This is a genomic window from Moraxella oculi (assembly GCF_023336735.1).
In the GTDB taxonomy this organism is placed as follows: domain Bacteria; phylum Pseudomonadota; class Gammaproteobacteria; order Pseudomonadales; family Moraxellaceae; genus Moraxella; species Moraxella oculi.
The window spans coordinates 57,672-173,014 of record NZ_JAMBAQ010000002.1; the positions used below are offsets into that span (position 1 = coordinate 57,672).

96 protein-coding genes, 3 tRNA genes, 1 pseudogene and 1 CRISPR repeat array (2 of these 101 cut by a window edge) are annotated in these 115,343 nt (G+C 43.1%); of the genes and pseudogenes, 59 read left to right on the forward strand and 41 right to left on the reverse strand.

The annotated features are described in order from the left end of the window. The 10 genes from trpB to M2R47_RS01490 all read left to right on the forward strand — a co-directional run. Positions 1 to 104: the 3' portion of a tryptophan synthase subunit beta gene (trpB, locus tag M2R47_RS01445; protein ID WP_249097891.1), read on the forward strand. It extends 1,105 nt beyond the left edge of the window; only the last 104 of its 1,209 coding nucleotides appear in the window; its start codon lies off the left edge, out of view; it ends in the stop codon at positions 102 to 104. Between the two features lie 11 nt (positions 105 to 115). Beyond that, on the forward strand, positions 116 to 1,495 hold the full coding sequence (locus M2R47_RS01450; RefSeq protein ID WP_249097893.1) for an AAA family ATPase: 1,380 nt from the start codon (positions 116 to 118) through the stop codon (positions 1,493 to 1,495). Positions 1,496 to 1,497: 2 nt separating this feature from the next. Beyond that, positions 1,498 to 2,109: a hypothetical protein gene (locus M2R47_RS01455; protein WP_249097895.1), complete on the forward strand. Its 612-nt coding sequence runs from the start codon at positions 1,498 to 1,500 to the stop codon at positions 2,107 to 2,109. A gap of 22 nt (positions 2,110 to 2,131) precedes the next feature. After that, positions 2,132 to 2,968 (forward strand): tryptophan synthase subunit alpha, encoded by an 837-nt coding sequence (gene trpA, locus M2R47_RS01460; RefSeq protein WP_249097898.1) that lies wholly within the window; start codon positions 2,132 to 2,134, stop codon positions 2,966 to 2,968. A 127-nt stretch (positions 2,969 to 3,095) separates the two neighbouring features. Beyond that, positions 3,096 to 3,989 carry an acetyl-CoA carboxylase, carboxyltransferase subunit beta gene (gene accD / locus M2R47_RS01465; RefSeq protein ID WP_249097901.1) on the forward strand — a complete coding sequence of 298 codons (894 nt, stop codon included), beginning with the start codon at positions 3,096 to 3,098 and terminating at the stop codon, positions 3,987 to 3,989. Positions 3,990 to 4,169: 180 nt separating this feature from the next. Then, positions 4,170 to 5,495, forward strand: a complete 1,326-nt coding sequence (gene folC, locus M2R47_RS01470) for a bifunctional tetrahydrofolate synthase/dihydrofolate synthase (protein ID WP_249097904.1) — start codon at positions 4,170 to 4,172, stop codon at positions 5,493 to 5,495. Positions 5,496 to 5,633: 138 nt separating this feature from the next. After that, positions 5,634 to 6,746, forward strand: a complete 1,113-nt coding sequence (locus M2R47_RS01475; RefSeq protein ID WP_249097907.1) for an SPOR and LysM peptidoglycan-binding domain-containing protein — start codon at positions 5,634 to 5,636, stop codon at positions 6,744 to 6,746. 243 nt (positions 6,747 to 6,989) lie between these two features. Next, the gene (locus M2R47_RS01480) at positions 6,990 to 8,384 is read left to right on the forward strand and encodes a porin family protein (protein WP_249097909.1); all 1,395 of its coding nucleotides are present in this window, start codon (positions 6,990 to 6,992) and stop codon (positions 8,382 to 8,384) included. A gap of 339 nt (positions 8,385 to 8,723) precedes the next feature. After that, a complete protein-coding gene (locus M2R47_RS01485) occupies positions 8,724 to 11,957 on the forward strand; it encodes a transferrin-binding protein-like solute binding protein (RefSeq protein WP_249097912.1) in 3,234 nt (1,077 codons plus the stop codon). 10 nt (positions 11,958 to 11,967) lie between these two features. Continuing rightward, positions 11,968 to 14,688 (forward strand): lactoferrin/transferrin family TonB-dependent receptor, encoded by a 2,721-nt coding sequence (locus M2R47_RS01490; protein ID WP_249097916.1) that lies wholly within the window; start codon positions 11,968 to 11,970, stop codon positions 14,686 to 14,688. Positions 14,689 to 14,736: 48 nt separating this feature from the next. Here the strand turns inward: M2R47_RS01490 and M2R47_RS01495 are convergent, their stop codons facing one another. From M2R47_RS01495 to ribA, 3 genes are all read right to left on the reverse strand, one after another. Next, positions 14,737 to 15,186 (reverse strand): c-type cytochrome, encoded by a 450-nt coding sequence (locus tag M2R47_RS01495; protein WP_249097919.1) that lies wholly within the window; start codon positions 15,184 to 15,186, stop codon positions 14,737 to 14,739. A 181-nt stretch (positions 15,187 to 15,367) separates the two neighbouring features. Next, the gene (gene hemF, locus M2R47_RS01500) at positions 15,368 to 16,339 is read right to left on the reverse strand and encodes an oxygen-dependent coproporphyrinogen oxidase (RefSeq protein WP_249098241.1); all 972 of its coding nucleotides are present in this window, start codon (positions 16,337 to 16,339) and stop codon (positions 15,368 to 15,370) included. A 60-nt stretch (positions 16,340 to 16,399) separates the two neighbouring features. After that, the gene (ribA, locus tag M2R47_RS01505) at positions 16,400 to 16,993 is read right to left on the reverse strand and encodes a GTP cyclohydrolase II (RefSeq protein ID WP_249098245.1); all 594 of its coding nucleotides are present in this window, start codon (positions 16,991 to 16,993) and stop codon (positions 16,400 to 16,402) included. 292 nt (positions 16,994 to 17,285) lie between these two features. On the opposite strand from ribA, the gene M2R47_RS01510 reads away from it, so the two are divergent. Then, entirely contained in the window at positions 17,286 to 19,448 is a 2,163-nt protein-coding gene (locus tag M2R47_RS01510; RefSeq protein ID WP_249097923.1) for a 1-deoxy-D-xylulose-5-phosphate synthase, read from the forward strand. A gap of 114 nt (positions 19,449 to 19,562) precedes the next feature. Further along, the gene (locus tag M2R47_RS01515; protein WP_249097926.1) at positions 19,563 to 20,396 is read left to right on the forward strand and encodes an inositol monophosphatase family protein; all 834 of its coding nucleotides are present in this window, start codon (positions 19,563 to 19,565) and stop codon (positions 20,394 to 20,396) included. A 93-nt stretch (positions 20,397 to 20,489) separates the two neighbouring features. Here the strand turns inward: M2R47_RS01515 and M2R47_RS01520 are convergent, their stop codons facing one another. From M2R47_RS01520 to M2R47_RS01545, 6 genes are all read right to left on the reverse strand, one after another. Next, on the reverse strand, positions 20,490 to 21,854 hold the full coding sequence (locus M2R47_RS01520; protein WP_249097929.1) for a wax ester/triacylglycerol synthase family O-acyltransferase: 1,365 nt from the start codon (positions 21,852 to 21,854) through the stop codon (positions 20,490 to 20,492). 20 nt (positions 21,855 to 21,874) lie between these two features. Then, the gene (locus M2R47_RS01525; RefSeq protein WP_249097931.1) at positions 21,875 to 22,684 is read right to left on the reverse strand and encodes a thiazole synthase; all 810 of its coding nucleotides are present in this window, start codon (positions 22,682 to 22,684) and stop codon (positions 21,875 to 21,877) included. Between the two features lie 143 nt (positions 22,685 to 22,827). After that, positions 22,828 to 22,903, reverse strand: a tRNA-His gene (locus M2R47_RS01530). Positions 22,904 to 22,935: 32 nt separating this feature from the next. Then, a tRNA-Arg gene (locus M2R47_RS01535) sits at positions 22,936 to 23,012 on the reverse strand. Positions 23,013 to 23,081: 69 nt separating this feature from the next. Continuing rightward, positions 23,082 to 23,158 (reverse strand) — tRNA-Pro (locus tag M2R47_RS01540). A gap of 206 nt (positions 23,159 to 23,364) precedes the next feature. Beyond that, the gene (locus M2R47_RS01545) at positions 23,365 to 23,676 is read right to left on the reverse strand and encodes a rhodanese-like domain-containing protein (protein WP_249097933.1); all 312 of its coding nucleotides are present in this window, start codon (positions 23,674 to 23,676) and stop codon (positions 23,365 to 23,367) included. 102 nt (positions 23,677 to 23,778) lie between these two features. Here M2R47_RS01545 and M2R47_RS01550 point away from each other — a divergent pair, with 102 nt between their 5' ends. From M2R47_RS01550 to sppA, 8 genes are all read left to right on the forward strand, one after another. Continuing rightward, positions 23,779 to 24,363, forward strand: a complete 585-nt coding sequence (locus M2R47_RS01550; protein ID WP_249097935.1) for a DNA-3-methyladenine glycosylase I — start codon at positions 23,779 to 23,781, stop codon at positions 24,361 to 24,363. Between the two features lie 175 nt (positions 24,364 to 24,538). Then, a complete protein-coding gene (locus M2R47_RS01555) occupies positions 24,539 to 26,164 on the forward strand; it encodes a CTP synthase (RefSeq protein WP_249097937.1) in 1,626 nt (541 codons plus the stop codon). Between the two features lie 86 nt (positions 26,165 to 26,250). Beyond that, on the forward strand, positions 26,251 to 27,114 hold the full coding sequence (kdsA, locus tag M2R47_RS01560; protein WP_249097940.1) for a 3-deoxy-8-phosphooctulonate synthase: 864 nt from the start codon (positions 26,251 to 26,253) through the stop codon (positions 27,112 to 27,114). A 44-nt stretch (positions 27,115 to 27,158) separates the two neighbouring features. Next, positions 27,159 to 28,472: a phosphopyruvate hydratase gene (gene eno, locus M2R47_RS01565; RefSeq protein WP_249097942.1), complete on the forward strand. Its 1,314-nt coding sequence runs from the start codon at positions 27,159 to 27,161 to the stop codon at positions 28,470 to 28,472. 8 nt (positions 28,473 to 28,480) lie between these two features. Beyond that, on the forward strand, positions 28,481 to 28,903 hold the full coding sequence (locus tag M2R47_RS01570; RefSeq protein ID WP_249097944.1) for an FtsB family cell division protein: 423 nt from the start codon (positions 28,481 to 28,483) through the stop codon (positions 28,901 to 28,903). A 458-nt stretch (positions 28,904 to 29,361) separates the two neighbouring features. After that, positions 29,362 to 30,066 (forward strand): 2-C-methyl-D-erythritol 4-phosphate cytidylyltransferase, encoded by a 705-nt coding sequence (ispD, locus tag M2R47_RS01575; RefSeq protein ID WP_335341971.1) that lies wholly within the window; start codon positions 29,362 to 29,364, stop codon positions 30,064 to 30,066. Between the two features lie 25 nt (positions 30,067 to 30,091). Then, positions 30,092 to 32,533, forward strand: coding sequence for a ComEC/Rec2 family competence protein (locus M2R47_RS01580; RefSeq protein WP_249097946.1), 2,442 nt, complete (start codon positions 30,092 to 30,094; stop codon positions 32,531 to 32,533). A gap of 116 nt (positions 32,534 to 32,649) precedes the next feature. Beyond that, entirely contained in the window at positions 32,650 to 33,684 is a 1,035-nt protein-coding gene (gene sppA / locus M2R47_RS01585; protein ID WP_249097947.1) for a signal peptide peptidase SppA, read from the forward strand. 63 nt (positions 33,685 to 33,747) lie between these two features. Here the strand turns inward: sppA and M2R47_RS01590 are convergent, their stop codons facing one another. Beyond that, entirely contained in the window at positions 33,748 to 34,050 is a 303-nt protein-coding gene (locus M2R47_RS01590; RefSeq protein ID WP_249097949.1) for a CopG family transcriptional regulator, read from the reverse strand. A gap of 293 nt (positions 34,051 to 34,343) precedes the next feature. On the opposite strand from M2R47_RS01590, the gene prmA reads away from it, so the two are divergent. Beyond that, positions 34,344 to 35,267: a 50S ribosomal protein L11 methyltransferase gene (prmA, locus tag M2R47_RS01595; protein WP_249097951.1), complete on the forward strand. Its 924-nt coding sequence runs from the start codon at positions 34,344 to 34,346 to the stop codon at positions 35,265 to 35,267. 142 nt (positions 35,268 to 35,409) lie between these two features. Further along, positions 35,410 to 37,008 carry a bifunctional phosphoribosylaminoimidazolecarboxamide formyltransferase/IMP cyclohydrolase gene (gene purH, locus M2R47_RS01600; RefSeq protein WP_249097953.1) on the forward strand — a complete coding sequence of 533 codons (1,599 nt, stop codon included), beginning with the start codon at positions 35,410 to 35,412 and terminating at the stop codon, positions 37,006 to 37,008. A 501-nt stretch (positions 37,009 to 37,509) separates the two neighbouring features. Here purH and M2R47_RS01605 read toward each other — a convergent pair. Continuing rightward, positions 37,510 to 39,921, reverse strand: coding sequence for a penicillin-binding protein 1A (locus tag M2R47_RS01605; RefSeq protein ID WP_249097955.1), 2,412 nt, complete (start codon positions 39,919 to 39,921; stop codon positions 37,510 to 37,512). 316 nt (positions 39,922 to 40,237) lie between these two features. Here M2R47_RS01605 and tsaD point away from each other — a divergent pair, with 316 nt between their 5' ends. From tsaD to M2R47_RS01625, 4 genes are all read left to right on the forward strand, one after another. Further along, the gene (gene tsaD / locus M2R47_RS01610; protein WP_249098257.1) at positions 40,238 to 41,269 is read left to right on the forward strand and encodes a tRNA (adenosine(37)-N6)-threonylcarbamoyltransferase complex transferase subunit TsaD; all 1,032 of its coding nucleotides are present in this window, start codon (positions 40,238 to 40,240) and stop codon (positions 41,267 to 41,269) included. 122 nt (positions 41,270 to 41,391) lie between these two features. Next, entirely contained in the window at positions 41,392 to 42,837 is a 1,446-nt protein-coding gene (locus M2R47_RS01615; protein ID WP_418001171.1) for a C13 family peptidase, read from the forward strand. Positions 42,838 to 43,073: 236 nt separating this feature from the next. Continuing rightward, positions 43,074 to 44,414: an NADP-specific glutamate dehydrogenase gene (gene gdhA / locus M2R47_RS01620; protein WP_418001172.1), complete on the forward strand. Its 1,341-nt coding sequence runs from the start codon at positions 43,074 to 43,076 to the stop codon at positions 44,412 to 44,414. A 425-nt stretch (positions 44,415 to 44,839) separates the two neighbouring features. Continuing rightward, complete coding sequence (locus tag M2R47_RS01625; protein ID WP_249097960.1) at positions 44,840 to 46,234, forward strand: FAD-binding oxidoreductase; 1,395 nt, start codon at positions 44,840 to 44,842, stop codon at positions 46,232 to 46,234. A gap of 4 nt (positions 46,235 to 46,238) precedes the next feature. Here the strand turns inward: M2R47_RS01625 and M2R47_RS01630 are convergent, their stop codons facing one another. Then, positions 46,239 to 46,994 carry a sulfite exporter TauE/SafE family protein gene (locus M2R47_RS01630; RefSeq protein ID WP_249097961.1) on the reverse strand — a complete coding sequence of 252 codons (756 nt, stop codon included), beginning with the start codon at positions 46,992 to 46,994 and terminating at the stop codon, positions 46,239 to 46,241. Positions 46,995 to 47,023: 29 nt separating this feature from the next. Next, positions 47,024 to 47,197 carry a cbb3-type cytochrome oxidase assembly protein CcoS gene (gene ccoS / locus M2R47_RS01635; RefSeq protein WP_249097964.1) on the reverse strand — a complete coding sequence of 58 codons (174 nt, stop codon included), beginning with the start codon at positions 47,195 to 47,197 and terminating at the stop codon, positions 47,024 to 47,026. Positions 47,198 to 47,560: 363 nt separating this feature from the next. On the opposite strand from ccoS, the gene M2R47_RS01640 reads away from it, so the two are divergent. Then, a complete protein-coding gene (locus M2R47_RS01640) occupies positions 47,561 to 48,058 on the forward strand; it encodes an META domain-containing protein (RefSeq protein WP_249097966.1) in 498 nt (165 codons plus the stop codon). A 101-nt stretch (positions 48,059 to 48,159) separates the two neighbouring features. On the opposite strand, the gene M2R47_RS01645 is transcribed toward M2R47_RS01640, so the two are convergent. Both M2R47_RS01645 and M2R47_RS01650 read right to left on the reverse strand, forming a co-directional pair. Beyond that, positions 48,160 to 49,620, reverse strand: coding sequence for a protein adenylyltransferase SelO family protein (locus M2R47_RS01645; RefSeq protein WP_249097968.1), 1,461 nt, complete (start codon positions 49,618 to 49,620; stop codon positions 48,160 to 48,162). Positions 49,621 to 49,732: 112 nt separating this feature from the next. Beyond that, positions 49,733 to 50,914: an acyl-CoA desaturase gene (locus tag M2R47_RS01650; RefSeq protein WP_249097970.1), complete on the reverse strand. Its 1,182-nt coding sequence runs from the start codon at positions 50,912 to 50,914 to the stop codon at positions 49,733 to 49,735. A 282-nt stretch (positions 50,915 to 51,196) separates the two neighbouring features. Between M2R47_RS01650 and M2R47_RS01655 the strand changes: the two genes are divergently transcribed. After that, positions 51,197 to 51,814, forward strand: a complete 618-nt coding sequence (locus M2R47_RS01655; protein WP_249097971.1) for a TetR/AcrR family transcriptional regulator — start codon at positions 51,197 to 51,199, stop codon at positions 51,812 to 51,814. 45 nt (positions 51,815 to 51,859) lie between these two features. Here the strand turns inward: M2R47_RS01655 and M2R47_RS01660 are convergent, their stop codons facing one another. The 3 genes from M2R47_RS01660 to M2R47_RS01670 form a co-directional block, all read right to left on the reverse strand. Next, positions 51,860 to 52,339 carry an MliC family protein gene (locus M2R47_RS01660; RefSeq protein ID WP_249097973.1) on the reverse strand — a complete coding sequence of 160 codons (480 nt, stop codon included), beginning with the start codon at positions 52,337 to 52,339 and terminating at the stop codon, positions 51,860 to 51,862. A gap of 249 nt (positions 52,340 to 52,588) precedes the next feature. Beyond that, positions 52,589 to 53,818, reverse strand: coding sequence for a Na+/H+ antiporter NhaA (nhaA, locus tag M2R47_RS01665; protein ID WP_249097976.1), 1,230 nt, complete (start codon positions 53,816 to 53,818; stop codon positions 52,589 to 52,591). A gap of 390 nt (positions 53,819 to 54,208) precedes the next feature. Then, positions 54,209 to 55,486 (reverse strand): dicarboxylate/amino acid:cation symporter, encoded by a 1,278-nt coding sequence (locus tag M2R47_RS01670; RefSeq protein WP_249097978.1) that lies wholly within the window; start codon positions 55,484 to 55,486, stop codon positions 54,209 to 54,211. 239 nt (positions 55,487 to 55,725) lie between these two features. Between M2R47_RS01670 and M2R47_RS01675 the strand changes: the two genes are divergently transcribed. The 5 genes from M2R47_RS01675 (at position 55,726) to M2R47_RS01695 (ending at position 60,993) form a co-directional block, all read left to right on the forward strand. Next, complete coding sequence (locus tag M2R47_RS01675; protein WP_249097980.1) at positions 55,726 to 56,475, forward strand: TSUP family transporter; 750 nt, start codon at positions 55,726 to 55,728, stop codon at positions 56,473 to 56,475. 109 nt (positions 56,476 to 56,584) lie between these two features. Then, positions 56,585 to 57,826 (forward strand): bifunctional phosphopantothenoylcysteine decarboxylase/phosphopantothenate--cysteine ligase CoaBC, encoded by a 1,242-nt coding sequence (gene coaBC, locus M2R47_RS01680; protein ID WP_249097982.1) that lies wholly within the window; start codon positions 56,585 to 56,587, stop codon positions 57,824 to 57,826. 210 nt (positions 57,827 to 58,036) lie between these two features. Beyond that, a complete protein-coding gene (locus tag M2R47_RS01685; RefSeq protein WP_249097984.1) occupies positions 58,037 to 59,746 on the forward strand; it encodes an AMP-binding protein in 1,710 nt (569 codons plus the stop codon). Between the two features lie 72 nt (positions 59,747 to 59,818). Further along, the gene (gene rph, locus M2R47_RS01690) at positions 59,819 to 60,535 is read left to right on the forward strand and encodes a ribonuclease PH (RefSeq protein ID WP_249097986.1); all 717 of its coding nucleotides are present in this window, start codon (positions 59,819 to 59,821) and stop codon (positions 60,533 to 60,535) included. Then, complete coding sequence (locus tag M2R47_RS01695; RefSeq protein ID WP_249097988.1) at positions 60,535 to 60,993, forward strand: hypothetical protein; 459 nt, start codon at positions 60,535 to 60,537, stop codon at positions 60,991 to 60,993. The genes rph and M2R47_RS01695 overlap by 1 nt, the downstream gene beginning before the upstream one ends. A gap of 21 nt (positions 60,994 to 61,014) precedes the next feature. Here the strand turns inward: M2R47_RS01695 and hemJ are convergent, their stop codons facing one another. From hemJ to serB, 5 genes are all read right to left on the reverse strand, one after another. Further along, a complete protein-coding gene (hemJ, locus tag M2R47_RS01700) occupies positions 61,015 to 61,452 on the reverse strand; it encodes a protoporphyrinogen oxidase HemJ (RefSeq protein WP_249097990.1) in 438 nt (145 codons plus the stop codon). 54 nt (positions 61,453 to 61,506) lie between these two features. Continuing rightward, positions 61,507 to 63,348 carry an autotransporter domain-containing protein gene (locus M2R47_RS01705; protein WP_249097991.1) on the reverse strand — a complete coding sequence of 614 codons (1,842 nt, stop codon included), beginning with the start codon at positions 63,346 to 63,348 and terminating at the stop codon, positions 61,507 to 61,509. A gap of 45 nt (positions 63,349 to 63,393) precedes the next feature. Further along, entirely contained in the window at positions 63,394 to 64,437 is a 1,044-nt protein-coding gene (bioB, locus tag M2R47_RS01710; protein ID WP_249097993.1) for a biotin synthase BioB, read from the reverse strand. 178 nt (positions 64,438 to 64,615) lie between these two features. Then, positions 64,616 to 65,116 (reverse strand): hypothetical protein, encoded by a 501-nt coding sequence (locus tag M2R47_RS01715; RefSeq protein WP_249097995.1) that lies wholly within the window; start codon positions 65,114 to 65,116, stop codon positions 64,616 to 64,618. 95 nt (positions 65,117 to 65,211) lie between these two features. Continuing rightward, a complete protein-coding gene (serB, locus tag M2R47_RS01720) occupies positions 65,212 to 66,312 on the reverse strand; it encodes a phosphoserine phosphatase SerB (protein WP_249097996.1) in 1,101 nt (366 codons plus the stop codon). Between the two features lie 352 nt (positions 66,313 to 66,664). Between serB and M2R47_RS01725 the strand changes: the two genes are divergently transcribed. The 10 genes from M2R47_RS01725 (at position 66,665) to M2R47_RS01770 (ending at position 74,654) form a co-directional block, all read left to right on the forward strand. Further along, positions 66,665 to 67,933: a hypothetical protein gene (locus M2R47_RS01725; protein WP_249097998.1), complete on the forward strand. Its 1,269-nt coding sequence runs from the start codon at positions 66,665 to 66,667 to the stop codon at positions 67,931 to 67,933. A gap of 142 nt (positions 67,934 to 68,075) precedes the next feature. After that, on the forward strand, positions 68,076 to 68,282 hold the full coding sequence (locus M2R47_RS01730; protein ID WP_249098001.1) for a hypothetical protein: 207 nt from the start codon (positions 68,076 to 68,078) through the stop codon (positions 68,280 to 68,282). 127 nt (positions 68,283 to 68,409) lie between these two features. Beyond that, positions 68,410 to 68,931 carry a UPF0149 family protein gene (locus tag M2R47_RS01735; protein ID WP_249098003.1) on the forward strand — a complete coding sequence of 174 codons (522 nt, stop codon included), beginning with the start codon at positions 68,410 to 68,412 and terminating at the stop codon, positions 68,929 to 68,931. 66 nt (positions 68,932 to 68,997) lie between these two features. Continuing rightward, entirely contained in the window at positions 68,998 to 69,354 is a 357-nt protein-coding gene (locus M2R47_RS01740) for a YbjQ family protein (protein WP_249098006.1), read from the forward strand. Positions 69,355 to 69,364: 10 nt separating this feature from the next. Next, positions 69,365 to 69,817, forward strand: coding sequence for a YbjQ family protein (locus tag M2R47_RS01745; RefSeq protein ID WP_335341972.1), 453 nt, complete (start codon positions 69,365 to 69,367; stop codon positions 69,815 to 69,817). 178 nt (positions 69,818 to 69,995) lie between these two features. Then, entirely contained in the window at positions 69,996 to 72,824 is a 2,829-nt protein-coding gene (locus M2R47_RS01750; RefSeq protein ID WP_249098267.1) for a valine--tRNA ligase, read from the forward strand. A gap of 70 nt (positions 72,825 to 72,894) precedes the next feature. Further along, entirely contained in the window at positions 72,895 to 73,113 is a 219-nt protein-coding gene (locus tag M2R47_RS01755; protein ID WP_249098011.1) for a DNA adenine methylase, read from the forward strand. A gap of 161 nt (positions 73,114 to 73,274) precedes the next feature. Continuing rightward, the gene (locus M2R47_RS01760) at positions 73,275 to 74,054 is read left to right on the forward strand and encodes a DpnI domain-containing protein (RefSeq protein WP_249098012.1); all 780 of its coding nucleotides are present in this window, start codon (positions 73,275 to 73,277) and stop codon (positions 74,052 to 74,054) included. Continuing rightward, positions 74,041 to 74,211: a DpnD/PcfM family protein gene (locus tag M2R47_RS01765; protein WP_249098014.1), complete on the forward strand. Its 171-nt coding sequence runs from the start codon at positions 74,041 to 74,043 to the stop codon at positions 74,209 to 74,211. The genes M2R47_RS01760 and M2R47_RS01765 overlap by 14 nt, the downstream gene beginning before the upstream one ends. Before the next feature lie 2 nt (positions 74,212 to 74,213). After that, positions 74,214 to 74,654 (forward strand): DNA-methyltransferase, encoded by a 441-nt coding sequence (locus M2R47_RS01770; RefSeq protein WP_335341973.1) that lies wholly within the window; start codon positions 74,214 to 74,216, stop codon positions 74,652 to 74,654. Here the strand turns inward: M2R47_RS01770 and M2R47_RS01775 are convergent. Beyond that, entirely contained in the window at positions 74,641 to 75,564 is a 924-nt protein-coding gene (locus M2R47_RS01775) for a histone deacetylase family protein (protein ID WP_249098015.1), read from the reverse strand. The genes M2R47_RS01770 and M2R47_RS01775 overlap by 14 nt on opposite strands. Before the next feature lie 8 nt (positions 75,565 to 75,572). After that, on the reverse strand, positions 75,573 to 76,184 hold the full coding sequence (locus M2R47_RS01780) for a YbjN domain-containing protein (protein ID WP_249098017.1): 612 nt from the start codon (positions 76,182 to 76,184) through the stop codon (positions 75,573 to 75,575). A gap of 134 nt (positions 76,185 to 76,318) precedes the next feature. Here M2R47_RS01780 and ccmA point away from each other — a divergent pair, with 134 nt between their 5' ends. Then, positions 76,319 to 76,951, forward strand: a complete 633-nt coding sequence (gene ccmA, locus M2R47_RS01785) for a heme ABC exporter ATP-binding protein CcmA (RefSeq protein WP_249098019.1) — start codon at positions 76,319 to 76,321, stop codon at positions 76,949 to 76,951. Further along, positions 76,948 to 77,622 (forward strand): heme exporter protein CcmB, encoded by a 675-nt coding sequence (locus tag M2R47_RS01790; RefSeq protein ID WP_249098021.1) that lies wholly within the window; start codon positions 76,948 to 76,950, stop codon positions 77,620 to 77,622. Before ccmA ends, M2R47_RS01790 begins: the two co-directional genes overlap by 4 nt. A 97-nt stretch (positions 77,623 to 77,719) precedes the next feature. Here the strand turns inward: M2R47_RS01790 and M2R47_RS01795 are convergent, their stop codons facing one another. From M2R47_RS01795 to M2R47_RS01860, 14 genes and pseudogenes are all read right to left on the reverse strand, one after another. Beyond that, a complete protein-coding gene (locus M2R47_RS01795) occupies positions 77,720 to 79,111 on the reverse strand; it encodes an APC family permease (protein ID WP_249098023.1) in 1,392 nt (463 codons plus the stop codon). Positions 79,112 to 79,416: 305 nt separating this feature from the next. Then, entirely contained in the window at positions 79,417 to 80,187 is a 771-nt protein-coding gene (locus M2R47_RS01800; protein ID WP_249098026.1) for a pteridine reductase, read from the reverse strand. Beyond that, positions 80,180 to 81,352 carry a tRNA nucleotidyltransferase/poly(A) polymerase-related protein gene (locus M2R47_RS01805; RefSeq protein WP_249098028.1) on the reverse strand — a complete coding sequence of 391 codons (1,173 nt, stop codon included), beginning with the start codon at positions 81,350 to 81,352 and terminating at the stop codon, positions 80,180 to 80,182. The genes M2R47_RS01800 and M2R47_RS01805 overlap by 8 nt, the downstream gene beginning before the upstream one ends. A 95-nt stretch (positions 81,353 to 81,447) precedes the next feature. Beyond that, on the reverse strand, positions 81,448 to 83,787 hold the full coding sequence (locus M2R47_RS01810) for an NADP-dependent malic enzyme (RefSeq protein ID WP_249098031.1): 2,340 nt from the start codon (positions 83,785 to 83,787) through the stop codon (positions 81,448 to 81,450). 194 nt (positions 83,788 to 83,981) lie between these two features. Continuing rightward, positions 83,982 to 84,971: a CRISPR direct-repeat array (repeat unit 28 nt; unit sequence TTTATAAGCCACGCATGTGGTGGTGAAC). A 149-nt stretch (positions 84,972 to 85,120) separates the two neighbouring features. Next, positions 85,121 to 85,723, reverse strand: coding sequence for a type I-F CRISPR-associated endoribonuclease Cas6/Csy4 (gene cas6f / locus M2R47_RS01815; protein WP_249098033.1), 603 nt, complete (start codon positions 85,721 to 85,723; stop codon positions 85,121 to 85,123). 3 nt (positions 85,724 to 85,726) lie between these two features. Next, a complete protein-coding gene (gene csy3, locus M2R47_RS01820) occupies positions 85,727 to 86,743 on the reverse strand; it encodes a type I-F CRISPR-associated protein Csy3 (protein WP_249098035.1) in 1,017 nt (338 codons plus the stop codon). A gap of 47 nt (positions 86,744 to 86,790) precedes the next feature. After that, a complete protein-coding gene (gene csy2, locus M2R47_RS01825) occupies positions 86,791 to 87,735 on the reverse strand; it encodes a type I-F CRISPR-associated protein Csy2 (RefSeq protein WP_249098037.1) in 945 nt (314 codons plus the stop codon). Beyond that, positions 87,732 to 89,111 carry a type I-F CRISPR-associated protein Csy1 gene (gene csy1 / locus M2R47_RS01830; protein ID WP_249098039.1) on the reverse strand — a complete coding sequence of 460 codons (1,380 nt, stop codon included), beginning with the start codon at positions 89,109 to 89,111 and terminating at the stop codon, positions 87,732 to 87,734. The genes csy2 and csy1 overlap by 4 nt, the downstream gene beginning before the upstream one ends. 242 nt (positions 89,112 to 89,353) lie before the next feature. Next, positions 89,354 to 92,722, reverse strand: a complete 3,369-nt coding sequence (gene cas3f / locus M2R47_RS01835) for a type I-F CRISPR-associated helicase Cas3f (protein WP_249098041.1) — start codon at positions 92,720 to 92,722, stop codon at positions 89,354 to 89,356. Beyond that, positions 92,723 to 93,701 (reverse strand): annotated as a pseudogene (cas1f, locus tag M2R47_RS01840) (type I-F CRISPR-associated endonuclease Cas1f). It abuts the gene before it with no gap. A 209-nt stretch (positions 93,702 to 93,910) separates the two neighbouring features. After that, positions 93,911 to 94,420 carry an isoprenylcysteine carboxyl methyltransferase family protein gene (locus M2R47_RS01845; RefSeq protein WP_249098045.1) on the reverse strand — a complete coding sequence of 170 codons (510 nt, stop codon included), beginning with the start codon at positions 94,418 to 94,420 and terminating at the stop codon, positions 93,911 to 93,913. 110 nt (positions 94,421 to 94,530) lie between these two features. Beyond that, positions 94,531 to 95,535, reverse strand: coding sequence for a porphobilinogen synthase (gene hemB, locus M2R47_RS01850; protein ID WP_249098047.1), 1,005 nt, complete (start codon positions 95,533 to 95,535; stop codon positions 94,531 to 94,533). Positions 95,536 to 95,711: 176 nt separating this feature from the next. Beyond that, a complete protein-coding gene (locus tag M2R47_RS01855; protein ID WP_418001174.1) occupies positions 95,712 to 96,866 on the reverse strand; it encodes a D-alanyl-D-alanine carboxypeptidase family protein in 1,155 nt (384 codons plus the stop codon). A 181-nt stretch (positions 96,867 to 97,047) separates the two neighbouring features. After that, complete coding sequence (locus tag M2R47_RS01860) at positions 97,048 to 97,494, reverse strand: MCR_0457 family protein (RefSeq protein WP_249098051.1); 447 nt, start codon at positions 97,492 to 97,494, stop codon at positions 97,048 to 97,050. Positions 97,495 to 97,901: 407 nt separating this feature from the next. On the opposite strand from M2R47_RS01860, the gene ruvB reads away from it, so the two are divergent. The 8 genes from ruvB (at position 97,902) to M2R47_RS01900 (ending at position 106,311) form a co-directional block, all read left to right on the forward strand. Next, the gene (gene ruvB / locus M2R47_RS01865; RefSeq protein ID WP_249098053.1) at positions 97,902 to 98,888 is read left to right on the forward strand and encodes a Holliday junction branch migration DNA helicase RuvB; all 987 of its coding nucleotides are present in this window, start codon (positions 97,902 to 97,904) and stop codon (positions 98,886 to 98,888) included. A gap of 197 nt (positions 98,889 to 99,085) precedes the next feature. Beyond that, the gene (locus M2R47_RS01870) at positions 99,086 to 100,273 is read left to right on the forward strand and encodes a phospholipase A (protein WP_249098055.1); all 1,188 of its coding nucleotides are present in this window, start codon (positions 99,086 to 99,088) and stop codon (positions 100,271 to 100,273) included. Positions 100,274 to 100,277: 4 nt separating this feature from the next. Next, entirely contained in the window at positions 100,278 to 101,039 is a 762-nt protein-coding gene (locus tag M2R47_RS01875) for a ComF family protein (protein WP_249098058.1), read from the forward strand. Next, positions 101,036 to 101,566, forward strand: coding sequence for a PilV family protein (locus M2R47_RS01880; protein WP_249098060.1), 531 nt, complete (start codon positions 101,036 to 101,038; stop codon positions 101,564 to 101,566). Before M2R47_RS01875 ends, M2R47_RS01880 begins: the two co-directional genes overlap by 4 nt. Positions 101,567 to 101,628: 62 nt before the next feature. Continuing rightward, positions 101,629 to 102,564 carry a pilus assembly protein PilW gene (locus M2R47_RS01885; RefSeq protein ID WP_249098063.1) on the forward strand — a complete coding sequence of 312 codons (936 nt, stop codon included), beginning with the start codon at positions 101,629 to 101,631 and terminating at the stop codon, positions 102,562 to 102,564. 20 nt (positions 102,565 to 102,584) lie between these two features. After that, on the forward strand, positions 102,585 to 103,241 hold the full coding sequence (locus M2R47_RS01890) for a hypothetical protein (RefSeq protein WP_249098065.1): 657 nt from the start codon (positions 102,585 to 102,587) through the stop codon (positions 103,239 to 103,241). Beyond that, entirely contained in the window at positions 103,231 to 105,243 is a 2,013-nt protein-coding gene (locus tag M2R47_RS01895; protein ID WP_249098067.1) for a pilus assembly protein, read from the forward strand. Before M2R47_RS01890 ends, M2R47_RS01895 begins: the two co-directional genes overlap by 11 nt. Before the next feature lie 333 nt (positions 105,244 to 105,576). Then, positions 105,577 to 106,311 carry a hypothetical protein gene (locus tag M2R47_RS01900; protein WP_249098068.1) on the forward strand — a complete coding sequence of 245 codons (735 nt, stop codon included), beginning with the start codon at positions 105,577 to 105,579 and terminating at the stop codon, positions 106,309 to 106,311. Between the two features lie 148 nt (positions 106,312 to 106,459). On the opposite strand, the gene pal is transcribed toward M2R47_RS01900, so the two are convergent. Further along, entirely contained in the window at positions 106,460 to 107,002 is a 543-nt protein-coding gene (pal, locus tag M2R47_RS01905; protein ID WP_249098070.1) for a peptidoglycan-associated lipoprotein Pal, read from the reverse strand. Positions 107,003 to 107,241: 239 nt separating this feature from the next. Between pal and pepN the strand changes: the two genes are divergently transcribed. The 3 genes from pepN to M2R47_RS01920 all read left to right on the forward strand — a co-directional run bounded on the left by pepN (position 107,242) and on the right by M2R47_RS01920 (position 111,969). Further along, positions 107,242 to 109,803: an aminopeptidase N gene (gene pepN / locus M2R47_RS01910; protein ID WP_249098072.1), complete on the forward strand. Its 2,562-nt coding sequence runs from the start codon at positions 107,242 to 107,244 to the stop codon at positions 109,801 to 109,803. Between the two features lie 98 nt (positions 109,804 to 109,901). Beyond that, positions 109,902 to 111,242, forward strand: a complete 1,341-nt coding sequence (locus tag M2R47_RS01915) for a 3-deoxy-D-manno-octulosonic acid transferase (protein ID WP_249098074.1) — start codon at positions 109,902 to 109,904, stop codon at positions 111,240 to 111,242. A 10-nt stretch (positions 111,243 to 111,252) separates the two neighbouring features. Further along, complete coding sequence (locus M2R47_RS01920) at positions 111,253 to 111,969, forward strand: 16S rRNA (uracil(1498)-N(3))-methyltransferase (RefSeq protein ID WP_249098076.1); 717 nt, start codon at positions 111,253 to 111,255, stop codon at positions 111,967 to 111,969. Here the strand turns inward: M2R47_RS01920 and M2R47_RS01925 are convergent. Continuing rightward, complete coding sequence (locus M2R47_RS01925; protein ID WP_418001173.1) at positions 111,964 to 112,794, reverse strand: methyltransferase domain-containing protein; 831 nt, start codon at positions 112,792 to 112,794, stop codon at positions 111,964 to 111,966. The two genes, M2R47_RS01920 and M2R47_RS01925, sit on opposite strands and share 6 nt — an antisense overlap. A gap of 163 nt (positions 112,795 to 112,957) precedes the next feature. Here M2R47_RS01925 and M2R47_RS01930 point away from each other — a divergent pair, with 163 nt between their 5' ends. From M2R47_RS01930 to M2R47_RS01940, 3 genes are all read left to right on the forward strand, one after another. After that, positions 112,958 to 113,866 (forward strand): hypothetical protein, encoded by a 909-nt coding sequence (locus M2R47_RS01930; RefSeq protein ID WP_249098081.1) that lies wholly within the window; start codon positions 112,958 to 112,960, stop codon positions 113,864 to 113,866. Positions 113,867 to 113,992: 126 nt separating this feature from the next. Then, positions 113,993 to 115,030, forward strand: coding sequence for an ABC transporter substrate-binding protein (locus M2R47_RS01935; protein ID WP_249098084.1), 1,038 nt, complete (start codon positions 113,993 to 113,995; stop codon positions 115,028 to 115,030). Between the two features lie 234 nt (positions 115,031 to 115,264). Next, positions 115,265 to 115,343, forward strand: partial view of an ABC transporter permease gene (locus tag M2R47_RS01940; protein ID WP_249098086.1) — the start only. 851 nt of this gene lie beyond the right edge of the window; 79 of the gene's 930 nt are visible here — the first part of the coding sequence; it begins with the start codon at positions 115,265 to 115,267; its stop codon lies beyond the right edge, outside the window.

Genomic DNA, 115,343 nt, shown 5'->3' on the forward strand with positions numbered 1-115,343 from the left:
TTGCCAAAACCATGGATAAAGATAAGTCTATAATTATCAATCTGTCAGGGCGTGGCGATAAAGATTTGCATACGGTGATGACGGTGGATGGGGTTGAAATTTAGGAGGTGTTAATATGAAATTTTCATTTAAAAATATTGGCTATGTTGATAATGGCTGTCTTGAATTGGGTAATTTGACAATATTGTTTGGTGAGAACAACGTTGGGAAAACTTATCTAAATTATGCAATTTATGGCTTGCTAAAAAGCATAAAAAATAATATTCATTTTGATTTTGATGATAATTATATTGATAGCTTGCAAGAGAATGGCTTGGTAAATATCTCTTTGTATGAAATCAATATGTTGAAATCTTTAGAGAGTTCTGGGCATAATTTTTCTGAAAATTTACATAGATATTTTAATACTAATGAAGAGTTCTTTGAAGATTCTTCAGTCGGTATTTCTATGGTAGATATGGATTTGGAAAAAATTATACCCAAAAAATTTGAAGCAAAAGCTGTGATAGGAAAAAAACATCAGAGTGAGTTTATTTTCTATAAAGAAGAAGGTACGGATATCATTAATATCACATTAAAGCATAATGGTGAGTTACAACAAAATTTTCCTAACAGCCTTATAAAGAATATTTTAAATGATTTCTTGATAAAATTGATAGTATCTAATGATGATTTTCCCAATCCATTTGTTATTACATCTGAAAGAACGGGTATATCTTTATTTTACAAAGAGCTGGATGTAAATAAGAATTTAATACTTGAAACCTTAACAGAAGGTAAAGAATTTGACCCTTTTGACTTCTTAACGAAATATCGTTCTAGATATGCCCAACCAATACACGATAATATTCAGGTAATTAGGGATTATGAAAGCGTTCAAAAAAATAAAAGCTTTATCAGAGAAGATAAAGAAAAATATGATTCAATTTTGAACACTTTGCAAGATATCATCGGAGGTAATTTCAAAAATTCCAATAAAGAAGTTTTTTACTATCCAAAAAAGAAGAAAAATAGAAGAAAAATAGCTATACCATTTTATGTTGCCTCATCTTCTATAAAATCTATGTTTCTGATTGACTTGTATATAAATTGTATCGCTAAAAAAGGAGGGCTATTAATTATTGATGAGCCAGAACTAAATTTACATCCAAACAATCAAAGAAAGATAGCCGTTTTATTGGCTAAACTAATAAATGCTGGCGTTAAGGTTTTGATTACTACTCATAGCGATTACTTAGTAAGAGAGCTTAATAACCGAATTATGCTAAAAAACTTGTCGCCAGAAGCAAGAAGAAATATTATGTGCGAATACAAGATATCTGAAGATGAACTTTTGGATATCTCGGATGTAAAAGCTTATGGTATTGGGGTGGAAAATCATGAAATAACTGAGTTTACTATTAATGAGTATGGCATAGACACAAAAATTTTTGATACAGTTATTAATGAGGCAAATATTTTAAATGATAAAATTTACTATTCTTTAGGTGAGTAAGTATGGTACAAATCTGCTCATTTTTAGCTAGTTTTAAAAGTTTACTCAACCCAGACATTATACTAGATTTTGTTACTGACAACCCTAGATGTAATAAGCTGATTTTAAAAGAAGATTCGGATGGTAGTTTAATTAACAGACTTAACATCGACCATATTCCCAAAAATTCAATTGCTTTTACATTAGATTTTTGTGAGGGAAAAAAGAGATTTCCTCAATTATCACAGTACTTAAACCCTGAGCGTGAAGATGGTTTAAATAAGAGTTGTGATATTGTAATAATGGTTTGCAATAGTACAGATATTGATGTGTATTTTTTTGATTTAAAATCTGAAAAAATTAAACCAAAAGACTGTTCAAGGCAGTTAAAAAACTCTGAACTATTTGTTGTAGATTATCTTCTTCAATCTTTAATGAAATATTATCATCGTAACGAGTATGATAATATCAAGTTAAGAAAAAGAAGAAGAATTATTGGTTCGCCAAATACTAAATTAAGAAAGAATACTAGAAATCTCAGCGATAATCGTAACGAGTTTAAAGACTTTTTACCCTTAACAATTAATGTATTAAATAATGGAGAGGGTTACATATCATTTAATACATTTAACTAATCTGTTATTTATGGAGATAGATTTGAAATATTCTGTACAAACCCGAATTTCCCAAACTTTTGCGACTTTAAAACAGCAAAACAAAAAAGCCCTAATTCCCTACATTATGGCAGGCGACCCAAATCCGTCCGTTACGGTGGATTTAATGCACGAGCTGGTATCGGCAGGGGCGGACATCATTGAGATTGGCTTGCCATTTTCCGACCCAATGGCGGACGGACAGGTGATTAGCCTAGCTGGTGAGCGAGCTTTAAACGCTGGCACCAGTACCAAAAAAGCCGTGCAAATGGTGGGCGAATTTCGCAAGACCAATACCACAACACCTGTTTTGTTAATGGGCTATTTAAACCCTGTGGAGATTATCGGTTATGATGATTTTCTAACTTTGTGTGCACAAAATGGTGTGGATGGCTTATTGCTTGTCGATTTACCGCCCAATGAAACAGACGACACGCTGTCCAAAAGACTTGCCGACAAACGCATCAATCAGATTTTTTTACTTGCCCCAACCACACAAGCCGACCGCCGTCAAGCGGTATTAAAGCACGGCACAGGCTTTATTTATTATGTCTCGGTCAAGGGCGTAACGGGTTCAAAGGCATTGGATACCGATGAAGTGGCTCGCCAAGTCCAATCCATTAAAGCCGATACCGATTTGCCTGTGTGTGTGGGTTTTGGCATACGAGACGGCGAGAGTGCCAAAGCGGTGGCAAAATTTGCAGACGGTGTGATTGTCGGCAGTGAGCTGGTTAAAAACTTTGCTGGTGTGGCGGCCGACGATGAGGTGGCGATTGCGGCTGCTCGTGCCACTTTACTTGCCAAAATGGACGAGCTTAGACTGGCGATTGATGATGCTTGATCAGCATGGTTTGGAATAAGTTGGCACATGGGCGTGATGAAAGGCATGAATAAAATTTATTTGCCAAATAAATAATACAAGTGTAAACTATATTTCATTGTTAATTGCATAAAAAATAGGATTATTTATGTCAGATCAAGCCCAAATTGCCAGCACCGAGCCGACCATTTGGCTAAAGCGTACCGTACCAGGCATCAAGCAAGATCGTGTGGTGGCACCATCAGCAGTGGAAACAGAACCATCTACTGAATGCCCTAATTGCCATTCTTTGACGACCAACACTAGCTTGATTTTTAATCAGTATGTTTGCCCAGATTGCGATCATCATTTGACGATGTCAGCACGCAAACGCCTGACTTGGTTCTTTGACAGTGTGAGTGCAGAACTGGGGCAGGAATTTGTTGCAGGAAACCCATTGGATTTTGTCGATTCTAAACCATACCCAGAGCGTATGACCCAAGCCCAGTCAGCGACTGGTGAGAGCGAAGCCTTGGTGGTCATGGAGGGTAGGATTGACAAGTTGGAATTGATTGCTTGTGCGTTTGATTTTAAATTCATGGGTGGTTCTATGGGGTCTGTGGTTGGTGATCGTTTTGTGCAGGCTGCCGAAAAGGCATTGGTAGAGCGCAAGCCTTTGGTGTGTTTTGCTGCCTCTGGTGGTGCCAGAATGCAAGAAGGCTTGCTATCACTCATGCAGATGGCGCGAACATCGGCAGCGATTGAAAGAATGCGTATTGCTGGCGTGCCTTATGTGGTAGTATTGACCAATCCTGTTTATGGCGGTGTAACAGCAAGTCTTGCCATGTTGGGCGACATACACATCGCTGAACCTAAAGCTATGATTGGATTTGCAGGTAAGCGAGTGATTGAGCAGACGGTAAGAGAAGTGCTTGATGAGCCGTTTCAACGAGCAGAATTTTTATTAGAAAAAGGTACGGTTGATATGGTGGTGCATCGTCATCAACTGATTGAGACGATACATCGCTTGCTGACCAAGCTATGTAAATTGCCAAATGCTTAACGACTGCTTGATGTTGCCATAAGCTAACAGGCTGGTTGCATCAAAAGAGTATGATGATGACTGCCAAGACGCATGACGGCATTTGCCATGTGTTTTGTTTGTTGTTATGTTATAATCACTGAATCAAAACGCTTGCAATGCAGGCGTTTTCTTTATGAATTAACCAATATGATAAAGACCATGAGAACAACCAAGCATTTGACCGAAAATGACAGCCTGGCAAGCTGGCTAGAATACATTGCCAACATTCATGTCTCTGCGATTGATATGGGGCTTGAACGCGTATTACCAGTTGCTCAGCGTTTGGGTGTATTAAAAAAACAAATGCCCAATGCTCCTTATGTATTCACGGTTGCTGGTACGAACGGCAAGGGGTCGACTACCGCCACCATCAGTGCCATTTGTCAAGCGGCAGGGCTAAAAACCGCCCTGTACCAATCACCGCATCTGATTGATTTTACCGAACGCATGAATATTGATGGCAGGCAGACTGATGAGAACTCTTTGGTGCGTGCATTGGCAAAGGTGGAGCAGGCTCGCCTTGACATGGGTCTAAGTTTGTCTTTTTTTGAAATGACGACATTGGCAGCTTTGTTGATTTTTAAGGAGGCTGACTGCGATGTGTGGGTGTTGGAGATTGGCTTAGGCGGACGGCTAGATGTGGTCAATATCATTGATCCTGATGTGGCGGTGATTACCAATATTGGCATTGATCATGTTGACTGGTTGGGCGACGATCTTGAAAAAATTGGACTTGAAAAAGCAGGCATCATTCGTGATGGCATTCCTGTCATCTTGGGTGCAAGGATTCTGCCTAGTAGTGTGTCGGAGATGGTTCGGATGAGGCACGCCAAATCGTACCAACTGGGTAAGGAGTATGAATTTGATGACCGTCAAGATGTTTGGTATCATTCATCGGCTGGTACGACGCTCAAATTACCCAAGCCTAGAATTTCTTTGGTGAATGCGGCAAATGCAGTCAGTTCAGTGCTGGCATCATCTTTGGACATTAACCAAGCGGCAATCGCTCAAGGCTTAGAAAGTGTGGCTCTGTCAGGGCGGTTTGATCATCGCAACTTTGGTGGCAGAAAATGGCTGTTTGATGTCGCTCATAACGCTCACGGCATGAGTTTTTTGTTGGAACAATTCGTCCCATATTGGCATGAACATCAACGAACTCATGCTGATGCCAAGCTTCATGTCGTCTTTTCTATGTTAGGGGATAAAGACATTGGTTTGGTGCTTGATTTGGTGCAGGCAAAGATTGACGAGGGTTTGTTTGAGATTGCCGCTTGGCATGTCGCCATGATTGACCACATAAGAGCGATGGGATTGAATGACATTTTAACTCTCATGGATTGCCATTTATCATCGGCAAACATCATCACTTATGATGAGTTAAGGCTGGCAAGTGTTGGAGCGATTGAGATGAGTAATGACCAAGACATGATATTGGTATTTGGTTCATTTCATACCGTTGGTGAGGTTTTGACGGCGTTTAAATGAATTATTAGCATTGTTGTGTTGCATCATTGATGGTGTTGATACTGGATTGACAATATTGCAGAAACATTGTATTTTTAGTCATTGTATTGAGCAGATTGATTTTTGGTAAGTTGCTGTGAGAGATGAGGGTGCTGTTTTATGATTTCAAAACAAGTAATTTTGGGCTTGGTGTTATTGTTGGGTGGTTCGGTAACGATTTTTGCTGTATTACAAAATAGCAAACCCATCAAGCCAAACGCCGATGAGGTAATTCAAGCTGTGCAAATGGACGATGCGGTAACAAGACCTGTGGCCGTACCTTTGACAGCAGATGCAGCGACCGAAGAAAAAATTCTATCTCAAAAGCAAAAACAAAGAGAGCTTTATAACCAACAGCTTGCCAAAGAAGCTGATGTGCTACTCAGTGAGCAGGAGCGTGCACGCATGTTGGCATTGGAAAAAGCCAAGCAAGAGGCCAATCCAACAACTCAATCCCAAATCAGTGCGGACAATGCTTCTAAAAGTGAGATGATCGCCATGCCTGCCGTGCAAACTCGTCCAGAAGCGGTAGAGGCGGCCAGAGTAGCGGAACAAAAAAGAATGGCTGAGCAAAAAAGAGCTGCTGAGCAAAAGGCCATCCAAGACCAACAGCTTGCTGAACGAAAATCAAGAGAAATGACCAAACAACAGCCCAATCAGACCAAACAAGATAAGCAAGCAGAAAAAATCACCACACAAACCAAGACTGAAAGTAAGCCTGCCACAAGCAATGATGCCATGAAAAAGGGTAAGCATACCGTTGCCAAAGGTGATACGCTGATCGGTTTGTCTCGCACATACGGCGTTCCTGTGTCAGCACTTGCGGCGGCCAATGACATGAATCGTCATGATGCTTTAGTGTTGGGTCGCACCATTGTCATTCCATCAGCATCTTCAATCGCTAAAAGCGAAAGAAGTGCTAAGCCAGCACAACCAGCCACCGAAAGCACCGCCTCAAAAACCAAGTCTGACAACAAAGCAAATAATACAGCAGTTGCCTACAATTATAGTGTACAAGTTGCCATCTCGCCTGATAAAGCAAAAGTTGATGAGGTGGTTAAGAAATACCGTGCCGCAGGCTATCAAGTTAGTACCAGTCAGACATCTCGGGGCATCCGTGTTTTGATTGGTTCGGCAGATTCTTATGATGAAGCCAATGCCATTAGGCAAAAACTCGCCAAAGATTCAAGAGTGGATGCCAGTGGGGCGTGGGTTAAGAAGTTGGAAAAATAATTTTAATGATGGTTGGGCATCTTTTGCCACATCATTTCTATCATCATATCGGTTATGAAAAGATGAGGCGTGGTGCGTTTCGTCGTTGGTGATGGCGGTGTTTTGTTCATCTTAGATGGTCTGGTAGCGTGGCTGACTTGACAAAAAGAATAATAATAAGTATCATTTATTTTCTTATCCCTATCCTAACTGCCCATATTTGCCATGCGTTCTCCATTTTACCGATTAGCCTTATCTGTCTTCTTGTTTTCTGTTCATGTTGCACATGCTGATACGCAAGATGATCGCCGTCTACAATCAGATGTTAAAATACCTGACATAACACCACCTATCGACTCAGCACTGCCAATACCACCACAGCCTGCTAACGCCATGCTGTCGGTAGATGAGCAGATGCTACTGACCAACCCAACCTTACTGTCTCGAGCGATGCTTTCGGTGCTGGTGGCTAATGATGTGGCTGGAACTCAGTTATTATTGCCCATTTACCAAAAACAGCCGAGTGAAATCATTGAATCTGAAATGGTTGACTGGGGCAGTGCCGTGTTGGCAGGTGCGCAAAGCAGACATGACAAATCCAGCAAGATTTACCAGTCGCTGCATGAACGATATCCTAATAATGCCCTGTTTGCCGTTAGACTGATTCAGAGTTTGTTTGCCAATCGTCAATATCTAGAAGCCAAACAACTGCTTGCAGAGCAACCAGATTATATTGTCCGTGAAATGCGTGCCTACCAAAAGGCGTTGACAAATCTAACCAAGCCATCGGTATATTTTTCTGGCAATGTAATTGTTGATAAAAACATTAACAATGCACCCAATCAGACCGACTTGGGTGGTGGCTGGACGGCAAACGCTGCTGAGCAAGCACATGGGATTGCCATCAATGCAGGGATGGAGAAGAAAATTTTATTCAAAGATGGCGTGACGATAGAGCCTTCGGTTACGATGAATGGCAAGCTCTTTCGTGATGCTAAGCATTACAATGAAACGCAGCTTCGCCTAGGGGTCAACACTATCAAAAACCATACTGGGGGTAGCGTATCCATCTCACCTTTTGTGGAGACTTCATGGTATGCTGGCGGCAAAAAAGGCGTTGATGAATTAAGGCATTTTTCGGACACGCTGGGTGTGAGTATTGGCACCCAAAAACAGCTTGGTAAAAAAAGCCAGCTTGCCACCAACATTGAATTTGCCAAACATCATCATAACATCAGACATCACCTATCAGGGCATAGTGTCAGTGCCAAAGCGACCTTTTCTACGCGTCCTAACTGGCTGGGAGAAAGTGGTTGGGTCAGTGTTGGTGCAGATTATCGACAGGCAAAAACCCGCGATAAAGATGACTCCTATACCCGTGTCGGCATACAAGGTTCAATTACCAAGCGGTGGCATGATTTGGGTGTGCGTGGCAGTTTGAATTTTTCCCAAAGACGCTATCATGGACCGATGCCGATTTTTAATCAAACACAAACCAGCGATGAGTATTTTACCAACATCAGTGTTTGGCATAATAAGCTGAGCTACTTAGGGCTAACGCCGAAATTGACTTGGCAATACCAAAAAAATGACAGCAACATCGCACTGTACAGCTACGATAAGAGTCGTGTGTTCTTAGAGGTGAGTCGCCAATTTTAAAAAAACTTACATCATCTTTAAAATCAGCAAGTCTTGCACGATTGATGTCGTCTTGGTTTGTTGATTTTTTTTGTGTCATCGTCTCAACACGACTTTCACCAATTTTGATTCATCGTTCATCATCTGATGCTAAATGTACTAGGTGGCATGTTTGGTGTTAAGTGAATTGTATTTTCAGGTTGCTTATCTTTCAAGAACATTGCACAAATTATAAAAAAGGTTTGCATTGTTAATTCTTTAACTATATAATAAGAATTGTTATTGTTATCATTATTTTGTCACTAAGATAAAATGATTGTTTGATGCTGTTTTACTGACTTTTTAAAGTAGGGAGTGTTCATGTCTAAGAGTACCAAATTTAGCCTATTGCCTTTGGCGGTGGCTGTGACTTCATTGATGCTATCAGCCTGTGGCGGTGGCAGTTTTAATAACCCAAGTACCATTGCCATCGGTCAGTCTAGGATGATTGAGAAGTCTGACCAGTCAAAGGATGATTCAGCCGCTAAGGCTGATGACAATGCCAATGCTGACACTAAGAATAAAGCAGACAGTCGCCTAACCATGCCAGTGTTGGGCAGTTTTTTGGCGATTCCAAAGCGTAATCAGGCTTATGATAAGAACAAACTGACTCATCTAGAAGAGTATGTGCCACTTGATGAAAATAACATCACAACCGCTCATACCAACCCCGTGCCAGCTTTAACCAAAGAGTTACAAGAGCGCCATAAGGGTGGAGAGATATATAAGAGCGATGATAAATATGAGTTTGTAAAAGCTGGTTGGATTTTTACTGGTTTGCGTCCTTATGAGACGATTGAAACTGATAAGGATACGGACCAGCCTAAGCAATACACCAAAGGTGATGGCTATCTGTACTATTATGGTGAAAATCCAACCACGGGACTTGCCAAAGGTGTGGCAAACTATAAGGGGCATTGGGATTTCGTGACTGATGTCAAGCGAGAAAGAGAGTTGACCATCACAGAGACGACAGGTCGCCAAGCGTTCGGTGGTGGTCCAGGCTATAATATGGACACTGGCTTTGGCGATGAAGTCGGTGCGACCAGCTTTGCCGAGCAAGTCTTTGGTCAGGTAAGTCCAAGACAGGGCAATCATAGTGCGGTCTTTGAAGCTGATTTTGACGCAAAAAAACTGACTGGCACACTATCCACCAAGCAAAAAGCGATTGCCAGCAGTCAAGAGACCTATGTAGACCGCTATGATATTAATGCGACCATCAAGGGCAATCGATTTGCAGGTTCTGCCATTGCTAAGAATACCGAAAGTAGCTTTCTAGAACCTAACTTCTTTAATAAAAATGCCGATGACCGCCTAGAAGGTGGGTTTTATGGTGAAAACGCTGAGGAATTGGCAGGTAAGTTTCTAACAAATGATAATTCTGTCTTTGCGGTATTTGCTGGTAAGCAGGACAATCCAGACGAAGTTGAGAAGCTTGAGCAGGTATTTGGTGGCAGCTATGTCGAGCTGACCCAAGACAAGGCTGTCAACCCTGCACAAAAGTCACAAGTGTTATCGCTGGTGAACTTTGGTAATGTGGATCAGCTGCAATTGGGCGATCATACCATCACGCTCTTACCTCAAGAAGCGGGAAAAACAACTCAGCAATCCGTCCAACTGCCTACAGGGCAAACAGCTGTCATCACCAGTTTTGGTAGCAGTGATGGCGTTCTAAGATTGGGCTCAGTAAGTAAAACTGCTAAGATCATCGAGACGACGGCAAAAAGCAAACCTGCTGAAAATGTTAAAGTGACGAATGAAGATAAGGTTAGCGAGCCTGCCAAAACAACCCCAGAACAACTTGAAGCAGCTAGGCAGAAGTTAACTGAAAAGGTTAGTAAGTTAAAAGAAGAGCTTGCTGTTTTAATTAGCAATTATCAAAAAAATAGAACTCAGGATTTGAAGTCACAAATTACTGAAAAAGCTCTTTCTGGATATTCAACTGACAGTGAAAAAGAAAATCTAAAAGGGGATTTGAATGAGATATTCAAGCGTCTAACTAGAAGTGATGAAAGAGAGGAGGCTGCTGAAGAAATTTTGGATATGCTTGCCACAGGTGATAAATATGATATTAATGACGATGCCAATCTAAAAGAATTCTTAGTACAAAGCCCATCAAAGCAAGTGTCATCAGGTCCTACAGAAGAGCAGATTGCTAAAATCGTTGCCAGTCCAACCGAAGAACAACTTGAAGCAGCCAAGCAAAAATTGACTGAAAAGGTTGAAGGGCTAAAAGCAGAGCTAACTATTTTGCTTGATTCTTACCAAAAAAATAGTAAAGATAGAGCGACTTTAAGAAAGCAGATTACTGAAAAGGTTTTATTGGGCTATGCTGACGGAAGCAGTAAAAAAAATGCAGCAGAAGACCTGAAGGATATGTTTAATCGCTTGATGGGCTCAGATAGGGACGAAAGAAAATGGGCTGCTGATGACATTTTAGAAATGCTTGCCACAGGTGATAAATATAAAGCTGATAATAAAGAAAATTTAAAAGAGTTCTTGGTTCAAAACCTGGTGGCACAATCAACACCAAGCCACACTCAAGATCAAATTACTAAGGCAAAAGCTGACTTAAAAGCAAAGCTTGAAACTGAAAAACAAGAGCTAAAAGATCTCCTAGACAACTTTGCAATAGAAAACGGCAACTTTGGTGGTGATGAAGAGTCTGTCGAAACTGCACAAAATCGTACAGAAGATGACGATGAGCGTGTGGAGAATGCGACAGATGGTGCAAGTGAAGTGTCGGGTGCGGATGTTAATGATTTGGAAGAACTAAAAGCACAAGTCATCAATAAAATTAAAGCTGCCTATACTAAAGACAAGCAAGACGCCGTTGGTAAAAAGGCTGGCGAATTGTTTGAAAAGCTAAAGGCTAACGATAAATCGGCAAATGATCAATTGGTAGAGTTATTAACCAAAGGCGATAACTATAATGGCGAAAATATGGCAAATTTAACCGCTTATCTGCCTGCTCTGCCTAGCACACCAAATGACAGTACGACAGAACAATCAGAGGTCATTCCGTTGATTGGCATTGAAGAGTCTTTGACAGGTCTATACATTCTTGGTCAACGCACCCCAGTCAGTCAGATAGCCAATCGAGGTCAAGCTAATTATCAAGGTACTTGGCATGGCAGAATCGGTCATCACTGGCAGTCGCAAGCAGGCTATGGCGAGTACGACGGTAAGGCAAATTTTGAAGTGGATTTTGGTACTAAACAGTTGACTGGTACATTGACTGAAAAATCAGGCATTGAACCTGCCTTTAATCTAAAAGCCACCATTGATGGTAATGGCTTTAGTGGTACGGCCACCACTCGTGCCAATGGCATTTATTTGGATAAAGGTCGTCAGCAAAACCAACAAATCCTAACAGTTGAGAGTGACAATCTGACTGGAGCGTTTTATGGCGAGAATGCCAAACACTTGGGTGGGTCGTTCAGCTTTGAAAAAAATCTGAGCGATGACGAGACGGTTGTTGGCGGTGCGGTATTCTATGGCACAAAAACCACAGACGACCTAAAAACCACAGAAGATGAAACGAAACAAAAGTAAGGATGAGACGATGAATTTTCGCCCAAAATATCTGCCACTGGTCATCACAGCGATGCTGTGCAGCAGCTTGCCTGCATTTGCCAATAATGATGGGGATGATCCAAGTGTTGAGCTTGAGACGCTAAGTGTCATCATCAAAAAACGCTTGCATGCCAAATCCGAAGAAGTTACTGGTCTTGGCAAGACCATCAAAACGATGGAAGATTTGAATAAAAATCAAGTACTTTCCGTCAAAGATATGGTAAAAGATGTTGCTGGTGTGGCTGTTGTTGAGCAGGGCCGCGGTGCCAGCAGTGGCTACACCATTCGTGGCATGGATAAGAACCGAGTGGCGGTCAATGTTGATGGCATCGCTCAAATCCAGTCTTATCTGACCCAAAAACGCCAGTTTGGTGATGGCAGAGAAGGCTCTGGGGCAATCAATGAGATTGAACTTGAAAATGTCAGCGGTGTACAAATCAGTCAAGGAGCGAGTGGTTCTGAGACTGGTAGTGGTGCACTAGGTGGTGCGGTAAGCTTTCGCACCAAAAGCATTGACGATGTGCTAGATGCAGACGATAATTTCTCAGCTTTTTATAAAGGTGCATACGCCAGCAAGAATAAGCAAAAAATGCACTCCGTTGGTGCGGCATTACGCCATAAAAAAGCCGATCTTTTTGTGCAGTATACCGATCGTACCAAAGAGACCGTCAAACCGCATAGCGACATCTATCAGACCAATTATGAAGTGTGGCGTTGGGGCGGCTCTCAGGTGGACTTTGATAAGCAGGCAATTGCACCTACAAATGATCCAAAACGCCAATTTATCATCATCGATGAATGCCCTACCTATGTGGACAAAGACCCTAGCAGTGTGGCTGGCTGTACCAAGCCAAAGCTGGACATCAAGCCTGTATTAGAGACCATGGGTGCTAAAGAATACACTGGCGACAAGCGAGTATTGCCTGACCCTATGGAATACGATTCTAAATCTGTATTGATTAAGGCAGGCTTTAATCCTTCGTCTACGCAACGAGTTGAGCTTTTGACCGAAAAAACCACTCAAAACTATAACAGTCGTGACATGACCAAAACGGCCTACCACTTGGCCGCCAATCACGGTCGAGGTAATCTGGCACAATCACCACTCGTTTATCGCGGACAAAGCTATCAAGAAGGCTATGTGACAGATGCTAAAATTGGACTTTGGACGCAGGCACAGTTTTTTGATGAAAAACACGATAAAAGTCGTTATGGTATCAACTATCGTTACCAAAGTCCTAAAGATTTTCGCTGGTTTGATGAGTTGAATTTAAGTGTTGATAAGCAAAATGTCACCATCGATCATCTGCAAATTGAGAAATACTGTTCGCCTTATCCTACGGTTGATAGAAACTGTACACCCAGTGCAGACAAACCAAATTCTGCCGAACGACAAAATCGTAAAGTGTACAGTGAGGACCATTTGCTATGGCGAGCAGATTTCTCCAAAAATCTATCAGGCGACATCATCAATCATCGTCTCAATTTAGGTCTTGGCTTAGATAAATTCCGTTCCAATCTATGGATTGGTGATGTTAAAGAGCGATATCATCGTTTAGACTTTAAGTTTGTAGATGACATCAAAGATTCAAATGGCAACTTTATTGAAGCCTACCGAATTAATCAGTATCAAGAGGGTACGGACATTTGCCAAGAAGCTCAGCAGTATTTAGGCGAAGCTCGCAAATGTGGCGACAGACCAATCACAGGTCATAATGCTTATGCCACCTTTAAAGATACGATCTCCATCGGAGACCTTGCGAACATTACCCTAGGTGTTCGTCATGACACCCATCGTTTTAACAGTGATGATGATTGGACTGGTACAGGCAAATATCGTAATTTATCTTACAATGGTAGTCTTGTGCTAAAACCAACCGATCATGTTGACTTGCTATATCGTATCTCATCTGGCTATCGTGTGCCAAGCTTTAAAGAGCTGTTCGGCTACCGTTTAGATGGCTTGACCAAAGGGGAGAACGACGATCAGCATTACCGTACTAATGTTAAACCAGAAAAGGCTCGCAACCAAGAGTTTGGTATCGCTTTTCATGGCAATTTGGGTGAGGTTACGGCCACTTACTTTGATAACCGATACAGTGATCTGATTGATTTGACACTCAAAGGTGATCAGTGGGGCTATCGCAACTATCAAGATGTGCGTTTGGCTGGTCATAGTGTTCAAGCTAAGGCCTATCTTGGTGAGCTTTGGGATAAGTTGCCTGTGGGTTTGACTGCATCTGCTAACTATCTAAAAACCAAAGTTAAAGATAACCACATCAAAGAAGGTTTTGAGTACGGTTCTGGCTACTTCCTAGACACCATCTCACCTACTCGTTATGCTTTATCGCTTGATTATACTGCTGATAGCGATAAGTGGGGCTTGGGTGCGACTTGGATTTTTAGCGATGCTAAAAAAGACACTGAATTAACCACATTAGTCGCATCACCGAGCGGTACTTATGAAAAAGTTGCCACTACGGTCAATAGTAAGGCTTGGAGAACGCTGGATTTGTCGGCATTTTATCAACCAACTGATAAGTTGACTGTAAGAGCTGGTATTGATAATGTCTTTAATTATCGATATAGCCCATGGGAGTCTTTGCGTCAGACCTCGGTTGTCTCTGGCAATCAGCATACTCAAGGATTGCCCAGCCAATATGCTGCCAGCGGTCGTAATTTTGTACTGTCTGTACAGACCAAGTTCTAAAAGAATCAATAAAAAACGCACTTTAACAGTGCGTTTTTTATTGACCAGTCATCTACTTTTATAAGATTTATGACATGAACCACAACTTTCGTTCATCTTACCAAATGCTTTTTCAACATCAGTAAAAGATTGGGCTTTGTCGGCAGCACTTACCAGTTCACCGACAGCGTCATCAAACATCTGTGCTTTAAGTTTAAATCCTGCAGCATCCGTCCAAACGGTATCTTGTGCCTTGCCTTTTTCTGCATCATTATCAAAATGTGCCCAAACATGCGTGCTGGCCTGAATGGCGTCGGCTTGTTCCTTAAAGGCTTTTGCATCAAAGCGATCTTCAAAAAGCATGCTTTTCATAATATCGCTTGATATGCGCCAGTCTTGCATGATGTCTTGGCGAATACTGACATCGTTTGGTGTTGTGGGTTTTGAGCTACAAGCAGTAACAGTTAACACAGCGACAATGGCGATAGCAAGACCTTTGCTGATTGGCAATATGTTCATGGCTTCCTCGCAAGGTGGCTAAAATAGAAAAATCATACCTGTTTTCACCAGCAGCTTGATGATGAATTCAGATGAGTTTTTCAATATAACACACAAAACATTGATTTTCAATGAAATTCATGAATGTTGCCTATGTCCAAACAGACCAATACGCTGTGTCCAATCACACGACCAATAACTATCAGGTTGGTTGTGATGCCAGCCAATCTCTAGGCTTTAAATAAAAATCGGTCAGTTCAAATTCAGGCGTGCCTACTTTAGGCTCATAGCGATACGACCAACTGGCTAGTGGTGGCATGGATACCAGAATCGATTCGGTGCGTCCATTCGATTGCAACCCAAAAATTGTACCACGATCATAGATGAGATTGTATTCTACATAGCGTCCACGACGGTATAGCTGGAATGCTCTTTGGGAGTCGGAGTAGGCTGTTTGTTTGTTGCGTGCAAAGATTGGTAAAATGCCATCAAGATAGCCTTGTCCGACTGCCTGCATGAAAGCAAAACACTGATCAAAATCCCAGCCCATGCTGGCAGTATTCAGATCATCATAAAATAGACCACCGACACCACGGCATTCATTGCGATGTTTTAGATAGAAATATTCATCACACCAAGTCTTGAATCTTTCGTAGATTTGCTCACCAAATGGCTGGCATAAATCATGAGCGACTTGATGCCAGTGTATGACATCATTCATGTTGGGATAAAAAGGTGTCAAGTCAAAACCACCACCAAACCACCAAATGGACTCACTGCCATTTTTTGGTTGTGCTACGAACAGTCGCACATTGGCATGACTGGTTGGCACATGGGGGTTGGTTGGGTGGATGACAAGCGAAACCCCCATTGCTTGTGCTTTTGCCCCCACAAGCTGTGGATAGCGTTCGGTGGCGGACGGTGGTAATTTGTTAATGTGGATATGGCTGAACATCACGCCGCCTTTTTCAATGACCTTGCCACCACTCATCACGCATGAGCGGCCACCACCACCTTCGGCTCTCTCCCAGTCGTCGATGATGAACTTGACATCGCTGCCGCCATCAACGCCACCTGAATGCTCTTCGTTTTCTAGGGAATTGCAGATGTTGGCTTGTAAGTTTAATAAAAATTCACGCACCGCCAAAATCTTATTGTCATGAATGTCTAACATTGTCATTACATTGCCTTAGTGATTAACTGCTTTAAATTTCTGAAGATTGCTTTGATGGAGTTATTGATGATTGATCAGATGCCCCATTTTGGTGCCTTTGATATTTAGGTAGTCTTGATTGTGTGGATTGACACCAACGATGAGTGGTACTCTAGAGATAATATTGATGCCGAGTGCTTTTAATTCATTGATTTTATTTGGATTGTTAGTCATGAGGCTAAGTCTGCTAACGCCGACATGATCAAGCATTTCTTTACACATCTCATAGGTGCGAGCATCGGCAGGTAGTCCAAGCATGAGATTGGCATCTAGGGTGTCGTGTCCTTGGTCTTGTAGTGCATAAGCACGAATTTTATTGGTTAAGCCAATGCCACGACCTTCTTGACGCAAATATAAGATGGCACCACAGCCATGTGCCTGTATCATTTTCATGGCGGCATTCAGCTGCGGCCCACAGTCGCATTTGAGTGAACCAAACGCATCCCCCGTTAGGCATTCTGAATGGATGCGAACCATAGGAATGACAGTAGGGTCATCATTGGGCAGTCCATGGCTTAATAAAACATGCTCTTGTTTATTTTCATTTTCAAAAACATGAATGTCAAAGTCGCCATGCACGGTAGGTAATTTGGCTTTACTGATGAAATGATACAAAACAAACCCCAAAAATGACACACGCCAGTCTGATTTTTTATGAATCATGCGGCTTTTTATAGAAAATTTTGCAAAACTATGATGAAAAATACAGCATCTCATTAAAATGGCGATGCTTGGGTAGCAAAAACATGGCCCATCTTATAAAATAGTCGCATGATGTTATTAAAAATGCTATTATGCCATACTCTTTGATTGATTGAAAAGAAATTGGTTGAAAAAAAACAGCGGATTTGACACCATCTCTGTTACCTTTGCTAAAACATTATTGATAATTGGAACATAGCCAGTCATGCCAAACTCTACCGACAGACAAGCATTTCGTCCTAAGATCTTTACAGCAATGCCGATTGAGCGTCCAGCAACACCATTGCTTGATAAAATTGATTCGCCCAAAGCCTTAAAAGGATTGAGTGTGGTTGAATTGTGCCGATTGTCTGATGAATTGCGTGAATACTTACTTTATTCGGTAGGGCGGTCTGGCGGACATTTTGGGGCGAATTTGGGCGTGGTGGAATTGACGGTTGCCTTGCATGCCAGCTACGATACGCCTTATGATAAGCTTGTTTGGGATGTTGGGCATCAGGCGTATGCCCATAAGGTATTGACAGGCAGGCGAGAAGCATTGATGGGCATTCGTTCAAAAGGAGGGTTGACGGCATTTCCTGAGCGAAGTGAAAGTGAGTACGATGCTTTTGGCGTGGGGCATAGCTCCACATCCATTTCGGCAGGGCTTGGCATGAGTTTGGCAAGTCGTATGTTGGGGGAGTCTCGAAAAGTCGTGGCTGTCATTGGAGATGGTGCGATGACGGGTGGCATGGCATTTGAGGCAATGAATGATGCGGTGCAACAAAATGCCGATTTGACGGTGGTTCTCAACGACAATGACATGTCCATTTCCCAAGCAATCGGCGGTTTTAGTCGTTATTTGGCACGGCTTTGGCAGAGAGGTTTGGCGTTTGATATTGATAAACATGGCAACATCTTGATGACCAAGCGTGAAATCAGCACTGATGATCGTCGCATGCGTCATTATCTGCATATGGCGACAGATGCCAAAGAAGCATTGGAGAGGATTCCTGCCAAAATCGGTGGAAATATTGGCAAGAGTATCGGTAATCTCTTGGGTAAAAATGCCGCACCCATGCCATTATCAGATAAGATTGCTGAAAAATTGAATGATCATTTATTTCCTGATAATTTATTCAAAGCCATTGGTTTTACTTATCTTGGGCCTTTTGATGGACATGATTTGCCAAAACTGTTGCAAGTCTTTCAAAGAGCTAAAAAACTAAGCGGTGCCGTACTCGTTCATGTGCATACGGTAAAAGGCAAAGGATATTTGCCTGCTGAGACCGATCCTATCAAGTATCATGCAATCAGCAAGATTCCTAAAACTGCTTCACTAAAATCAGACAACGCTCCCATCAAGCCCTTCAAGAAATACTCTGATGTTTTTGGTGAATGGCTCATGGATCGTGCCGATGAATCACGGCTGGTTGCCATCACGCCTGCGATGTGTGAAGGCTCTGGTATGGTGGAATTTGCCAAAAACCACCCTAATAAATTTTTTGATGTTGCCATTGCTGAACAGCACGCTGTAACGCTTGCTGGCGGTATGGCAACTGGTGGGCTAAAACCAGTGGTGGCGATTTATTCTACCTTTTTACAGCGGGGATATGATCAGCTGATTCATGATGTGGCATTACAAAATTTAGATGTTACTTTTGCCATTGATAGGGCTGGGCTTGTGGGTGAAGATGGTGCAACACACGCTGGCGTGTTTGATTTGGCATATCTGCGATGCGTGCCGAATGTCGTGATTGCTACGCCATCTGATGAGCATGAATGTTATCATTTGTTAAATGCTTGCTATGATCACCAAGGTGTCTCTGCCATTCGCTACCCTCGTGGTGTTGGAGTGGGTTGCTCAATCGTTAAGAATCATGAGAGATTGAGCGTGGGGAAAGGTAGGATTGTTTGGCAAAGTCATGCAAACCATCAAGACACACATGCTCACCAATCATCACTCATGAAGCGTGGTTTGGCTTATATGCACTTGGTGTTATTTAATTTTGGTACTCGTCTTGCTGACGCATTAAAGGCGGTGCAAAGCTTGGCTTGTGATGAGGTGTTTGTTACTGTGTGCGACATGCGATGGGTAAAGCCACTTGATACGGCGTTGATTGACGATGTGGTCAAAACTGCAACGCACCTTGCGACCATTGAGGAGCATCAGATCATGGGTGGTGCAGGTTCTGCATTGAATGAATATTTGGCAAATCAAGGCGTATGCCTACCCATTAAAAATCTTGGGATTAAAGATGAGTTCATCGCCCATGGTTCGCATGCTGAGCAACTGGCGGAGTGTCAATTAGATGAAAGCGGCATTCGTCAACAACTAAGCATGTTGCTACATAACAAAACTCATGAGCACAGACTCAGCCCAATTTGATGAGAGTTGGATTGGGGTAAAAAACATGGTAAAGACGGCTGATTTGGGCTATAATGGCATTTTTGCATGCTGAATGCAAAAACCACTCTTTAAAACAGTCTGGTAAGGTGAATTATGGAACCCATGGTAGTGATTGCGTCACAAGTGGCGCGAAAAGTAGGTCATGAGATTTTGCGTGCTCATGAAAATCGCCATCGTGTTGATTTGGCGGTAGAATCTAAGGGTATTGATGGCTTGGTTACCAAAGTTGATCGCTATGCTGAGGAACTGACCATCTCTTTATTGAAAGAAAGCTATCCAAATCATTCATTCTTGGGTGAGGAGTTTGGTCTGCAAGAAGGCAAAGGTAGCGATGCTCAATGGTGCTGGATCATTGACCCCTTAGATGGCACACAAAACTTTGTGCATGGCGTGCCACATTTTTGTGTGTCAATCGCTGTGCAAAAAAATGGCATTACTGAACATGGCGTGGTGTATGATCCTGTGCGTGATGAGCTTTTCACCGCCAGTCGTGGTCGTGGTGCCAGACTGAATCAGCGTCGTCTGACCGTCTCCGATCGCAGAACGATCGCAGGTGGATTGTTCACAACAGGGCATCCTTATGAGCGTATGGTGGGTACGGTTCGTACCAGTTTTGCTCGTCAACATTTTGCCAGCTTACAAGCGGTGTGTGAGAACGGTGGCCAAGTTCGCCGTACAGGCTCGGCAGCACTTGATTTGTGCTATGTGGCGGCAGGTCGCTTTGATGGCTATTTTGAAATGAGCATCAAGCCTTGGGACATTGCGGCAGGCGAATTGATTGTGGCGGAGTCTCGTGGTGTGGTCGTGGATCATCATGGAGCCAGTAATGCAATGGCGACAGGCTCTGTGTTTGCATGTAATGTTAAGCTATTAAAGCCACTCATGCAACTGGTCATTCCAACTTGGGAAAACGCACTCATCAACTAAACTTACCAAACAAATGTGTTTGACAAGTCTGATGAAAATCAAAACATACCTAAAACCCAAATGGCATGTGCCTTTGGGTTTTTTATCATCAAATCAAGGTTGAGTGGTGTTGTCAATTAAGCATTCGTATTGCAGTAGCTGATTTTTAATGAGTGAGGGTAATTTTTCAATATTGGGTAAGGTAATGGGGCAAGCGGTGATGCCAAAATCAAGTTTGTCTTGATGGTTAGCGAGTGTGATGTTGAGTGCTTGCCCATCTAGCAAAACAGAGGCGGGGAAAATCTGTGTAAGTTTGGCACCGTTTAAATAATGAGAAACATCATCACTTGGAATGTTTGAGATGATGAGATTGAATCCTTGTTTTTTTGGAGCAAGCTTTGTGGCAAGATTAATGCCAGCCCAGCCATAGCTGATCAGGCTGTAATTAATGATTTGGGCTTGCGTCATGCGTGAAAAGCGATTTTTACCATCAATGATGCTTGCTCGTATGGTGTTTAGGCGAGTGACGGCATCAGTTTCATTGGTGGCTAAATTAGTCAATAAAAAAGACAGTTGATTGCCCAAATCACTATCGTCTTGGCGTAAGCTGATGGGAACAAAAGCTGTCAAAGGAGTGTCAGGTAGGCAGTTTTGAGCTGATAAGTACTCACGCAAAGCACCTGCACATACCGCCAAAACCACATCATTGGTGCTGACTTGAAAGTGTTCGGCGATTGATAAAAATCGCTGTTTTTCTAATGACTGAGTGATCAGCAGCCGAGATTTGGAGATGCGTTGATTTAATATGGAAGGTGGTGTATTAAAAGTGCTGATGGCATTTGAGTATTGAGGGTGTTTTAGACGCTTTATGAACTCTCGTGCGACAGGCTTGATGGTACCGACTTGTTCTTTGATGAGTGAGATGATGGTACGGTGCTTTGGGGGGTTCTTGGAATGTCTTTGCTGGTTTTTTGACCAAAAGTGCCAAACAAATTTGGCGTCTGGTGAGACTGAAAGCGAGCGTTTAAAAAGACGCATGGCGGCCACACCATCAGCCATGGCATGATGCATTTTCAGATAAATGGCAAAGCGATGGGGCTTGTCTTGTGTGACAGGACTTAGTCCATCGATGACATGACACTCCCACAAAGGGTGGTTGCGGTTTAGTATTTGAGAATGCTGACCAGAAACATAAGCCATCAATGTCTCTTCACTGCCATCATCTAGCAAATGGTATGTCAGATGATGATTGATGTCAAAATCATCATCTCTACTCCAAAATGCCTTATATGTTAACAGTTGATTAAACGGAGCTGTTGCTGGCATGTCGCTTGTCGCCATTTGCTGTACTAGTTTTTTGACAAAATTAGCGTCGGCATTTTTGGGCAATTCAAAAAAGCATAATCCTGAGATGTGCATCGGCTGGTTGTCAGACTCTAACAACAAAAATAAATGGTCGGTAAGGCTTAAAGCACGCAAAGCAACATTCCAAGATGAAATTATTGAAAAAAGTAGCCAGTTTGTGGGCTGCTTGCTACTGCCATCTTGCGTGCTGGCATGCGACCTGCTAAGAAAGCTTGGCGACCTGCGTGGACAGCGTTTTTCATGGCGTGCGCCATCATCACAGGGTTTTGGGCATGGGCGATGGCAGAGTTCATTAGTACGCCATCACAACCTAATTCCATGGCTATGGCGGCATCAGATGCTGTCCCTACGCCTGCATCCACCAAAATGGGAACATGAGCATTTTCAATAATCAGACTGAGCGTATGACGGTTTAGTAATCCAAGTCCAGAGCCAATCAAACTGCCCAATGGCATGACTGCCACACAGCCCATGCTTTCAAGCTCTTTGGCAACAATCGGATCATCTGAAGTATAAACCATCACCTCAAACCCATCTTCAATCAATACTTTTGCGGCTTTTAAGGTTTCGGTAACATTCGGGTATAGGGTTTTTTCATCGCCCAGCACTTCTAGCTTGACCAGATTATGCCCATCAAGCAACTCTCTGGCAAGCTGGCAGGTGCGAATGGCACTATCAGCATCAAAGCACCCTGCGGTATTTGGTAAAATGGTGTAGTCTTTTGGTGAGATGATGTCTAGCAGATTGGGTTCGTCTTTGTGTTGACCAATATTAGTGCGGCGAATGGCAACCGTGACGATTTGGCTGCCACTGGCTTTGATGGCCTCGCCTGTTTCATTTAGGTCTTTATATTTGCCCGTACCAACCAGTAAGCGTGATGAAAAGGTACGAGATCCGATGTGAAGGGCGTCTTGAACCAAGAGGGTGTTTGAAATGTCGGTCATGGAATACTCTACTTTATTTTTTGGTGTTTTGATAAGACTGTTAAAATCGTGTGGTCTAGTATAGCAAAATTTCTTAGTGTATTGTTGGGATATTTTTTTGGATATGATAAAAAGCCCACTTAGCTAAGCGGGCTTTCATAATATGGGGTGACTAATGGGGCTCGAACCCACGACAACCGGAATCACAATCCGGGGCTCTACCAACTGAGCTATAGCCACCATAATTTTAGATTTGATGAAAATCAGGCAAATGGCACGCCTGGCAGGATTCGAACCTGCGACCACCTGCTTAGAAGGCAGATGCTCTATCCAACTGAGCTACAGGCGCTCATAAAGCTTAATGTTAGCATGTGAAAAATATTTCTACTAACAAAAAAAGCCACTTAGGCTTTTAACATGGTCGGAGTGGAGGGATTCGAACCCCCGACCCTCTGCTCCCAAAGCAGATGCGCTACCAAGCTGCGCTACACTCCGATGATTGTACAGCGTCTGATTTTCATCGTCTGCCGTCGTTGTGGTGCGTATAATACAGCTAAGATGGCGATATGTCAATTAAATTTTTTTAAAATTTCATAAAAAAACTGCAACCATATGATTTTTATGAAATTTTAAACCATCAACACACCGCCAGCCCCTTCATACAGTGATCCGAACAGGGTGGTATGACAACCAAACTCCAGTCATTCTTGTTCACTGATGATGGTCATGCCAAGGGCTTTGGCACCTCGTGTGCCACCTGTCAGATGAATGATGCGGCGATCAGGATCTAATTCATCAAGCATGGCACAAGCACGCCCAGCCTTAGTACCGCCGCCACACAGTACATAAATATCGCCTTTAACAGTTTGTAATAGCGATTGATTGATCGTACTTAGCGGGATGTTTTTGGCATATTCAATATGCCCCTCTCGGTAGCTTTTTTCATCTCGGACATCCCAAATGTTTTGCTCTGCACTTGGGGTAAGGTCTTTAATGTCCATTTGGCTGATCATACACAACTCCAAAAATATGAAAAATTACAAAATCGTACAAAAAATTCAGCAAATTAATGTAACATAAATGCTCATCAGAATCAAAAGATGGTAGCCTAAGCCATGTCAATAACAAATAAGAAACGCTGCACATGGTGCGGTCAAGATCCGCTTTATCAGTCGTATCATGATGACGAATGGGGCGTGCCTTGTCATGATGACAGAAAACTGTTTGCAATGTTGTGCTTGGAGGGGATGCAGGCAGGGTTGAGCTGGATCACCATATTAAAGCGTCGAGAGTCCTATTATCAAGCGTTTGATGGCTTTGATCCAATAAAGATTGCCAGTTATGATGATAAAAAAATTGACGAGCTGATGAGTGATTCAGGCATCATTCGCCATCGCCCTAAGATTACAGCCATCATTGCCAATGCTAAGGCTTATCTAAGAGTTACCCAAAATCAATCGTTTGATGAGTATGTTTGGGGGATTGTTGCTGACCATCAAAGTCAAACACCGCTCATCAACCACCCTAAAAACATACAAGACATTCCTACAAAGACAAAGGCAAGCATCGCTTTATCAAAACAACTGAAAAAAGATGGTTTTCAATTCATAGGCCCTACCATCTGCTATGCGTACATGCAAGCATGCGGTATGGTTGATGATCATGTCATCGACTGTGCGTTTAAGCATCATGTCGGATAAATTGAGGGTATTAACGGTGGTAGTCAGGGCATTTATCATTGCTAGGTTAAGCTTAAAATGACCTTAAAACATTAAAATGGCGGCTTAAACAAAACGCAAAAAAATTGACCAGCCCCCTATATTTTTTTGGCAAATTTTAGTAAAATTCCCTTTTACCAGTAAGCAGTGAATTGTTATGACGAAATTTATTTTTGTAACTGGCGGTGTGGTGTCATCTTTAGGTAAGGGCATTACCGCTGCCTCTTTGGCGGCCGTCTTGGAGGCTCGTGGTCTTAAAGTTACCATGACCAAGATGGACCCTTACATCAATGTCGATCCTGGCACGATGAGTCCGTTTCAGCATGGTGAAGTATTCGTGACAGAAGATGGTGCGGAGACCGACCTTGATTTGGGTTATTATGAGCGTTTCTTGCGTCATTCTAAGATGAGCAAGGTCAATAACTTTACCTCAGGGCGTGTGTATCAGACTGTGTTGGCCAAAGAGCGTCGTGGCGACTATTTGGGTGGGACGGTACAGGTCATTCCACACATTACTGATGAAATTAAGTCTCGTGTGAAAGCTTCTGGCAAGGGTTTTGACATTGCCATCATTGAAATCGGTGGAACGGTTGGTGATATTGAAAGCTTGCCATTCATGGAAGCTGTGCGTCAGCTACAAGTTGAGCTTGGGCATGATAATGCGATGCTCATGCACCTAACCTTATTGCCCTATATCAAATCAGCCAGCGAGCTTAAAACTAAGCCTACTCAGCACTCTGTCAAAGAATTGTTGTCAATCGGCATTCAGCCAGACATTTTGGTGTGTCGTACTGAGCATGATGTGGATGCTGATACTAAGCGTAAAATTGCCTTGTTTACGAATGTGCCTGAGCGTGCGGTGGTCGTGTGTAAAGATGCACGAAGCATCTATGAAATTCCACGCACTTTTTATGAACAAAATTTGGACGACTTGGTTTGCGAGCGTTTTGGTTTTGATGTGCCAGAAGCAGACTTGTCAGATTGGGATAAGGTCATTGAAGGTCTGATGAGTGCGGAAGGTGAAATTGTCGTGGCGATGGTGGGCAAATATGTTGAATTGCCAGATGCCTATAAATCAGTCAATGAGGCGTTATTGCATGCAGGCATTCATAACAGAACCAAAGTTAAAATTCACTACATTGATGCTGAAAAACTAGAAACACAAGCAAATCTGATGGACGAACTTAAGTCATGTGATGCCGTACTTGTGCCAGGTGGGTTTGGTGAGCGTGGCACTGTGGGCAAAATGATGGCAATCAAATATGCTCGTGAAAACAACAAGCCTTACTTGGGCATTTGTTTGGGCATGCAGCTTGCGGTGATTGAATTTGCTCGTAATGTGCTTGGCTTGTCTGCCAATTCAACGGAGTTTGATCGTAAGGCTTCCGAGCCAATCATCGGGCTGATTACGGAATGGTTTGATGAAAAAGGTGAATTGCAAATCCGTTCTGACGATTCTGACTTGGGTGGTACGATGCGATTGGGTGCACAAGAAGCAGAACTGGTTTTAGGTTCAAAGCTTGCTAAAATCTATGGCACACGCAACATTACCGAACGCCATCGTCATCGTTATGAGATGAATAATCGTTATATTGAGTCGTTAGAAGCAGCAGGCATGAAAATCTCAGGCTATTCCGCCAGACAGCATTTGGTGGAAGCGGTGGAGATTGACGATCATCCTTGGTTTGTGGCGGTGCAGTATCATCCAGAGTTTACCAGCTCACCAAGAGGCGGTCATCCACTGTTTAACAGTTTTATTAAGGCAGCCATAGACTTAAAATGATAATATGAAATGCACGCCGATATTTGGTGTGCTTTTCGTTCAAAGATGACAAGCCAAATATTTTCTACTAAAAAAAGGAAAGGTTGATGACGCAGTCGTTAAGTAAACCTCAATCACACATCACTGTGGCAGGGGTTGAGATAGGCAATGATAAGCCGTTCGTACTGTTTGGCGGTATGAATGTGCTAGAAAGTCGTGAGCTTGCCTTTGAGATTGCCGAGCAATACATTGATATTTGTTCAAGGCTAAATATTGGCTATGTTTTTAAAGCAAGCTTTGACAAGGCAAATCGCTCCAGCTTGTATTCATTTCGGGGCCCCAGCCTTGAAACAGGGTTGACTTGGTTAAATGACATTAAAGAAAAATACGATGTACCAATCATTACCGATGTGCATGAACCGTATCAAGCAGCCCCAGCAGCTAAGGTGGCAAACATCATTCAGTTGCCTGCTTTTTTAAGTCGTCAGACAGACTTGGTAAGTGCGATGGCAAAAACTGGTGCGGTGATCAATATCAAAAAAGCACAGTTTCTTGCACCTCATGAAATGCGTCACATCATCAATAAATGTCTAGAAGCAGGCAATGACAAAGTCATTTTATGTGAGCGTGGCACTGCATTTGGTTACAATAATTTGGTTGTGGACATGCTTGGGCTTGACATCATGAAAGCGATGAATGTGCCTGTCTTTTTTGATGTGACGCATGCCTTGCAAGAGCCGGGTGCAAGAATTGACGGTGCGGGTGGTCGTCGCCATCAAATCACAACCTTGGCTCGTGCAGGTATGGCGACTGGATTGGCAGGTTTGTTTTTAGAGGCGCACCCAAACCCTGATGAGGCTAAGTGTGATGGTCCTTGTGCTCTTAGGCTTGCCCAGCTAGAACCATTCTTGGCACAATTAAAACAGCTGGATGACTTGGTCAAAGGTTTTGCAGTATTAGATACGCATTGATTTTTTGATCATGTATTTTATTAACTTGTATGAAAGGAATATTTATGTACGCTGAAACCACTGATAACGCCATTGAAATCAAAGACATTGTTGCTCGTGAAATCTTAGATTCTCGTGGCAATCCAACGATTGAGGCAGATGTGATTCTTGCTAATGGCGTGTGTGGCCGTGCCGCTGCTCCATCTGGTGCCTCAACAGGCTCTCGTGAAGCTCTTGAATTACGAGATGGTGATCAGTCTCGCTATTTGGGTAAAGGGGTAAAAAAAGCCGTTGCCAATGTCAATAGCCAAATTCGCTCGGCACTTTTGGATAAAGATGTGACCGCACAGGCTGAGATTGATAAAATTTTGATTGAGCTTGATGGCACAGAAAATAAAGAAAAGCTGGGTGCTAACGCCACGCTGGCCGTGTCTTTGGCCGCTGCTCATGCTGCAGCCATCGCCAAAAACTTGCCGCTGCATCAGCACATTGCCAACTTGAATCGCCAAACTGCCTTAACAATGCCTGTGCCAATGATGAACATCTTAAATGGTGGAGCACATGCTGATAATACAGTGGACATTCAAGAGTTTATGATTGAGCCTGTGGGATTTTCTAGCTTTTCTGAAAGCTTGCGTGCAGGCACGGAGATTTTTCACAGCTTAAAATCGGTACTCAAAGCCCAAGGTCTTAATACGGCAGTAGGCGATGAGGGCGGCTTTGCCCCAAATCTGCGTTCTAATGAAGAGGCAATCACTGTCATCATGAAAGCGATTGAGCAGGCGGGATATAAAGCAGGTCAGGACATTTATTTGGCACTTGATTGTGCGTCATCAGAGTTTTATGACAACGGTCAGTATGTGTTGGCAGGCGAAGGCAAGTCATATACCAGCGAGGGATTTGCAGATTATTTGGCTGGTCTGTGCCGTCAATACCCAATCATTTCCATTGAAGATGGCTTAGATGAAAGTGATTGGGATGGATGGGCTTATTTAACCAAGCAGCTTGGCGACAAGGTGCAATTGGTTGGAGATGACTTATTTGTAACCAATCCTAAAATCCTAAAAGAAGGCATTGATAAAAATATTGCTAATGCCATTTTGATTAAATTTAATCAAATCGGTACTTTAAGTGAGACGCTAGATGCGATCTACCTTGCAAAAAATAATGGATATGCTACCGTCATTAGCCATCGTTCTGGCGAAACCGAAGATTCAACGATTGCTGATCTGGCGGTGGGTACGGCAGCGGGTCAGATTAAGACTGGTTCTTTATGTCGCTCTGATCGTGTCGCCAAATACAACCAATTACTTCGTATTGAGCAGCAGGTTACTGCCACATTCCGTGGTCGTGAAGAGTTTATTGGCTTGCGTGGCTAATCGAGGTCATGGTGAATGCGACAACCAAGCAGTCATTGACTGACACGCCCAAAAGACTGGGCGTGATTGGACATCTTTGTCTGATTGGGCTTGGGTTGGTGATATTGATGGTGCTACAACATCGATATTGGTATGGTGAAAATGGTCATGCCAGCGTGCAAACACTCCATGAGCAAGTTGCCAAGCAAAAGGCCATCAATATTGAGCAAGCCTACATCAACAATCTCTTGCGTGCTGATGTGCATGATTTAAAAACGCAAACATCAGCCATTGAAGAGCATGCAAGAATTGATTTGGGGCTGATTAAGTCTGGAGAGACTTTTTTTCAGATGTCAAATGCACCCATCACTTACAGCCATCAAAATTTCAATGATGAAGCTGATGTTGTTGAACCGATTGATGGTTTGGAAATTGAAAATGCCACGCCGTGATTGTTGATGAAATAAGATTGGTCATGCCAATCTTATTTTTTTTGTTTAACTGGGTCAAAATCTGGGAGTGGTCAAGTTTTTTGAATGAGTGAGGCGTGTTTAAAATACTGCCTCTAAGCGTATGAGGGCATCGTATTTTGGTTTAAGCAATCAAAAATAATGGCTTTATCATCTGTATCATACTTTATTGGTCTTGATGAGCGTCATCAAAATAACTTCATCTGACCATGCTTGATCATCAAATAAAGTATGAGTTTTAAGGTTGGGGCTGTTCTATCAAAGTTAAGATTTTATGGTAGAATGTTGCGACCATATTGACATGAATGCTAACGCTTCTACAAAAAATCAAGCAGTTTAATTGTCATTTGACTTAGTTTGCCATGGGTTTTATCAAGCTGGCAAACGGGCGTTCATCTATTTTTTTTCATCCCTATTTTTTAGATGTTGAGACATGTATCATGATGGATTCACGCCAGACCGTTCACGCACTCATTGTGGCAGCAGGTAAGGGTTCTCGCTTTGGGGCTGACAAACCAAAGCAATACTTAAAAATCACGGACCAAACGGTATTACAAGAGAGTGTCGCAAGGCTTAATGTTGATGAACTGAAAAATTTGACTTTGGTGGTTGCTGAAGAGGATGGGTATGTTGATGGTTTGTCATTTGATTTTGACGGTAGAATTCGCCGTGCCTGGGGTGGGGCTGAACGCTGGCAGTCGGTCATGAATGGCGTTAATGATATCCGCAATCACGGTGCTTGTGATGATGATTGGATACTCATCCATGATGCAGCACGCCCATGCCTGCCGAAGTCGGATTTGATGGCAGTTTTGGCAATGCTTAACCACACCAAGTGCGAGGGTGTCATACTGGCCACGCCTGTGGTCGATACGCTAAAACAGGTCAGTCAAGGGCATGTGGTAAAGACGGTTGATAGGAATTTGTTGTGGCAGGCACAAACGCCACAAGTTTTTCGCTTAAAGGCACTCGAAGAGGTGCTGTCGCAAGTGGCTGTGTGTGGCATGAAGATCACTGATGAGGCCAGCGGTTTTGAGATACTGGGGAGAAAAGTGGAAGTTGTGGCAGGTTCAAGGCTGAATATGAAATTGACTTATGCAGAGGACTTGCCATTACTACAAGCCATTTTATCAACCCTAATATGATGATTTTTGCTTGTTGGAAGATGGTATGTTAGGGATTGTTGGTGCTGCCATCATCATCACTGTGTTGGGCGTCTTGGCAGTGATGCCTAAGATGTCTGATCATGCTTTGCCATTACAATTCATGGCTCCTTGTTATATGGAGGCATTATCAGCGATTTTAATATTGACAATCATTGGGCTTGTCATGACCAATCGATTGACTCATGCTGCTTTACGGCGAGTCGTGCAGACGACATTGGCTTTGCTCACGGTGTTCTTATTCGCTTTGCGTGCGATGGTGGCGTATGATGATTTTGAGCAGCTTGCCATAAAGGCACCCCATACAGTAACAGCGACGGTGCATATCGATGAAATCAGTGACAGCATTTATGATGATGTTTTGGGGGTGAGTTATCGTCAGCGAGCCATTTTAAAAGACATCAGGCATGTCGATTCATTGCATCAAAGAGTACGGCTTGCTAATCCTTTTTATTCTCCTAAGACACCCAGCTTGGAGACGGCGACGCAGCCTGTGGGCAATCGTCATCTGCCTAAGCAAATGGTCGTCCTTTTAAGGTCGGACGGACGCACAGCAAAATACTCACATCAACTTAATCAATTGTCACCCAATACCCATGCTCGCATGACCTTGCAGTTGCGACCCATCAGCACAAAAAAAAGTGCTGATGGCTTTGATGCTAATGCTTGGTTGCATACCAGACAGATTCATGCCATCGCACACATCATATCCATTGATGACATTTCTTCTTCAGATCGTGTCAGCATGACAGGGCGATTGCAAGCGTTCCGTCAGATACTAAGAAATCACTTTTATCACAATTGGCATGATAACGATGTGTCAACTGGACAAGCCAAAGCGGTTGCTTTAAGTCTATTGACAGGCGACCGTGCCTTGATCACTCGTGAGACGAAAGAGTTGTATCAGTTGGCAGGCATTTCTCATTTGCTCGCCATTTCAGGCACTCATGTGGTGTTTTTGGCAGTCATGTTGGCAGGCTTGACAACCATGCTGATTGATAAGCTATGCCCTGGTATTTATATGACTTGGGCAAGATGGCAAATTCGCTTGGTTTTGATGGTGATTGTCAGTGTGATGTATGCGGTCTTTACAGGGTTTGATGTGCCTGCTGTGCGTACTGTATACATGCTTTTTGCGATGGCATTGGCAAGATATTTGGTATTGCCCATGTCAAATTTGGCGATGCTGCTGGTGGTGGGTATGGTCATGATTTGGCTTGATCCTTATGTGCTTTGGCAGGCTGGGTTTTGGTTGTCATTTGTGGCGGTATTGTTATTAATGAAGCATGAGGCGGTACTGGTGCAAAGCGTGCCAACAAACTTGCGGTTTTGGCATCGTGTGAAACAAATGGTTTGGTTGCAAGTTTGGCTTTTTATTGCCATGTTGCCCGTGTCTTGGGTGTTTTTTGGAAAAGTGTCGCTATGGGGGATTTTGGTCAATTTATTTGCAGTAGGGCTATTTGGCGCGGTGATTGTACCGATTAATCTGCTAGGGGGCATGGTTTTTGTTGTATTACCTGCCATTGCCGATGGTATTTGGGCTGTGTCATTTGGTATTTTGACGAGATTGCATACGGCTTTTGAGTTGTTCTTATTGGGAGACTCTTGGTTGTATGCACCATTTGGCGTGCTTGGGCTGATCTTGTGTGTTCTGGTATTGCTACCCATGTTAAATAAAAGCCTGCCGAAATTTGCAATGTTGCTGCCGCTGACGGTGCTTGTTTTTTTATTGATTGATAAGGGGTTGATGGCACATGATGAGAAAACGGTCGTCCTAAAAGTCATGCCGACAGACCATCAGGCATTACAGGTCGTCTTGATAAAAAATGACAAGCAGGCATGGTTATTATTGGCTGATTTTGGGGTGGGGGCGTCGGCCGTTAGTCAAACGACTGTTTTGATTGATGGCATGAGACGCCAAGGAGTGCGTTCTTTGACGGGGGTGATTGTGCAGACGCCAGGCACGACATTGCCTAAGATGGTGGCAGACATTCATGCCAAAATACCTATTTTGCACTATTGGCAAGCAGGCAGGTCGCCACTGACTTTAAATGGGCTGGTGATGCAAGAGTGTCAAGCGGGTAAAATCTATCAAATGGATGGGTTGTCATTGCGGGCATTGACTGGCTGGCAACAGATTGCCGATGAAAGGGTGTGGGGGTGTGGCATTGAGATGGTAAGTCAGTACCCAATTCGGCTTGATAAAACTAATACGCAAGACTGGCAAGATTTTGATGAAATGCCTGATGATGCACCCAAAGACATTCATCGAGTCATCGTTAATGCGGCGACTCATGACAATGCTTGGCAACTTTGGCGGTGGATTTGTCAAGATGATGACGCACTCATTGCACCCAAAGCGACCACTCATGACGCTAAGTGGCTATCACATCCGCTTGCCAGTCATGACGATGATGTTAGGCAAAAATTTATGGCGACTCCTTGGTAAGCCTTACAAGGCTATCATTTTTGTGTCTTTTGGGGTACAATAGAGTCATTTGACCAACGCAGGTATTGATTGTTGCTTGGTATTTTTTATCATAAATTCACACTAAGGATCATCACATGGCATGGCCACCAAATCCTAACAACCATAATTCAAATCCCAATAAGCAAATACCTTTGGCACAATCGCCATCAATGGGTACGCCAGAGTGGAGAATTATTGAAAAAACGATGCTAGCAAGCGTTGAGGAGCAAAGACGAGCGCGTCGATGGGGAATATTTTTTAAGCTTTTGACTTTTGCTTATGTGGTGTTTTTTGTGTTGATGCTGTCTCGTGGTTGTGCACCGACTTCGATGAGTACCGCCCCTTTGGGCATTAATGAACCGCATTTGGCTGTGATTGATGTCAGTGGTGTGATTTCCCCAAAAACCGAAACCAGTGCTTATAACATCAACAGTGCTTTGGTTGAGGCTTTTGAGAATGACAATGCTCAGGCGATTGCACTTGCCATCAATTCTCCTGGTGGATCACCTGTACAGTCGGATGAAGTTTGGCAAATGGCAATGCAACTTAAAAAAGACCACCCTGATAAAAAATTATATGCCGTCATTGGTGATATTGGTGCATCAGGTGCTTATTATATCGCATCATCAGCTGATGAGATTTGGGTCAATTCATCAAGCTTGGTTGGCTCTATCGGTGTGATCATGTCTGGCTATAATATCCAAAAGTTGCTGGACAAAGCAGGCGTGAGCGATCGCACCATCACTGCAGGTGAGCATAAGGACATCTTGTCAATGACTCGCCCAATGAGTGAGGCGGAGCGTGCTCATGTGCAAAAGCTGCTTGATGGCACTCACCAAAACTTCATCAATGCTGTCAAAGAAGGTCGTGGCGATCGGTTAAAAGATCCTGAAAAAAACCAGCTGTTCACTGGCTTGTTTTGGACAGGGAAAGAATCTGTAGAGCTTGGCTTGGCAGACAAGATAGGCGGCATGTCGCAACTTGAAAAACAACTTGATTTAAAACAAGTCAATTACAGCTATTCTGATCCTGTCAAACAGTTCTTTGATCGTTTTGGTGTGCAGATGGGTAAAGGATTGGGTCAAGGTGTAAAAATGGGCATTTTTGAAGAGGATGCTTCATTAAAATGATGCTTTTAGTGGCATGATAAAAAACGCACCGATGTTTGTATGGGTGCGTTTTTTATGTAAAGATCAGTCTAGATCGCAGTTTTTGTTAAGATCGGCCAATGCTTCATCAATGATTGTCTGGCTGACACCTTTTTTGCGTAACTTTTCAATGAACAAAACATCATCAGCCAAGCGATAGTTGCAATTATCACGGTCAAGGCCTTGGCGAATGTACAGACGAATCAAGCCTTGAATGCGATTAAAGCCATGCATGCCAGCCGTCTCCTCTAGGTGAGAAATGATTTCTTCGGACAGTCGAAGATGTACAGGACGCATGATGATTTCTGGATGGCTTAAATATTTGTTCTTAATCTTTGGGGAGATCATGGTGATGTTTTTTGATAAGTTTGATTGTTGGGCTTTTATTCTAACATACTATTAAATAAAAGATAACCATTGATTGGAAATAATTTTTTTATTCCAAACAAGGTGTCTGACTGATTGATGGTCATTGCCATAGTCACCTGCCATTTGTCATCAAATTTTGTTATAATGCTGTGGCAATGACTGCTTGCTAAGATGACCAAACTGCCAATGATGATGAATGGTATTTTTTTGAGTGCTTGGTGTGCAAGTAATGAATTTTCATTGCAATTTTTATTTGACGAAGGTGTGTTTTTATGTCGTGGCAACAGTTGCATTTACAATGTCCTAAAGATAAGGTTGAGTTGGCTGAGGCTTTATTTTATGAAAAGGGTGCGGTTTCCATCATTTTGGAAGACGCAGGTGATGAGCCGTTATTTGAACCGATGCCAGGCGAAGAGCCGTTGTGGCAAGATGTCGTAATGACGGCAATTTTTGATACCAATTCTGACAATCGTTTTGATGGTACTGATTTTGAGGGTATGGCAAGTGAGGTTGCGACGGCAGTAGAAGCAACCCGATTTTGGACGACTCGCTTAGATGATAAAGACTGGTCTGCTGAGTGGATGAAATACTACAAGCCCATCAAGTGTGCTGGTGATCTATGGATTGTTCCAGAATGGCTGGACGCACCAGAACCGAATGCCACCAACCTAATCTTGGACCCGGGGCTTGCATTTGGCACAGGCTATCACGCAACCACTCGCTTATGCCTTGACTGGCTTTCCATGCAAAATCTTGACGGCAAGGTAGTGTTAGACTACGGCTGCGGCTCTGGTGTGCTTGGTGTGGCAGCATTATTACTGGGTGCAAAGCAAGTGCTGGCAGTGGATATTGATCCACAGGCGGTATTGGCCACCAAACAAAATGCTGCCTTAAATGGCGTATCCGACCGCTTGCAGGTGTTTTTGCCAGAAGAATTTTTGACACATCAAAAAGAAAATGACCAGCCGATTGATTGTATTACTGCTAATATTCTTGCCAAGCCGCTCATTGGCTTTGCATCTTATTTTGGGGGTTTGTTAGAGCAGGGTGGTTCGATTGTGCTGGCAGGCTTGATTGAAAATCAGACTCAAGAAGTGATGGAAGCTTATGCACCGTTTTTTGTGCTTGATGATGCTTTTAACTATGCCAATACAGATGAGCATCACTGGCACAGACTCTCAGGCATTAAAAAATAGCTTGATGAGATTGACTGGTTGATGAATTTAACGATCATCAGTTTGTACATCAGTCATCTAAAAACCCAATCTGTCTCTTTATAAAACTTGCCCAAAATGTTATCATGATGGGCGTCTCTTGTTTATTTTTTTAAGGTGTATTATGAGTTTTGAGCGTTTTGCTTTATTGTCTGTTTCTGACAAAGCAGGCATCGTTGAATTTGCTAAAGGTCTTAGTGAAGCGGGATTTGGTATTTTATCCACAGGCGGTACTTTTAAGTTATTAACGCAATCAGGCATTAACGCCATAGAGGTTTCATCACATACTGGATTTAGTGAGATGATGGATGGTCGTGTTAAAACGCTACACCCAAAGATTCATGGCGGCATCTTAGGTCGTCGTGGTATTGATGATGCGGTGATGAGTGAGCATGGCATTGACCGTATTGATGTCGTGGCGGTCAATCTTTATCCATTTGCCCAAACGGTGGCAAATCCTGATGTTAAGATGTCTGATGCCATTGAGAATATTGATATTGGTGGACCTGCAATGGTTCGCTCCGCTGCTAAAAATCACGCTCATGTTGGCATCATTACCAGCCCTGATGATTATGAGCGTGTGCTCAAAGAGATTAAAGAGATGGGTGAGATCAGCTATGCCACCCGATTTGATTTGGCTGTAAAAGCTTTTGAACACACAGCAGGCTATGATGGCATGATTGCTTCTTTTTTTGGTGCAAGACTAAGCAAGACTGCCACTGGTCCGAATGAAGACTCGGCGCCAACTGCGGATTTTCCTCGCACATTTAATGTGCAATTGCACAAATCACAAGACTTACGCTATGGCGAAAATCCTCATCAAAAAGCCGCTTTTTATGTAGAAAAAGATGCCACTGAGGCAAGCATCTCTACCGCCAAGCAACTGCAAGGAAAGGAACTGTCCTACAATAACATTGCTGATACGGATGCTGCTTTGGAATGTGTCAAGTCATTTGAGGGTCCTGCTTGTGTGATTGTCAAGCATGCCAACCCATGCGGCGTGGCGGTATCCGATAAGGGCATTTTAGAAGCTTATGACTTGGCTTATGCGACCGACCCAGAGTCTGCTTTTGGCGGCATCATTGCTTTTAACCGTCAGCTGGATGTTGCCACAGCATCTGCCATCATTGATCGTCAGTTTGTGGAGGTCATCATCGCACCAAGTGTGGCAGATGGCGTGTTACAAATCGTTGCGACTAAGAAAAATGTGCGTCTTTTGGTGTGTGGTGAATTGCCTAAGAGCGATGAATGCCAGGTGCGACTTGACTACAAGCGTGTGAATGGCGGTCTTTTGGTGCAAGAGCAAGATTTGGGCATGATTGACAAATCAGAATTGAAAGTGGTAACAGATGTTGCACCAACAGATGCTGAGCTTGATGATTTGATTTTTGCTTGGAAGGTGGCGAAATATGTCAAATCAAATGCCATTGTCTATGCCAAAAACCGCCAAACCGTCGGCATCGGTGCGGGTCAAATGAGTCGTGTTAATTCTGCCCGCATCGCCACAATTAAAGCAGAGCATGCGGGTCTACGGGTGCAGGGTGCTGTGATGGCATCAGATGCTTTCTTTCCATTCCGTGATGGCATTGATAACGCTGCCAAAGCTGGCATCAAGTGTATCATTCAACCAGGTGGTTCGATGCGTGATGATGAGGTCATCTCTGCTGCCAATGAGCATGGCATTGCCATGGTGTTTACGGGCATGCGTCATTTTAGACATTGATGATTCAATAAAAGCACCGTCAAATTATGAGCCCTCCTAAATCTTAGACGATGATTAAAGACGGGGTTCATCAAAATAAATGCTTTTACTAAGGACTAAGTTTCTGTACTGTTTTTTTAAATTTCACAAAACTTGGTCCTTTAATTGACTCTTTATTCTGTCTGATTGGTATGGTAATTAAAGAGCTGTCAACCAAACCCAATCACCACAAATCCACATAAAACAAAAAGAACAGATCATCAACACAATTCAATCTTCAATTTTGCCCCTATTAACCCAGTTCACCAATTCTTTGCTAAGCATTGCTTTAGCGTCATTTTTATTGGCAAGTTTTTGCAATTTTATTGACAGTGTCAGCGAAGGATAATGGTTAATGATTTTAATTTTAAAGTCTTTTGTGTATTTTTCCAAAACCCACCCCAAAAGTTAGTGTTTCTTTTGGGGTGAGGTTTTGGCTGATCAAGGTGTTTTTATTTTTCAATCAATATGATTTATTGATGATTAGTGTTGTGTTGCATTGTCGGTAACAGTGATGACTTGCTGTTCTTGCTTTTGAGAATTTGACCGATTATTTGCAGAAACCCACTGTATTGGGGTGTTGTGCAGTTGTTGGCGAGTGAAATTAACCCAAATGGGCAGTGCTGCAACGCCACCATACTCATGGGCGCCCATTGGAGCAGGATTATCAAAACCAACCCAAACAACCGTTGCACTGGTGGGGTGAACACCTGCGAACCATGCATCTTTAGCCTGATTGGTCGTGCCTGTTTTGCCACCGACATCAGGGCGACCAAGCACTAAGGCTTTTTTGGCAGTTCCGCTTGTGATGACCTCTCGTAGCATTCCTGCCATTTCATAAGCTGTTTTTTGACTCAGTATTCTGGGTGCTTGCTCGGCATGCGTATGAACGACAGGAGTGATGGGTCGTAATCGATCGTGCATCGTGGTGGCGGTTACCCCATGATCATCTTGCGGTGTGTTTGCATCTTTGTGTTTATTGGTCGCTTCAAAAGATTTGGCGAGTGAGCTGTTAAGGTGTTGTAAATTGTTATTAAAGCAAAGTGCACATGCTTGTGCAGGGTTTGCTTGAAAGACAATCTGATTGTGAAAATTGTAAATGCGTTCGATGAAATATGGCTGTATGCGATGACCGCCATTGATTAAAGTGGCAAAACTTGTCGCCATCTGTAATGGTGTGGCATCGGCAGCACCAAGTGAGAGGGCTAAGGTTGATGGCAAGCGTTGCTTTTCTAAGCCCATCATGCCAAGTGTTTGGCGTGCATTCTCAATGCCAGTTGAACGCAACAGACGAATGGAGGGTGTGTTTCTAGATAGGGCCAATGCTCGGCGTACTGGCATGTCTCCTGTGTATTTGCCATCGGCGTTTTTTGGTCGCCAGCCGCCAACGCTGATTGCTGCATCTGATACAAGGCTGTTGGGGGTGAACTTGCCAGTTTCTAAGGCTGCGGCATAGATGAGAGGCTTGATGATGGATCCAGGCTGGCGATATCCTTGAGTGGCACGATTGAATTTACTGTGGTTAAAATTAAAGCCGCCAACAAGAGCACGAATGGCACCATTTTCAGGATAAAGAGATACTAAGGCACCTTGAATTGATGGTGGCTGCGTCAGTCGCCAAGCGGTTTTTTCTTCATTTAATGGTGTGATCCGTACGATATTGCCCACCTTCACCATCTGACTTGGACTGCTAAAATGACCACCAGAGCGACCAGGGCCAAGCGAACGGCGAGCCCAATTCATGCCACCAGCCCAAGCAACTCTCACGGTATTGCCTGATTGCAACTTGGCCTCAAATCCACTGTTGGTTACATTGACAACCTCAGCTGGGTACATGTTGTCGTAGTTGACAAAATTGCTTAGGTTGCCAGATTCGGCCTCTGCACCACGCCAAGCATTGCCATGACGCATATCATAACTTTTTAGACCTGTGATCAGTGCTTTTTCGGCAGCGATTTGCTCATTGCTATTGATGGTAATCTGTACTCGCCAGCCACTATCCATGACTGCCTCACCATATTTTTCAACCAAGCTTTTACGAGTCATCTCTGCCAAATAGGGCATGTTGAGATCAAGTTTTTCACGATATGGGCGTAGACCGATCGGAGCTTTGATTGCTTCATCATGTTGAGCTTGACTGATGTGACCATCTTTAAGCATGCGCCCAATGATCCAGTTACGACGGATTAACGCTCGTTCTGGGTTGACGACTGGGTTGTAGGCAGAAGGTGCTTTAGGCAGTCCTGCAATCATTGCCATCTCTGCAATCGTCAACTCATCTAAGGTTTTACTAAAATATCTTCTGGCGGCGGCTGCTACGCCATAGGCTCCCTCACCCAGATAAATCTTATTGACATATAAGGTTAGGATTTCATCTTTGGTCATCTCATTTTCAATCTTACGAGCGATAAACAGCTCAGTCAGCTTTCTATCTAAAGTGCGTTCTGCACTTAAAAAATAGTTTTTAGCGACTTGCATGGTGATGGTTGAGCCACCTGTTTGGGTATCATCGTTGGTTACGACCTCGGTGATGGCACGCCCAATGCCCTTGACGCTGATGCCACTGTGCTCAAAAAAACTTGAATCTTCTGCGGATAAAAAAGCGTTGATCAGCTGTTTGGGTAATTGCTCATAGGTTACAGGAATGGAAAATCGATTGCCATATTGACCGATAAGCTTGTTGTCTGCTGTATAAATTTGTAAAGGCATTTCAAATTTGCTGGTATCAATATTTTTTAAATCAGGCAAACTTGGTTGCAAATACATCGCCATGCCATAAAAACCGATGGGAAAGGCAAGGATTAGAATTAAAATGAATGCAATGATGGCAGCCAGCACACGCAGTAGGGCTGATATGATGGAGATGCTTTTGATGTTGGAAGTGGTATTTGTCATGATGTTCTTAGCCTGCCATCAAATGGCAAATATTTTTATTGTTTGAAGTGGTGTCATTTTATCATGTTATAAAAAAAATACCAGTGGGCGTGCTTAAACCTATACAAAACTCAGTAAGTTTATTGCCATATTGTTAATATTACAAAATGATGATTGATTCGATGTCTCATTTTACTGACCAAATCGCCATCTAAAACATCATTTTTGCCATCATTGGTTGGTTTTTTGTCCAATTTAAGTGTTGAGTTAGATGCTAAGAAAGCGTGGCGAAATTTCATGATATAATAATGCAAAATCATATAATTAAGAGAAAATGATGAAAGTACTTGGCTTAGAGACTTCCTGTGATGAGACAGGATTGGCGATTTATGATGGCGAGCTAAATGGCGGTGAGGGTGGAGTGTTGGCTCAAGTGCTATATAGTCAGATTGAACTGCATGCTACTTATGGTGGTGTGGTGCCAGAGCTTGCCAGTCGTGATCACATTCGCAAGCTTGTGCCATTGCTTGATGAGTTATTATTAAAGGCAAATATCAATAAATCTGACATAGATGCGATTGCCTATACCAAAGGTCCAGGACTCATTGGTGCACTCATGACAGGGGCGTTATTTGGGCGTACGCTTGCTTATGCCTTAAATGTTCCAGCTGTCGGTGTGCATCATATGGAAGGGCATCTGCTGGCTCCGATGATTGAAAATGAGGGCATTGCTTTTCCTTTTGTTTGTTTGCTTGTCTCGGGTGGTCATACCATGTTGGTACAGGCAGATGGCATTGGGCAATATCGCATACTGGGAGAAAGTATTGATGATGCGGTGGGGGAATGCTTTGATAAAGCTGCAAAGATGTTAGGATTGCCTTATCCTGGCGGACCAAATGTCGAACGCCTTGCTAAAGATGGCAATCCTCATGCTTATGAGTTGCCACGCCCAATGCTTGGCAAGGGATTGGATTTTTCTTTTAGCGGCATGAAAACAGCGGTACATAATCTTATTAAAGACACAAAAGGTTCAGATAGCGACTTTAGAATCAGAGCAGACATTGCTGCCAGTTTTCAACATGCGGTGGTGGACACATTGGTAAAAAAATGCACAAAAGCATTGAAACAAACGGGCTTAAAAACACTGGTTATTGCAGGCGGTGTGTCTGCCAATCAGGCATTAAGAACAACACTGGAAAGCTCTGTTGATGCCATCGGAGGAGTGGTTCATTATGCACCACCACATCTTTGTACTGATAATGGTGCCATGATTGCTTATGCAGGTCATGCACGCCTATCCATGGGCAGTATGGATGATTTGTCGGTAGCATGCGTGCCAAGATGGAGCATGGAAAGCTTGGTCATATGATGATTGGGTCATCCGATGACGATTGCTTATGACATGTTGGCTTTGACTGCCAAATTTACTTGCATGGTGATGGGTATTTTGAGAAAATACGCTAAAATCATCAGTTTGATCCAGGGTTTATTGTGCCTTTATCATCTCTAAAAATTGTATCCTTGCCCAGATTCTCTGATAATTTATTGTCAAATATCAAGGCTGCCATTCATATGCTCATCGGCAATGTGCGTGCTTTTGCCTTGGTGCGTCCGACTTTTGCACAATTTGCTGTGTTGTTGCTTGTGGCATTGGCAGCGAATGTCTTGTTTGGGTATTTGTCGGCGGATGATGGGGGGTATTTCAATGAGCAAGGTCTGATCAGTTATCTGATTTGGCCAGTCATCATTTTGGTGGTAGGCATCATTTTGGCAAGGCGTACGATGAACTACGCATTGCTTTTTGTTCCTGTTGTGCTATGGCTGACTGCTGATACCATGCTGGTATTGCTACAAAGTGGCATTCAGTTTCTGCATCTAAAAGGCTGGCTGCCCTCATTGTTCTATGGCATTTTGCCCACTTTATTTGCCTTATTATTCGTTTGGCAAACCGTTTCTTTGTTATGGATTTTTGCCAAAAAACTACACTGGCCTTGGTGGGAAAGGCTGTTAATGCTGGTGGGGGCGACTGCTTTATTGATTGTGTGGCAAAAAAATGTCGCCGACCAACCGATTTTTAAAGTAGAAAAAGTTGCACCAACGCTGAGTGAGAGTCAGTTTTATGACCAATCCGTCTTATTGTCTGAGCGTTTGTCTGGCATCGCTAAGGGTGTGCGTGGCAAAAGTGAGTGGTACTTTGTGGGTGTAGCAGGCTATGCAGAGCAAGATGTGTTTGCCAGTGAAATCAAGCAAGTCAATCAGCTGTTTGATGACCGATTTGGCACAAAAAAACACTCAATTTCTCTGATTAACAACCCGCATACTTGGGAGGAGTATCCGATTGCTTCTCGTACAAGTCTTGAACAGACCTTAAAAGATATCGGCACTAAGATGAATGTCAATGAAGATGTGTTGTTTTTGACACTCAGTTCACATGGGGCGGTTGATGAATCTGGCAGTATTTTGGGTGATTTGGTGATGACCAATCCCCCATTAAGGCTTGATGAGATTGACCCTGTATGGCTGCGTGGTGCATTAGATGCGTCTGGAATACGCTGGCGCGTGATCGTGATTTCTTCTTGTTATTCAGGCTCATTCATTCGTACGCTTGCCAGTCCGACTACGGTCATCATCACCGCCAGTCGTGCAGACCGTGCTTCTTTTGGGTGTGGTGATGATGCGGACATGACTTACTTTGGGCGAGCATTTTTTGCACAGAGTATGCAAGAGCAGCAGACGATAGAAAATGCTTTTAGACAAGCTCGTCGTCGTGTTAGTGAGCGTGAGGCACTGATGGGTTTTGAGCCATCTGAGCCACAGATGGTGGTCGGTGCGATGATGCAAACGGCTTTACCACAGCTTGAAAAAGCATTGTTTAATCATGCTGACAATCCTAACATTGTTTTGCCAAAATTTACCCACGCTGAGGATATTGAGTGATGTTTAGGGTGGGTTTTTAAGTGCATGGGCTTGTTTTTGCTTGACACTCAGTCAAAATTGGATTTGTAACAACCAATCGACTTTAATCTGTCATGAGTTTTAAGCTGTGTATGAAATTTATGAAATTCGATGGATGTTATTTGCATTTTGTCATGCTTTTTATTATAGTTATTTTACCAATCATTCTATCAATCATCTGCTACATCGTATTGTAGCAATCAATGAGGAGATTTGCCATGACCATCAAAGCAGCGATTGAAAAAGTTAAAAAAAACTATTCGCATCAACCAGAGTTCATTCAGGCTGTCAAAGAAGTTGCCATGACCATTGAGCAGGTTTATGCCGATCATCCAAAATATGAAGCGTTGCAAGTCTTTGAACGCCTATGTGAACCTGATCGCATCATCAGCTTTCGTGTGACTTGGGAAAATGATCAAGGTGAGGTGCAGGTGAATCGTGGCTGGCGTGTGCAGTTCAGCAATGCGATTGGCCCATATAAAGGTGGCATTCGTTTTCATCCTACTGTTACTGAAGGTACTTTGAAATTTTTGGGATTTGAGCAGATTTTCAAAAATGCACTCACTGGCTTGCCGATGGGTGGTGCCAAAGGGGGTTCGGATTTTGATCCGAAGGGCAAATCGGACGCTGAAATCCGTCGTTTTTGCTATGCATTCATGCGTGAGCTGTATAAGAATGTTGGTAAGGATATGGATGTGCCAGCTGGCGACATTGGTGTCGGTGGTCGTGAAGTGAATTATATGTTTGCGATGTACAAAAATCTGACTCGTGAATTTGAAGGCGTGCTTACTGGTAAGGGAGTGGGTCATGGTGGTTCGTTGTTACGCACCGAAGCGACAGGTTATGGCTTGGTATATTTTCTTGATAACATGCTCAAAGTCAATGATGAAACCTTAGAAGGTAAGACTGTCTTGATATCAGGTGCGGGTAATGTGGCGCAGCACGCCGCTGAAAAATGCTTGCATTTGGGTGGTAAGGTCATTACTTTTTCTGATTCAAAAGGCACCTTGTTGGACAAAGATGGCTTTACCCAAGAAAAAATCAATTGGGTAAAAGAACATAAGGCGAATGGCAAAGCACTTGCCGACTATGTGGAAGAATTTGGTGGTGAATGGCTAGATGGTCAGAAGCCTTGGCAGTTTGACGCTCAAGTGGCATTGCCTTGTGCTACCCAAAACGAAGTTGGTGAAGAGCATGCCAAATCACTGGTCAAGCATGGTGTCAAATATGTGGCTGAAGGGGCTAACATGCCATTGACTGCAGAAGCGATTGATATTGTGCGTGATAATGGCATTGCTTATGCACCAGGTAAGGCGGCAAATGCTGGCGGTGTGGCAGTCTCTGGCTTGGAGATGAGTCAAAACTCAGTGCGTCAATATCGCTCATTTGAAGCGTTGGACGGTCAGCTCCAAGACATCATGAAAACCATTCATGACAATGCGTTAGATGCTGCCAAGAAATATGGCAAAACACAAAATGCGGTGGACTACATGACAGGTGCGAATGTCGCAGGATTTGTTCAAGTGGCGGACGCATTGGTGGCTTATGGCTATCTGTGATTAACGATGACATGCCTAAAAATCCGCCCATTAAGGCGGATTTTTATTTGGGTAAGGGAGGTTATTATTGGTGATAAAAGTATCGGCATGAAATCGAGCCTGATTCTTAGCCAACACAAACCTATTTAAAAAATCATAAAACCAAAACCGTGTTATGAAAAAAAGATTGTCGCATTAAATTGTCGCATGAATAATGAAAAAATGACTGGGTAACATGAATAAAAAAAGCGACTCGATGTTTGGGTGATTATAGAGTCTTTTGTCTTTATTAAGGCATTTCATTTTGTCTTTTTAAAAAATCTTTCACATCAGCACTTTTCAATTTGGCTTGGTGAGGTATGTTTTTTATCGTTTACACCATACATGCAACAAGGTATAATTGCCAGCCATTTGCATACATTTGACATACTTGATAGAGAGTCGCCATGAATCATGTTGCTTTTTTGACCGCAGTTTCTGCCATTTTAGATGACAGTCAAATAAAATCTGATTCAGAAAGTCTGAATCATTGGGGCAAGGATTGGACAAAGCATTTTACGCCCAATGCCACCGCCATTTTATTTCCAAAAAATACCAAGCAAGTCGCCGCCATCGTTCGTCTTGCCAATGAGCATCGAGTATCGCTTGTGCCATCTGGTGGTCGTACTGGATTGTCAGCAGGGGCGGTGGCTGCACATGGTGAGGTGGTGGTAAGCTTGGATAAAATGAATGCTATTGGTAAGTTTTATGAAGCTGACCGCATGGTGGAGGTTGAGGCTGGTGTGATAACCAAAGCCTTGCAGGAATTTGCCCAAAGTAAAGACTTGTATTATGCAGTGGATTTTGCTTCTAGTGGTTCAAGTCAGCTTGGTGGCAATATTTCTACCAATGCAGGGGGCATTAAAGTCATTCGTTATGGCATGACTCGTGATCAAATCTTAGGACTTACGGTGGTAACAGGCAAAGGAGATGTCTTAGAGCTTAATGGCGGCATGCTAAAAAATGCCACAGGTTACGATTTTCGTCATTTGTTCATCGGTGCAGAAGGGACGCTAGGTTTTGTAACAAAAGCACTCATCAAACTTGAAAAACAACCAGTGAATTTGACCGCCATGGTGCTTGGCGTGCCTGATTTTGGTTCGGTGGTACAGATTTTAAATGAGTTTAGTAAGGAAATAACCTTAACTGCTTTTGAGTTTTTTGACCAAGTGGCGATTGATAAGGTGTTGTCAGCAGGGCATGCCAAAGAGCCTTTTGAAAGTCGTACGCCATTTTATGTCTTGCTTGAATTTGAGGCAACTGGTGATGAAGTGATGGATGATGCCATGGGTGTGTTTGAGCAATGCATGGAAAAAGGTTTTGTCTTAGATGGTGTGATGAGTCAAAGTGTGGGGCAGCTGCATGAATTGTGGAAATTGCGTGAGTCCATCTCTGAAACCATTTCTGCATTCACTCCTTATAAAAATGATGTCAGTGTGCTCATCACTCATCTGAATGATTTTATCAGTAACATTGAGCAGATTGTCAAAGACAATTATCCAGATTTTGAGATTTGTTGGTTTGGGCATATTGGTGATGGCAATTTGCACTTAAACATTTTAAAACCAAACCATCTTAGCCAAGATGAGTTTTTTGCCAAATGCCAAAGCGTCAATCAGCAGGTATTTGAAACGGTACAAAAATACCAAGGTTCAATCTCTGCTGAACATGGTGTTGGCATGACCAAAAAACCATATCTAGAATATACGCGCAGTCCCATTGAGATTGAATACATGAAAGCACTCAAAGCAGTATTCGACCCCAATGGCATCATGAATAAAGGTAAGATATTTGATGCTTGACTAATTAATGATGATGGTGTGCGTCATGAAGGTTTTGATGGCTGTGATGACCACCATCATGCTCATGCGTGTGATGTAGTCGGTGTATGATTGTGGGAGATAGAGCAATTGCCAAACCCGAAATGAGCATGAGCATGCCACTTAACTTTCTTAGATTGAATCTTTTGACTGTGTTTTGTAAAAGACCAATCATTGAATCAGTGGCGATGAGCATGGGTAGCGTACCCAAACCAAAAAACATCATAAAAATTGCACCAGACAAAGCATGATTAAGAGTCGTTGACATGCCAACCGACACGACCAACGCCCCATATACCAAGCCGCAGGGCAATAACCCCCAAAGCATCCCTGCACCCAATGCTTTTGGTACACTGTCAATGGGTAGGACTTTTTGGCGAATGGGCGTCAGGCTTTGCCAAAGTCCCATGCCCAATTTTTCAAAGCGAGTTAAAACTGGTGCTCCTAGCATGAGTAAGGCGGCAAGCACTAATGCACCGCCTAAAAGCATTCTTGGTAGGTCATTGTTTGTTAAAAATGGAGCAATGACTTGGCTGCCCACCATGCTTGCAATCACACCAAGCGTGGTATAGCTGATGAGTCTGCCAATGTGATAGGTGGTGATGAGTATGCGACGCTTAGTAACACTGAGATTTTTCATGGAAAGACCGAATGCAGCAACAATGCCGCCACACATGCCTAAGCAATGCGGCGATCCAAAAAACCCCATGGTCAGTGCGGCAATCAGAAGTGAGGTTGTCATAAATCACCCATGAAACAAAGAATGGATTTTTATTTTAACTGTTTAAGTGCTTTGCGGCGTTCTTGGCGATCATCTAGTATGATTTGCTCTGATGCATTATCCAAGTCATCGAACTGATTGGACTTGACTGCATACCAAATCGCCCAAATTGCCACCACAAACAGCATGAGACTAAGTGGAATGAGTAGATAGATGCTTAACATGGTATCAATCTGTAAAAATATGAATTGAATGCTGACCGCATCAATGATTATATCACATTATGTCTGCTAAGTTAAATCTCTTGCGGTCATTGGGTCAGGGTGTGAAAACTGCCGAATTCTTTGCCGTGGCAACTGACATCTGTCGTTGGCTGATTGGACGCTGGGAGATTTTGTCATTGTTAAATGACAAAATGAATTGATGCAATCAAAACTGGCAAACTTTCATCAGCTACAAAATTACAACCAAAAACCTAAGGGTTCTTGCTTGTCTTTTGGTAAAAAATGATTGATACTTAACAATTTATTATGTTTTGGGTGATGAGCATGTTGTTTTGCACCTCTGACCATTTGAAGTAATCAATCATGAATTGTTTTAAAAAATGCTGGTCTTGGATATTTTTGGTCGCACCTCTATCGCTTTTGGTGGGCTGTGATAGTCCTACTAACAACGACCAAATGACCAATGCGGCGACGGTCGCACCGATCGCCATCATGCCAAGTGCGATTGTTATGATGGGTAAAACCAAGGCAACTGAACGGTTTTTGACTGGTCGGTGGCGAGTTGTTAGCATCAATGGCAATCCTGTTGATGGCGATTTGATGTTGGACTTGACTCAATTTAGTGCTGGCAAAGGAGAGTTTTATGATGGCTGTGAGCGGATTTTAGTAGCTTTTAATACGCATGATTTGTCTGATGAAAGATTGCTCATTGATCACTCAACCAGAAAAGGTGGTGATTGCAATAGCATGCTGATTGATGAGGTAATGTGGATGCTTAGCGATGTCTACGCTTTTGAGCGAAAAGGTGATGATTTAAAAATCATTGCCATGAAAAACGCCATGCACCTTGTGCCAGTCTAGGCCATCATTTCAAAACCAAACGACTTTCCCAACCAGTTAAATCTGACTGCATTCCCCAACCCATCTTAACCAAGCCACGCTTACTGCGATATTCATGCCAGCTAAGACATGCAGCTGACTGGCATCATATCATGGCGGCTGGTGGGGGTGGTGTCGTCTGTTGTGGCGATGTCTTGCACATCAAATGGACGACTTAGTAGGTCAAACAATCTTGCCACTTCATCAAAATCATCATGGTAAGCTTGTCTGATGGCACGCTCCGCCATCGCATTTCTAAGCACATAAACGGGATTGCTTTTTTTCATCAGTTGCACAGATGCTTTTGGGGTGGTGAGTTGATGAATACACCTTTGATGGCGTGCCAGCCAGCCTTGCCATTTTTCTAGTCCTTGTTCTTGATGGCTTAGTTCATTGACAAAAGAATCTAACAGTATTTTTTCATGAGTATTGCTGTCATCTGATGTTGCAATCAAGGCGCGAAAGCTGTTCGTGTAGTCAAGTTCATAACTTTTTAATAAGCCTACGAATTCATATGCCAAAGATAAGCTGGTACTGCTTTTTGGCAATCCAATTTTTTGGCAAATGCCATCATCGTATTTGGTGTGTAGGGTTTTTTGATAGTCGTTAAGACAGCTTAGCATCACAGAATGATTGATGGATAACAAATCAAAGCAGGACAGCCAGCGTTGCAGATTCCAATGTCCAATCGTTGGTTGATTTTGATAGACATAGCGACCATGATGGTCAGAATGGTTATTAATCCAGTTGGGGTTAAATCGCTCCATCATACCAAAAGGTCCAAAATCAAGTGTTGTTCCTGTGATGTTTAGGTTGTCTGTATTCATTACGCCATGACTAAAACCGACAAGTTGCCAATCAGCAATCAGTTTGGCGGTGTTGCGACACACCTCATGTAAAAACCCATGCACATCATGCCGATTGAGTGCTGGGTAGTAGGTAGCAATCATCTGATGAGTGAATTCACCAAATAGCTTGGGGTGATATGCCGCCAACCATTCAAAATGTCCAAGTCGGACATGACAGTCGCTCACCCTTAGCAAGGCTGCGGCACGCACCGTCTGCTGTCGCTTGATTAAAGTGTCTGATACAACAAACCCCAACGCAGTTGAACTTGGCACTCCTAAGCACGATAAGGCATGACCGCAAAGGTACTCACGCACCGTACTATCAACCATCGCGCGTCCATCACCAAAACGAGAAAAAGGAGTTTTGCCCGCGCCTTTTAGATGCAGATCTTGCAACTTTCCTTGTGTGTCAAGGATTTGGGTAAGTAACAGCCCTCGACCATCGCCAAGCTGACCTACCCATTGCCCAAACTGATGTCCTGCATATGCCATTGATAGGGGCTGAAATTCACTTGGAAAGGCGGTATTGTCTCCACCGATCACGCTTTGCCAATCAATATGATCGGCAGGCAGCTTACTGAGCGTTCGGTATAGGGTATGGTTAAAATGTGCAAGCTTGGGATTGTCCAAAGGCGTGGCGTTTTGCTTGTGGTATAGTATCGTATCAAGGCTAAGATAGTGCTGATGGTGGTTCATGCTGGCGGTGAGATATGATTGAATGAGTAATGAATAAAAATTGTACCATAAAAAATACCCTTTATCACAACGATAAAGGGCTAGGAGAAAAGCATTTCAGTGAGGCGTGTGCTTATTGGGCGGATTTGCCTTTAAGATGTAGATAAGCGTGCTGTATGCGTTCACTGTGAGATAAGATTTTTGCTTCAATTTGTGCAAATTGCTCTTTGAGCTTTTCATCGGCTTCATGCAAACGATTGGCAAATTCGGTTCGTTTTAACTCCATAGATTTGGCTTTTAAGGTGTGCCATTCTTCAACCGTCTGTGTGAAAGCGTCATACTCTGCACTGATGTTTTCTTTAAAGATCGTCAAACGATCATCTAAGCTCAAATCTCCTGCTTGGCTAATGCGTTCTTGAGCTCGTTTAAATTGCATCACCACCTCGGCGTGCTTGATGGTTACATCATCGACACGCTTTAAATCTTTGGCAAGACCAACTTTATGCAAGATGTTGATGAGCCATTTTGTTGGGTCGTATTGCCACCATTTGACGCCATTGCGATAATCATATTGAAAATAGTGATGATAATTATGATAACCCTCACCCCAGGTGAAAATCGCTAAAATCGGATTGTCGCGTGCGGTATTGGTATCTGTGTAAGGTCGTGTACCAAACATGTGGCACAATGAATTGATGAAAAAAGTAAAATGGTGGGTTAATACCATGCGTAAAAGACCTGCAATGATGAATGTGCCTAGTATATCGCCTGTCATCAGACCTGCAAGCCCAACGATGATGAGATTGGATAGCACCACCCATAGACCGTAATATTTATGTTGGATTTGTAGGATTTTATCTTTTTTTAGGTCGGGAATGTTTTTGTAATCATACTGACCGCTGGGATATTTATGTAGCATCCAATCTATATGACTGAACCAAAAGCCACGCTTGGAAGAATATGGGTCGTCGTATTCGTCATCGACATGGCGGTGGTGAGTGCGATGCCCAGAACACCAGTCAAAAGCAGAGCTTTGCACTGCCAGCGTTGCACCTACCAGCAAAAAGTACTTGATTGCTGGATGGGCATCATACGCCTTATGTGCCCATAGTCGATGATAACCAGCAGTGATGGACAAGCCTGTCCATGCCATAAAGAAAGCAAATGCCACCCAAACGGCGGGATTGATGCCATGTGTCCAAAGATACCAAGGTACCAATACGATGGCAAGTAGTGGGGTTGAAAGCAAGACGATGGCAGGCACCCAGTTGATCGGTGCGTTTTCAAAGGCTTGTGGATTTCTCTCGACGCTCATGAAGATTCCTGCTGATCAATATGAAAATGGAGTTTTAGCCAGTTCATTATACCTAAAAAATGAATGAAAGTGAACATTTATTCACAAAAATGACAGAAATGTTTGCTTATGATGTGTGAATGTGTGGCATCGTGTTTCGGCAGGTCTTGGCAGATGAGCGATTTCATAAGATTTTAGTGGAAACCGCTGTTTTTCGTTAGGTGAGTTTGTTATAATTTTGAATAATTTTGTCCGTCAAAAATCAACCAATCGCCATAACAGTAGATCTCTACAAGGGTTAACATGTCAAATCGCAAAGAGTTATTTGAAGAAAGAGAGATGAAGATTCTTAAAGCTGCCGAACAATTACTTTTGGAATCTGGTGAAGGCGATTTGACGCTAGACAGCTTGGCTCAGCATTTAGACTTGGCAAAAGGGACATTGTACAAACACTTTGCCAGTAAAGATGAGTTGTTGTTGAGGATTTTGATTGAGTATGAGCGTAGGCTGCTGCGTATGAATATGACGCAAGATGGTGCAGGAGCAGGCGTGGCACGCATGGCGTTACTACAACTTCGACTGCCGCAGCGTGCCATGTTATTCAATCATATCGAAGAGCGTTTGGCTGGAACATCGGTGGGACTTCATAAAGTTTTTGGTGAGCTGTATCAAGTGCGGCGGCAACGCATGAAGCGACTCGTGCAAATCGCTGAGCAATATCTGAGTGAGCAAAACAGTGCCATGACAGCAAGAGACTATGCGGCTGCCATTTGGGCAATTGGGCAAGGTGGTGCAGGATTGCTTAATTCTAGTTTTTATCAGCGGTATTTGGGCAGTCGTGAGACATTAAAGATTGCTTTTGTGCGGCAATTGCTTGATTTGCCCAAGCTGTATCCAGCATTGCCCACAAAAGCTCAATGAGGTGATGACCAAATCACAAAGTCTATCACCTGAATGTCTTGATGATTACTGTTGATGAATCTCAAGTTTTTCACAGTTTAATTGTGAGGTTTTGTTTGTGTTGTCGATAACAGACAGCACGCCCATGTCATCTTTGCTATGCCATTCGTATTTGACCATAGGATTTAAATCATTGATGAAGCGTTCACCTGAGGCGGCAGGAGCGGCCTTCATGTCCACTGCGGCATTTTTTAGATTCCAAGATGGAGCGTTGATGTGTGCTTTAATAAGATCATGTTTGGGCATATGATCGACCACTACGATGGCATCATTGTCGCATTGAAATACTTGCAGATGGGCAAGCTGATCTTGCTTAGATTGATCTTCTTGGTGTTGTGTGTCGCTATCGGCACTGTTCGATTGAGCTTTTTGGTTGACAGGCTCAATGTTTACAGGCTTAATGATTGTGGGGGTTGTGGTAGTGCCAGCACAACCTGTCATGATCAGTGCAGATAAAATACTGCTTGTGATGAGTAATTTTTTCATGTTAAATATTCCTTAGTGTTGATTTTACTGAGAACATCATTTGGCTGAATTCATCAACAATGGCCAAACCATTTATCACGATTGAGATTCATTACCAACACCTAGTATAACGCACATTTTCTGATGAATTGTTACCACAATAAGTATGATTATGGTGAAAGTGTATGCAAAATATTACCATCATTGGTAACCGCTCACACAAAAAGCACCACTAAAAGAGTGGTGCTGTCGGAGGGTGTTTGAAAAAAGTTAGTGCTTGTTGGGTTTGTCTGTTCCCAGATACATTTCATTGCTTTGGGCGAGAGTTGGGTGGTCAGCATCTTTGATGTTGCGGCGTAATACTAAGTATCCGATGATGCCTGCAATGAGTGAGCCACCAATGATGCCAATTCTGGGGTCGAAAGCTTCTGGAATGCCGCCAAAAGCAAGTCCTGAGATGAACAAGCTCATGGTGAAGCCGATGCCACAGAGTATGGAAACGCCATAAATCTGCATCATGGTTGTCCCCTTGGGTAGAGTTGCGATTTTGCTTTTGATGGCAAGAAATACAGCACCCATCACACCCAGTTGCTTGCCGATGAATAAGCCTGCGGCAATGCCTAGTGGTACTGGGTGCATAAGGCTGCTGATGCCTGCACCAGCCAAAGATACACCAGCATTGGCAAAGGCAAAAAGCGGTAAAATGCCAAACGCCACAGTGTTATGTAAGTCGTGTTCAAGCTCTTCTACGGGTGAATGCTCTGGATCTTTTTTATTTTTTAGTGGAATAAAAAATGCCAGTGCCACGCCCGCCAAAGTGGCGTGAATGCCTGATTTTAAAAGTGCTGCCCACATGATGAGCCCGATGAAAAGATAAGGAGTAACTCTAACAACATTCATGCGATTTAAAATAAACAATGGCACAAGACAGGCAAATGCAATCGCTAAGGATGTCAAAGATAGGTTGGCAGTATAAAACAAGGCAATGATGATGATGGCACCGATATCATCAAAGATGGCAATTGATACCAAAAACACCTTTAGGGCATTTGGTACTTTATTTCCCAGTAAGCTTAACACGCCTAAAGCAAAGGCAATGTCGGTCGCCGCTGGAATTGCCCAGCCAGTCATATGGTCGCTATGATGATAATTAAATAGCGCGTAGACGGCGGCAGGCATGATCATGCCACCAATCGCACATAGGGCAGGCAGAATGATTTGTTTGATGTCGGACAGCTCTCCAATGAGAGCCTCTCTTTTTAATTCCAACCCCACCAAAAAGAAAAAGATTGCCATCAAACCATCGTTAATCCAATGATGGGCATCTTTGGCGATTTCAAACCCCCCAATTTGGACAACGACTGGTGCGTGGATGAAAGCGTGATACAGATCATGCAAGGGGGAGTTGGCAACGATCATCGCAAAGATGGCAGCAAGTGCAAGTAAAATCCCTCCTGCAGCTTCTAGTTCAAAAAAAGATTTAATACGGTTCATCGGCATGGCTATTACTCTTATCGGCGTTGTCGGTGAAAATTAAAAAAAATGATAATGCTGATTTATGCTTAAAAAATATGACTAAAATATATAGAAATATATCACAAAAAATCACAGGGCTAAATGATTTTTATGGGCTTTGTACCAAAAATTTACAAAAAACTCATCAATGGTATCATATGCGAATGGCTCTATGGTGGTGATGCGTTAGTCAATCATGTGTTTTAAGCTTCATGGTTTGATGATGGTTGAAAGGGAGTGAAAATGCGATGTTGTGAGCAATGAGGCGTCTTATAAAAATTTGACCAATGTCATAAAAATAGGGCAAATGTGTGTTGCCCCATGTTAAAATCTGATTGATGTTTGAGTCTGGTTTGTGTTGCCAGAATCTTCTTATTAATTTCTCCAAGCCTGTTCATCAAGCGTGCCTTCTTGCTTGGCAACGATGGCGGTGCCTGCCACATCACCCACCACATTCATCGAAGTGCGACCCATGTCAAGCAGTGCGTCAATGCCCAAAATCATGCCGTAAGCAATCGCTACCGCCGATCCTGCTTCTACGGGTAGACCTACCGATTCTAACACCATCAATAGCATGATGGCACCAGCTCCCGGCACGCCTGCTGTACCGATGGCACCCAACACCGCAATTAAGGTGATGGTGATCATTTGTGAGCCATCAAGTGGCACGCCAACTGCATTGGCGATGAAAATTGCACAGACTCCCAGATAGACAGTGGTGCCGTCCATGTTCATGGTTGAACCAACAGGCAGGGCAAAGCTGTACACAGGTTTTGGAACGCCCATATTTTGAGCAGTTTGGATTGAGACTGGCAGCGTGGCTCCTGATGAGCGAGTAACGAAAGCGGTAATCATGGCAGGGCGCACTTTCTTTAAGAAAACCAGCGGCGATAGTTTAAATAGGGCGCAAATCACACAGTACACCAAAACGACTTGCAACACCAGCCCAACATACACTGAAGTGGTAACGCTCGCCAATGCACCGAAAGCAGTGGCGCCATTTTGAGCAAATACCCCAAAAATCAACGCAAATACCCCGATTGGTGCATACTGCATGACCCAGCCGACAATCTTAAACATTGCCTGACTTACCCCATCTACAAAGGCATAAACGGTATCGGAGCCGTGTTTAATCTGTTCATCTTGGCTGTCTCGGCCAAAAGATAGGGCAATGCCAAACGCCAAGCAGAAAAAAATCATTGGTAATACTTGACCGCCAGAAATGGCTCCAATGGGGTTGGTGGGGACGATGTCAAGCAGTATTTGAATGACCGTTGGTGTTTCAGCTGTCTTACCTGCCGCTGCTGCATCGCTGGCAATCTTTAATCCAAGTCCTGGTTGAATGATTTTACCAACACCCAACCCAATCATGATGGCAAACATGGAAGTGATGGTATAGTAAATCAAAGTCTTAATGCCAATGCGTCCCAATTGGGTGGGGGTGATGGAACTTGCACCAACAATCAAGGTGCTGGCAATCACAGGGACGACAATCATCTTAAGCAAGCGAACAAAAAGCTCGCCAAGTGGAGCCAGCACCGCCAAAACTTTGGGGTGATCTTTAAAAATTAACCCCAATACCGCCCCTAGGATAAGAGCTGTTAAAATTCTCATCAACAAATTGGACTTAAAATAGTACCGAAATATGGGCATGACCTTTTCCTTGTGTTTGTGAAATGTTAAAGTTGATGAATTTTAGGGTTATTGAACACAAAAGTCAAAGAAAAGAAATGTTTAAAATCATATCAATGAGCATGGATAAAAGACGGATAAATTTGGCTGTTGACTCACTAAAGCGTGAACACCAAAGCTTGGGACATGTTACCCATTGACTTTTATTCATTCGTCTGACATGTTAATATGCCAAAAAATTTTATGGTATGGGTTACACTGTGGAAATTTCATTGCAATTGCTTGGCTTGTTGTTTACGACGGCACTTGTGGCAGGGTTCATTGATGCTATGGCAGGTGGTGGCGGACTTTTGACCATTCCTGCATTGTTGTTGACAGGCATGAATCCTGTGGCGGCACTGGCAACCAATAAGCTTCAAGCAACCGCTGGCTCGTTTTCAGCAAGTGTTACCATGATAAAAAAGAAGTTGATTCATCCTATTGAGATGAAAAGGGCGCTCATCATGGCGTTTTTTGGTTCGGCTGTGGGAGCGGTGTTGGTGCAGTTGTCGCCTCCTGATTTTTTGAATAAAGCACTGCCTTTTGTCATCGCTTTGGTGGGGCTATATACGCTATTTACCCCAAACTTGGGCAAATTACAAAGCACTCCAAAAATCAGCCAAAGGCTTTATGAGCGTGCTTGTGCACCAGTCATTGGTTTTTATGATGGCTATTTTGGACCAGGAACGGGGACTTTTTTTAGTCTGTCGCAAGTGATTTTGCGAGGGCGTGATTTGGTGCAGGCAACTGCTCGTGCTAAGTTGCTGAATTTTGCAACCAACAGTGCATCATTGATGCTTTTTATCCTAGGGGGTCAAGTGGTGTGGGCATTGGGTTTTGCCATGATGGCAGGGCAGGTGATTGGTGCGTATTTTGGTTCTCGCATGGTTGTTAAAAATGGTGCAAAAATTGTGCGTCCAGTGATTGTCGTTGTCTGTTTTGCAATGGTGGCCAGGCTGATGTTTGGCTGATTTTGATGGTTGAATGCTTGTTTTTTGTTGGCGGATTTTTCATTCATTAATGGGTTTTTTGTTAAAATTTTAGTATAATGCTTGTTTTTATTCGCTTTCATACGACATCATGAATATGCCCATTTTAGCCACGCCATCTCCCAAGGTTCTGCTTGCATTGACTGGCGGTATTGCCTGTTATAAATCGGCCATTTTGGCACGCCTGTTGATTAAGGCGGGCTGTCAAGTGCGTGTGATGATGACACCAGCCGCCTGTCAATTCATCACACCTTTAAGCTTGCAGGCACTGACGGGTAATGAGGTGCATACTGAACTTTTGGACGCACACAGTGAGCGTGGTATGGGGCATATTGAGCTTGCCAAATGGGCGGATTTGGTGATATTGGCACCAGCATCCGCCAATACCATTGGCAAACTGGCAAATGGCTTGGCGGACAATCTTGTTACCACGGCATTACTTGCGACCACAGCCCCAGTATGGCTGTATCCTGCGATGAATCAAGCAATGTGGCATAAGACACAAGTGCAAGAGAATGTCGATAGACTGACACGCTTGGGTTATAAGGTTGTCATGCCTGCTGGTGGTGAGCAGGCTTGTGGTGATGTCGGTGTGGGTCGACTGCCTGAGCCTGAGTCAATTTGTGATGAGATCGTTGGGTTTTTTAATCGCCAAAATACCGTGCAGTCTTTGGCTGGAAAGACGGTCGTTATAACCGCAGGTGCGACGCTTGAACCGATCGATCCTGTACGATATTTATCCAATCACTCTACAGGAAAGATGGGCTATGCACTGGCGAGTGCTTGTGTGAATGCTGGTGCTAAGGTGAGTATTGTGGCAGGTCAGAAAGTCAATTTACCCACGCCAATAGGAGCGACTAAAATTACCATCATCACAGCTGATGAGATGTTAGCAGCCTGCCAACAAGCCTGCCAACAAGCCGACATATTCATCGCCACGGCAGCTGTGGCGGATTTTAAGGTCAAGCATGCCGCCACCCAAAAACTCAAAAAAACCACAGACAATGATCTTTTGACGCTTGAACTGATTAAAAACCCTGATATTTTAGCAACCATCAGTCAGACCTATCCACACCTGCTGACTGTGGGATTTGCCGCTGAGACGAATGCTGTTGAAGACTACGCCAAAGGCAAGCTGGTTGCCAAAAATTTGGACATGATTGCTTGTAATGATGTGTCGGATCAATCCATTGGTTTTGGTAGCGACCATAATGCCATGACCGTATTTTTTGCTGATAAATATGCCAAGAGTAAAGTTGTGCTGAATAAAGCAAGCAAGCATGACATTGCAAGACAATTGGTAACCCAAATCGGTGCGATTTTGGCGTACTAAGAGATTGGTACTGAATATTTGAGCTGTCATGCTTTAATATTTGTGTACAATTGTGCACAACAATGGCAAAATTGATTGGAAAATTGTCAAAAAATAGTGTATTTTATAAAAAAAATTGATGTTGTGGGTTGGTTGTGGCATTCTTGACCAATTTTTATGTACATCAGAACCGTCAAAGGGCTAAATTATATATTAAAAAAGGAGATTGCCATGAGTAATACCGATTTTACCACCACCAATAAACACCCTTGGTATGATACTTACCAATCCTATGGCATCAGCACAGAGTTTGCGATTCCAGCACATGTTCATTCGCTTGCAGATGTTTTTGAAGATAATGTTGTCAATCATCGCCATGCCGTTGCCACCACTTTCATGGATAAATCCATGACTTATGGTGAGCTTGATGAGGCAAGTTTGAAGATTGCAGCATACTTACAGTCACTTGGGCTTGAAAAAGGCGATAAAGTTGCGGTGATGATGCCGAATGTGCCACAGTATTTGATTGCCATGTTTGGGGTGATTCGTGCAGGTTTTACTTTGGTAAATGTGAATCCACTATATACTTCGCATGAATTGGAGTATCAGTTGATTGACAGTGAAGCCAAAGTGCTATTCATCATTGAGAATTTCGCTCATACCTTTGAGTGCGTGAAAAATAAAGGCAAAGTCAATCATGTCATCATCGCCAGTATCGGCGACATGCTTGGGTTAAAAGGTCATTTGGTAAACTTTGTAGTACGCCATGTCAAAAAAATGGTGCCAGGTCATCATATCAGTGGGGCAGTCAGCTTTAAAGAAGCACTCAGTAGTGTACCTACCAATCAATTCAAACGCCCAGAGCTGGCACTCGATGATGTGGCGGTGTTGCAATACACAGGCGGAACTACGGGCGTGGCAAAAGGTGCGATGCTCACTCATCGCAATATCATTGCTAATGTTGAGCAGGCGAGTAATTTTGTCAGTACAGTGTTTTCAGGGGGGGCGATGCATGGTAAATACACAACGGTGGCGTTGCCCTTATACCATATTTTTTGTTTCATGGTCAGTCAGCTGGCGATGAAATATGGCTTTGCTCTATTACTGATCCCAAACGCACGAGATTTTGACGACCTAACCAAGCAGCATGCCAAATATCGCCCTGTGTTTTTTATGGGTGTTAATACGCTATTCAATGCATTGGCAAACCATGAAGGCTTTAAGAAAATCGACCATAGCAATCTTAAATTCAGTCTGGCAGGTGGTATGTCGGTACTGCCAAGCACAGCCAAAGCTTGGCAAGAATTGACAGGCAATCACATCACCGAAGGATATGGGCTGTCTGAGACATCGCCTGTACTGACCGTCACACCGCCACCAGCAGGCTATTCTGGTAAGATTGGCATACCACTGCCTGCGACTGATGTTGTGATTTTAGATGATGAAGGTCGTCCGCTACCACTTGGTGAGGTCGGTGAGATTTGTGCCAAAGGTCCACAGGTGATGAAAGGCTATTGGAATCGTCCTGATGAGACAGAAAAAGTTACCACAAAAGACGGCTATTTCCGTACTGGCGATATCGGTGTGATGGACGAAGCTGGATACATTAAAATCGTTGATCGCAAAAAAGACATGATTTTGGTGTCGGGGTTTAATGTTTATCCCAATGAGGTTGAAGAGGTCATCGCTGCTCACCCGAAAGTCTTAGAATGTGGCGTGATCGGTGTGTCAGATGCGTACAGTGGTGAAGTGGTTAAGGTGTTTGTCGTCAAAAAAGATGAAACCTTAGATGAAAAAGAGATAAAAGCTTGGGCAAAACAGCATCTTACAGGCTATAAACGCCCTAAATTTGTTGAATTTATCGATGAATTGCCCAAATCCAATGTTGGCAAAATTTTGCGTAAAGAGCTAAGAATGCTTGAAAAGCAAAAAGAGCAGTAATGATGTGATGGGCAATTGCTTTTTATGTGATTGATACAATAGATTTAATAATGAATGTTAAAGTGGAAAAATATGCGTCATCATGATCGTGCTTTTAATGAACTTCGTTCGATTTCATTCACTCGTAACTACACCAAGCATGCAGAAGGCTCTGTGTTGGTATGCTTTGGAGATACCAAAGTGCTATGCACCGCCACCATTGAGCAGGGGGTGCCTCGATGGTTGAAAGGGCAGGGTCAGGGCTGGCTGACTGCTGAATATGGCATGTTGCCCCGTGCCACAAATACACGCACCGATCGTGAAGCGGTTCGTGGTAAGCAATCAGGACGCACTCAGGAGATTCAGCGTTTGATTGGTCGCTCTTTGCGTGCGATGATTAATTTGAGTAAACTGGGTGAAAATACGATCTATGTGGATTGTGATGTCATTCAAGCAGATGGTGGCACACGAACTGCCAGCATCACAGGAGCGGCTGTTGCTGTGATAGATGCACTGGAAAACTGGCAACGCAAGCGCAAGCTAAAATCAGATCCATTTATTGGTTTGGTGGCAGCGGTGTCTGTAGGCATGAAAGATGGTCGAGCCTATTTGGATTTGGATTATGCTGAAGATTCAACCTGCGATACCGATTTGAATGTGGTCATGAATCAAAATGGTGGCTTTATTGAAATTCAAGGCACGGCAGAAGAAGCACCGTTTAATCGCACACAAGCAAATGCCATGCTGGATTTGGCCGAATCTGGTATTCGCCTGTTGATTGAGGAGCAACAAAAGGCATTAGGCTGGTGATGAAAGTGATTGATGACGGGGTGCAAATCACCTTGATGGGTCAGAATAAAGATACGCTGTTTCTTTGGTCGATTGCCATGCTTATTTGTGCGGTGGTCGTGGCGGTGATTTGCTTTACCTTGCCAGTGCCATATGCCATTGCTTCACTGGCAATATGGGCGGTATTGATGTATTTTTTTAATCAAAAAAAACACGCTGCCAAATCTCAAAAATACCATACGCAAGGTCTGCTTGTCCTTAAGTCTCATCATATCATCATCAATGACATGTCAATCAAACTTACCAAGCAGGCACAAATCATCAGTGAAAATCGATGCCTAATTGTCCGTGATGGGGGAGTGAGTCATTATTTTGAGGGGTTTGATGATCAGCGTGAAATTGAAGTTGCCAAGGCGGTGCTCGGTGGGCAACGGATTGTTAAGCAAGCCAAATCCATCAAGATGAATGCGACTGCTTAGAAAGAATCATCAATTTGGACGCTAAAAAGGTTTGACAATTACCAGTATTACCACGGCAATCAAAATAAACACAGGAATCTCGTTAAACCACCGCCAAAAGATATGTGTTTTAAGTTTTGGGTTGTTGATGAGTTGGGTGCGATATCGACCGCAGCTAAGATGATATAAGGTTAGCAAGATGACAAGTGCGATTTTGGCATGCAACCAACCTTGATTCTTATAAACATCCCAGCCCATAATGACCATCGATAGCCCAAGCGTCCAGGTTGTTATCATGGCAGGGTTCATGATGCCTCGGTATAGCTTGCGTTCCATGATGATAAAGCGCTGTTGGCTCACTGCGTCATCGCTCATGGCATGATAGACAAATAGGCGTGGTAAATAAAAAATTCCTGCAAACCAGCATACCATTGCAATGATATGAAAAGCCTTGATATATAAAAACACAGACTCCTCCATATGGAATGTAAAAAAGATGGTATTATACCATCTTTTTTTATGTTTATTTCATGCTTAAAACTTAAATTGTAACCCCAACTGACCGCCGATGTTGGTATCGTGGTTCTGACGAATGGCTGTCAATCCAGCATTTAGGCTGGTGCGTCCAATATCGCCCTGAATGCCCAAATGGGCTTGGGTGTTGTCCTCTTTTTGATGATGGACGGGTAGCAGATAGCTGTGATGATGACTGTTGACAGATGGCAGCTTTGCACCCACCATCATGCCATCGTCATTAAAATCATGCGAATGTTCAATGCCAGCACGGATCTTGATTGCTGTGTTGATCGGATATTCCATGTCCACGCCAATGCTGCCTTGGTATGACTTTTGAGTGGGGAGAGTGTATTGCAAGGCGGTGGATAGATTGGCATCGCTTTCGGTAAAGCTGTTGATGTGCACTTTTTGAACATACATGCCGATATAAGGACGAATCAGAAGCTCATCAATGCTTGACTCATGCCCAATTTGTAACCCAGCATGATGGCGACGACCATCTGCCTTGCCATGATGAATGCGTGATGCACCCTCCCAGTCGACATGGCGATGTGTGTCCAGTGTAATCTTGTCAACGCCAATGTCAGCATTCATTAGTACATTGCCAAAGCGATGTTGATGATACAGTCCCATTCCGATTTGTTTACTATCTGCATTGATGGTGCTGTTTGGGGAATGTGCTTGTGTTTGGTGATTCACATACATGCCTGTGTGGCTGTGCTGTTTTGACACATCAAAGCCGACCATCAGGTTTGGGTGATGGGTTTTGCCAAAAGAGGTGTTGGCATCTAACCATATGGAATGTGAGCTGGGACTAAGTGAGTTGAGCTTGCGATACAGATTTTGATGGTTTGTTGTGCCGACCTGTGCAAGTTCCTTCATCACGCCTGCCATGTGCGTGGGGCTGTCAATGAGTGAGCGATAATACTGTGCTAGGATGCGATGCGTATGTCCTGATGGGTGGATGAGGTCAGCAAACATGTATGAGTCGTTAGCGTTAGGTGCTACCAAAGAATGTTCATCGCAGGCGATGGACGATGAAGTTGGTTTGATTTGTGGGTGATTGTGGCAAGCGGCATCCTTGGCGTTGGATAATTTAAATGCTGTCAAGTTGCCATGTGCTTCTTGAAGCAGGGCAAAGGTATTTGCTGGAATGACATTGGCGGTGCCATCGTTCAATGCCTTGAATAACCCATGATTGTACATTTTTGTCAAAAGTTGGATCTGTTCTTTTTTGGCAGATAAAAGAGGATGCTGTTGCACCAGTGGCGTGAGTGATAAATCAGGAATGCTTGGCACCAAAATGACTTTCGCTCCTTTTTGGCCTAATGTTTGAATGTCTTTTGCCGCTGCTTCTACCGCATTGCCAATGTGTGATGGCTGAGTGCTTTCAATGGCGTGGAATAAATCGTTTGCTCCAATCCATACGGCATATAAAGCCTGTGGATTGGCTTGACCGCCTGTTTGTTGAAAGTATTCATTGATTTGAGTTTTGGTAGTGGGGATGTCAATGCTCATCTGACCACTGGCATCTGTCCATTGAGCGGTGCGTGCTGATTGTGAGCCACCGACAGCGTAATTGGTGCCTGTCTGATTGTTTGTGGTGTTGGGTTTGGCGGTATTGCCATAGGCATGTGCCAAAATCTCTGCCCAGACAGGGTCGGGGTTGGTGGTGAAAGATGGTTGTAATTGATTGCCAACGGTGGGGTTGATGTCTGTTACCATGCCTTTTAGACGACCTGCATCGCTCAAACTGTCACCAAACACGACCGTTTGGCTAAAATTTTGAGCGTGTGCCATGCCAGATATTAGCAAACTTAAAGTCAGTATCAGTGGATGTAAGGCTGGTTTTGTCATCATAAAACTCCTTTGTAAAATTGTTGGGGCGTTGAAATTGTTGGGTTATTAAGCTGTTAGTGGGCAGTGTTGGGGCAGGTGGTCGTATTCTTCTTGGCCAGTCATTGCGTTAATGATTTTGGGTTTGGGGTTTTTGGCGGTTAATCCCAACTCCCTCATCAGATGGTCGTCATTACTCATGGAAGCATTGGCGGTGGTGAGTAATCTGTCGCCATAGAAAAATGAATTTGCCCCTGCCATGAATGCCAATGCTTGTTCGCCATCGGTTAAGCTTTCACGCCCAGCTGAGAGCCTGACCACACTCTTTGGGCAGCAAATGCGAGTTACGGCAATCGTGCGAATCCATTCAATCGTGGACAGTTTGCCCTCACTGAGTACTTTGTCGCCAAGCGGTGTGCCCTTGATGGGTACCAAAAGGTTTACAGGTATTGATTGTGGTGGTATGGGCATTTGGGTCAGTTCGTACACCCAGTCAATACGATCCTCTCTGCTTTCTCCCATGCCAACAATCGAGCCTGAACAGACATTGATGCCAGCTTGTCGAACATGATCAAGCGTGGCAAGTCGTTCGTCATAAGTACGCGTGGTGGTTACTTGGTCATAGTAATTGCGAGAGGTGTCTAGATTGTGATTATAGTAATCAAGCCCTGCATCCGCCAAGGTCTTTGCTTGATGTGGTGAGAGCATGCCCAAGGTCATGCAGGTTTCCATGCCAAGTGCCTTGACTTCACTGATGAGTGTCGTTAGGTAGGGTAAGTCTTTGTCATGTGGATGCTTCCACGCCGCCCCCATGCAAAAGCGTGATGAACCATTGGCTTTGGCTCTCTTTGCCTCTTTGATGACTTTTTCAAGGGCGATGAGTTTTTCAGGCGATAACCCTACCTTATCTCGATGATGCCCTGACTGACTGCAATAGCCACAATCTTCAGGGCAGTTACCAGTTTTGATGGATAGTAAAGTGGATATTTGTACTTCATTGGCGGGAAAATGCTGACGATGAACGCTTTGGGCTTGCATCAGCAAATCCATGAGCGGCAGTTCAAATAAATGAGCGATGTCTTCCTTGTTTAATCGCTTTGATGAATCATTCATAACCAATCTCTAAAAAATAGTAAACAACCGTTCTTATTTTAACAAACATTGATGAGATAATACAACTCATCTTTTTTTGTTGAATGATCACAAAAAACCACCGAATCATCCAATCGGTGGCTTTGGTTGATGGGGATGTATCACCATTTTGGTCATTTTGAGACAAAGATGATGGGTGCTATTTACCCAGTGCTGCTTTGATGGCATTTAATGCTTGATTGGCATATGGTTTGGCTTGGTTAATATAGGGCTTGATGGTGTTAATATAGCTTTGGTATTCGTCAGGGATTTTGGTGGCGTGTTTGGCGACGCTGGCAAACCATAAAACCAGCTTATAATCGCCAGTGATATTGACATCACCGTCTTGAATGGCAGTCATTAGAGCGGCGATATCGCCTTTGGAGAGGAGTTTGGCACCCGCCAGAGAGTCTTTAAATTCGATGGTCAAATCAGCATCATTAAGACTGCCAAGTGCATGACCAAACCTACCATCACGAAATTCGTAATAGCGTTCGGCAACTGGACTTTTAAACTGAATGGTAATATTTTTACCATCAATCAAGTCGTTTAATGTGTCATTATTGCGATTTTTAATGAGTGACTGTAAGCGAAAACCTACCGTTGCTAACAAAGCATCAAGCGCATCGGTTTTAACATCTAAAATGGGTAGTGTGAACATGGTCGTTCCATATTTATGGTTGAGTGGAGGATATTTTACCAAAAATACCGTCAGTAGATATGGTATTTTTGTATCTTGTTAAGCATTGATGCTTGTCAAGTACATACATCTAAACGATGACCTAGGGCATACAGCACGCCTTCAAGCCCTGTGATGGTGATGGCGGCATCAGCCTTTGCCTTGACAATCGGCTTGGCGTGATAGGCGATGCCCACATCAGCCATTGCCATCATCGGCAGATCATTCGCCCCGTCGCCTACGCACACGACTTGATGCATGCCAAGCGATAATTTGTTGGCTGTTTTGGCGGTGATGGCGGCTTTTTTATTACCATCAATGACATCATCATCGACTTGCCCTGTCAATTCGTGATCCAGTGTTGATAGGGTATTGGCATGATAATCGTCCATACCTAATGCTTGTGCGACATGACGAGCAAATGGCATAAAACCACCTGATATGAGTACAGTATGATAACCAATGGCTTTTAAGGCGGCGATTGTGGCATGTGCTCCTGCACTAAATGTGATGCGTTTGGCAATGATTTCATCAATCACATCAGTTTTAACCCCCTCAAGCAGTGCCACACGGCGAGCAAAGCTGGTGGCAAAATCAATCTCGCCACGCATGGCTTGCTCGGTAATGTCTGCAACCTTATCTTCAATTCCGCAGTATTTGGCAATTTCTACGATGACTTCTTGTTCAATCAGGGTTGAGTCCATGTCAAAGCATGCCAAACGATGCTTGTGTAGCAGTTGCCCGATGGATAAAATATGCACATCTGCGTCATTGCCCAGCTGTTTATGAAGATGGCTGGTGATTTGCTCATCAATGATGTGTGCGGCTGATTCTCGCTTGGCATCACTCATCTGTATGAATTTGGTCGGTGCCAGTAAGTAGCGATGAATTGAAACATCAGCAAGTGGCGTGGGGGAGTTGATGAGGTGGGCGTTTTTTTTGGCAATCTCATCATCAATGACATCGACAATTTGCCAGTTGGCTTGGGTATCTGCCCATGTTTGCATCAATGTATCGACATCATCATGCGGCCGCTTGGCGACAATGATGATAGCAAAGACAGGCAGGGTGTCAATCGGTGCGTCATCAATTCGCATGTCGACTGGGAGTACATGGGCGACCGATGTAAGTGCATTTTGCCATGCTTGTGAATTTTTTGGGAGGGCGTAGGTAATCATAAGATGTTTTCCTTATTTTTCAACTCACAAAAAGCCAAAAATAGACACAAATCTCATCAAGATTGTTTGACTCTATCATGCCCAAAATTTTTCAAAAATACAAGCACATTTCTTAAAAATTCAGATGCCTGCAATAAAAATACTCAAAAAAAGCTTTCAGTCATTACTAAAACACAGGCGAATCAATTTTTCATTGACTTTATTGGGAGCTAAAAAATCATGGCATTTCCAAAGAGTGTGCGTATTTTTTGGTAAAAATCAAATAAAACTGATTTCATTTTGGTACAAGCGTGCTACAATAAAGATTTTTTAAATCATCTCGTCCTGTTTTACTATTTTTTTGGTTCATTTTATGAATTTTTTAGCACCGCGGCAGGGGTTGTTTGCCGTCATTATCATCATCAGCTTATGCTTGCATACACTGTTTTTTGTGCTGTCTGAAGAGCGTGAAAGCAAAGAGCATCAGCATATGGTCGCAACCCAAGCGGTGTCTGAGCTTGTTCAGGCATTAAAAATACCGATGGCAACAGATGATCGCATCAGCATGAGTGTCATTGCAGATAAGTACATCAAAGAAGAAAAGCTGGCTTTTGTTGGGGTGTACGATGCTGAAGATGCGTTGCTTGTGCCTATGGGTAAAGAGAGTGCAGGTGGGCTTTCCTTAAAAGAGTCGGTGGTCTTGGGCAGTAATGCCTTGGGTAGTGTGGTTGTTAAAATGGATGCGGTGAACCACGCTCAAATCATCTCACGCCACTGGCTATTTTTGCTTGCTGTGACGGGCTTGCATGCGATTTTGTGGTTGATTTATGGATATTTGGCGCGCCCAACTGTTCAGATGCAAACGATGATTGCCCAAAAGGTGCGTTTGGAGCTTTTGGATAAGGGCTTACTCCAACAAGTGCCTTTAACGACGGTGCAGTCTCCTGATGAAGCAGACGATCAAAATGATTCGGTTTTGCAGCCATTACCAACATCATCACCAAATCACTCTGAAAGTCAGAATGCGCATGCCAAAACAGATGTTGACGAAAGCACACCCATTACTGATAATGAAAAACTGGTGGTGCAGGTGCTGTTTGAAGATCCGCACGAGTTATTCTCAACCGTTAGCAATGATAATAAGGTGGCTTATTTTGCCTTATGCGACCAGCTGCTTAATAAAGCGTTGTTACATCTGTTAGAATTGCCATTATTGGCGGGTGTGCAAGCCAATGTTGTCAAGGGCTATGATGAAAAAGGTGCTAAGGTTGCCTTGTATGGCAACACAACCGCAAAAGTGGCTACCGCTGCCGTATTCTTATCCAAACTCATGATGATGCTAAACCAAGTGGTTTATGAAAAACACCGTGAAATCAAACGCGTGGCTTGGCAGGTTCGCACAACAGTAAGTCATGCCAGTGATGCTGGCATCATGCTGGATTTGTCCAAGCGTCGTCGTGAGGCACCGATGATTTTGCTTGATAAAGTCGCTCGTGATGAGGTCAAATCCTATGTTCAGCTGACTCATCTTGATGCCCCCATGTCGGTTCAAGAGCGTGAGGCTTGCAGTTTGACGAACATCACTTCTGGGGCTGCCGATCGACTGCGTAGTGTGCAAGATAAGGTTTTGTTGGAAGATTGATGGGCGAGCTTTGGGTAAATTATTCTCAAAGTCGTCATTAGTACTTGACAATTGACAAAAATACAGATATAAGGCACAAATGGTTGGTGAAAATACGCCAGTCAATCGCTTGCAACTTAAAATCTGGACATGAGGAGTCATTATGAGTGATATTGATGATTTTGACGATGACGGCTTTGAAGAAGATGCGGACGCACAGTTGGCAGACGAGACGAAAGCCAAGCCTTTGGAAAAGCGTTTAAAAATTGATGCCTTGTTAGAGCGGCAGCGTCTAAAAAAACTTGAACAGGCTCTTGAGCAAGAAGATGATTTTGCCGATTTTGATCTTGACGATGATTTTGATGACTAAATATGGTGAGTTGTTGATTTGTCGTGATTTGGTGAAGCAAAAATATCATAAGGCTTTTATCTGGGTGATATGAGCCTTTTTTGTGATGAAGCCATTTTAAAACCCCAAATGAATTAAGAGAATGCGTATGAACAAGCAAGAACTATTTGACTACCTACATTCAGATGCTAATCAACTGGGTCTTGATCCGATTGCGGCTCATGGATTTTTGACTGCGACGGTGGTTGGTAAGCCTCTGCCAAATTGGCTGTCAGCTTTTTTTGAAGGTGCGGATAAACAAGTGCCAACCGAGGTTAAAGAGGCTTTGATTGCCTGGCAACAAGAACTCTACGACACCCTAAAAGCCGAAGAGCCAATCGAGTTGCCATTCGATGCCAGTGAAGAGGCGGAGGACTTTAGTGAAGAGGGTGATTTGGCGGCATGGGCGATAGGTTTTGTCGATGCGATGTACTCAGATGAGAAGGTTGATTGGTTTGATGATGAGGACGCCGAGGAGGATGTGGCGATGCTGACGCTGCCCATGGTGCTGTTGTCTGGCATTGATCCTGATATGGATGAGATGCGTGATGAAGAGACATTGGCACAAATGGCGAATGCTCTGGAGGATAATATTACGGAGTTATTTTTATTGTTTCATACCGATGAGTGATGGTATGGACATGTGTCAGCATGATTGAATGCTAGTTATGTTTTTTTTGATTGTTTAAGGAGAATTATGCAGCTATCCAATTTGGAACATTTACCTAACCACATCATCACTGAAAGATTGGATGTGGTCTATGGCAGTACGGTACGCAGCAAGCATGTCGGTAAGGATTTTTTAGCCAGTCTAAAAAACATCGTGGGTGGTGAGTTGGTCGCCTACACAGAACTGTTGGAGGAAGCGCGACAGGAGGCCTTGGATCGTATGGTGGCTAAAGCCCAAGCGTTGGGTGCTGATGCGGTGGTGGGCATACGCTTTTCTACTTCTAATATCGCAGCAGGTGCGTCTGAAATCTTTGTTTATGGTACAGCTGTTAAAGTACGAAAGAATCTTTCATCATCTGGTCAAAGCTTGACGCCGTTTGAATGAGTTTGGCGACATGATGGACTTTATTGAGTTACTCTTAAAAAACATACAAATAACGATTTCGGTGATCTTACTCATCATAGGCTGGTGTTTTGGTAGGGTTAATGAGCGTAAACATCTTGTCAAACTTGATGCTGATGAACAAAGTTTGACACACATTATTGTCTCAAATGAGCGACTTTATATGCCCAAAGTTCTTGGTGATGGCGTTTTGGTCATGGGTGGTGTTTGTGTTGCTCAAGATAGATTTAAGCTGATTTCTGCCATTTTCCTAAGTTTTTTTGGCAAAAATCTGACGGTGTATGAAAGTCTTTTAGAGCGTAGTCGCCGTGAGGCTGTGATACGCATGAAGCGTCAAGCAAGTGAGTTAGGCTATGACCACATCTATGGCGTACGCATCGAAACCTCAATGGTTGATGGTGGTGGGGTGGAGGTGCTGGCGTATGGGACGGCGGTTCGATGTTAAGTGTTATTTGTTGATGTGAATCATGCCCTAGCCATATGCTGGCTGGGGCGTTGTTTTTGGTATTGGTCAAAATATTCATTACCTACTATAATTTTTATTACAGTTTTGTTAGAATAACTGGTATTTTTTTATTCATTTATTAGCATGTTTTGGAGTTGTTGTGAGTATTTTAGATAAAATGTCGTCAAGTTATGCCCCCAATATGATTGAGTCAGGTAGATATGAAGCTTGGGAAAACACAGGGTATTTTAAACCGAACTTATCTTTATCGTCTGCTTTCTCTATTGCCACGCCACCGCCCAATGTAACAGGCTCACTTCACATGGGGCATGGATTTAACAACACCATTATGGATGCACTCATTCGTTATCACCGCATGATGGGAAAATCCACACTGTTGCAAGGTGGCACTGACCATGCAGGTATCGCAACACAAATGGTGGTAGAACGCCAATTAGCTTTACAAGGCATTTCTCGTCATGATTTAGGGCGTGAAAAATTTTTAGAAAAAGTGTGGGAGTGGAAAGTGCAATCAGGTGGTACGATTACGGAGCAAATCCGTCGTTTAGGCACAAGTGTTGATTGGTCGCGTGAACGATTTACGATGGATGAAGGGCTATCTAATGCTGTGAAAGAAGTATTTGTACGGCTTTATGATGAAGGCCTGATTTATCGTAAAAAACGCCTTGTCAATTGGGATATTAAACTTCAAACTGCCATTTCAGATTTAGAAGTAGAAAACCGTGATGAAAAAGGTTTTATGTATCATGTTCGCTATCCTTTTGTCAAAGGGCAAACGGACGCCAATGGGGAAAGCCTTGACGGTCAATATATGCACATTGCCACCACTCGTCCAGAGACGATTTTGGCGGACGGCTGTTTGGCGGTACACCCTGATGACACACGCTATACGCACCTTTTGGGTAAAATGGTTCATGTGCCACTGACCGACCGTACCATTCCTGTGTTGGCTGACCCTTATCCTGACCCAGAATTTGGTACGGGTTGCGTAAAAATCACTCCTGCTCACGATTTTAATGACTATGAAGTGGGTGAACGCCACGACATTGAAATCATCAATTTGATGAATTTGGACGGTACAATGAACGAAAATGCACCGTCTAATTATCAAGGGCTTGACCGTTTTGAGGCTCGCACCAAAATCATTGAAGATTTACAAACGCACGGCTTTTTAGAAAAAATTGAACCCCATGAATTAAAACGCCCTTATGGTGATAGAAGTGGCGTGGTGATTGAGCCATTACTCACCGACCAATGGTATGTCAAAATTGATACACTTGCCAAACCTGCTATTGATGCAGTGGAAAATGGTGATATTAAATTTGTGCCAGAACAATATACCAATATGTATATGGCGTGGATGCGTGATATTAAAGATTGGTGTATTTCTCGCCAATTGTGGTGGGGACACCGCATTCCTGCGTGGTATGATGACAATGGCAATTTTTATGTGGGACGAGATGAAAATGAAGTTCGCCAAAAATATCATTTAGGCGATATCAATTTACGCCAAGATGAAGATGTGCTAGATACTTGGTTTTCATCAGCCCTTTGGACATTTAGTACGCTTGGTTGGACAGGCACGGACAAAGATTTTGATAATGAAATCCTACAAAAATTCCACCCTACTGATGTGCTTGTAACAGGCTTTGACATCATTTTCTTTTGGGTTGCCAGAATGATAATGATGACTTTGCATTTTGTTAAAGATAAAGACGGCAAATCGCAAGTTCCGTTCAAAACTGTCTATGTACATGGCTTAGTGCGTGATGGTGAAGGCAAAAAAATGAGTAAATCAAAGGGTAATGTATTAGACCCTCTTGATTTAATAGACGGCATTGATTTAGAAAGTTTGGTTGCCAAACGCACCACCGGACTAATGAATCCCAAAGATGCTGTTAAGATTGAAAAAGCAACTCGTAAAGAATTCTCAGAAGGTATTCTTGCTTATGGCACGGATGCGTTACGCTTTACCTTTGCAAGTCTTGCTAGCACAGGAAGAGACATCAACTTTGACCTTAAGCGTGTAGAGGGTTACCGCAATTTTTGTAACAAAATTTGGAACGCCAGCCGTTTTGTGCTGATGAATGTGGACGGTAAAGCCATTCATCAAGACGCAAAACCAGAACTTTGGGAATTGCCAGAGCAATGGATCATCAGCCGATTACAAAAATGTGAGCAAGCGGTGAATTTCGCCTTTGAAACCTATCGCTTGGACTTGGCAAGTCAAGCCATTTACGATTTTATTTGGAATGAATACTGCGATTGGTATGTAGAACTGAGTAAAGCCGTTTTAAACGATGCGAATGCTAGCGATGAACGCAAAGCCCAGATTCGTTATGTATTATTGTCGGTATTGGAAACCGCATTGCGGTTAACCCACCCGCTTATGCCGTTTATTACGGAAGAAATTTGGCAAGCGCTTGCACCGATGATTGGACGAGGCGGTAAGACGATTATGCTGGCTGATTATCCAATGACTAATGAAAGTTACATTAATGAGCAGGCTGAAAACGATATGGCGTGGCTACAAGGCTTAATCGGAGCGGTGCGTAATATTCGTGGCGAAATGAATTTGGGCAATAGCGTCAAATTGCCTGTGCTACTACAAAACATCAATGACAGCGAAAAAGCACAAATCAAGCGTATTGAAACTTTATTTAAAGCTCTTGCTAAGGTAGAGAGTTTGGCATTTTTGGGTAACGATGAAAAAGCCCCGCTGTCGTCCTCATCGGTGGTAGGCAATGCGGTGGTGTTTGTGCCAATGAAAGGCTTAATTGACCCACAAAAAGAATTGATACGACTCCAAAAAGAGCTGGATAAACTCACCAAACAATACGAGCAAATCAAAACCAAACTTGCTAATGAAGCCTTTGTCGCCAAAGCCCCTGCTAATGTGGTTTCGGCTGAGAAAGAGAAATTAGCAGAATTGGAAGGACAGATTGGGAAAGTTAGGCAGAGTGTGGGGGAGATTGAGGGGCTTTAAATCAAAAAAAGCAAATAGATCATTATGTGATCTATTTGCTTAATAGTGTTAATTTGAGTGATAAAAATAGATGAAACCTTTTTTAAAGTGGGCTGGCGGAAAAACATCTTTGATTGGTGAAATTCAAAAACGCTTGCCTGATTATGTTTATACACAAGACTTTTGTTTGATAGAGCCTTTTGTTGGCGGCGGAGCAGTTTGCTTATGGGCATTGTCGCAGTTGCCATATCTTAAAAAGCTAATTATCAATGATTATAATGCCGATTTAATCAATGTTTACTCACATTAGCTCTAATCTTTAAAAGATAAACAAAGTATTGGGTTTATTATTTTTATTTGACTGTCATTTTAATTCAGTGGATTGTGATGTTTGTGAAATGACATTCAATTAGATTGGATATGGGTAGATGCTATAAAAAGATAAAGAGAGTATAGGGCATGTAAAAGACGATGAATTTATATTTTGATAAAAACTTAGCAAATGAATACATTAGTAAGGCTCAAATTGCAAGAGTTTTAACTGAAAATTGGGTGTTGAATAACTCATATTGTCCCAAATGCGGAAATCTGCCATTATCTGAATTTGAGAACAATCGACCTGTTGCTGATTTTTACTGTCAAAATTGCCTCGAAGAATTTGAGTTAAAAAGTAAAAATGGTCGTTTGCCCAATGTGATAACAGACGGTGCTTATGCAACGATGATAGAGCGTATCAACGCTAATAACAGCCCAAACTTTTTCTTCTTAACTTATGATAAACAGTGCCGAGTTAATGATTTTTTGATTATACCAAAACAATTTTTTACTCCAAGTATTATTATCAAAAGAAAGCCTTTGTCGCCCAATGCAAGGCGTGCAGGCTGGGTTGGATGCAATATTGATATATCCAATGTTGTTGATTTTGGTAAAATTTTCTTGGTCAAAAATTCTCAAATAATTAATCAAAATTTGGTGCAAGAACATTTTAATAATACCTTATTTATTCGCACTAAGAATATAGAGTCAAGAGGTTGGATATTGGACATAATGATGTGTATAGATAGTATTTCAAAAGATACTTTTAACCTAAAAGATATTTATGATTTTGAAGAGATATTAAAAATAAAATACCCAAACAATAACTTTATTAAAGATAAAATTAGACAGCAGTTGCAAATTTTGAGAGATAAAGGATTGATTGAATTCGTTGCCCGTGGTCGATATAAAAAGGTAAAATATGCAAGCCTATAAAATACAACTTCAAGAGACTTTATCAAAAATTATTGAGGTTCAGGCAAGTAACATTGATGAAGCCATTCGTATCGTACAAGAATCCTATCAAAATGAAGATATTGTACTGGATTGGGGTGATTTTGTTTTGGTGGAATTTAATGATGTTTCTGATTAAAAATTACTTCGTATTTCTCTTGTCGGTATTTCACCTATTCCGCTGAGTGGATTATATGGGCAAGAAAAAATCCAAAAATACCACATTATTTTAACTATGATTTGATGAAAAGATTAAATGCCAATAAACAGCAAAAAGATGTTTGGCGATTGCTCGCAGTAAGTGGCTGGGAAAAGACACAAGGGGAACATCCAACCCAAAAACCACTTGGACTTTTGTCAAGAATTATTTTAGCCTCTACCCAAAAAGGTGATTTGATAGTAGATCCATTTTCAGGGTCTGGTACAACAGGCATTGCGGCAACTTTACTGGATAGAAATTATATTGGCATTGAGCAAGAATTGGGATTTTTGGAATTATCAAAAAGGCGTTATCAAGCAATTACCCCAAGCCTAAAAAATGAATTTAAACAAAAAGTTCGCACACAGATTAGTGTAATTTAGTCACTTTTGGATTTTTCACCACCCCAAACACCACACCATGCCCCTCTACAATGACATCAATATCAGGGGCGTAGCCACCGCCCATGACCACCGACATTGGGATTTGCCGATCAAGCATCGTCTTGACCACATACTGCTCTCGCTCATACAGCCCATTCATCGTCAGATCGATTCGCCCAAGTCTGTCATCAGCAAGTACATCTACGCCAGCTTGATAGAAAACAAAATCAGGATTAAAGTCATCAAGCACTTTGGGTAAATGGTGGCTTAATAAACGCAAATACTCATCATCGCCTGTGTTGTCAGCCAAGCCAATATCCAAATCCGACTTTGGTTTATGATAAGGGTAGTTTTTCTCGCCGTGCATACTCATCACAAAGACATTGGCATTATCCGCCATGATGGATGCATTGCCGTTGCCCTGATGGACATCTAGGTCAAGGATTAAAATGCGTTTGGCAAGTGATTGATTTAATAGCACATGACTTGCCACACAGACATCATTTAAGACACAAAAGCCCTCGCCACTGTCTGCAAAAGCGTGGTGCGTTCCACCTGAAGTAGAAAAACTGATGCCGTCCGTGAGTGCGTATTTGGCACAGGCGATTGTCGCTCCCACCACCAGCCGTTCACGGTCGATCAGCTTTTTATTCATGGGTAAGCCGATTTTGCGGGCTTCTTTGGGCGATAAAGTCAAATCATCTAACGCTTGCCAATACTCTGCCGTATGCGTGGTTAAGATTTCATCAATCGTTGCCATTGGCGGAATGAAAAACTGACTGGGCATAGCAATACCGTCCACCAATAATTTTTGGGGTAGTCGCTCATATTTTGCCATTGGGAAGCGATGATTCTCTGGCAATGACAAGCAAAAATCAGGATGATGTGCGATTTTAACTGATTTATACATAAAAAAATTTATTGGCGTTCGTGCGTTGGTATAAAAAAACCACCATCATCTCGTGGACTTTCTTCAGATTCTGGTGCATCTGATACATAATCATGCCAAAATGGACTGGGTTCGGTTTCTTTCATCACCTCATCATAAAGGTGCTGTGCCATCTCAGTCAGACTTGCCACTCCTTGCAAATAGCAACTGATTGCCTTGTCGCTAAGTATTCCAAACTCACCATCAACCGACATTCTGACGCGCACTTCCCCATCAGTCGGATCAAGCTCAATGCTGCCAAAAGAGATGCTGGTATTGGCATAGGCGATCTTCATCATCATGGGTGCGAAATGGCTGGGCGGTACGGTATTTGGTAATATACCAAATATGGCAATGAGCTGATTGTTTTCGTTGATGCGAAAGACACAAGTCCAGTCCAGACTTTGATCAGTCAGGTTTAAAATGAGGTGATGCGTTCGACCGTTTTTGATGTTGGGCTTGCGGTGTTCGTATTGCCACCCTTGGGAGTCTAGCCATGCCATGATGCGTGTCGTTACAGGGGTGTGGTTGTCAGTGGATGGTGGGGAGATGGCGTTCTTTTTATTTTTAAAGAGATTTTTGAGTTTGTTTAATATGTTCATGCGTATCCTGTTGTTGATATTTTTTTAAATTGTAGCTTAAACAGATGGATTATGCAAAGCAAATCATACAAACTGGTTTTTCTTAGGTGTGTTTTTTGATATGATGAGCGATATTTTTAATAAACACTCATGCAATGACTTTATCAACTCAATTTGCCAAGCGTGGCATCATCACGCTAGACGGCGTGGATGTGCAACGAGGCGACTTCATATTATGCCAAGCGGTTAACATGACTTTAAATACAGGTGATGTGTGCCATTTGATGGGTGAGAATGGACTGGGAAAAACGACGCTATTATCGCAGATTGCAGGACTGCTACCCGTCATGACGGGCAAGCTGATCCATCACCAAGAATGCAACAAGCCTGTGTATGTGTCGCATCAGCTGGGCATCAGTGGTAGTTTGACCGTTGAACAAAACTTGGTGTTCTTACTCTCTTTATATGGGGTGGATGCTGATCATGACATGGTTGACTTTGCATTGGAGCAGGTAGGCTTGTATGGACTAAACGATGTGTCTAGCGTGCGATTATCAGCAGGGCAGATGCGCCGAGTGGGATTGGCCAAGATGTTTTTAATGACGCCTGAGCAATCGCCTCTATGGCTGCTTGATGAACCGATGACAGCACTTGATGTGCAGATGGTGGGGCGAATCGAGGAGCGTATTCGTGAGTTTGCTAACATGGGTGGGGCGGTCTTAATGACCAGTCATCAGGCTATCTCTGTAAATACAAGTGTGCTGGATTTGGCGGAGTTTGCATTATGATGAAGCGTGCTTTTAGAACCATGTTGGTGCGTGAATGGCAAATAAAACGCCAAGGTGCGGTACAGTGGTTATTCCCATTGATGATTTTTTTAATCATCATCGTGCTGTTTCCGCTTGCGGTGGGCAGTGAGCCTAGGGTACTATTGCGTCTTGCGACTTCAGCGGTATGGATTGCAGCTTTGTTGTCATTGGTGATTGGTGTGGACGATTTGTTTAAGGCTGATTTGGAGAATGGCACGCTGGCACAGATTGTGGTGTCTGATGCTCCTTTGGCTGTTTGGGTGTTTGCCAGATTGCTCACTCACTGGGTTTTTAGTGCAGGATTTGTGTCGGTGCTGTCTTTATTTGCCACGCCATTATTCAAGGTGCCGATTGATGAGGCGGCCATGCTGATGCTATCTCTCATTGTCGGTTCTCCTCTCATGCTCATGCTCTCTGCGATTGCCAGCAGTTTGACATTGAGTCTAAAAAATGGTGCGGTGCTTGTGCCACTGATTGCTTTACCGATGCAGTTGCCTGTGTTGATTTTTGCAACAGGGGCGGTGGATTTGTATGCCACAGGACTAAATGGACTGCCGACTTTGGCTTTGCTTGGTTCGATGAGCATCGTAGCGGTTATTGTAACGCCGTGGATTGTGGCACAGATATTAAAAATGGCTTGGGCAAGCTGATGCCATATTCACGATGTCTTAACATGTCTTTTAGAGCAATAACCAATGATGAGTAAAAACCCTGTCGATTGACAGGGTTTTTTTATGAGAGATGGTGTTACACATCTTCTTCTTTAAACTGGGGTACTGGTTTTTTAAAGCCGTGTGTCTTGACACCAAGCCACGCAAAGCCAATCGCTGCCCAGAATAAGCCAACTTTAAAGGTGGTGCCATCTACTTCAAGCCACATCAAAAACACACTGATAAAGCCAGCTATTGGAATGATGATATAATTAAAAATATCTTTGCCACCTTTAATGAGATGATTATTTCGGAAGGCATAATGAAAAATGACCGATAAGTTGACGAAGCTAAAAGCGGTCAATGCACCAAAGCTGATTAGGTTGACGATGGATTCCAAGCTGATAAAGCCTGCGGTTAGAGCCACCGCCCCTGCAATCAGAATGTTATTGACAGGAGTGAGCAGTTTTGGGTGAATTTTACCGAATATGTTTTTACTGATGACGCCATCGCGACCCATCACATACATCAGGCGAGATACGCCTGCGTGTGCTGAGATGCCAGATGCCATGACAGTAATGATGGCAAAGCCTAGCACGACTGCTTTAAATGCTGCACCGCCCACTGCCTCTAAAATCTCAGGTTGAGTCTCATCAACCAGCTCAAAATAAGTCTCTGGATGATTTGGGAAGTAGATTTGCATGAAATAGGTACTGATGATGAATACAACACCTGCAATCAATGTTGTGAGAATCATTGCTTTTGGCAACACGCGTTTGGTGTCTTTGGTTTCTTCAGCAAGCGTAGATAACGCATCAAACCCCGTGAAAGAGAAGCATAGAATGGTCGCACCTGTGATTAACGCACCCACAGAAGTCATGCTGTCCCAAAACGGTGCCATGCTCCATAGATGATAGGCGTTGTCAGGACTGATGATGCCGTCGGCGTTTTGACCTGCTGATAATGAATTGTAGGTTAAAAAGACGAATATCGCAATCACCGCAAGCTGTACAAAGACGATCCAGCTGTTGAAATAAGCCACAATTTTTGAGCCAAATAAATTGACACCTGTCATCAGGGCGGTTAAACCAATCACCCATACCCAGCTGTTGATGGTGGGGAAAAGAGCGTTTAAATAAATCACCGCCAAGACGATATTTACCAATGGTGAGAGTAAGTAATCAAGCCAGCTTGACCAACCGACCATAAAGCCCATTGATGGATTGATGGCGCGTTGCGTATAGGTATAAGCAGAACCTGATGAGGGGTAGGCTCGAATCATATGACCATAACTGACAGAAGTCAATAATATGGCAATCAAGGCAAAAATATAAGACATCGGTACATGACCGCCACTATCACGAGATACCATACCAAAAGTATCAAGCAAAGTCATGGGCTGGATATAAGCAAGTCCAATGATGATCACATGCCACAAGCTAAGATTTCTTTGTAAACGAGCGACATTGGTGGTGGGTGAAGTATTCAACGATGGTATTCCTTTTAAGTGTGCGAAAATCGCAGTCAACACAAAAGCGAACTACAGCTTCATCGTATCAAACCTAGGGTTTGAATTTGTTTCGATTAGGCTATCTGCTCCAAAATTAATATTAAAGTTAAAAAAGCAATTTTACCCAAATATTGCCAAAAGCCCATACAAGCGTTGCCATATCCAAGTAAAATTGTGGGAATTTTAACTGAAAAAATACCATTTGTCAGCTATTTTTTCTAATTTTTTGCTTGTTACGCACCTTTGTAAAAGGCATATTTCCATTCGTTGCATAGTTACGGCGGTTAAGAATATTGCCCACCGCACAAAGTCAAGCTGCGACCGCCATCAACAGCGATGATCTGACCTGTAATATAAGAAGCATCTAGCAAAAAAGCGACTGCCTGAGAGATGTCTGTTGGAGTGCCGATTTTTTTTAGAGGGACGGATTGTCGTAGAGTGTTACACATTGCATCACTAAAATCATCAGGTAAAACATTCACCCCTGGTGATACGCCATTGACTCGAACCACTGGTGCCAGCTCCAATGCCAATGCCTGTACCATGGCTCTATGACTGGATTTGGCCATGGTGTAGATCGGATAATTCACAAAGGGCTTATTGTCTGCATGAATGTCAAGCAGGCTAATGATTTGCCCTGCGTTGGCAGTCAGCTCTTTTAAAAATAGATGGCTTAATATGAGTGGTGCTTTTGAATTGGTCAAAAAAAGTTCATGGTAGTGGCTGCTGATGGTGGTGGTATCGCATGTTAGGTCGGTTGGGTAAAAGCTTGATGCGTTATGAATCAGCACATCCAAACGCCCAAATAATGCCAATGTCTGTGATTGAAATCTGTTCAGCTTGACTAAGTCGTCAATGTCCGCAAAGTCTAAGCATATCGTCTTGGCAGAACCAGCACGAAGGGCGTTTAGCTCTTTTGCCAAAGCTTGTGCGGCTGCTTGACTTTTGGCGTAGTGAATGATGATTTGATGACCAAGTGCGTGCAAGGTGCGACAAATCTGTGCCCCAATGCGTCTAGAACCTCCTGTGATGAGGGCAATTTTTTGATCACGCATCGTTGACATGCTCATTGAGAGTGTCTTGAAGTTTTGATAGCCTAAGCTTGGTCAATGCCATGCCAATTTCCCTGCCTTTTAAGCTTGGGTCAATCTCATGAATGCCCACGCTTTTATAGGTATTGATGGCATCATTTAGAAGCGTCATCGCTTGATTTTTAGAGATGATGGGCTTTTTTGTAACGATAAAAATTGTCATGATGACATCGTTTAGAGTTCGTTGTTCGCCTTGATGAGCTTTGGTCTTTTCTATTAGGCGAATGATGTCATTGGCGTTTGGGGTTTTGTTGAAAATGGCATGAAATTCTGTGAGTAGGGTTGCGATTTGGACAGGGTAGTTTGGGGTGTTTAGGCGATTGGCAATCTTTTGAATTAGGGTTTTGTTGGTTGTGTCATCGCCCAGATGACCACCACACATGATGGCAAATTGTACAGCGATGGTATGGTTTTTTGCCAAAGAGAGGTCATGAATGATTTGGTTAAAGATAGAGTCATTTTGCCAATGATCATCAAGCTCTTTTAACAAATAGGGCAAAATCCTAAGAGTTTTTAGTGCTTGCCAATAATGATGAGCCGTCCCAGTTTGCATCGTTTTGATACTCTCCGCCCAAATTCTTTCACGACTCAACTGCGATAATTCGCCAGCTTTCGCCATTGTCTGCATCAAGGTGAGTGTTTCATCAGCAATCTTAAACCCTTGCTCAAAATAGCGAGCTAAAAAACGAACGGTTCGTAAGATTCTTAGTGGATCTTCGGTGAAAGCAGGTGAAATGTGGCGTAAGGTCTTATTACTCAAATCTGTCAATCCGCCGTATAAATCAATGACCTCTCCTGTTGTTGGTGTGTCATCGAACAATCCTATCACTTCAATAGCCAACGCATTGATGGTAAGGTCTCGGCGAAGCAAGTCATCTGCCAGGCTGACGCTTTTTGTTTGGGTTGAAAAGCCTTGATAGCCAACGCCATTTTTGCGTTCTATGCGGGCAAGGGCGTACTCATGATGTGTGTCTGGGTGTAAAAATACAGGAAAGTCAGCACCGACTTGTGTGAAGCCCAACTTTTTGATTGTGTCAAAATCTGCCCCCACCACCACAAAGTCTTTATCCTTGACTGGCAAGCCCAGTAAGGAGTCTCTGACCGCACCACCAACAAGATATACCTGCATAACACACCACCACAAAAAGCTGAGTTGATTTTGACTGGTTTTGACATAAAAAGACCCATCAGAGAGTCTTTTTATGTTTGGGAATGGGCAGGGCGTCAGGCGACTTGCTCATTATCTTGGACTTCACTGACTGTCAAAGCTGTCATATTGACAATGCGGCGTGCGGTCGCCGATGGTGTTAAAATATGCACAGGTTTGTCCGCACCCAGTAGAATTGGACCTAAGCTTGCTGATCCTGTGGCGGTTTTAAGTAGGTTAAAAGCGATGTTGGCTGCATCTAATGTTGGCAGGATTAATAGGTTTGCAGAACCTGTCAATTTGCTAAATGGATAATCCTGCTGGCGTAGGCGTGCATCTAATGCGACATCGCCATGCATTTCACCATCAAATTCAAAATCGACATTCATGTTACTTAAGATTTCATGGACACGACGCATCTTAATGGCAGATGCACGGTCTGATGTGCCAAAGTTGGAATGCGACAGTAGGGCGACTCGTGGTGTGATGCCAAAGCGGCGTATGGCAGCGGCTGCCATTACGGTCATTTCTGCCAGCTCTTCGGCAGTCGGATCTTCGTTGATGTAGGTATCAGCAATGAATAGGTTGCGGTTTTGCATGAGTACGGCACTCATGGCATAAAAATTCGACGCATCTTCACGCTTGCCAATCACTTGATTTAAGTATTTTAAGTGTAGGTGATAAAAGCCAAAAGTACCACAAATCAGACCATCTGCATCACCCAGCTCAACCATCAACGAGCCATGCAAGGTGGTCTTGCGACGAACATCGCGGCGAGCCAGTTCTGGGCTGACACCATGGCGTTGGTTCTGTTGATAATAGTGTTCACAGTAGGCTTCATAGCGTGGGTTGTTGTTTGGGTCGATGATGGTAATGTCCTGCCCATCTACCAAACGCAGACCGAGTGCAGCAATCTCTTGATTGATGACATTAGGGCGACCGAGTAAAATTGGTTTGGCAATCTTTTCATCTACCACCACTTGTACAGCACGCAGTACATTGATGTCCTCGCCTTCGGCATAAACGATACGCTTTGGATCTGTCTTTGCTTTATTAAACACAGGTTTCATGGCAAGGGCGGTATTGTAGACGAACTCTGAGAGTTTTTGACGATATTCATCAAAATCTGCGATCGGTAAAGTCGCCACGCCTGTATCCATTGCTGCTTTGGCAACAGCAGGAGCGATTTCTAGAATTAAGTTTGGTTCAAGTGGGCCAGGAATGAGATATTCACGGCCGAATGATTTGCTGGTCTTGCCATCGGTGTCTAGGTGAACCGACTCGGTATGTGCCATCGCAGCAATCGCATGAACACAGGCAAGCTTCATCTCTTCGTTGACCACGGTCGCACCCACATCTAAGGCACCACGGAAAATGTATGGAAAGCACAGAGCATTGTTGACTTGGTTTGGGTAGTCTGAACGACCAGTTGCCATGATGACATCAGAACGCACGGCATGAGCCAACTCTGGCATGATTTCAGGAGTTGGGTTGGCCAAAGCAAAGATGATGGGGTCTTTTGCCATAGAGCGTACCATGTCTTGGGTAACAATGCCTGGACCTGACAGCCCTAAAAACACATCCGCACCAATCATGACTTCAGCCAAGGTGGTCTTATCCGTATCTCTGGCAAAACGAGCTTTTGACTCATCTAAGTTGGTGCGAGCAGTGGTAATCACGCCTTTAGAGTCAAGTACATAGATGTTGTGTTTTTTTACGCCTAAAGCCACCGCCAAATCCAAGCAAGAAATGGCCGCAGCACCCGCACCAGAACATACCAGCGTGATGTCTTCAATGTTTTTACCATTAAGCTGTAAGGCATTTAATAGGGCGGCCGCTGAGATGATGGCGGTGCCGTGCTGGTCATCATGAAAGACAGGAATGTTCATCCGACTGCGTAATTCACGCTCAATATAAAAGCACTCTGGTGCTTTGATGTCTTCTAGGTTGATGCCGCCAAAAGTTGGCTCAAGGCTTGCGACCGTCTCAATGAACTTATCCGGATTGGTTTCGTTAATCTCAAGATCAAACACATCAATTCCAGCAAATTTTTTGAATAATACGCCTTTGCCTTCCATCACAGGCTTAGAGGCGATTGCTCCGATATTACCTAAGCCTAATACGGCCGTACCGTTGGTAATCACGCCCACAAGATTGCTTCGTGCGGTATATTTGGCAGCAAGTTTTGGGTCTTTTTCAATTTCAAGACATGGCAATGCCACACCTGGCGAGTAAGCGAGTGCCAAATCACGCTGGTTGGCGATTTGCTTGGTTGGGGTGACTGAGATTTTACCAGGTCGTGGATGTTCGTGGTAGTGTAATGCCGCTTGTTCAAACTGAATGCGTTGTGCATCAACTTCAGAAGCAAAAGTGGTGTCTTTGGTTTTGTTTTGCTCAGGGATATGCTGATGTGCCATGTGATGTTCCTATGATAAGATAGCGTGGCGGTATTTTATCATGATTTTGAGGCTGGTGCTAGGTTTGGGTGGTTGGTCTGTTTTTATGAATGCCCATGGGTTGAGATTTTTTAAACTGATCTATTGTTATAAAAATTCCTTTAGAATATCTATCGGTGATGGATAATGGCTACATGATCCATGATTTCTTTGATTTTATAAGCCACGCATGTGGTGGTGAACTGGTACGCCATGATAGTTTGGGTTTTTAGCGTTTTATAAGCCACGCATGTGGTGGTGAACGCTGATCTATATGAAACATGGGCATTTTTTTATTTATAAGCCACGCATGTGGTGGTGAACTAATACATGCCAGTCGCTATGCAGAAGCATTTTTTATAAGCCACGCATGTGGTGGTGAACAGCGGGGTTGTGGGCGTTAAAAGCAGAGCAGTTTTTATAAGCCACGCATGTGGTGGTGAACTGAGTTGCCTGATTTTGACCGCACAGACGCTTTTTATAAGCCACGCATGTGGTGGTGAACATGGGGCGGAGCTTCTGCGTGCGACTCTTGAGTTTATAAGCCACGCATGTGGTGGTGAACTCATTCAGAGTTAATCAATACTAAGATTGATGATTTATAAGCCACGCATGTGGTGGTGAACTTCGCAAATGCGAGACCGCTCAAGGCTTTGGCTTTATAAGCCACGCATGTGGTGGTGAACTGGTACGCCATGATAGTTTGGGTTTTTAGCGTTTTATAAGCCACGCATGTGGTGGTGAACTGACCGCTCTAAAATGGCATAAGAGGTTTTGTTTTATAAGCCACGCATGTGGTGGTGAACCTACTAAAAGAGATAGAAAGGGGCTTTTACAATTTATAAGCCACGCATGTGGTGGTGAACAACCGTCGAGCAGTCAACCAATGTCGACTATTTTTATAAGCCACGCATGTGGTGGTGAACATTTTAAGGGGCTGGCTTTTAATTCCACATAGTTTATAAGCCACGCATGTGGTGGTGAACCAAATGCGAGCTTCAAAGCGTAGTTTTGCGTTTTTATAAGCCACGCATGTGGTGGTGAACTTTTAGCAAAATCTAAATATGCACACAAATCATTTATAAGCCACGCATGTGGTGGTGAACACTGAAGTGTTGCATTTAGACATCACTTACATTTTATAAGCCACGCATGTGGTGGTGAACTAGAATTTTAACGCAAAAATCGAGTTATATCAAGGCTAAGAAGGCTAAAAAGTCATTTTTACCCTATTTTTTTGCCATGATATAACTCATTGTTTTTAAAAAAGTTTTTAAATAGTCAAAAATAAAGGTCAATCCCATGTATTTGATGGTTACCAGTGAGGCACTGTTACTACCCCTGATGGATTATTGATGCCATAGGTATTAAAGCTCCCATTTACCTCTTGATCGGAGGCAATTTGTTGAATGGCGAGTTTAAACCGATTTCCATTTTCATTGCTTGTCAAATCAATAAAAGGAAATCCTGGTTTTTCAATACGGTAATTCCGACAAGCTTTTAATGCCTCTTCATAACTGATGTTGTGATATTTGGCATAATTTTTCACATAAAAATGTAAGCTTTTATGGCGATATCGCTTAACCACAACATGACCTGTTGCTTGATCACCAACCTCCTTAATACTACTTAGATGTAAATAATCCACCAAGCGACTAAGCCATGTGCCCAATGCCAGTTTTTCTAGTTCGTCTTTTGTTTTAGCAAAGATACGCAACTTATTACCCAGCATGGCAAAGGTTTTGTCGTTTTTTTGCTCATATTGATATTCTGGAAAACTTACGCCAATGGTATCCACGCCATGCTTATTTTTGATGTCAGCCAGGGCGATATGTAGCTGTTTATAGAGTGTCCCCCATATAAAATATGGCGTAATTTCAATATTGGGTATGAGCGTAATTTCTTGATAAAAGTTCATCAATCATTCCCTTCCACTGGCACCAAATACTCCGCCACGAATCAAAACCGCCATGACATAATGCTGTTGGTTGACATCTTCAGGTTCTTTGTTATTTAACACCCAATCATCAAATAAGCTATAAAAATCCATTTTTTGTTTAGGTTGGCGAAAAGCAGTGCCAAGTGTTGTAACCGCTCCATATGGCTCAATGGCAATAGGGAATTTGGCTTCTAGATACCAGTCATCAATGGTGCGAATGGCATTGCTGATTTTTTGTGAATGCATGCCTGCGTGATTTTGTGTGGTGTCGCCAACACGGTATAGTACTTTGCTTTTTTTGCTGCCTGTATCCAGTACTAACTCTTGTGAAGGATATACTTCTTGACCATAGCCAATGATTGCTTCTGCTGTAATTGTCAAAATGACAAAATCATCGCCTAACAGACCTTTTTCAATCCAGCCAGCCAGCTGGGATAAATTGTCATCATTGCTTTCAAAGCCATCTAAATTAAAGTTTTTGGCGTTAAAAGTGAGTGTTTGTTCATTAAAAGTAACATTGACAATGACGCTTTCGGCGCCAACACGATTACGCCACAGCCAGCGGGCATTAGCGATGTTGATTGCATAGCGTTTGGCCAGTTCTTTAAAGCCGTGCGATTGTTTGTAGTTCGCTACCACTGTTAGTAGCTTATCTTGATAGCTTAGGTTGTTGCATACATTTGGGGTTCCTGTGAAAGGCAAGACTTTGCAGGTGAATTTTGCAACCAAAGTATCATTCGTCTCATCAAGGCTACTGGCATCAACTTTTTGTAGATTGGCCTTTTGGATTTCGGCATCTAATTTTAATGGGCTATCCATAATGGTCTTTTTAAGACGATTACTAATCGTGCCTCGTACTGATTTTTCCTGTACAGTAACAATGGTGGCATGGCTTTTTGGGTTGTTACTGTCTTGTTGCCAAAAAAAAGCATCGGAAATATCCAGTTTACGCTCAAATGCCAAAACTGACGGAGTTTGTAGAGTGGTGGATTTTGTCATGATGACTCTCCTATTTGATTAAAGGACAAAAAATTGAGGTTTTAGGATTAAGAACAATTATTTTGGCGAACCAAATATAACGCCTGTTCATGGTCGTGTGTTTGATACCAAAAAGCACTCGCAAGATTATTAATGGAATGGGGAAATACCCATCTGCCAAGACTATAAATGGCTTCCACATATTGGCTGGGGTATTCTGGGTTGCGGCTATTTTGCATGATTGTTGCGTCAAATTTAGGGGAAATCCCCTGATAGCCAACAGGAATGGGCACTACCCACCCATGACCTTTTTTAATGCTTTCAACTGACCAACTTTCCCCTTTTTCATCAGAGGGTATGTGATGCAAGGTTGCTGTTTCGATCAGAACATCTAGCCCTGTTGCTTTAGGGTGATGAGATTGTAATTTGGTAGTCATTTGTTGTAAGCTGTCGTGTGCATCCATTAAGACAAAAGCGGGTAAAAGCTTAGGTTTAATGTCATTGATGTCTGCATCGGTGTAAAACTTCACATCTTTTTTGTTGAGCTTGACAACGCTACCCCCTGCAATGCGTTGTTGTTGTATGAGTTGATGGACTGTTGAAATGAGTTGCTGTTTTTGTTCATCGGTTAAGTCATCGTCAGCGTAAACGCCCACCACCAGTGATACCGTTAAATGACAACGACCTTCTTCAATGATGGAAGCAGTCTTACCGTCTCTTTTTAGTGGATTGCGTGTTTGAATAAAAGAGAACTCTTTATAGCTGTTTTCACGATACACTTGAGGTTGGCATTCATGACAAGCGATAAGGACGCCATCTAGGCGAATGTCTTTCAAGGTTTCATTTTTACTCACTTTTCGGCTTAGTGCATGTATCGCACCTGTAAATCCTGTGATGGCAGGAAAGCCGTAAGTTAAAGGACTGGAGATGGCGTTGGCATTGATGATTTGAACCCGATCTATTAGTAAACAGCCTATCGGTTCCAAATCTGGATAAATATGACTATCATTCATAGTAACTCTCCTTTATTTAGTCGTGCGGCTTGTTTCAACTCATCTGCCATCATTCTTCGCCACTCATCATGTTCTGAATCAGAAAACTCATGAGCAATGTCTGTAAACTCTGCTTTTAGCAAAGCTTGCAGCCAATTAGCAAAGTCTGTTGTGATGTCATCTTGCCAATCTTTGGTTTCGTATTCGTTTTTAAACTCTTCTTCACCATCCAAATCTGCTCGCTTAGGGTCAAGCCAGTATTTTTGACTCATGGATAGGGCATGATATTCCCTTGACCAGCCAGCAGTATGTATTTGCTGTATGGATTGACCCATACGAATGAGTTGGCGGGCGATGCTTGATGCGATTGCCTTGCGTGCATCACGGATATTGACATTGTTATGAGTAACTTTGATGATGTCAAATAATGCTGCCATGTTATCTTTGGTATGATAAAGCACTGCTTTGGTGTCAAAAATACTGGTGGCGTTGGGTGGAATGCGAATGGTTGGCGAACGCTTAAAAATCGGCGGCATCGATGGCAGTAGATAGTTGCGACCTTTTTGTTTACTGACCAGTTGGCTGATATTCTGAGGCTGTGTTCCTCCTAATTGGATTGCGACCAAATCTTTGATGGTTAAATAAGGTTTTTGTTCCGTTGTTTTTTTACCGCGATTTTGTCGAGCTGATTTATTGTCATCTGAATAAAGATGCTGGTTGATGATATTACCTACTTCGTATGCCAGTACGGTAGGGTGCAGTGGTACCAAATTGATGTAATCATCTTCGCCTGCATCTTGCTGTGATAGAGGCCATAAGATTTGTTTATTGGTTGCGTGAGTTTGTGGGTTTGTGAGTTGATTGTTTAAACACGCCAAAAAAGTTTCTTGGTATTGTTTAGAGAGGGTAATATCATTATCAAAACTATGTGCCACAGCTTCTGTATTTTGCAAAATTACCTCACGCATCTTAATTCCTGAGCCTTCAATGACCTCCCACTCAAAAAAGGCAATTAAAGGTAAATCGATGGCGCCTCGCTTGCTGTTAGCATCCAAAAAACCACTGTTGATGGTTTTGGTATTGACATACTCATGACATACCTCTTGAACAAAATTAACATTATCGCCCCGAGAAGATGAATGCACCCCTTTGGAAATGTGTGTGCCGACTTGTATGTTCTCCGCCATTATTTTAGCTTCGGCAAGCCAGTTCTTTTTTTGATATTTGTGTTTGGCTTCTTTTAGTGCGGTATTTAGCTGATGAATCTTGGCGGCATCTTGTTGTTCTGTTGCCTGAATCAGCTGCTTTTGTTCTTTCTCTGTCTTTTTATTGTATTGCGCATCTAAAAACCGTTCTATTGCTTCATTGATTTGTGAAGTGGTAAAAGCCGTTGTCATGTGATCTCCTATTAGCTCATCATCATGAGTGTATTAAAACACAGTGATGTTTTAATTTCAACCATTATATTATTATTATATTTTAAATAAAAATTAAATTTGAAAAAAATCCACAAAATGGCTAAAATGCCACCACTGCCACATACGCAGCTTAGAATATTATTTTATTTTTATACAAGTCTACCGCCCCATAGGCGGCTTAAATGCTCCAATCATCATGCCATTGGTGCTAATAGCAACTGTTAATATTTTTTCCAGCAACCAAATCGTTCATCAAAATAATAGCCATGTTGATGTTCTGCCAAAGCAACCTTACTAAAACGAATTGTTATAGTGTCGGCACTAAGTTTTGGGAATGTATTTGTCAGTTCTGTTAGTGTCTTATCCAGTTGGCCATCTAGCCATACATCGACCAATGGGCTTTTGGTTGGTAGTTGATAGGGTTGTACGGTTCTATTTTGGGTGTTGTCATGAGTGATGCCTTCATTTTTTGCGATTTCCATGTGATACACATCGAATGAATAACCATTGGGCTTGATGACATACTCTGTATTAGTAGGTCCTGCTCGAAAGGGAGTTAATGTGTTTAAATGTACATGATGACGGCTGGAGGTGTGTTCGTCTTTAAAATATGCGTTTACTACAGTAAATTTTGGATTATTCATCATATCTGCCATGACATGATGCTCTAAGTCTGCCAAGCTGCTTTTTGGTTGTGTTGGTTTTTTAATACGACTTGCGGCGTCTATTTTTTGTAGTATGTTAACTGGTATCAATTCATTCATATCATGTGTATCTAGTGGATACTGCTCGCTTTCAAAACCAGGTTTGGTAAAAGCAACGCCATTTGGACGGTTTTGGGAATGATTTTTTAATGCTCTGATATTGTGCTGCCAGATGCCTATATTTGGCGTATTGGCTACCAAATCATTACGATGTCGCCACACTCTGCCAGCCAGCTGGATAATAGAACGCATGGAACTGGGCTCTACGATTGCCCAATCATAATCATGATCCCGTCCAACTTCTGCAACAGCTGTAGCTAGCACGATAAAAATATGATTGGTTTTGTTGGGGTGTTTGGCAATGGCATCAGCGATGTCGGTGCGTTGGATAAAATCTTTAGCAGAGATATTTTTACGCATCAGCAAGTTATCCAAGCGATTTTCTAATCGATTACGCAGTGCCAATACTTGTTGAGAGTGATAGCAGCAGACATAAAAATGTGTATTTTCCTGTCCGTCAATGGTTTGTAGTTGATGCATGGCTTGGGCGATGTGCATTAGCGGCTGAATGTTTGCCATACGCATTAAACCAACGCTGACTTTTTTGTCGTTTGCAAGCAGATGATGACACTGATGCAACTGATTGGCTTGATTTAATAACTGAGTGGCGATTGATTGATAAAATTCTGCCTGCTTTTCGCCATGATAATCAGCAACAATTGGCAAGATTTTTGCCAGACGGCGAATGGGCTGCTGTGTTAGAAATTGGCAACGCTTTTGGACAAATTGATCATGAGCCTTTTGAAAATGTTCATTATCTTGACAGTGTTCGGTGTGCAGATTATTTTCATCAAACCATGCACAGCATACATTTGGAGAGGCGTGGTCAAATTGAGCGTTATAAATTTTTCTTCCCGCTAAATAGGCTTGAAACAAACCAGCAACCATATCAGGCGGCAAAGTCGCTGATGATAGTAATACGCGAGAACCAAATAAGCCTGCCAAATGCACTAGGCGAGATAAAGCTGGTAAATCATGATGATCAAAGTCATCTGGTTCATCTAAAATCAAATCACTACTAAACAGCCGAAGCATTGGCACAATATACTTACCACCTCGTTGACATTCTGAAGCTTGGATTAAATGGTCAATGGTGCAGGTTACAATTGGTGAGCCAAGCAATTTTTTGGTTGAGTCGTCTTTTATTACAGCTCCTAGATTCATGGTCTCTGATATGTCATCGATGTCATCAGCATCCACCCATTCATCGATCAAATTCTCCATTGATTCACTACCAAACTGATCGGTGTCATCTGATGTTTTTTGGAGTTCAAATAATTGTTTTTGTGCCTGTCCACCCACCAAAATCGCCAACTGGCTGTCGGTTAAATTTAGGTTTTGACGAAAACTTTGCCCTGTTTGTAAGGTCAATACTCTAAGTCCTAAGGCAATGGTAAATCGTGCCCCTTTATTGGGGTCTGCCAAAGCTTGCATGATTCGTGCGTTACCAATGGTTTTGCCACAACCTGTTGATGCCATGTTGACTCCAAAAAAACCATGCGTTTCACTCAGCTTGCTTTGTGATTGTGCTAATTTAAAGGCTTTGTTTTGCCAAAGAAATGCTTGATTATTGGTGTCCTTAAGTAGCGGTTCGTGATTTTTGAGTGCGGGCATTTGTTTATGCAAAACAGGCAAGTAATGACAAAATTTAGCTGTAAAATGGGCGACACCAAGCAAATGCTCATCTAAATCCTGCTTGGGTTCTTTGGTCCCTTCGGTTTTTTGATAGGTATTAGCAATCAGTCTGCCTTTCCAGTCTTTACTGCCTTCCACTCGTTTTGCTTTATCTTGATTGGTTAGGGCGGAGTAGCTGTGATCTGCTGTCATCATACTTAGCCTAGAAAGCATGAGCAAAAATGGGTCAGCAATAGGTTTGTTATCTTTACTTAGTTGCTGCATCATGAGATTTTTTTCGGCTTTTTGGGCATATCGCTTGATTTGTTTTTGCCATGCTGGGCTGTCTAGTACCAAATCATCAAAATCAAAAAATTGTGCCTGTTGTTCTTTGGTCATATTTTGAATAGATGATGGATTTTTCACCCAATAATCGATTGGCTTGATGTGTCTTTGGTAGTAGTTGGTTAAGTCGCGTTTAAAATGGCGGTTGTCTATTTTTAGGTATTGTTGTCGCTGAGAGGCATTAAAAAAGTAATCTATTAATGGCGGTAGGCGGTGATGAGTAACAATAAGCCATGCTATCCATTGTGCGATTGTTGGTAGCTTATCAAACCCGCCATGATCAATATTGCCTTGTAAATCCTTTGCTATTGGTCGGTTTTTGGCTAAAAAGTCATCAAGCGTTTGTAGCCTTTGCCAAACCTGTTCATCAGTTTGACAACCTTGTAAGAGCCATACCAATAATTTGAGTGAAATCCATTCATGACGATATGGGTCGCCAAAACGACTTGGGCTAGCAGTAAGTTTTTGTTGAAAGCCTTTGGTAGATTTACCAATATCGTGCAATAAAGCAGATAGTGTGCTAATGATTGATATTGCCTCCAAACTCTGCCAATTGCTCCCCAGTTCATTGCGTAATAAATTTTGTTTTGTGCGATTAACTGCCACAATGCCTCCTTCATCAAATTTTTTACGATTACCCACTACCCATACCAACTCCATTCTTTGGCGAGTTCGTACTCTTTGGCAACTCACTGCTGTTGATTTGGTTGCTGATTGACGCAACAGCTTTTTAACCATTTCTAATCCATCTTCAGTGATTGCGGTTTGCCAAGTGCGATCACCAATGCGATTGGCAAAAGCATCTAGAATTCGGCGAGTGCGTTTTAGGGCTTTTTTCTCACATTGCGATACAAAGATAACCAACATTTAACCATTCCAAGATTTATTTAATGCCATTTCTTTTACTGCCTCAAACATGAAATCCAATGCTTTATAAGTAGCAAAATAGTTTAAGCATTCTTGGCGAAATTCTTGTTCTTTGGCGTTTTCTTTTGCACATATAAAAGCAAGTGGTAATACAATCGCATCTTTGATGATATCGGCAATATCAAATACCAAGGCGCCACGCCGTGTTTTGCCATGCATGACTGCAAAACCATGTGGAATTCCGAGCACCCAAGCTGTTGTTGCACCCAGACCATACGCCAGATAGTTTCCATGATTCAAAAATGTATTTGCCTTATCAATCCCATCGTAACGACGACTAAATCCTGCATTATCTGTATTGGTAGATGCAATGCGATAGAGTTCTTTAGTCATGCGCCCTTCTAAAGTTAGTAGATGATTGGTGCTATACTGCTGTACGATTTTCTCTTGATAACTGTCTAAAAAAGTGCTGATTTGCTGATTGTTAACATCAAAACCGTAACTTTGAAATTCCTTGTCCCGCTGCCAAGTCTTTTTAAAAAGACAAACGAGTAAGTTGTAGCTTTTTGGCCATTGTTAAGCGTTTGGCTTCGTCCCACCACCACGATAACCAACCTTGCACATATTCGGTTGGGCGATATTCGCTTTGAGGCGTGAACCATTCGATTTGTGTTCCCATCAGTAACGGCGTACCACCGCCACCACAAAATCCCACTAAAACGCCTGCCTGTGAAAGCATGCGCATCGCTGCTTGGGTGATGGAAGTGCCTGTACCTAGTAGAATGCATGTGGTGTTGGCAATGGGAATGTTGTAATAAAGATTTTCTTTGTCAGATTCGGTCAGGTATAAAACTCTGCCATCTTTTTGCATGACTCTACAGTGTTCTAAATAATAAATGTTGGCACGCTTGGAATGTAGAATAGCTGTTAGCTCAGAAGTATAAAAACTGTTGTCTTTATAAGGATTGGTCGATTTCATGGTGTTGATGCTGGGTAATTTTTTTAAAAATATAGCATACTTAATGGTGAAAATACACCATCGTCATTAAGTATGTCATTTGCCTTTACTTATTGACTATTCTGTGATGGCAGGGTGTTTTTAACCACTCATTTGGCGACTGTTTTTCTTTAACCAATCAAAAAAAATGCCACAAGATATTGCAGCATTTTTTAAAATCTAATCACATTTTAAAATAAGTGCTTCATCGCTGTCTCTTCTTGTCTGATGCGAATGAGGAGAAGTATGCCATAAATGGGCAGCCCAACCAATAACACCCACCACGCTTGACAAAGCAGTGCAATACCAATCAGCTCTGGAATGATGTTTAAAAAGTAATTTGGGTGCTTAAAGGTGCGAAATAGCCATGAGCGATTGATTTCGTGATTGGGCAGAATATAAATTTTAACTGTCCAAATTTCACCAAGCTGCTTGATGATGAGCCATAAAACCACCAGTGATGCACTCACCATCGCCACGCCAATCGCAGAGATGGTATTGAAAGTTGCACCAATCATGATGGCACTGGCTAACGCAGAAAAATAATAAACAATGTGTGCGACAGCGAGCAACTTGGAGTGTTTTTCACCAATCTGTGTTGCACCTTTGGCAATGAGATTCTTTTCATTTTTGATGGAAATGCCCAAAAAATAAAGACGAATGGCAAAAAAAATCACAAAGAATGCCACAATGGTAGCCATGCTTTTTTTCCTATAAATAAAGATTACGATAAAAATGAAGTGCGTATTTTAGCAAATGAAATATTGTTATGCTTGAGTAATTTTTGAGTGTTGGTCATGAGATTGAAAATTCATTCATTGAGCATGCGAGCTGCTTTTAAGGCAAAATAACTTAAGATGCCATCGCACCCTGCACGGCGAAAACCGATCAGACTTTCTAAGATGACATCTTCACTTAACCAGCCGTTTTGTATGGCTGCCATGTGCATGGCGTACTCTCCAGAGACTTGATAAGCAAAAGTTGGCACACCAAAATTGTCTTTCACCTCACGCACGACATCCAAATAAGGCTGACCAGGCTTGACCATGACCATATCAGCACCTTCAGCAATGTCTAAAGCCACTTCGTGCAGGGCTTCGCTTCGGTTGGCAGGGTTCATTTGATAGCTCTTTTTGTGTCCTTTTAAATTGCCTGCACTGCCGATTGCATCACGAAATGGCCCATAGTATGCAGAAGCATACTTGGCTGAATAAGCCATGATTGCTGTGTTGATAAAGCCGTTGGCTTCTAAGGCAGTTCTCATGGCACCGATTCTTCCGTCCATCATGTCTGATGGGGAGATGACATCAGCACCTGCAGCCGCATGAACCAGCGTCTGCTGGACAAGTGAGTCAATGGTGATGTCATTTAACACATATCCTGATTCATCAATGATGCCATCTTGTCCGTGTGTGGTATAAGGGTCTAATGCCACATCAGTCATGACAATCATATCAGGGCAAGCGTCCTTGATGGCTTTAACGGCACGCACTGTCAGGGTGTCTGGATGATAGGCGTTTTCACCATTAGGCGTTTTTAACTGGGGGTTGATGACAGGAAAAATATCCACCATGCGTACGCCTTCTTGATAAAGCGACTTGACATATTCAATGCTCAAATCAATTGAAAGGCGTTGTATATGTGGCATTGATTGAATGTGTTCACGCTGATTTTTTCCTTCGATGATGAATAATGGGGCGATGAGATGGCAGGGCAACAGATGAGATTCTTGCACCATCTCACGAATGCCGTCCATGACACGCATGCGGCGTAAACGAGTTTGGGGAAAGTGACGGTGATAGGTATGATTTGGCATGACGACGCTCTTTTTGATGTGATTGGAAAGTTTGGTGGGTCTTTGCATTTATTTAGTCTGATGGGTGCATGAAATTGCTACCGCCACAGAACATGATGATGGTTATATTACCAAATTATCAAGCTTTCAACAAATAAAAAAGCCGACCTTTGCCGACTTTTATTGATCATGATGGGTTAGAATAAATCAGACAGCCAATCAACAAAACTTTCCCAAAGGCGACTAAAAAAACCTGCCTGTTCAACATCAGCGGCAGCGACTATTGGCGTGCTGGCGACTTGCTTGCCATTAACCATCACAAGCATCTGACCTATTTCTTGACCTTGCTTGATGGGGGCGGTGATGTCATCATTCAAACGAATGACGGTGCTTGGTGTGGTCTTCATGCCGTTATCGTTTAACACTTTTAAATCATGTTTGATGATCGCATCAATCTTCTTGGTCTGACCGAATTTGACTGGTGCCTGTGCAACTACCTGACCTTTTGGTGCGATGACAGTATTGGTAAAGTTACTGTAACCATAACTGAGCAATTCACGCATCTGATCGGCTCGCTCTTTCATGCCTTTAGCACCCATCACGATGGCAATGAGGCGCAGATTGTTACGGTTTGATGATGCGGCAAGCAGATAGCCTGCTTGTGAGGTATGCCCTGTTTTTAGACCATCAACCGTAGGGTCGGTGTAGAGTAGAGTGTTGCGATTTTGTTGGCGGATGTTGTTATATATGAATTCTTTTTCAGCGTAGATGGCGTAATACTGCTCGCTATTTTTGATGATGGCGCGTGCCAATATTGCAAGATCTTTGGCACTTGATAAATGTCCTTCTGCTGGCATGCCTGTGGCATTTTTAAAAGTGGTATTTGTCATGCCAAGTTTTGCTGCTTCATCATTCATGATGTTGGCAAAAGCGGATTCAGAGCCAGACACATGCTCAGCAAAAGCGATGGAAGCGTCATTACCAGACTGAACGATGATGCCACGCAAAATGTCAATCGCACGCGCATTCTCACCAAGAGGCACATACATACATGACTGTGTGCTAGAGCCACGACACCACGCAGTCTCACTCATCTTGATCGGTGTGTCTTCACTCATCTCACCTGACAGCAGACGCTGTTCAAGAATGTAGCTGGTCATCATCTTGGTCAGTGAGGCAGGGGGTAGGGGTGTGTCGGCATTCTTTTGTGCCAAAATCGTCCCTGTGTCATAATCCATTAAGATGTAGGCGGTGTTGTCCAATGTGGGTGCTGCTGGTGCGGCGTGGGCAACGAAACTGGTGGCTGATAGCGTCAGGCCTAAAGTCATTGCCAATAAAGAGCGTAGATTCATCATAAATATCACAATAACGGCATCGGATTAAAAGTTTTGGATTATATCAAAGATTTTGCTTGCTTGAAATTGTTTTGGCGGATTTTACAGACATTTTTAACTCTGATACTAAAGCTTTTTTGTCAAATAAGGATAAGGCCAGTCAATCTATGGCAGGGCAATGGTGCTTGTGATGCTGGCATTAAAATTCCACTTCGGTAAATTGTAAGCATATCTTGCGATTTTGAGCAGGAGGGTAGGTTGCTGTCCATGCACGAATATTGTGTAAAGCAGAGCGATAGCTTCGTTGGTTGTATAAAGTGCGTAGAGTATCATTGGGATTGGCAGCGGTGGGCATAAAAGAACGCAACTGTTGCTGATAGGCATGTGTGAACTGGACGCGCTGATGGTTATTAAGCATGGGTGGGCAGATTTCAGACAGCACTTGCACCAAAGCAAGTTCGTACTGAGAAACGGTCAGCTCGGTACTTGAAGCCTTATGAAACTTGCCTTGCATATTAATAAATCTGGGGTTGGCATGACTGATGCCGATGGAGCAGATGAACAAAAGTAATGTGGCAAGCAGCTTCCGATGCAATAATAACAGTGAGACTAGAGTTGAGTTTTTGTGGATTAATGGTTTGTTCATATTAAGAACACGCAAAATCAAAACTGTGTATATAATAAATCTTTACAAATAAAAAGTCATACTAAAAGATGGGTCAATGTGTTGTTTTATTGTTGATTTTGGCGATGAGTCAGCAACATGAGCGTAAATGATGTAAGGTGAGTTTTTTGACAGTTGTTGATTAAGTAATTGAAATTCATCAAAAAATTAAGTAATCTTGAATGTTCTTCGTCTGTCTATATTTTGCAATGATTAAGATGATGGCAATAATTGATGATGATCGTCTTGTTTGGCTGGTGATGTGTTGTGTTGATGGATAAAGAAATAGGCGACAAATTGCTAAAATTTGATTATAATGATGACATTTTTTGTGCAGTGTTTGGTATCAAAATGCCTGTACATTCCGCCTAATCACTGATGAGCCATTCATGAGTCATAATCGCCTAATTGATCCCATTCCAAAAAAAGAAGATGCACTGGACCGTGCCATTCGCCCAGCGACTTTATCTGACTATATTGGTCAGCCCAAAGTGCGTGAACAAATGGAAGTGTTCATCACAGCAGCCCGTCAGCGTAACGAAGCACTTGACCACACACTCATTTTTGGACCGCCGGGTCTGGGCAAGACGACTTTGGCGAACATCATTGCTCGTGAGATGGGGGGTAACCTACGCTCTACCAGTGGCCCAGTGCTGGAAAGGGCAGGGGATTTGGCAGCGATGCTCACCAATTTAGAAGAGGGCGATGTGTTGTTCATTGATGAGATCCATAGATTAAGCCCTGTCATCGAAGAGATCTTATACCCTGCGATGGAAGATTATCAGCTTGACATCATGATTGGTGAGGGACCTGCTGCACGCTCCATCAAGCTGGATCTGCCGCCTTTTACTTTGGTGGCTGCGACGACCAGAGCTGGGCTGCTGACCGCACCTTTGCGTGATCGATTTGGTATTGTGCAGCGACTGGAATTTTATAGTGTTGTTGATTTGACCATCATTGTTGAGCGAGCTGCACGCTTGATGGGCATAGTCATGGATAAGGGTGGTGCGACAGAAGTGGCAAGGCGTTCTCGTGGCACGCCACGCATCGCCAACCGCCTATTGCGTCGTGTGCGAGATTATGCCGAGGTTAAAGGAGATGGTGTGGTTACCAAAGACATGGCAAGCTTGGCACTTGATATGCTGTCTGTGGACAAGCAGGGACTGGATCATTTGGATCGGCGTTATCTTTTGATGCTGGCTCAAAGGTTTGATGGTCGCCCTGCAGGTGTTGAGGCAATCGCTGCTGCGATGGCGGAAGATCGTGGCACGCTTGAAGATGTCATTGAGCCTTATTTGATCCAACAAGGTTATATCCAGCGCACCCCAAAGGGACGCATTTTATTGGATAAAGCATTTGGGCTTGATTTGTCATGAGCATGTCGGTTTTGGCGTGCTTGATTAGGACGGATTTGGCGGATGTTGAGCGTGGATAGTATTGATTGAGCGTTTTGGTTATTGATGATGTTAATCAGTGATGGAATGCTAACTATAACAACTAACTAAGATTGAGTGATGTGATGATTCATCAAATGTGTCAAAAAGGATTGCTGGTGTTGATGGCTGGATTTGTCATGAGTGCATCAGCATCGGATATTGAGCAAGATTTGGACAATGGCTTGACAAAAATGCCCACGGCGGCAGATGTGGTGCATGACCAAGACTTGACAATCAAAACCATTGCAGAGGGCAAGGCGATGTTTGATGACTGTGCCTTGATCACAGGTGATGCAGCTCGTCTGATCTGCTTTGATGCGATTGCAAAAGGCAGAATCCCAATCGCCTTGCATCAAAAGCAGCCAATTGCTTTAGGCGAGACCATCAAAAGCATTAAGGGTAATCGCCAAGTGGTATTTGCCAATGACAATCCTAATACCAATGTCAATGATGTGCGATATAAAGCAGATGGTCTTGGGGCTAGGCGCAACATTGAACGCTACACGCCATTATCAATCAGCTATGATCTTGATCGCAATAGTGAGCAGGGCTTGTGGCGTGCTCGCCCCCACAACCCTGTGTACATTTTGCCCATGTACTTTCAAGATAAACCAAACCGCCACCCAAGTACGCCCACGCAAGCAGTCAAGGATTATACGACCAATCAGCAGCGCGCCTCTGAACTAAAATTCCAAGTATCTTTAAAGTCAAAAGTGATGGATGATGTGTTTGACACAAATGCCGATCTTTGGTTTGGCTATACGCATGTTGCCCATTGGCAGGTTTATAATGAGGATAACTCCCGCCCATTTCGGGCGCATGATTATGAGCCTGAAATGTTCTTAACACAGCCTGTCTTGGCTGACTTACCCTTGGGTGGTCGCCTAAGAATGCTCGGTGCTGGCGTGGTGCATCATTCTAATGGCGAAGACAATCCGCTGTCTCGCTCGTGGAATCGTGCGTACATGATGGCTGGCATGGAGTGGGGGAATCTGACGGTCATGCCAAGATTATGGATGAGAATCCTAAAAGAAGGCGACCGCTCAAAACCAAATGACAACCCAGACATACTTAACTATTATGGCTATGGGGATGTTAAATTTCTATACCAACTGCAAAACAATAAAAAAATCTCAGGTTTGGTGCGCTATAATCCAAAAACAGGTAAGGGTGCCTTGCATTTGGACTATGTGCATCCCTTGGGTAAAGGCATCAGTGGCTATGTGCAACTGTTCCAAGGTTATGGGCAGTCAATCATTGACTATAATCATGAAGCCACCTCTATTGGAGTGGGTGTGATGCTTAATGATTGGATGGGATTATAACAACATGTTTCATCACCGCAGGCGTATCAGTCTAGTGCGTCTGCCACCTTATGTTTTTGCAAGATGGATACAAAAAATTCATGGGCTGTGTGTGCTTTGTCGTGAGCCTAAGTCATTTAGGCAGGATTCATCAGTGCTGTGTGATGCGTGTCATGCGATCATGTCTTTAAGATTGCCACCCATCAACTTGCCAATTTTGCAGACAGCCAAACATTCAACGCAAACTCGCCACTTTCCTTTATATGCTGCCACTTTTTATCAATACCCTATCAATCAAGCTATGACGCACTTTAAGGATAAAGAGCATTTGCCATCACTCATGATACTAAGCCATGCCATTCATCAGTTGCCAAGACCCATTGGTGCTGATGCCAGCAATACCGTTATTATTCCCATGCCCACCACCGACAAAAGACTGGTTAAGCGTGGTTTTGACCCTGTGATGGTGCTTGCTAAAATTTTGGCACATCATTGGCAGCTGCCTCTATGGCGAGGGCTTCATCGCATTGACGATGGTGAGCATCAACGCAAGCTTGACCGTAAAGAACGACGGGATAACATGCGTGGTGCTTTTGCTTTAATTGACACACTTCCTGCCAAAAAGGTGATTTTATTTGATGATGTGGCAACCACAGGCGCAACCTTACAATCAGCAGCAGGTACCATCATTGAGCATGCGCCCAAATCGTCATTGTTGGCGGTATGTGTGGCACATGGGTCGCAGGAGTTTTCTTGGCTGGGTCATTTGAATGAGGGCGTCGCATGAGATTGGCATATCATCAGGGGTTTGGTTTGATTGAGTCGCTGGTGGCTTTATTATTGGTTTCTATGGCGGTTTTGGGTTTTTTGATGGTGCAGTTCAAGGCAATCCATGCCACCAAAGATGCTGCCATGCGTACGGTAGCGATTACTACGATGACGATTCAGGCGGAGGTGTTTAGAGATGTTGATGATGTTACCAGACGCAGTTATGCCAATATGTTTGGACGAATGAATCAATCAACAGGCACGAGCATGCAGATGCTTGATGAATATCGCCATGCCATCAATGGCATTCATACTGCGTGTGATCGGACTCAATGTCATGAGAATGAAGCGGCTTGGCATCGTGCCATCGCCAATGCTAAGCTGGCGGTTCAAGAAGGTGTTCGCTTAAATGTTGTCTTTCATGATGGAACACACCGCCTTATTGCTGCATGGGGAGACACGCCAGCTACGCAAAGTGAAGACGGTTGCCTTTCTTTAAATGGTGTCATCAATCAGGGTGCACGCTGCATGACGATGGTGTATTAGTGAGAATGCCAAACTCATCAATAATTCGGCATTCGCATGGATTTGGCTTGATGGAAATGGTCATGGCATTGCTTGTTGGTACATTGGTTGTATTGATGGCGATGCAGATATCTGTATTGAGTGTGCGTGGTGCATTAAGTCAAGAAAGAGTGGCTGATGATATCAGTAGGCAGCTTTTTGCCACAGATGGACTGATGCCAAATCTGCGACTGGCTGGGCTTGGTATTGATGAGTCGGTGCTTTCTTATCCTGCACCAAAAGGCATACTCATTCACAATCATCAGCTCCAAAGACAGAGTAACGGCGTCAATCTGTCTCATCAGCTAACCACCACCGCACGCATTAAAAACGGTCATACGGATTTGCCTTCTGATCAATTAACCATCATATATCGTGCACCCCAAGACATGCGTAACTGTGAAGGTGAGATGGTGCTTGGTCCTCGCCGTGCCAGACTCAAAACAGGTGAGATGGGCTGGGTTGATGGGCAAGTAGTGATTGAGCGATATTTTGTACAACATACTGATGGTGTGATGAGTCTGCGGTGTGATGCGGCCAAATTCATCACCGAAGACATCAGGCGTGATGCCACAAGAGATCGAAAGTTTTCGCAAGGCGGAGCTAGTTTTATCAATGCCATCATTGATGAACAAGCCAAACACACAAAAAAATCTCATGTGATTTACGGTCTTGGCGGACGCAATGGTGGTCAGGTCATGGCTTATCATGTTGATGGCATGTGGGTAAGATTGGGTGTGAAAACACCTGATGGCATCAAACTGATGATGATTAGTGAGTATGATGCCAATTCATCACTACCCATCGTATCGCTTGATGTTGTGTGGCTGAGTCATTCGCCAATGATTTTGCCTGCTGATGAATCTGATGCGAGAAGCTTTCAAGTGTTTGATCGTGTGGTTCATTTGACTCATCATGCAGGCAGCCATGACAGACGCTTGCATCAAATGAGTATTGATTTGCGTAATGCTTTATTGTGAATGAGTGATGGGTAGCTTAGATGAATGTGCAGCGTGGTTATGTGTTGATGATGGTGATGTTGGTGATTTTAATCATCACAAGCTTATCGGCACTTGCGATTCGTCAAAGCCTGACCGATGGACGGCTTGCATTTGTTACAGGTAAGATGAATGTGCTATTTGTCATGGCGGATCGCCCACTTGTCCAGTTGAACCACCCATCTGTCCGTCAGTCGATTGTCGCCAATGATGGCATATTGCCCAAGTTGGTGCAGCATCATCAAAGGCTTATATATCAAGATGTGGCGGTTGATGAGGGTGTAAAGACCCAGCAGACCATCGGTGTGATGTGCTATGATTTGGCACAAGGATTTGCAAATTTTCATCAAAGTAAACTGAAGCTGCCTCCATTGGGCGTTCGCTGTGCAGAAGATCAAGTATGGCTTTGGTGGGTGCTTGATGAACCGTTCTATTCGCATGATTTGTCATACATGCCATCTGGGGTGAGTGTCGATGATGTTTTGGGCGATGACATGGTGCAGGAGGTTGCTCCTTTGCATTTGACTGTCTATGCCTTGGCGGTTGTTGGTATGAATAAAGAACCATGTGATTTCCACCCTTTACAAATCAAGGCATGTTTGGAAGATGATGGCATTTCTCATCAAATGTTGGCTCAGGAGTATGAGTATGTCCATTGATCTTTGTCTTAGAAGTATGTTATTTTTGGCATTAATGAAAGTTTTGTTATGTGCCATGCCAGCTGTTGCCATGCAATACGGTTCAGGTCTCTTGCAGATTCATTCATCATCATGCCCCACCGATACCCTCATCATCACTGGTATTCATGCCGCATCAAATCATGCCCATCTAAGCTTGGCATATCATGATGGTCGAGACTGGAGAGGTGGGCTGCTAAAATACCCAATCTCAAACGCAATTGTGATGGGGGCGGACGGCGGTGCACTACACAACTCTCATCAAGCCTTGCGTCCAGATGTGTGGGCAGTCGATGACACGCTAAGACATTTTGGGACGCAGGGTCAATCAGACCCAAACGATCATCATATTTGGCTTTTAAAAGACAAATATGATGATCACGATGGTCGTTTGGTTAAGCTGGTGGCTGGCGATGAGCATGTTGTTAAGAGGCTGTTAAATTACTCTGAAAATGAACTGAATAACATTGCCGAAATGATCCAAGACCACACCATTGGTGCGGTGATGTATCCATCTGATGACGATGCCAAAACTGGTCTGTTACTCTATGCAGATCATAAGGGTGTCTTGCGCGTGATTGATGATGCGGGGCGACAAAAGATGGCATACTTGCCAAAAAATGTATTGGGTAAGCCGTACGGTATTGATGCCATATGGCGACTGCATCGTGTCCGTGTGTATGATGAACAAGGTTGGGTGGAGAGGCTGATTGGCATTGGTGGTTTTGGGCGTAGTGCCTATGGTCTGATGGCAATTGATTTGACAGACATCAGTCATCCTAGAGTGTTGTATCATTTGAATACTGATGAGTTACCACGCCTTTCCCATATTCATGCACCCGTTAGCATGGGATATCTTTGGCAAGATGGCAGACGAGTGGCGACATTTGTTTTTGGTGGTGGGATTGATGAATGTTATCAGGGTAATACTCATTGCCATAAATCTGTTGCACAAGGATCGGCGGTTTATGTCATTGATGCCCTAACAGGCAAGTTGCTGCACGAATGGCATGATGACATGTCAAATACCTATATGAAACATGGCTTTGCATCGCAGATGACGCTTGTTGACCGTCAAGGTGATGGGGTGTTTGAACACATCTATGCTGCTGACTTGGGCGGTCAGATTTTTCGTTTGAATGTGAATGATGGCGATGCCGTGCGTGTATTTTCTGCCAATGATGATGAATCATTGGCCAATGATTTGTTTGGTATTCATCATCAGCGTTTCTATCAAAAGCCCATCATTACTTTGTATGATTCCCATCGCCACCCAAGACCTTTTGGTCGTCATCGCCGATTTGCACTCATCAGCATTGCATCATCAGATCAATTACCTATGATGACTGGTAAAGTCAATCGTGTTTATGGTATTTTTGATGATGGTTTGATTGATTTGAATGACCATCCGACCATTTTTATCGACGAGTTGGTTGAGATTGATGATCAGGTTCATACGCCCATTGAATGGCTTGGTAAAGTAGCACAGAGTAAAGGCTGGACGCGGGCACTTAATATTGGCGGTGATACGAATGTTACTTTGATGAATGATGGCGTGATCATTCCAAGCATGACCAAGTCGTCTCGTCTTGGAGCAACGGCCTTTTACCATCTAAATCCAGTAAAAATAGCAGATTGTCTGCATGAAATGGTGGTTGAGCCACAGGCATTTTGCTTGCCATTTGGAGTGTGTGCATCTCATCGCAAACAAAAGGCTGTAGGCAATACCTGGCATGACGCAACTGGCACAGCCATGATTCAAGGTAACTGGCCAACAAGCATGGTCAAATCGAATGATGGCGAGTCTTTGACTTGGCGGATTTTGATGCCAAATAAGAAGGTTGCTGATGAATCTGGCATTAAAATGCTTGACGACATGCAAGATGATGAACACATCAAGGATATTGCCTCATCAGTATCATCACCATTTGAGCGTACTGTGCGTTTTTTAAGGTGGTATGATGTACGCAGCACCAAAGATTGATGGTGGCTTGACCGATAAGTTCAAAGAAAGATTTTATAACACAACAAATTATGCTACAATAGCCGCCCTATGATTGGGAGACATGGATTCATCTCATATGACTTCCGAATTTATGCAAGGTTTTGTATTTTTTGTGTAAATTTTTTGACTTGTGTTTCTAAGATTATCATACTTGTGATGATAATTCACACAAAGGCATACAAAACATACAAAAACCCAGCTAGACAAAACGGCTAAAATCGTTTTAAATACACTCAACGAGCACGCATAAAGATCAATGATTCTTGGTCAACATATGTCTTGTGAGTAACATTGTTTAATTTGGAGAAAATCATGAAAGTTCTTAAACTATCTGCAATCGCTGGTGCTGTTCTACTTTCTACCAGTGCCATGGCAAATGTTGCAACTGATGCTGGTACTGTCATCGTTACTGGTGCAAAAAACACCACAATCGCTGTTGTTGATGGTACTAAAAACTTATTCAAAACTGTATCAAAGCCAGCGGCAATTAGTGCAGAAGTTGGTACACTTGGTTATGGTGCCAACATCGCATGGTCACTAGATGCCACTACCGAACTACAAGCTGGTTGGACTGGCGGTGATCCTGCAGGTCTATTTAAAGATAAAATCTCTGTTGATGGCACTGAATATAAGTTGGATACTAAGTTTTCTAATCCATACCTAGGTGTTCAGATGCGTCCTGCCTCAAACTGGCTAACCATCGGTGCTGGCGTGATTGTTCCTGACAATGACATCAAAGTAAAAACTGAAAACGCAACAGGCACCCAAACTGTTAACGGTGTGGACTATCGAGTAAATGGTGTTGTTGAGGGTACTGTTGAGCATCGTAACAAATTGGCTCCATACCTAAGCTTGGGTCTTCGTCCAAACATCAACAACAACTGGGGTCTGTTCGGTGAGATCGGTGCGACTTACTTAGGTAAAGCTGATGTAACCATCAAGTCAGACAATGCTGATTTTAACAAGGCGGCTGCTAAGCGTATTCAAGATAAGGAGTACTCAAACTGGTATCCAGTTGCTAAAATCGGTGCCACTTACCGTTTCTGATGACTGGCAGTCAGTCATTTTCATCTTAGCGATGATTTGATGAAATCACCCCATTTTGGGGTGATTTTTTTATTGTTGTGTATGAGGTGCATCAAGCTGATTCATATCAAAAAATGCCATGTCAAAAAAACGATGGCTTTGCTACTTTTTAATTTGACAACTGCGTTGAATTTTTACCGTCGTAAACATGAATCAGCTCTACACGACGATTTTTTGCCCAGTTGACTTCTCCCGTTTTTAGTACAGCAGGACGCTCCTCGCCAAAACTGATGATTTCAATATTGGCGGTGTCCACGCCTTGCTTTGCCAAGTAGTCATACACAGCGATAGCACGGCGTTTTCCCAAAGAAATGTTGTATTCACGAGAGCCACGCTCATCAGCATGACCTGCGATGATTGAGCGTGCAATAGAATTGGTCTTTAAAAATTTTACTTGTGCGTCCAAAATTTGAGCGGCTTGTTCGGTGATGCGGTCTGAATCAAAATCAAAATAAACCACGCCTTGTGTTTGCGTGATGGCTGTCTTGCCATGACTGATGCTAGGCACGGTGTTGTGGTGAGTGTGCTTGGTGTGAGCTGTGAAGCCAATCGGTGCTACCAGTACTCGTTGAGTTGTTTGTGTATTGACACAACCTGCCATACTAAGAATGATACCGATGGCAAGCAGGGAATGTTTGGCATTTGCCAGCATGACGACTCCAAAATAAAAAAATTGACATATGATGACAAAGTTATGCGATTTTTACAAGTGATTTTTGGGTTATGGTAAAAATCCAATCATGTTGAGGGAGTGATCATCTGGTGCGTGCTTCATTGATGTTATTATTCGCTGTTTTTGTGCGATGGGCTTTTATTTGTGTGTAAAGTTTGATAGTATGACAAACCATTGTTGCATATTTTATAGACTGGTATTGATATTGGAGCGTAAAAATGACCACCCCAAATAAAGTTTATTTAAAGGATTACACCCCTCCTGTTTTTTGTGTTAAAAAAGTTGATTTAGACATTCGACTCTACGAGGATCACGCGATTGTAGATGCGACTTTGACCATGAAGCGTCTGCACGAGGGTTTGCTGGTATTGTTTGGGCGTAAGCTTGAATTGCAAGCCATTGAGCTCAATGGAAAGGTGCTTAGCGGTGGTGATTATACGCTCGATGAGGAACAATTGATCATTCATCACGCCCCTGATGATGCCATCGTACGCACTTTAGTCAAAATCATTCCCCACACTAACACTGAACTAGAAGGCTTGTATCAGGCTGGCACTGGCATGGATGCGATGTTCGTAACTCAATGTGAGCCAGAAGGCTTTCGTAAAATTACTTTCTATCCTGATCGTCCTGATGTTCTGGCAGAGTTTATCACCAGGGTAGAGGCGGATAAAAAATACCCCACTTTGTTGGCTAATGGTAATTTGATTGAGAAAGGAGATTTGGGCGACAGGCATTTTGCGATTTGGCATGATCCCACCTTAAAGCCAAGTTATCTTTTTGCTTGTGTCATTGCCAATCTTGATGTGATGCAAGACACATATACCACTTGTGAAGGCAGGGAAGTGTTGCTTGAAATTTATGCCACCAAGCAGGATTTGGATAAATGTCATGTTGCCATGCAGGCATTAAAAGATTCAATGAAATGGGATGAGGATAATTATGGTTGTGCCTATGATTTAGATCGCTACATGATTGTTGCAACTGGTCAATTTAATATGGGGGCGATGGAAAATAAAGGTCTGAACATCTTTAATACCTCATGCGTATTAGCAACACCACAAACAGCGACTGATGAGAGTATTTTTCGAGTAAAGCTGGTGGTGGCTCATGAATATTTTCATAATTGGACAGGCAACCGTGTTACTTGCCGTGATTGGTTTCAATTATGCCTAAAAGAAGGCTTGACGGTATTTCGTGAACAAGGGTTTTCTGGTGATTTTCGCTCTAAAGCGGTGCAACGCATTGAAGATGTGGCATTCTTAAAAGCACATCAGTTTACTGAAGACGCAGGACCACTGGCTCACCCTGTGCGTCCTGAAAGTTTTGTGGAAATTAACAACTTCTACACCATGACCATCTATGAAAAAGGTGCGGAGATTGTCAGAATGATTGCCAATCTTTTGGGCAGAGAAAAATATCGTCAAGGGACAGATGAATACTTTCGACGCCATGATGGACAGGCAGTAACCATAGAGGACTTTTTATCAGCTCTTTCCATAGGCGATGAGCGTGTCTTGGACTTTTTGGCTTGGTATCGTCAGCCTGGCACGCCTGAGGTTTTTGGTGGCTTTGACATTAAAGGCAATCAGGTCACCATCAATCTTTCTCAAAAAACTCGTCATGTAGCAGGTTTTGATGCACCCACTGCATTGCCGATTCCTGTGGATACGGCAATCTTTGATGGGGAGAGTGGAGAGTTGCTTGCTCAAAAAATGCTATTGTTGAATAAAGATGCTGACAGTTTTGTTTTTGAGGATTTGCCCTTAAATGGCGTGCGTCCTGTCATTTCGGTGTTGCGTAATTTCTCTGCTCCTGTCAAGCTAAACTTTGAGTACAGTAACGAAGATTTGATGAAGTTGGTCGCCTTTGAAACCGAAGGGTTTAACCGCTGGCAGGCAGTACAAACTTTAATCAATCGTTTGTTGTTGGGTGAGTCTGACGATTTGTCATTATTGACCGATACGCTACGCACTGTCATTCCAGCACTCATGCAAGATGACCCAATGTTGGCAGCTCGTCTGTTTGATATTCCAAGTGAGCAAGAATTGGCGATGGCTTATGAGGTCGATTACGATCCATCATTTGTGAAAGCCAAGAGGGATGAGTTGAAAAAAGGCATTGCTGCGGCATTGTCAGAAGTTGTGGGAGGGTGGTATCAGGCGTTGCCCATCGTGCCTTATGAAGATACGCCAAAAGCGCGTGGTCAACGACTTTTGCGTAATGTGTTACTAAACCTTGCTTTGGCAGCAGATTTGCCACAGGTCAAATCTTGGGCTTATCAGCAATATGATGATGCCAGCTGTATGAGTGAACGACTGGGTGCTTTGTCGGCGATGATAAGCTTTAATTTGGAAAAAGCGGATGTCTATGTGGCGGATTTTTATGACAAATTCCGTGATGAAGAGCTGGTGATTGATTCTTGGTTTGCGGTGCAGGCTCGTGCTGATGTGCGTGATGTGGCCTTCATCAAATCTTTGATGATGCGTGATGATTACGATTGGAATGTGCCAAATCGTGTACGCACAACACTAAATGCCCTTGCTGCCAAGCCAACCCAGCTGTGGAGTGAAGAGGGCTTGACGCTGTATTTTGATGCCCTTGCTCGCCTTGATGCCATCAATCCGACCGTTGCTTCAAGAGTGCTATCGCAGCTTGGACGCTGGTATACCCTTGATGAGTCTCGCAAGGCGATTGTTAAAGAAAAGCTGATTGCCTTACAAGGTGTTGCAAAATCTAAAAATGTGTTAGAATTTGTCAATAACATGCTTAATGCTTAATGATCATAAAATACGGCAGGTCAAACTTGCCGTATTTTTTGTGTAGTGTTCAATCGGATCAACCATTGCCTTATTTGACATCAATCGCCAAGATCACCATGATCAAACCGCCTTTTTATTACTCCGTGGCCATTTGTCTTGCCATGCCCCTGTATCGTTATATGGTGTATAAAAAATCACACCGTTTATCAAGCCATGAGCGTGAGATTGATGAGCGATTTGGTAAGGCTTATTTGCCCATACCGACCACAAAAAGCCGAACAGACAATGCGTCTCATGTGCCAACAAGTCCACCGCATCGTAAAGGGTTAATTTGGTGTCATGCGGTCAGCCTTGGGGAGTTGAACACGGCTTATCCATTGTTAACAATATTACTAAATCAAGGTTTTGATTTGTGGATAACCAGCACGACACAAACAGGCTTTGATAGAGTCGCCACGCTATTTCAAGACGAAATGGGCGTGCGTGTCAACCATAGCTTTGTGCCTGTGGATTCCCCTAAGGTTTTTAAAAGATTTTTAGCACATGTTCAACCCATGATGGCAGTATTCATTGAGACAGAATTGTGGGCGAATATGTTATATGAGTTACGCCGCCAAGGCATTTTGGCGGTTTTGGTGAATGCCAGATTGACCGAAAAATCATTCTTAGGTTATGCCAGATTTGGTAGATTAAGCCGAAGCATGATGGCAAATCTCACCGCCATCATCGCCCAAGATGACGCATCGGTGGAGCGATTCATCGGTCTGGGGGCGGATGCCAACAAGGTTCATGTTGCCAACTCTCTAAAGTGGGCAAGTGTTGTTCGTTTATCTAAGGATAATGAACGGCTCTTGGCACAAGTAAGAGCGTGGGATTTTGGCAATAGACCCATTTGGCTTGCTGCCAGTACGCATGAAGGCGAGGAGAATTTCATGCTTGAAGCTCAGCATATTTTGCGACAATCCGATCAAAATCCGTTGCTAATCTTAGTGCCTCGCCACCCAGAACGCTTTGAAAGCGTGGCAAGTTTATGCCAAGCATCAGGTCTGACGACGCACAGACGCTCTAAAAATGAGCAGATAGATACAAGCACCCAAGTTTACCTGGCGGACAGCATGGGGGAGCTCTTGGCTTGGTATGCCATGTGTGATGTGGCGGTGGTGGCAGGTTCTTTTGTTGATGTGGGTGGTCATAATCCAATTGAGCCAGCAAGCTTCGCTAAGCCTGTGGTCATGGGTAAATTTGTTAAAAATTGTGAGCTGTTGGTACAGCAACTTTCATCGGTGAATGCTTTGGTGCAGGCAGACAGCTCCCCCGATGCCATCGCTCAAACGGTACGGTCTTGGCTTTTTGATGACAAACTGGCCAAGCAGGCTGGAGAGCAGGGTGCAGCTGTGGTTGCCAAAAAGCAAAAAGCCGCCCAAGTTCAAGCTGAGTATTTATTAAGTTATTTATAAGCCGATTTTTATGAATGTTTTACTATTGACTGATGAATGTTTTGATGGCGATCGTGCCGTCATCAACAATGCTGATCAGTTATCACACATCAAAACCGTGTTGAAATCACAGATTGGCGATGTGTTAAAAATCGGGCGACTTGGTGGGTGTGCGGGTGTTGGTGTGCTAACAGATCTTACTGCCAATCAAGCAATATTGACCGATGTGAAGTTGACAGTCCTACCGCCCAACAAAACAGGCGTTACCATCATGCTCGCCTTACCACGCCCAAAAGTGTTACGCAGATTGATCATGGATATGACGGCAATGGGGGTGAATCACATCATCTTGGTTAACAGTGCTCGCACAGATAAAAGCTACTGGGGGTCGCCGATACTCTCGCGCCTAGATGAATTTGTCATTGAGGGGTTGCAGCAAGGTGTAGATACCATTCCTCCAACAATCACACTTGCCAAGCGATTTAAGCCTTTTGTTCAAGATGAATTGCCAAGCTTAATTGAGCCAGCTGATTCGGTGGTATGCCACCCTTATGCTGCCATGCCTTTTGGTGAATTTGTCCAAAAAAATGCTTTGCCCACATTCATCGCCATCGGTGCAGAAGGGGGCTTTGTCCCTTATGAGATTGAGCGATTTAATGAAGTGGGTATTGCGGCGGTAAGCTTAGGTGAACGCATCTTACGCACGGAAAGTGCGGTCAACGCAGTGCTTGGACGGTATTTGTCATGATGGTAATTTTTGGGCGATGTTTTTGGTTGCTAAGATGTGTAAATATCGACCCATTAAGCGAAATGGTAATTGTTGTGAGTAGCGAAGCTCCATGGCAATCACTGCATCAGGATTGGTAAGTCCACCACGCTTTAAAGGGGCGTAGTCACAAAATACTCGAATTCCAGAGCGGCTTTGTACGACATAATGGTGAGATGCCAGCCAGCTTTCCACTTCTTCATTTTGTACAGGATTGTTTGGGGTTAGGCTTTTGTCATCAGCAGGTTTTGGTCTGTCTAGTTGATAAAAATTACCCATGATGAGATTGCGATAAATCAGGCTGGCAGGATTGTAAAAGCATAATGATAGCATGCCGCCATCTGCCAAAAACTCATCAAAAAAATCCATGATTTGTTGAGGATTTCCTAGCCATTCTAGCACCGCATGACATAAAATAAGATCGAATGTTTCACCTTTAATCATATCGGCAAGTTCTTGATAGGGGCATGCGATGAATCGAATGCCATTGAGTTTTTGTTCTTCGGCGACTTGTTTTGCCTTCTCAATCATATTGACCGAGATGTCGTTGATGGTACAGTGATGGTCTTTGGCAAGTGTCAGACTGATCTGTGCCAATCCTGCACCAACATCAAGAATTTTTAAAGGACGCTTTAGCTGACCGCTTAACTTTTCGACCGACTGATTGACATCACGGCCAAGTACCGCCAAACGCACCTGCCCCTTTAAGCTGCCGTAGACTTTTTTGGCAAAATGTTCAGTGATGGTGTCGAAATTGCGGTCGGTAGGCGTGTTGATCGGGGTTGTTTGATTCATGGTGATGGCCATTGTTGATGTGATGATACAATACAGAGTGTGCGATGTTTTTTGTGTGTGTTAATGCTTAAAAAGTTACCATGCGTATGATATAATACGGTGTTTATTGGGCGGTTTGTGTATTGTATCATAAAGCAGGCGTGTCCGTGATGATGAAATTGAACGGTGAGTAAATATGAAAAAAATCAGTGCGTTAAAGTGCGCTTTGGGTGTTATTGTTGTGGCTTTAATGGTGTCAGCGTGTGCCAAAAAAGACCAACCATCAACTGAACATCAAGAAAAAGTTGCTGAACCTGTCGTTCAAGAAATCCAAGCCATTTGTGATGAGCCAAGCTTGCGTAATCGCCTGGTGGATGCTTTACAAGCAGGATTGTTAGACCATGCGTTAATGGCAATACAAAGCTATGATGATGCGTCAAAGCTGGGTCTAGAAAAGCAAGTGCGTCAAAATCTTACTGAACTGAACATTGATTTGCACAATGTGGTGGCATCAGGTGCGACATGTCATGCTGATGTGCAGTTTGTACTGCCCATTCAGCAAGTCATTTATGCGAATTTGGCGTTTGAATCATTGGGCTTAGCACCGCTTGATGAGCAAGCGGCTGAAGCAGGTTCGGCGCTTGTAGGGGGTAATCGATTGGTTGCCAAAGCTTTTGCTTATACCATTGAAAATAACAAGGCGGTTATTGGCATGGATAATGCAATCGTCAATCTGGTGGCAGATGCTGTCGTGGCGGGGACGCATGGCATGGCAAGTGAATCTCATGTGCAAGCACAAAATACTCCCGTGGTTCGTTTAGAGCCTGTAGCACCCATTGCGACACCTCGCATTCAGCAACCAGCACCAGTAGTGTCAGAGCCTCGTCCAGAGCCACAAGCCCAGTATTCTCAGCCCAAACCAAAGGTTGAACAGCAAGCGAAGCCTCAAGATGTCTCTGTAGAGCAAACCAAAACCCAATCACACCCAGAGACTAAGCCTGAACAACCAAAAACAGAGCCAGCCAAGGCAGCTCAACCAATACAAGATTCACCAACGAATGAGAATATCGAACTTTTGATCATAGAAAGTGATGAGACTTACTGACTTTGACCAGATTTTTATTGGATATATGACGAGGATCTGCCATCTTTATGGTAATTTGATACATTGGGGTGGGGCATCTCATCGTACCAAATCTATTAATTTGGCAGGTTTATTTTGGAGAATAAGATGCAACATTTTCATACCTTAAAGCTGTCGGCTTTGACTTTGTCAGCGGTTGCTTTATTTGGCTGTCAAGACAAAAGTGAGACACCAGCTGACGCCACTCAACATGCACAGGCTACCACAGTACCTGCCAAGCAAGCCAAGACCGTTGCCATCAGTGCGATTGTTGAACATCCATCGCTTGACGACATTCGTCGTGGCATCGTCGCAGGTTTGGCGGATTTGGGCTATAAAGATGGTCAAAATTTGACAGTGAATTTTCAGTCTGCACAAGGCAATATGGCAACTGCGGCTCAAATTGCTAAGCAATTCGCTTCGGAAAATCCTGATGCGATCGTTGCCATTTCAACACCGACAGCCCAAAGTTTGGCAGCGGCCACTCAGACCATTCCCTTGATTTATACGGCAGTATCTGATCCTGTGGCGGCCAAATTGATTGATAACAATAATATCCCCACCCAGATGAACATCACAGGTCTATCAAGTCAGCTGCCACTTGAACCACAAATCGAGCTTTTTACCAAGGTAAAACCGAACGCCAAGCGTATCGGCTATGTGTATAGTCCTGGAGAGGCGAATTCGGTCGCACTCAAAGAACGCTTAATGGAGATCTTGCCAAAATATGACATGACTTTGGTTGATATTCCCGCCAATCGTTCGGCGGATGTGGCAGCGGCTACTCGTGCGCTTGATGGTCGTGCGGACTTGATTTATACCTCTTTGGATAATAATGTTGCTTCAGCAATGGAAGCGATGGTACAAGTCGCTAATGAGCTTGATTTGCCCATCATTGCTTCTGACGAATTTAGTGTGCGTCGTGGTGCGACGGCTGCGTTGGGTGTGAATGATTTTGATTTTGGGGTGGTAACTGCCGAGTTGGTGGCACAGGTATTAGATGGTAAAAAGCCTGCCGAAATTGAGCCTAAAATCATGAATACACTGACATTATATGTCAGCCCAAAACATGCCATTGAGCAAGGCGTATCCTTGAATGATGAAATTACCAAAGATGCCATCAATGTTGATGTTGTAACAAGGTAATGATCGATCTGCCAGTGAGCTGATGTGATTTTGGCGAATGTCGCTTGCCACTTTTTATCATGTTGGTTTGGTCTGCTTAATGTCATGCATTCATTTTAATCAATGTATGTATGGAAAATATTCCACAAATTGACTTTAGCGATTCCTCCATCTTGTTCAAGTGTGTTGAAATCGTGATGCACACACCATGCTTGTCTTTGGTGTGTGTTTTTTTACTTAGTTTTAGGAATTTTTATGTCAATGATTGCCTTGCTTGGAGCGTTAGAAAGTGGCTTGATTTATGCACTGATGGCGTTGGGTGTGCTCATTTCAT

Excerpts from the sequence above, each read along its gene's own strand:
- folC (WP_249097904.1), top strand. The coding sequence starts at position 4,170 with ATGAGAACAACCAAGCATTTGACCGAAAATGACAGCCTGGCAAGCTGG.
- M2R47_RS01455 (WP_249097895.1), top strand. The coding sequence starts at position 1,498 with ATGGTACAAATCTGCTCATTTTTAGCTAGTTTTAAAAGTTTACTCAAC.
- M2R47_RS01490 (WP_249097916.1), top strand. The coding sequence starts at position 11,968 with ATGAATTTTCGCCCAAAATATCTGCCACTGGTCATCACAGCGATGCTG.
- rph (WP_249097986.1), top strand. The coding sequence starts at position 59,819 with ATGCGTCATCATGATCGTGCTTTTAATGAACTTCGTTCGATTTCATTC.
- M2R47_RS01930 (WP_249098081.1), top strand. The coding sequence starts at position 112,958 with ATGAAAAAAATCAGTGCGTTAAAGTGCGCTTTGGGTGTTATTGTTGTG.
- M2R47_RS01780 (WP_249098017.1), bottom strand. The coding sequence starts at position 76,184 with ATGAACATATTAAACAAACTCAAAAATCTCTTTAAAAATAAAAAGAAC.
- ruvB (WP_249098053.1), top strand. The coding sequence starts at position 97,902 with ATGAGTCATAATCGCCTAATTGATCCCATTCCAAAAAAAGAAGATGCA.
- M2R47_RS01790 (WP_249098021.1), top strand. The coding sequence starts at position 76,948 with ATGATGAAGCGTGCTTTTAGAACCATGTTGGTGCGTGAATGGCAAATA.
- M2R47_RS01645 (WP_249097968.1), bottom strand. The coding sequence starts at position 49,620 with ATGAACCACCATCAGCACTATCTTAGCCTTGATACGATACTATACCAC.
- M2R47_RS01880 (WP_249098060.1), top strand. The coding sequence starts at position 101,036 with ATGAGATTGGCATATCATCAGGGGTTTGGTTTGATTGAGTCGCTGGTG.
- M2R47_RS01895 (WP_249098067.1), top strand. The coding sequence starts at position 103,231 with ATGTCCATTGATCTTTGTCTTAGAAGTATGTTATTTTTGGCATTAATG.
- M2R47_RS01590 (WP_249097949.1), bottom strand. The coding sequence starts at position 34,050 with ATGATCTCCCCAAAGATTAAGAACAAATATTTAAGCCATCCAGAAATC.
- ccmA (WP_249098019.1), top strand. The coding sequence starts at position 76,319 with ATGACTTTATCAACTCAATTTGCCAAGCGTGGCATCATCACGCTAGAC.
- M2R47_RS01580 (WP_249097946.1), top strand. The coding sequence starts at position 30,092 with ATGTTAGGGATTGTTGGTGCTGCCATCATCATCACTGTGTTGGGCGTC.
- M2R47_RS01925 (WP_418001173.1), bottom strand. The coding sequence starts at position 112,794 with ATGGCCATCACCATGAATCAAACAACCCCGATCAACACGCCTACCGAC.
- M2R47_RS01525 (WP_249097931.1), bottom strand. The coding sequence starts at position 22,684 with ATGACCGACATTTCAAACACCCTCTTGGTTCAAGACGCCCTTCACATC.
- M2R47_RS01875 (WP_249098058.1), top strand. The coding sequence starts at position 100,278 with ATGTTTCATCACCGCAGGCGTATCAGTCTAGTGCGTCTGCCACCTTAT.
- M2R47_RS01920 (WP_249098076.1), top strand. The coding sequence starts at position 111,253 with ATGAATGTTTTACTATTGACTGATGAATGTTTTGATGGCGATCGTGCC.
- M2R47_RS01900 (WP_249098068.1), top strand. The coding sequence starts at position 105,577 with ATGAAAGTTCTTAAACTATCTGCAATCGCTGGTGCTGTTCTACTTTCT.
- M2R47_RS01625 (WP_249097960.1), top strand. The coding sequence starts at position 44,840 with ATGAATCATGTTGCTTTTTTGACCGCAGTTTCTGCCATTTTAGATGAC.
- M2R47_RS01740 (WP_249098006.1), top strand. The coding sequence starts at position 68,998 with ATGCAGCTATCCAATTTGGAACATTTACCTAACCACATCATCACTGAA.
- M2R47_RS01705 (WP_249097991.1), bottom strand. The coding sequence starts at position 63,348 with ATGATGACAAAACCAGCCTTACATCCACTGATACTGACTTTAAGTTTG.
- hemF (WP_249098241.1), bottom strand. The coding sequence starts at position 16,339 with ATGTTAGACATTCATGACAATAAGATTTTGGCGGTGCGTGAATTTTTA.
- M2R47_RS01885 (WP_249098063.1), top strand. The coding sequence starts at position 101,629 with ATGGCATTGCTTGTTGGTACATTGGTTGTATTGATGGCGATGCAGATA.
- M2R47_RS01555 (WP_249097937.1), top strand. The coding sequence starts at position 24,539 with ATGACGAAATTTATTTTTGTAACTGGCGGTGTGGTGTCATCTTTAGGT.
- M2R47_RS01495 (WP_249097919.1), bottom strand. The coding sequence starts at position 15,186 with ATGAACATATTGCCAATCAGCAAAGGTCTTGCTATCGCCATTGTCGCT.
- hemJ (WP_249097990.1), bottom strand. The coding sequence starts at position 61,452 with ATGGAGGAGTCTGTGTTTTTATATATCAAGGCTTTTCATATCATTGCA.
- M2R47_RS01760 (WP_249098012.1), top strand. The coding sequence starts at position 73,275 with ATGAATTTATATTTTGATAAAAACTTAGCAAATGAATACATTAGTAAG.
- M2R47_RS01730 (WP_249098001.1), top strand. The coding sequence starts at position 68,076 with ATGAGTGATATTGATGATTTTGACGATGACGGCTTTGAAGAAGATGCG.
- M2R47_RS01775 (WP_249098015.1), bottom strand. The coding sequence starts at position 75,564 with ATGTATAAATCAGTTAAAATCGCACATCATCCTGATTTTTGCTTGTCA.
- eno (WP_249097942.1), top strand. The coding sequence starts at position 27,159 with ATGTACGCTGAAACCACTGATAACGCCATTGAAATCAAAGACATTGTT.
- tsaD (WP_249098257.1), top strand. The coding sequence starts at position 40,238 with ATGAAAGTACTTGGCTTAGAGACTTCCTGTGATGAGACAGGATTGGCG.
- M2R47_RS01605 (WP_249097955.1), bottom strand. The coding sequence starts at position 39,921 with ATGACAAATACCACTTCCAACATCAAAAGCATCTCCATCATATCAGCC.
- M2R47_RS01745 (WP_335341972.1), top strand. The coding sequence starts at position 69,365 with ATGATGGACTTTATTGAGTTACTCTTAAAAAACATACAAATAACGATT.
- purH (WP_249097953.1), top strand. The coding sequence starts at position 35,410 with ATGAGTTTTGAGCGTTTTGCTTTATTGTCTGTTTCTGACAAAGCAGGC.
- bioB (WP_249097993.1), bottom strand. The coding sequence starts at position 64,437 with ATGAATGATTCATCAAAGCGATTAAACAAGGAAGACATCGCTCATTTA.
- M2R47_RS01475 (WP_249097907.1), top strand. The coding sequence starts at position 5,634 with ATGATTTCAAAACAAGTAATTTTGGGCTTGGTGTTATTGTTGGGTGGT.
- pepN (WP_249098072.1), top strand. The coding sequence starts at position 107,242 with ATGACCACCCCAAATAAAGTTTATTTAAAGGATTACACCCCTCCTGTT.
- M2R47_RS01510 (WP_249097923.1), top strand. The coding sequence starts at position 17,286 with ATGCCAAACTCTACCGACAGACAAGCATTTCGTCCTAAGATCTTTACA.
- M2R47_RS01630 (WP_249097961.1), bottom strand. The coding sequence starts at position 46,994 with ATGACAACCTCACTTCTGATTGCCGCACTGACCATGGGGTTTTTTGGA.
- M2R47_RS01655 (WP_249097971.1), top strand. The coding sequence starts at position 51,197 with ATGTCAAATCGCAAAGAGTTATTTGAAGAAAGAGAGATGAAGATTCTT.
- csy2 (WP_249098037.1), bottom strand. The coding sequence starts at position 87,735 with ATGAATGATAGTCATATTTATCCAGATTTGGAACCGATAGGCTGTTTA.
- M2R47_RS01755 (WP_249098011.1), top strand. The coding sequence starts at position 72,895 with ATGAAACCTTTTTTAAAGTGGGCTGGCGGAAAAACATCTTTGATTGGT.
- csy1 (WP_249098039.1), bottom strand. The coding sequence starts at position 89,111 with ATGACAACGGCTTTTACCACTTCACAAATCAATGAAGCAATAGAACGG.
- M2R47_RS01450 (WP_249097893.1), top strand. The coding sequence starts at position 116 with ATGAAATTTTCATTTAAAAATATTGGCTATGTTGATAATGGCTGTCTT.
- M2R47_RS01805 (WP_249098028.1), bottom strand. The coding sequence starts at position 81,352 with ATGCAGGTATATCTTGTTGGTGGTGCGGTCAGAGACTCCTTACTGGGC.
- M2R47_RS01810 (WP_249098031.1), bottom strand. The coding sequence starts at position 83,787 with ATGGCACATCAGCATATCCCTGAGCAAAACAAAACCAAAGACACCACT.
- pal (WP_249098070.1), bottom strand. The coding sequence starts at position 107,002 with ATGCTGGCAAATGCCAAACATTCCCTGCTTGCCATCGGTATCATTCTT.
- M2R47_RS01650 (WP_249097970.1), bottom strand. The coding sequence starts at position 50,914 with ATGAGCGTCGAGAGAAATCCACAAGCCTTTGAAAACGCACCGATCAAC.
- M2R47_RS01570 (WP_249097944.1), top strand. The coding sequence starts at position 28,481 with ATGGTGAATGCGACAACCAAGCAGTCATTGACTGACACGCCCAAAAGA.
- M2R47_RS01870 (WP_249098055.1), top strand. The coding sequence starts at position 99,086 with ATGAGTGCATCAGCATCGGATATTGAGCAAGATTTGGACAATGGCTTG.
- ccoS (WP_249097964.1), bottom strand. The coding sequence starts at position 47,197 with ATGTTAAGCATCTATCTACTCATTCCACTTAGTCTCATGCTGTTTGTG.
- kdsA (WP_249097940.1), top strand. The coding sequence starts at position 26,251 with ATGACGCAGTCGTTAAGTAAACCTCAATCACACATCACTGTGGCAGGG.
- coaBC (WP_249097982.1), top strand. The coding sequence starts at position 56,585 with ATGAATATGCCCATTTTAGCCACGCCATCTCCCAAGGTTCTGCTTGCA.
- M2R47_RS01685 (WP_249097984.1), top strand. The coding sequence starts at position 58,037 with ATGAGTAATACCGATTTTACCACCACCAATAAACACCCTTGGTATGAT.
- M2R47_RS01735 (WP_249098003.1), top strand. The coding sequence starts at position 68,410 with ATGAACAAGCAAGAACTATTTGACTACCTACATTCAGATGCTAATCAA.
- M2R47_RS01660 (WP_249097973.1), bottom strand. The coding sequence starts at position 52,339 with ATGAAAAAATTACTCATCACAAGCAGTATTTTATCTGCACTGATCATG.
- M2R47_RS01915 (WP_249098074.1), top strand. The coding sequence starts at position 109,902 with ATGATCAAACCGCCTTTTTATTACTCCGTGGCCATTTGTCTTGCCATG.
- M2R47_RS01545 (WP_249097933.1), bottom strand. The coding sequence starts at position 23,676 with ATGATCAGCCAAATGGACATTAAAGACCTTACCCCAAGTGCAGAGCAA.
- M2R47_RS01890 (WP_249098065.1), top strand. The coding sequence starts at position 102,585 with ATGAATGTGCAGCGTGGTTATGTGTTGATGATGGTGATGTTGGTGATT.
- M2R47_RS01725 (WP_249097998.1), top strand. The coding sequence starts at position 66,665 with ATGAATTTTTTAGCACCGCGGCAGGGGTTGTTTGCCGTCATTATCATC.
- M2R47_RS01845 (WP_249098045.1), bottom strand. The coding sequence starts at position 94,420 with ATGGCTACCATTGTGGCATTCTTTGTGATTTTTTTTGCCATTCGTCTT.
- serB (WP_249097996.1), bottom strand. The coding sequence starts at position 66,312 with ATGATTACCTACGCCCTCCCAAAAAATTCACAAGCATGGCAAAATGCA.
- hemB (WP_249098047.1), bottom strand. The coding sequence starts at position 95,535 with ATGCCAAATCATACCTATCACCGTCACTTTCCCCAAACTCGTTTACGC.
- cas6f (WP_249098033.1), bottom strand. The coding sequence starts at position 85,723 with ATGAACTTTTATCAAGAAATTACGCTCATACCCAATATTGAAATTACG.
- M2R47_RS01935 (WP_249098084.1), top strand. The coding sequence starts at position 113,993 with ATGCAACATTTTCATACCTTAAAGCTGTCGGCTTTGACTTTGTCAGCG.
- csy3 (WP_249098035.1), bottom strand. The coding sequence starts at position 86,743 with ATGACAAAATCCACCACTCTACAAACTCCGTCAGTTTTGGCATTTGAG.
- M2R47_RS01765 (WP_249098014.1), top strand. The coding sequence starts at position 74,041 with ATGCAAGCCTATAAAATACAACTTCAAGAGACTTTATCAAAAATTATT.
- M2R47_RS01800 (WP_249098026.1), bottom strand. The coding sequence starts at position 80,187 with ATGCGTGATCAAAAAATTGCCCTCATCACAGGAGGTTCTAGACGCATT.
- M2R47_RS01640 (WP_249097966.1), top strand. The coding sequence starts at position 47,561 with ATGAATTGTTTTAAAAAATGCTGGTCTTGGATATTTTTGGTCGCACCT.
- sppA (WP_249097947.1), top strand. The coding sequence starts at position 32,650 with ATGGCATGGCCACCAAATCCTAACAACCATAATTCAAATCCCAATAAG.
- M2R47_RS01855 (WP_418001174.1), bottom strand. The coding sequence starts at position 96,866 with ATGAATCTACGCTCTTTATTGGCAATGACTTTAGGCCTGACGCTATCA.
- M2R47_RS01750 (WP_249098267.1), top strand. The coding sequence starts at position 69,996 with ATGTCGTCAAGTTATGCCCCCAATATGATTGAGTCAGGTAGATATGAA.
- M2R47_RS01550 (WP_249097935.1), top strand. The coding sequence starts at position 23,779 with ATGTCAATAACAAATAAGAAACGCTGCACATGGTGCGGTCAAGATCCG.
- M2R47_RS01485 (WP_249097912.1), top strand. The coding sequence starts at position 8,724 with ATGTCTAAGAGTACCAAATTTAGCCTATTGCCTTTGGCGGTGGCTGTG.
- cas3f (WP_249098041.1), bottom strand. The coding sequence starts at position 92,722 with ATGTTGGTTATCTTTGTATCGCAATGTGAGAAAAAAGCCCTAAAACGC.
- ispD (WP_335341971.1), top strand. The coding sequence starts at position 29,362 with ATGATGGATTCACGCCAGACCGTTCACGCACTCATTGTGGCAGCAGGT.
- accD (WP_249097901.1), top strand. The coding sequence starts at position 3,096 with ATGTCAGATCAAGCCCAAATTGCCAGCACCGAGCCGACCATTTGGCTA.
- nhaA (WP_249097976.1), bottom strand. The coding sequence starts at position 53,818 with ATGCCGATGAACCGTATTAAATCTTTTTTTGAACTAGAAGCTGCAGGA.
- M2R47_RS01695 (WP_249097988.1), top strand. The coding sequence starts at position 60,535 with ATGAAAGTGATTGATGACGGGGTGCAAATCACCTTGATGGGTCAGAAT.
- gdhA (WP_418001172.1), top strand. The coding sequence starts at position 43,074 with ATGACCATCAAAGCAGCGATTGAAAAAGTTAAAAAAAACTATTCGCAT.
- M2R47_RS01515 (WP_249097926.1), top strand. The coding sequence starts at position 19,563 with ATGGAACCCATGGTAGTGATTGCGTCACAAGTGGCGCGAAAAGTAGGT.
- prmA (WP_249097951.1), top strand. The coding sequence starts at position 34,344 with ATGTCGTGGCAACAGTTGCATTTACAATGTCCTAAAGATAAGGTTGAG.
- M2R47_RS01670 (WP_249097978.1), bottom strand. The coding sequence starts at position 55,486 with ATGCCCATATTTCGGTACTATTTTAAGTCCAATTTGTTGATGAGAATT.
- M2R47_RS01715 (WP_249097995.1), bottom strand. The coding sequence starts at position 65,116 with ATGTTCACACTACCCATTTTAGATGTTAAAACCGATGCGCTTGATGCT.
- M2R47_RS01860 (WP_249098051.1), bottom strand. The coding sequence starts at position 97,494 with ATGAACAAACCATTAATCCACAAAAACTCAACTCTAGTCTCACTGTTA.